Below are 112,905 nucleotides of genomic sequence, written 5' to 3'. Positions count from 1 at the left end.
AGTTCCCTGTTCAGTCTGCGCAGCTTGCGCAGCGCCGCCCAGTGGTGCTTGGGGTTGTCGATCGTCTCGCCGGTGGACAGCACCGCCAGCGCCGTGACGCCGAGATCCACCCCGACCACGGCATCCGGCCGGGCCGGGGCGCGGTCGGCACGGTCGATTGCGCAGGTGAACGCGACGAACCACCGGCCGCCCTGGTGCCGGATGGTGGCCGACAGGATCCGCCCCGTGCCGCGTTCCAGGTGCCGGGCGAGCTTGCGGGTGGATTCGGCGGTGCGGATGGTGCCCAGCCGGGGCAGCGTGACGTGGCGCCGGTCGGTCTCCAGGCGGATGACACCGGTGGTGAACCGGCACGACAGGGTGGTGCGGTGCTTGGCCTTGAACCGGGGAAACCCGGGAGGTTTGCCCGTCCGGGTCCCGGCGCGGGAGGCGGCCCAGTTCTTCAACGCCCGGGCCAGCCCGTCCAGGCCGGAGCTGTAGGCCTCCTTGGAGTTGTCCGCCCACCACGGCGCCACCTGGTCCTTGGCGGTGTTCCACGCCCGGCGCAGCGCGGGCAGCGACCAGGGCGCCTCGGTCAGCAGTTCCTCGGGCATCCCATAGGTCTTCTCCGCCTCCCGCTGGTCCAGGGCGGCCTTGACCAGTGCCAGACCCCAGTTGAAGGCGAACCGCGCCGCACCGCAGTGCGACGCCAGCGCACCCTCCTGCATGGGCGTGGGGGTGAGCGCGTACCGGTAGGCCTGGACGACCTTCACGAGGTCTGGCGATCAGCGGCTTGGGCGGCGGTGAGGGCCCGCAGCGCCCGGTTGCGCGCCCCGCGCCGCCCGTACAGGCGCGCGCACATCGACGTCAGCACCTCGATCATGCCGCGTACCAGGTCGTCGGTGGTCTCGCCGTGGGAAGACACCCGCGCGTACAGCACGGCCCCGCCCAGGCTCTGGGCGGCCGGGCCGTCCACGACGATCGTGCCGGTGGACAGACGGCGGGCCGGGACAGGCATTTTGCCTTCCCGGAACCACCGGTAAGCGGTCTGCGGGTGAATGCCCTGCGACCGCGCCCACTGGGCAAGCTTCACTCACCCATTGAACACGCGTTCGTTCCCGTTCGCTCACGTTTTAGTGAACAGTTCCCGACCCTGGATACGCGACACAGCTGGACGGGAAGCCGTCTCAGCCTCGACCGCCGATATCGCCATGCCCTGACCGTGCCACCACCGATGGCACAGCGGATGGCCTTTCGCGAGCGCATCAGTCGATGTCGGGGACGTCGTCGTAGTCGGTGCCGTATTCGGCGTCGCCCTCGTCGGCGCGGCGGAGTTTGATGTCCTCCACCCAGGCGGAGGAGAACCGCCGGATCTCCCTGATGTGCTCCTCGTCCACACCGCAGGCCTCGAAGTCCTCGTCCGCGATCAGTTCCGCGAACTCCAGCCGCATCACCAACTCCGCGAGGGAGAACCCCTCGGTGTGCAGGCGGGCGAGATGTTCCAGCTCGCGGAAGCCGTACAGGTGGGAGACCGATGCGATGTCGACGATGTCGCGGGCGAGGCCGCGCTCGTGCAGGTCGCGCATTCTGCGGCCCACCGCGTCGTCCGGGGAGTCGGGGACCTGTTGGTCCACGCCGTCCCAGTGGAACGGGAACGTGCTCACGCCCCCCAGTATGCCCATCGCGCCACCGCTCACCACCGGGCGCGGCGCCGGGTGGAGGGGAGGTCGTGGCGGCCGGAGACGAACTCCTGGAAGGCGATTTTGGCCTTGATCACCGGGCGGCGCCAGCGTTCTTCACGGCGCTGCGCCCTGGCCATCTGGCGGGGCCGGGGATGCCGGGCGCTGGGTGCCAGGAACCAGTGGGCCCAGGGTGATCCCGGGCGGGCCAGCCGCAGGGCGCCGGGGATCAGCAGGAGCGGGATGAACAGGCCCGCCAGGCCTGTCCAGATCTTGCCCTTGAGCAGGGTGACCACGGCGAGCACGAGGTTGACCACGATGAGGCCGATCGTGAGCCACGTTCCCTGCGGTGTGCCGTCGGAGCGCTCCCAGCCGAGCGGGCGCAGGCCGAGCAGGAGCAGGCCGGTGATCGCGATCGCGATGAACACGGCGTCGACCGAGGTGCGGCCCTCCTCTTCCCAGTAGACGTCGCGCAGGTGCAGGATCAGCGCGAACTCGTCCAGGATCAGGGCGGCGCCGATGCCGAAGGCGCCCGCCGTCACGGCGTACCAGGTCTGGGAGATGGCCGAGACGAGCAGCCCCGCCACCCCGCTGAGCAGGGTCAGCACCACACCGAACACCACATGGTGGATGTGCATCTCACCGATGTTGACGTTGCGGAACCAGCCGATTCTGGCTCGGATGAGCCGCACGTTGATCCGGGTGAACACGAAGGCGAGGATCAGCGCGACGAAGAAACAGAACAGCGGCAGCCGTCCTGCGCCCACTATCCGATCTTGAAAAAGACTCCACACGGCTTCATCAGATTATGCGAGTTATGCGAGGAAACCCCGCAAGAGCGCGGCGGTGCCCTCCAGATGCTCGGCCACCGCCCGGCGCGCGGCGTCGGGGTCACCGGCGAGGATGGCCGTCACGATCGCCTCGTGCTGGGCGGCGGCGTGCTCGATGTTGCGCTGGAGTATCGGGATGGCGTTGAGCAGGTCGGTGACCCGCAGCCGGGCGTCGGCGCAGGCCGCGGCGAGCAGCGGGGAGCCGGTCAGCTCCGCGATGGTCAGATGGAAGGCGGTGTCCAGGCGGCGGTAGTCGCCCGGGCTTGCGGAGTTGACCTCCATCAGGCGCTGCCGCATCGCCCTGCGCTGCGCCTGGGTCAGCTCGGAGGTGGCCAGTATCTGGGCGGCCCCGCACTCGACGGCCATCCGGAAGGTGAGCGCGTCGTCCAGGTCGTCGATGCCCATGTCCGCCACCACCCTGCGCAGCTCCTCCTGGTGTGGGGGGGCGGGCTGGTAGGTCACGAACGCGCCGCCGTACCGGCCGCGCCGTACGTCGAGATAGCCCGCCTCCTGCAACGCCCTGATGGCCTCTCGCAGGGTGACGCGGCTGATTCCGAGCCGGGTGGCGAGCTCTCGCTCGGGAGGGAGCTTCTCGCCGTGGGCGACGGAGCCGAGCTTGATCACCTGGAGGAGCCGCTCGACGGTCTCCTCGAAGGCGTTGCCCGCGCGTACGGGGCGGAACGTGACGTCGAAGCCCGTTTCCCCCATGGCCGCCGCCTTCCATCTTTGTGGAGTTCCCCGGTTGTTCCCTTCCGGTGATCTCCAGCTTAGTGAGCACTCAGACGAGTTCCGCCTCGGCGCGTTCGATCGCCTCGAACTCTTCCTCGGGCGCGTTGGCGACCAGCCGGTGACGGCTGTAGAACCAGAAGTAGGCCAGCGACGCGACGAAGATCCCGGCCGTGATGAGGGCGGCCGTCACGTTCACCAGGAAGGTGGCCATGACCGCGACGAGGGCCAGCAGGACCCACCCGGCGGATCCGGACTTCAGCTGCCGCTTGTGCAGGTAGTCGGCGGAGACCTTCTGGTAGTCCACGCCGTGGACATGTCGCTTGCCGTCCAGCACGTCTTCACCCCCGAGGGTCGGCCGACCGTAAGATCAATGGTCTAGAGTCGGACCATAACCGTTTGGCGAGATATTTCGCCTGGTCACCCCTCTGCGTCAAGACCCCAGCGGCGACAATCCTGCAAAAACTTCCGGGAGAGGCACCGAATTCCACCGTGACGCGTCGCGACTCTTGACACCGGGCTTTCGCGATGCTTGCATGCCCCCATTGGTCTGGTTCCAGACTTTTAATGGAAGGGTGCGCTCATGACTTCCCATGCACCGCTGACCGTCGAGCAACTCCGCACGGAGGTCGAGGCTGGGCGGATCGACACCGTGTTGCTGGCGATCGTCGACATGCAGGGACGCCTTCAGGGAAAGCGGCTATCAGCGCGCTACTTCCTGGAGGAGGTGCTGCACCACGCCTCCGAGGGCTGCAACTATCTGCTCGCGGTGGACGTGGACATGAACACCGTGGACGGCTACGCGATGTCGTCCTGGGAGCGGGGATACGGCGACTTCGTGATGAAGCCCGACCTGTCCACGCTGCGCCGGGTGCCGTGGCAGGAGGGTACGGCCATGCTGATGGCCGACCTGGTCTGGGAGGACGACTCCGACGTCACGGCCTCGCCCCGGCAGATCCTCCGCCGGCAGCTCGCCCGCCTGGGCGAGCGGGACTGGGAGGCGTTCGTCGGCACCGAGCTGGAGTTCGTGGTCTACAACGACACCTACGAAGGCGCCTGGCAGAAGGCCTACCGCGACCTGTCCCCGGCCAACCTCTACAACGTCGACTACTCCCTCCTCGGCACCGCCCGGATCGAGCCGCTGCTGCGCAGGATCAGGCTCGGCATGGAGGGCGCCGGGATGTACGTCGAGTCGGCCAAGGGCGAGTGCAACCTCGGACAGCACGAGATCGCCTTCCGCTACGCCGACGCCCTCACGAGCTGCGACAACCACTCGATCTACAAGAACGGCGCCAAGGAGATCGCCGCCCAGGAGGGCGCGTCGATCACCTTCATGGCCAAGCCGAACCAGCGCGAGGGCAACTCCTGCCACATCCACATCTCGCTCCGGTCGAGCGACGGGAACCCGGTCATGGCGGGCTCGGAGCCGTACGGGCTCTCCAAAGTCGGCCGGCACTTCATCGCCGGGCAGCTCGCCTGCATGCGGGAGCTCACCCTGCTCTATGCCCCGAACATCAACTCCTACAAGCGATATGTGCCGGGCAGTTTCGCCCCCACCGCGGTCAAGTGGGGCGTGGACAACCGGACCTGCGCGCTGCGCCTGGTCGGCCACGGGCAGTCGCTGCGCCTGGAGAACCGGGTGCCCGGTGGTGACGTCAACCCCTATATGGCGGTCTCGGCGCTGATCGCGGCCGGGCTGTACGGCATCGACAACGAGCTGCCGCTGGAGGAGGCGTTCACCGGGAACGCCTACTCGTCGGGCGCGGATACCGTGCCGCACACGCTCCGGGACGCGCTGGAGCTGTGGGAGGGCTCCGAACTGGCCAAGGAAGCCTTCGGCGAAGACGTCGTGGCGCATTACGCGAACAACGCCCGGGTCGAGCTGTCCGCCTTCGAGTCGGCGGTCACCGACTGGGAGCTGTTCCGGGGATTCGAACGGATGTGAGCGTGAAAATCATCAATCCGGCCACCGAAGACGTGGTCGCCGAGGTCGAGTTCGTGGACGCCGCCGAGGTGGATCGGGCGGTGGAGCGCGCCAGACGGGCCTTCACCACCTGGCGGAACGTCAGCCCGGGCGACCGGGCCCGGCTGCTGCGCGCCTTCGCCTCCCTGGTGGAGGAGCACGCCGAAGAGCTGGCGCAGCTGGAGATCGCGAACGCCGGCCACACGGTCGGCAACGCCCGCTGGGAAGCGGGCAACGTCCGTGACGTGCTGAACTTCTACGCCGGAGCGCCCGAGCGCAACCACGGCAAGCAGATCCCGGTGCCCGGAGGGCTGGACGTCACCTTCCAGGAGCCACTGGGCGTCGTCGGCGTGATCGTGCCGTGGAACTTCCCGATGGTCATCATGACCTGGGGGGTGGCTCCGGCTCTGGCGGCGGGCAACACGGTGATCGTCAAACCCGCCGAGTGGACGCCGCTGACCGCCCTGCGACTGGCCGAGCTGGCCCTCGCGGCGGGCCTCCCCGAGGGGGTGCTCCAGGTCCTGCCTGGGGCAGGGGAGGTGGCGGGCGCTCGGCTGGTCGAGCACCCGGACGTGGCCAAGATCGTGTTCACCGGTTCGACCGAGGTGGGCAAGGAGATCGCGGCCAAGTGCGCCGGGCAGGTCAAGCGGATCACCCTGGAGCTGGGCGGCAAGAGCGCCAACGTCGTCTTCGCCGACGCCGACCTGGAGAAGGCCGCGGCGACCGCGCCGTACGCGGTGTTCGACAACTCCGGCCAGGACTGCTGCGCGCGGTCCCGGATCCTGGTGGAGCGCTCGGTCTACGACGACTTCCTGGAGCGGCTCTCCCAGGCGATGCTGAAGGTCAAGATCGGTGATCCTCGCGACGAGAGCACCGAGATGGGCCCCCTGATCAGCGCGGAGCACCGGGACCGGGTGGCCTCCTTCGTCACCGAAACGCCCTACCTGCAAGGATCCTGCCCGTCAGGGCCCGGGTTCTGGTTCCCCGCGACGCTCCTCACCCCGGACAGCCTGGACGACCGGGCGTTCACCGAGGAGATCTTCGGGCCGGTGGTGGCGGTGGTGCCGTTCGACGACGAGGCGCACGCCGTACGGATCGCCAACAACACGCAGTACGGCCTCAGCGGATCCATCTGGACCCGGGACGTCGGCCGGGCCCTGCGGGTGGCCCGGGCTGTCGAGGCGGGCAACCTCAGCGTCAACTCCCATTCGAGCGTCCGCTACTGGACCCCGTTCGGTGGCTTCAAACAGTCCGGGCTCGGCCGCGAGCTGGGCCCCGACGCTCTTTCCGCGTTCACCGAGACCAAAAACGTCTTCATTTCGGAGGAATAATGCAACGCCTGCAGGACCGAGTGGCCGTCATCACCGGTGCGGGAAGCGGGATCGGCCTGGCCACAGCGCACCGGTTCGCCCAGGAGGGCGCCCGCGTGGTGTGCGTGGACCTGGACGAAGCCAGCGGCTCCAAGGTCGCGGCCGAGGTGAACGGCCTGTTCGTCAAGGCCGACGTCACCGTCGAGGACGACGTCGTCCGGATGTTCCAGACGGCGTTCGACACCTACGGCAGCGTGGACATCGCCTTCAACAACGCGGGCATCTCCCCGCCCGACGACGACTCCATCCTGGAGACCGGCATCGACGCCTGGCGCCGGGTCCAGGAGGTCAACCTGACGAGCGTCTACCTGTGCTGCAAGCACGCCATCCCCTACATGCGGCAGCAGGGCAAGGGCTCGATCATCAACACCGCCTCGTTCGTGGCCGTGATGGGCTCGGCGACCTCCCAGATCTCCTACACCGCCTCCAAGGGCGGCGTGCTGGCGATGTCCCGCGAGCTCGGCGTGCAGTTCGCCCGCGACGGCGTCCGGGTCAACGCCCTGTGCCCGGGACCGGTGAACACCCCGCTGCTGCAGGAGCTGTTCGCCAAGGACCCCGAGCGGGCGCAGCGCCGCCTGGTGCACATCCCGGTCGGCCGGTTCGCCGAGGCCTCGGAGATCGCCGCCGCGGTGGCGTTCCTGGCGTCGGACGACTCGAGCTTCATCACCGGGTCGGAGTTCCTGGTGGACGGCGGCATCTCGGGCGCCTACGTCACCCCGCTGTAACCAATGAGCGTGCCGGGACGCGGCCGAGCACTCCGCGTCCCGGCATCCGGCAAGAAAGAGATCATGTCCCGTCCCGTCATCGGCATCACCTGCTACGTCGAACCCGCCAAGTTCACCGTCTGGGAGATGACCACCGCGCTCCTGCCGTACAACTACATCGACCATGTGGCCCGCGCGGGCGGGCAGCCGGTGATCCTGCCTCCGGCGGGTGAGCCCGCCACGCTGGTGGGGCGCCTGGATGGGCTGATCCTGGCCGGCGGCGGAGACATCGATCCGGCGCGGTACGGCCAGGCCCCGCACGAGCAGACCGGCTACATCCGCCAGTTCCGCGACGACGCCGAGTTCGAGCTGGTCCGGGCGGCGCTGGAGCGGGGCATCCCGTTCCTGGGGGTCTGCCGGGGCCTGCAGGTCCTGAACGTCTCCCTCGGGGGCAGCCTGCGGCAGCACCTGCCCGACACGGTCGGCCACCGCGGCCACGCCCCCGCCCCCGGCCACTTCGGCCGGATGCCGGTACGGCTCGCCTCCGGCAGCCGGACCGCCAAGGTTTTCAACTCCGAGACCGTGGACGTCGCCCACTACCACCACCAGGCCATCGACCGGCTGGGCGCGGGCCTGACCGTGACCGCCCACGCCGAGGACGGCACGATCGAGGCCGTGGAGCTGGAGAACCACCCGTTCGCCCTCGCGGTCCAGTGGCACCCCGAGGCCGACGACGAGGGCGCCCTGTTCGAGGCGCTGGTCCGGCAGAGCCGTTCCTGAGCAGGATGCGAGGCCAAGGGGATTTCGCTCGGCCCGCGCGGGCGGTTAGGCTGGCAGCGACACCGACCAACCCCGTGCGGGAGAGCGTCCTGACATCCAGGCCAGGACCCCTGAAGGAGCAAGCCCTCCCCGCGAACCTCTCAAGGTAAAGGACCGTACGGGTAGGTGACCTCTGGAAAGCAGGCCCCACGGCCTCGCCGAAGGTGAAAGTCCGGCAAAAACCGGGCGAAGCTCTCAGGCATCGATGACAGAGGGGGAGGATGCTCTCATCTGACCCTTGTTTAAGGTGCGAACATGTCCCGACCTACGCCGCTACGCGGCGTCCACGAGGCCTTCGGCGCGACATTGACCGACTTCGCTGGCTGGCTGATGCCGCTCCGCTATGGCAGCGAATCCACCGAGCACAACGCGGTCCGCCAGGCGGCGGGCCTGTTCGACCTGTCCCACATGGGCGAGATCTTCGTGACCGGCCCGCAGGCCGCCGAAGCTCTCGACTACGCGCTGGTCGGCTACCTCTCCGCCCTGGAGCCGGGCCGCGCCCGCTACACGATGATCGTCAATCCCGAGGGCGGCGTGCTGGACGACCTGATCGTCTACCGCCTGGCCGACGACGAGTTCATGGTCGTCGCCAACGCCTCCAACTACCCCCGGGTGGCCGCCGAGCTCACCGAGCGCGCCGGATCCTTCGACGCCGTGGTGGACGACCGCTCCGAGCAGTACGCGCTGATCGCGGTCCAGGGCCCGCAGGCCCGCGCGATCCTGGGCGAGCTCACCGACGCCGACCTCGACGGGCTCAAGTACTACGCGGGCCTGCCCGCCACCGTGGCCGGCCGCCAGGCCCTGGTCGCCCGCACCGGATACACCGGCGAGGACGGCTTCGAGCTGTTCATCGCCGCCGACGACGCCGAACCCCTCTGGGAGGCGCTCACCAAGGCCGGCGAGCCGTACGGCCTGATCCCGGTGGGGCTGTCCGCACGCGACACCCTCCGCCTGGAGGCGGGCATGCCGCTCTACGGAAACGAACTGTCCACGGATCTCACTCCGTTCGACGCGGGGCTGGGCCGTGTGGTGAGGTTTGACAAGCCGGGCGACTTCGTCGGCCGGGCCGCCCTGGAACCGATCAAGGACGTCCCGCCTGCCCGTCGCCTGGTAGGACTGATCGCGACCGGCCGCAGGGTGCCCCGGCACGGGTATCCGGTGGTCTCCGGCGACGGCACCATCGTCGGAGAGGTCACCAGCGGAGCGCCCTCCCAGACACTGGGCAAGCCCATTGCCATGGCTTACGTGGACAATGGCCTGTCCACGGGTCTGGCCGTGGACATCCGGGGTAGCCACGAGCCGGTCGACGTCATGGACCTGCCTTTCTACAGGAGGAAAAAGTGAGCAGCATTCCCGAGGACCTGCAGTACACCAAGGAACACGAGTGGATCTCGGGCGTCGACGACGGCCTGACCCTCACCGTGGGCATCACCGCCTACGCCGCCGACGCGCTGGGTGACGTGGTCTACGTGCAGGTCCCTGAGGTCGGCTCGGCGGTCGCCACCGGCGACGCGGTCGGCGAGGTCGAGTCGACCAAGTCGGTGAGCGACATCTTCTCCCCGGTGGGCGGCGAGATCATCGAGGTCAACCAGGCAGTCGTGGACGACCCGTCGCTGGTCAACAGCGACCCCTACGGTGACGGCTGGCTGTTCCGCGTCCGCCTTGAGGGCGACGCCGACGACCTGCTCTCCCCCGAGGAGTACGCCGCGCTCACTTCGGGCGACTCCTAAGATTTCCCCCTTGTGCCGTGATCATGCGTGCCGCCCGGCACGCATGATCACGGCGATGTGAAGGCAGGAGCAGATCAATGGCCATCAGCGTCTTCGATCTCTTCAAGATCGGAATTGGCCCGTCCAGCTCGCACACCGGCGGACCCATGGCCGCCGCGCACAAGTTCTCCCGAGGTCTCGCACAGGACGGGCTTCTGGAGAAGACCGCCAGGGTCGAGGTGATCCTGTACGGCTCACTCGGGCTGACCGGCAAAGGCCATGGCAGCGACAAGGCCGTTCTGCTCGGCCTGTCGGGCGAGAAGCCCGAACTCGTGGACGTCGACACCATCGACGACCGGCTGGCCGCCATGCGCGCCTCCGGGACGGTCCTCCTGCACGGCTCCCACGAGATTCCCTTCGTGGTCGGCGAGGACCTCGTCTTCGAACGCAAGATCTCACTGCCGCACCATCCCAACGGCATGCGCTTCACCGCCTTCGCCGAGGGGGGCGAACCGCTCCGCGAGAAGGTCTACTACTCGGTGGGCGGCGGCTTCGTCGTCGACGAGAACGCCACCGGCGCCGATCGGATCAAGCCGGACGACACCGCCCTGCCGTACGCCTTCACGACGGCCGCCGAGCTGCTGAACCACTGCTCCGAGACCGGCCTGTCGATCTCTGGGCTGATGCTGGAGAACGAGAAGGCCTTCGGCCGCTCGGAGCAGGAGATCCGCGACGGGCTGCTGAACCTCTGGCGGGTCATGAGCGACTGCGTACGGCGCGGCACCGCCAAGGAGGGCGTGCTGCCCGGCGGGCTGAAGGTCAGGCGCCGGGCTCACCAGCTCTACCGGCGGCTGCAGAGCGAGGCCCCCGAGAAGGACCCGCTCCAGGCGATGGACTGGGTCTCGCTGTACGCCCTCGCGGTGAACGAGGAGAACGCGGCCGGCGGCCGGATCGTCACGGCCCCGACCAACGGCGCCGCGGGCATCATCCCGGCCGTGCTCACCTACTACGACCGGTTCACTCCCAAGGCCGACGACGACGGCGTGGTCCGCTTCCTGCTGACCGCCGGGGCGATCGGCGTGCTGTTCAAGGAGAACGCCTCCATCTCCGGCGCCGAGGTCGGCTGCCAGGGCGAGGTCGGCTCGGCCTGCTCGATGGCCGCCGCCGGGCTCACCGAGGTGCTGGGCGGCACCCCGGAGCAGGTGGAGAACGCCGCCGAGATCGGCATCGAGCACAACCTGGGCCTGACCTGCGACCCGATCGGCGGACTGGTCCAGATCCCGTGCATCGAGCGCAACGCGGTGGCCTCGATCAAGGCCATCACCGCGGCCCGGATCGCGCTGCGCGGCGACGGCCGCCACTTCGTCTCCCTGGACAAGGCCATCAAGACGATGCGTGACACCGGCCGGGACATGCTCGACAAATACAAGGAGACCAGCCGCGGCGGCCTCGCCGTGAACGTCATCGAGTGCTGACCGCCCCGTCCCTCTTTCAGATCTCCCATGCCGCGTGACCTGGGCAGATTCCGGCATGCCGTCCCGGCACGCCGGAATCTGCCGGGCGACGCGGAGGGGTGAATCAACACGAACTTCGCTTTTCCCTGCTTTCCCTGCAGAACCACCCGGCCTCATGCCTATGCTGGATGGCCTTGTCGCGGAAAGTCAGGAGGTTCTGGTGTCAACGGGAGCACGCCCGGCGAGCAGCTTCCTTCGCTTCATCCGCGCGCACTGGCTCTTCCTCGCGGCCCTGCTGGCCGGTGGCGGGCTCAGGGCCCTGGCCGTGCTCGGCTACCGGCCGGCCCTGTGGTTCTGGGCCGACTCCTTCGTCTACCTCAACGCGGGACTCGATCCCCGCCCCCTGGAGTCCCGGCCCTCGGGCTACTCGCTGTTCCTGTGGGCACTGGGGCCGCTGTCCAGCATCCAGGCCGTGGTCGTGGTCCAGCACCTGCTCGGGCTCGCCACGGCCGCCTGCGTCTATCTCCTGCTGCGCCGCCTGGGCGGGCTGCCCGGCTGGGGCGCGACGCTCGCCGCGCTGCCGGTGCTGCTGGACGTCCACCAGATCCAGCTCGAACACCTCGTCATGGCCGACCTGCTGCTGGAGTTCCTGGCGGTGCTGGCGGTCACGCTGCTGCTGCGGCGGGGGCGGCCGCCGGTGTGGGTCGCCCTGCTCGCCGGATTCCTGCTGGTCGCGGCGACCGTCACCCGGACGATCGGGCTGCCGCTGATCGCCGTGGTGCTCGTCTGCATGGTGGTCCGCCGGGCCGGTTGGAAGGCGGTCACCGCCACCGCACTGGCCGGCGCGATCGGCCTGGGCGCCTATGCCACCTGGTTCAGGTCCGAGTACGGCACCTACGGGCTGACCCGGGGCAACGCCTTCCTGTGGGCGCGCACCCTCACCTTCGCCGACTGCGAGAAGATCAAGCCCGCCGGGCCCGAGGCCGTGCTCTGCCCTGCCGAACCGGTCAGCGAGCGCAAGGCCCCGCCGGTCTACATCTGGGACGGCCGGTCGCCGCTGAACAAGTTCAAGGGCACGTGGGCCGAACGCGACAGGCTCGCCGGTGACTTCGCCACCCAGGCCATCAAGGCGCAGCCCCTCGACTTCCTCCGCGCGGGCCTGGTGGACGTGGGCCACATCTTCGACTGGACCCGCCGGGTCTATCCCACTCCCGGCCCGCAGAGCGCCTACATCTTCCCCGAGGTGGCCAAGCCCTTCCCCAAGGGGGCCGCCTCCCAGGGGAAGACCGCCGAGGAGCTGACGCTGGCCTACCAGGGCGCCTCCGGCGCGCCCTTCCTGGTCGACCCCTACGCCGGCTGGCTGCGCGCCTACCAGCAGTACGGCTTCGTCCGAGGCCCGTTCATCGCGGCGATCCTGCTGATCGGGCTCGCCGGCGTCCTGCTCCGCTGGCGGCGGCTCGGCGGCGACGTGCTGATGCCGTGGGCCGCGGGGACCATGCTGCTGGTCCTGCCGCCGTTCATCGCGGCCTTCGACCACCGCTACGTGGTGCCCGCCCTCCCGCTGGCCTGCCTGGCCGCCGGGCTGGCCTTCGGCGTCCGGCGGCGGTCAGCGCCCCTGGACGTGCAGGCGGACGACCGCCCCGAGCTCGTCGTCGCCGACCGTCCTGCGAACCTTGCCGACGGCGTCCTTGTTCATCCGCGCCACGAGTTTGGCCAGGTCGGTGGTGGGCCCGCAGTTCACCGCGACCCGCAACCGGTCGCCGTTGACGGACCTCACCCGGATGCGGCCGAGCCCTTCGACTTCTTTAAGCGCGACACCGAGCATCGCGGTGCCCGTCGCGCTCCGGCTCCCGCATCGGCCCCACCCCAGGGCGCGCAGCAGCCACCGGAGCGCCATGAGCGCCAGCAACACCAGTAGCAGCGCGGCCAGCCACCCCACCCACGAATGCTCGGCCAGGTAGCCGGGAAGCCCCCGGTTCAGGATCCGGTCTCCGCGCGGCTGGGGGAGCTTGCCCTGTCCTCGCAGGACGGCATAGAGCCCGGCCCCGGTCAGCACCGTCCCGGTGGCGGCCAGGCCGATCCGGTTGCCCAAATACGCCTTCATCAGATCCCCCGCCTGCGCAGCCGTACCACGACCTCGCCCGTGCACATCGCGCCCAGGCCCGCCAGCCGGTCACCCACCACCGTGCCCACCTCGCGCAGCAGCTGCCCGGTCCGGTCCGCGTCGCTGAACACCGTGACCTCGACGTTCCGCCAGCCCAGGCGGACCCGCGCGCCACTGACCTCGTCCACCGACTCGGCCGCCGCCCGCAGTGTACGGCGGAGCCCGGCCCGCGTCAGGCCGATCACCGTTTCGGGGTCCGAGGACTCCAGCGGCACCAGCCGGGTCCGCCCCGGCGTCACCGCGAGCGCGAGCAGCAGGGCACCGGTTCCCAGCACGACCAGCGCCACGGCGAGCGTGTCGGGGTCCGACCAGGTCCAGCCGCCGATCCCGGCGACGAGCTTCCGGTACGGCACCCGCCCGAACGGCAGGCCCGTCACCAGGCCCACCGCCACCACGGCCGCGGCCGACAGCACGAGGGTCACCGCCAGGGCGGCCACCACCCCGGCCGGGGTTCTGGCGGGTTTCAGCAGCCGCAACGACCTGCGGCGCACCGCGTGCAGGTGTTCCCCGGCCGTTGTGCCTCCCACACCGGCGAGAATGTCCTGGAGAGTACTCATCACCCGGTCAGGTTTACGCGGCCTGTCCCACCCGTGTGAGGCCAAATCAGTTACTTTCACGATCTTGGGATCGTCCTGGCGGGAGAATTTACCGCCGGGACATTAACATGAACACTTCTCACATTCGGTCGGGTCGAGCTATCCTGCCGTCATGGACGACCGTCGGCGCTACGATCGGGCCACCGCGCACCTGGACCCCCCCTTCGCCATTCTCGACCTGGCAGCCCTGCGCTCAAATGCCTCCGGCATGATCCAGCGAGCCCACGGCAAACCCATCAGGGTCGCCAGCAAGTCGATCCGATCCCGCCCCGTCCTGGAGCGGATCCTCGCCATGGACGGCTTCGCCGGGATCATGGCCTTCACCCTGCCCGAGGCCCTCTGGCTGGTCTCCACCGGGCTGCGGGACGTGCTCGTCGCGTACCCGACCACGGACCGCGCCGCGCTCGCCGAACTGGCCGCCGACACCCGCGCGGCGCAGGAGATCACGGTGATGGTGGACCGGGCCGAGCACCTGGACTTCATCGACTCGGCGATCGCCGACGTTCGCGACCGCCGCGAGATCCGGATATGTCTGGACATCGATGCGGGTTTCGTCGCCCTCGGCGGAAAATTCCGGGCGGGCGCCCGCCGCTCCCCCATCCGCGAGGCCGACCAGGCCGCCGACCTGGCCGCCGACATCGCCAAACGACCCGGCTTCCGCCTGGTCGGCGTGATGGCCTACGAGGCCCAGATCGCCGGCGTGGGCGACAACCCGCCCGGCAACCTCGCCTTCACACAGGCGATCCGCTGGATGCAGGCCCAGTCCCGGCGCGAGCTCATCGCACGCAGGGGCCGCGTCGTCCAGGCCGTCACCCAGATCACCGACCTGGAATTCGTCAACGGCGGCGGCACCGGAAGCATCGAGAAGACCGTCCGCGAGAAAGCCATCACCGAGGTCGCCGCGGGATCGGGCTTCTTCCACCCCCGCCTGTTCGACTTCTACCGGGGCTTCACCGGCCGCCCCGCGGCCCTGTTCGCCCTTCCCGTCGTCCGGCGCCCCGCCCCCGGCGTCATCACCGTCCTCGGCGGCGGCTACCACGCCTCGGGCGCCCCGGGAGCGGATCGCCTCCCCCAGCCCTACCTGCCCTGCGGGCTACGCTACGACCCCGACGAAGGCGCCGGCGAGGTACAGACCCCGCTCCTCGGCCAGGCGACCGATGACCTGCGCGTCGGCGACCGCGTCTGGTTCCGTCACGCCAAGGCGGGCGAACTCTGCGAACGCTTCGCGAGCCTGCATCTGATCGACGGCGACGAGATCGTGGAGGAAGTCCCCACCTACAGAGGCGAAGGCCGGACGTTCCTCTAGAACACCCCCGGCCTCCTCGCGTCCCTCCCGCCCGCGCGCTTCCCGGCTCCGCGGACACCGGCGGCCAGTGTCACCGGCGGCCAGCGTCGCCGGTGACCGACGTCACCTGCGCCGGCGCCGCCAAAGCATGACCACCGCGCTGACCGCCAGAATCGTCCCCACGCCGATCAGGAGCGGCGCCAGGTTCGGCTGCTCCTCCGCCCACAGATCCTCGGGTTCGTCCCCGAACCGGGCCTCCCGTGGCGCGCCGCCCACCACATCACCGATCTTGTCCCCGATGGAGACCAAGAACTGCTTCGCGTTCGACTCGGCCCTGGCGACGGTCCGCCGAGCGACGTTCTTCGGACTCACCCGATCGGCGATGGCGTCAACCGTCTGGGCCAACTCCGCGCGGGTCCGCTCGATCCGCCGCTCCAGCTCCGCGGGATCGGTATCCGCCATGGCTCTCCTCTCATCGCCCCTGCCATTGATCAGTCTGTCAGGTCCGGCCCACTCACGGCACTTCGGCCACCCCGGTAAGTTGACCTGGGAACGATTCCTCGGAGGAACCACATGAAACTCGAGCCCGGCGACGCCGCCCCGGACTTCACGCTCCCCGCCGCCGACGGCACCACCGTGTCACTGGACACCTACCGCGGAAAGCGCGTCATCCTCTACTTCTACCCCGCCGCGATGACCCCCGGCTGCACCAAGCAGGCCTGCGACTTCCGCGACAGCCTGGCCTCCCTGACCGCCGCGGGCTTCGTCGTCCTCGGTGTGTCGAAGGACACCCCGGCCAAGCTCGCCCAGTTCACCGAGCGCGACGCCCTGACCTTCCCCCTCCTGTCCGACCCCGGTCTGGAGGTCCACAAGGCCTACGGCGCCCACGGAGAGAAGATGATGTACGGCAAGACCACCGTCGGAGTCCTGCGCTCCACCTTCGTCATCGACCCCGACGGCAAGATCGAAAAAGCCCTCTACAACGTGAAGGCCACCGGCCACGTCGCCCGCCTCCGCCGCGAACTCGGCGTCGACTAAATGCCCTGTTTCGCCATTTAATGCGGCCTGCACATGCCCCAAGAATTGTCGTATCCATTACGTAACCTTGGGGCATGCCAACGAAGTACACCCCCGAAATATTGGCCGAGGCGGCGGCGAACTCCTTCAGCATCGCCGACGTCCTCCGCCACCTCGGCGTGAAATGGACCGGCGGCTCCCACGCCCACATCAGCCGCCGCCTGAAGCACTTCGGGGTCGACACGTCGCATTTCCGCAGAGTCTCCCCCAACAAGGGGCGGCCGTCGCCGAGACGCCGCCGACCGGAACAGGTCCTCGCCGTACGGCCTGAGGGAAGCCCACGACCAAAGCCTGAGCAGCTCAGACGGAGCCTGATCTCAACCGGGATGCCATACCAGTGCGCTGGCTGTAGGATCGAGGGCGTCTGGCTAGGGCAAGGCCTGACTCTGCACGTTGATCACATCAACGGAAACTGGCTGGACAACAGAAAAGAGAACCTGCGCTTTCTTTGTCCAAATTGCCATTCACAGACAGAGAATTTCGCGGGGAAGAGCAGGGGCCGTAGCCCAAAGGCAGAGGCAGCGTCTTTAGGTGGCGCACAGTATGGGTTCGAATCCCATCGGCCCCACAAAAAAACAAGGAATTACGCGATTGACCTCAGGTCCGTGACCGTCAGCGTAACCCTGTCGAGCCAGGACGCATTCTTTGTCGAAGACTATGTGAACCAGAAACGCGCCCGGTCGAGGTCCGCTGCGATACGTAAAGCGATTCGGTTGCTGCGCGAATCCAGCCTCGAAGAGGACCATGCTGCCGCCTTCGGCGAGCGAAGCATGAGCGAAGGCGCCAGGCCATGGGACCTCACCACGAGGGACGGGGCCGACGAACCGTCACGATGAGATACAGCCGGTCGGCCGCGTGCGAAAAGGGCCGGCATGCGGCCGAACCGGCTGTCGAGCCGGATTCAGTCGGTGCGGCGCAGTAGGAGGGTGACGAAGCCCAGGATGTCGCGGTAGCCGTTCAGCCACATGTCGCGGTGCTCGTGGGCGGCGGCCAGAGCCGCGTCACCGTCGGGGCCGGGGTGGTCCAGGGCCCAGTTGATGAGGGTCCCGGTCCAGGACCATTCGTATTCATCCCATTCGGCGCGTTCACTGGTGTGGGCGTAGACCGTGGCGTATCCGGCGCTCTCGACGAGGGTCACCGTTCCGGAGAGGTCGGCGTATTCGTCGGGTTCGGCGCCGAGTCTGGCAAGCACCTCTGGCGTTGGGGGTGTCTCCCAGAAGCCCTCGCCTACCAGCGCGAGTCCTCCGGGGCGCAGGTGGCGGCGCACGCCGTCCAGGGTCGGCTTCAATCCGCCGAACGCGTGAGTGGCGCCCACGCAGAGCACGAGGTCGTACAGCTCTGCGGAGGTGAAGTCGGTGGCCGAGATGTCATGAAGCCGGATCCGATCCGCGAGTCCGCGGCGGTCGGCGTCTTCGCGTGCCGACGTCAGGCCCTGCCGGGAGATGTCCACCCCGTCTGCCGTCGCCTCCGGGTAGAGCTCCAGTGCCCGCAATGTCCAGGCCGCCTCGCCACACCCGAGGTCGAGGATCCGCGCCCCGGCGGGGAGCTTCGCCCGGGTGAGGAGGCGTTCCAGATGTGTCTCGCTCACCGGTGCGGCGATCGGGTGGTCAAGATGGGCGATGTGACTGATTAACTGACGGTCCATCGGGCCAAGTATGTCGATGGGCGGCACCGTATGCCACTCGGTAAAAGCGACGGTCGAAAGGCGACGGATCGTCACCGGCGGGACCTCCGAGAACGGCCGAACCGCTCGACCGGCCAGGCGGCCTTCATCAGCCTCCGAAGCCTCCACCACCTCCACCGCCGAAGCCTCCACCACCGAAGCCTCCGCCGCCGAAGCCTCCACCACCGAAGCCTCCGCCGCCGAACCCACCGCCGCCGAAACTTCTGCCGCCCGAGTTATCGTCCCACCTGAACTCCCTGCCTCCTCCCAGGCCTCCCGAACCGTGGTCTCCCCATGATCGGTCCGACTTGAAGCTTCTCCACGACCGATCCGGCTTGAAGTTCCCGCGGAATCTGTCCGAGTTGAAGTCCTTCTTGAACTTGAAGTTCTTCTTGAAGTGGTCTCGGTTGTGGTGGTCGAAGAAGTGGTGGCGGTCGAAGAACCTGTGGTGCCGCCGATGCGAGCACCACCAGCAGTTCGGCTGGTTCCTCCACCATCTGCTCACGCATACCCAGTGGCCGTGTCTCCTGCAGCAGAAGCGGCCGTTGCGCCATATGCAGCGATGCGGGGCGGCGGTGACGGTCGCCTGTTGCGAGGCCGCGGCCATCGTCGTCTTCGCGAGGCTTGGAGTGGCCGAGGCCTGAGAGGCCTGCGGCGTCCCGAGGACCAGGCCGGTAAGGATCGCCGGGCCCAGCAGCATGACGCGTTGTTTGGCATGCACGGGCGTTCCCCCTTCGCTCCGGGGTCGCCGAAGGGTGGCCGTGCGGCGGCCCAGGGCCGACATAACGCCGATATAAAGAGAATAACCTGAGGGGACGGGCCGCGGGTTTCAGGTGGGGAGCCCTCGGGTGCCGCCGTTATGGGTTGCCGGATCGCGCGACGCGTCCTCTTCGTCGCGCGACCCGGCGTTGTTGTGATCCGCCATCACAAACAATCTCCCTTTACTCACCCCGGAGGGTGCTCCCGGAAACCATGGTGCCCAACAGGCCGTAAAGAGCGCGTAAGCCGTACACGATGTGCGACCTGAGTCGTAGCCTGCCCTCCCCCTTGAGGGGGAAAGGCGGTGATCTGCGCATACGTATTGTGGTGATGTGTTCGGCAGACTACGCGCCTGGAGTCGGCGCCATCCCAGGATCGTGGACGCCCTGTGGCTGGCGCCGTTCCTGCTGATCTCGCTGGTCAACATACTGGTCATCGTCGACTCCGGTGGCTCTCCCTGGGGTGGTCTGAACATCGGTCCATGGGGGTTCCTGGGGCTCGGCCTGGTGCTGACCGTTCCGCTGTTGTGGCTGCGGAAATGTCCTCTCACGGTGTTCGCGATCGTCTCGCTGACGAGTTTCGGCCAGTGGCTCATCGGCGTTCAGCCCCTCGTCTTCAATGTGTCCGTGCTCATCGCCATGTACGGCGTGGCGTCGCGCTGCCTGCTGCGCTGGGCGGTCGCCGCGCTCATGGTCGCCGAGCTGGGACTCGCCCTTTCCTTCGGGCGGATCACAACGGATCCGGAACCCGGGCCTTTCATCACGACTTCGGTGTTCGTCGTCACGGTGTGGATCACGGGGATCTACGCCAACACCCGCCGCCGCTATCTGGAGAGCCTGGAGGAGCGGGCCGAGCGGGCCGAGCATGAGCGTGACCAGCAGGCTCGGCTGGCCGCTGCGGCCGAGCGGACCAGGATCGCCCGTGAGCTGCACGACGTGGTCGCGCACAACGTGAGTGTGATCATCGTCCAGGCTGACGGGGCGAGCTACGCGATCAACAGCAATCCCGAGCAGGCGCGCAAGGCCATGGAGACCATCTCCGTCACGGGCCGGCAGGCTCTGGCCGAAATGCGCAGGATGGTCGGTGTGCTGCGGACCGACGGGGGCACCGAAGACTACGCTCCGCAGCCGAGCCTGTCGCAGCTGGGCGAGCTGATGGACCATGTGCGTGCTTCCGGGCTGCCCGTCGACCTTCGGATCACCGGCGCCGTGAAGGAACTCCCCGGAGGGGAGCAGCTGACGGTGTACCGGATCATCCAGGAGGCGCTGACCAATACCCTCAAACATGGCGGCCCCGGCAGCAGCGCCGCGGTCGAGATGGAGTACGGCTCGCGCGAGCTGCTTTTGCGTGTGACCGACGACGGTCGCGGTGCCGCGGCGCCCCGGAGCCCGGACGGGCACGGCCTGGTCGGCATGCGGGAGCGGGTCGCCATGTTCGGCGGGAGCGTCGAGGCCGTACCTCGACCGGGCGGAGGGTTCCAGGTGACCGTGCGGCTGCCGATAGGCGAGACCGGAGCGAGCCGGGCCGCGTGACGAGCGAGCCCGACGCAGTGAGCGGAGCCGCCGGCCGAGGAACGAGGCCGTCGGCGAAGCGAACGAGGAGCGGCGAGCGACCAATGAGCACAGCAAGCGAGCCCGACGCAGTGAGCGGAGCGGCGGGCGACCGATGGACAACACGATGACGAGTCGTTGGCTGAGGAGGTCGTATGGGCGATGAGCGGTCGGCGATTCGCGTGATGCTGGTGGACGATCAGAAGCTGTTACGGGCCGGGTTCCGCATGGTGCTCGACGCGCAACCGGACATCGAGGTCGTCGCGGAGGCGGGCGACGGAGCCGTGGCGGTCGAGCTGACGCGGACGACCGAGGTCGACGTCGTGCTGATGGACGTGCGGATGCCGGTCATGGACGGGGTGGAGGCGACCCGGCTGATCTGTGCCGCCGCCCAGGGCCCCCGCGTGCTGATCTTGACCACGTTCGACCTGGACGAATACGCGTTCGCCGCGTTGAAGGCGGGTGCTTCGGGGTTCCTGCTGAAGGATGTGCCGCCTTCGGATCTGGTCAGCGCGATCCGCTCGGTGCACAGCGGAGACTCGGTGGTGGCGCCGAGCACGACGCGGAGGTTGCTGGAGCGCTTCGCCGTTCATCTTCCGTCGCCGGGCGCGGCCGAGCCGGTGGCGCTCAGCGGGCTGACCGCGCGGGAACGGGAGGTGCTGGTGCTGGTGGCGCGGGGTCTGTCGAACATGGAGATCGCCGGTCGGCTGGATCTGGCCGAGGCGACGGTCAAGACGCATCTGGGCCGGATCCTGGCCAAACTGGATCTGCGGGATCGGGCTCAGGTGGTGATGTACGCCTATGAGACCGGTCTCGTCACCCCTCATTCGGCCGGTTAGGCGGCTCCGTGTGGCCGTCGCCCGGGATCTCCGGCGCGTTCCGCGCGTCCCGGAGCGGGGCTTGACCGGTTTTCCGGTGGTCCGGTCCGCCTCAGAGGTCCGGTCCGCCTCAGGGGTTCAGTCCGCCTCAGGGGTCTCGCCCACTTCAGGGGTCTCGCCCGTCTCGGCCGAATGACCGAGACGGGGTTACTCCGCAGGTAGGAGTGATCCTTTGGGAGACGCCCTGAGGTGGAAGCGAAGTCCGTTCTCTCGCCCGATGGCAGGCGTTTCCCCCGGCAATAGCGTCTATCTCGTCATAACGCATATGTTGCCGAGGAGAGTTGACGTGACCGTCACCGGAGAGGTCGGCGCGTGGAGCGCGCGGGGAGATGCTGCGGCTGCCGTGGTGGCCAGGGGGCTGACCAAGATGTACGGCCAGGGGGACGCGGCCGTGCACGCCCTTCGGGGGGTGGACATCTCCTTCGCGACGGGCGCCTTCACCGCGATCATGGGGCCCTCCGGGTCCGGCAAGTCCACGCTGATGCACTGCCTGGCCGGGCTGGACACGGTCAGCGGCGGGCAGGTGCACATCGGTGACGTGGAGCTCACCGGGCTGGGCGACAAACAGCTCACCATGCTCCGCCGCGAGCGGATCGGCTTCATCTTCCAGGCTTTCAACCTGTTGCCGACGCTGACCGCCGAGCAGAACATCCGGCTCCCGCTGGAGATCGCCGGGCGGCAGGCCGACCAGGATCTGTTCGACCGGGTCGTGGAGACCGTGGGCCTGCGTGACCGCCTCGGCCACAAGCCGTCCGAGCTGTCGGGCGGCCAGCAGCAGCGGGTCGCGGTGGCCCGCGCTCTGATCAGCAAGCCTCAGGTCATCTTCGCCGACGAACCGACCGGCAACCTTGACTCCCGCAGCGGCGCCGAGGTGCTGTCCTTCCTGCGCACGTCGGTGCGTGAGCTCGGCCAGACCATCGTGATGGTCACCCATGACCCGGTCGCGGCCTCCTACTCCGACCGCGTGGTGTTCCTCCGCGACGGCCTGCTGGTCAGCGAGATCTTCCAGCCGACCCCGCAGACCGTGCTCGACACGCTGATGAAGCTGGAGGCCTGAGTTGTTCAGGACGACTCTGGCCGGTCTGCGGGCGCACAAGCTGCGTCTGCTGCTCACCTCCCTGGCGATCGCGCTGGGGGTGGGTTTCATCGCCGGCACGTTCGTGCTCACCGACACCATGGAGGCGGGCTTCACCGAGAAGTTCGCCGCGGCGGCCGACAAGATCGACGTCGCCGTGATGCCCGAGATGACCGACAAGGCTCGCACGGCGCCGAGCGTCTCCGACGCCACGTTGGAGAGGATCCGCTCCATCGACGGGGTCGCCGACGCGCAGGGGCTCGTGCAGGGCACGTCCGCCCTGGTCGGCAAGGACGGCAAGGCCGCGGGAGACTATCCCACGGCCGGCGTCTCCATCCCCGAGGGCTCGCTCAACCGCATCCCGATCACCAGCGGTTCGGCGCCGAAGACCGCGGCGCAGGCCGTACTCGACGAGAACACCGCCAAGACCCGCGGCTTCAAGGTGGGCGACACCGTCACGGTGCTGGACTCCAAGAACGCCAAGCACGAGTTCACGCTGGTGGGCCTGTTCGACGTCGGCCTCAATCAGGAACTCTCCTACACCGGCGCGGTCGGTTTCACCACCGGCATGGCCCGGACGATGACCGGGGAGAAGGGTTTCCGGGAGGTCGACGTCGTGGCCGCCGAAGGCGTGACGCAGGAGACACTGCGCGGGTCGGTCGCCACGGCCCTGGGGCAGGATTACAAGGTCGTGACCGGCGAGCAGTACGCCGACGAGATGGTCAAGGCCAACGGCGCCGACACCGAGTTCCTCACCATAGGCCTGCTGTTGTTCGGCCTGGTGGCGATGTTCGTGGCCGCACTGGTCATCTACAACACCTTCAACATCCTGGTCGCCCAGCGGACCCGTGAGATGGCGCTGCTGCGCTGCATCGGCGCGACCCGCGGGCAGGTGTTCGGGTCCATCGTGCTGGAGTCCGCCGTGGTCGGCCTGCTGTCGTCGTCGCTGGGCCTGCTGCTGGGCTACGGCCTGGGCACGGGAGCGATGGCCGTGCTCACCGCGGTCGGCGCGCCGCTGCCCGCCGCGACCGCTGCCCTGACGCCGCGCACGATCGGTCTCGGCATGCTGGTCGGCCTTGTCGTCACGATGGGCGCGGCGCTGATGCCCGCGCGGTCGGCGACGAGGGTGGCGCCGATCGCGGCGCTGCGTTCGCAGATCGAGGAGCGCACGTTCAGGGCCGGCGTGATCCGGGTGATCTTCGCGGCGCTGTTCCTGGTCGCGGGTGCGGGCGCCACGGTGGCCGGGGTGAGCATGGAGCCCGGGCAGGCCGCGCTCATAGTGGTGATGGCGGGCGGCTCGCTCGTCTTCCTCGCGGTGCTGATCCTCGGCCCGGTGATCGTCAAGCCGCTCAGCGCCTTCGCGGGCTGGCTGCCCGCCAGGCTTTTCGGAGTGCCCGGCAAACTCGCCGTGGACAACTCCCAGCGCAATCCCAAGCGGTCGGCCACCACCACCGTGGCACTCACCGTGGGCGTGACGCTGATGACGCTCATCGCCGTCCTCACCGGCACCATACGGGTGACCTACGCCCTGAAGCTCGACGAGCAGTTCCCGGTCGACTACATGATCCAGGCGCAGGCCCACGATTCCAGCCTGCCTCGCGCGCTGGCCGAGGACCTGCGGACCAGGCCCGAGCTGACCTCGGTCGCCGCGTTCCGCAAGACCCTGGCCAAGGTCGGGAACGGGGACGGCGAGTACGAGGTCGGAACGTTCACCGCGCCCGCGGACTTCAAACCCGAGCTCACCACGGGTTCGATCGACCTCCTCAAGCCGGGCACCGCGATCGTCGCCGACTACGTCGTCGAGGAACTCGGGGTCAAGGCCGGTGACCGGCTCCAGGTGCGGACGGCCAAGGCGGGCGCGGTCGAGCTCACCATCGTGTCCACCTTCGACTCCGACAGCACCAGCCTGCCCGGGGTGACCGTGCCGGACAAGGAGTTCGAGCGCTACTTCGGTGCGCTCGACGACAGCCGGGTGCTGGTCAACGCCAAGGACGGCGTCGACCCCGGCAAGGCTCGTAAGGTGGTCGAGGCGGCGGCTCAGCCGTACCCGACGGCCAAGGTCGCCAGTTCGACGGAGGCCCGGGGCCAGTTCGACGAGGCGCTCGACATGATGCTGATGATCGTCACCGGCCTGCTGGGGCTGGCGGTCGTCATCTCCCTGCTGGGTATCGCCAACACGCTGTCCCTGTCGGTTCATGAGCGGACCCGCGAGTCGGCGCTGCTGCGGGCGCTCGGCCTGACCCGGCCCCAGTTGCGGCGGATGCTCTCGGTCGAGGCGCTGGTCCTGGGCCTCATCGGCGCGCTGGTCGGCGTGACGCTGGGCGTCATGTTCGGCTGGGCCGCGGCTCAGACGATGACGGAGGACGTCGTGTTCCAGCTTCCGGTCCTGCAGATCCTCGCGTTCGTGGCGCTGTCCGGCCTGGCCGGGGTGGTCGCCGCCGTGCTCCCGGCCCGCAAGGCGGCACGCGCCTCCATCGTGGGCTCGCTCGCCGGCAGCTGACCGGGGGTGGGCCCGCTCACCGGCGACCGGCAGGTTTCCCTTCGTGTGGGCCCGCTCATCGGCACCCGGCCGGGTCTCCCTCCGTGGCCGGGGCGCCTTCTATCGGGGGCGGCGCCCCGGCCACTGTTCCGCCACCGCCTCGGGGTTGAGCAGTGGCCGGATGGCGAGTTCTCCCGTGGTCTTGTCGATCACCACGCATCCGGCGCCGACCGTGTCAGGCAGCACGCTGGGGTCGTCGGCCTCGGGCTCCTTCGGCCAGGCGACATAACCCTCGCTGAAGGTGTATATCCGGATCTCCGCGGCGGAGCCGGGGCTGCGGACGCCGTTGAAGTACTCCTCGGCCACGGCCCTGGCCTGGTCGAGATTCACAGTCGCCGCCCCTCCCTGTCGATCACCACACAGAAGACGCCGGTCACCGACTCGTACGGCGGCTCGACCGACATGTGACCACGCTGCGCGTCGATCCAGACCACCTCTCCGTTGGAGTTCACCGCGTTCCACGCGTGGCTGCCACCGGCCGGCCAGCGGTTGATGATGATCGCGGCGGCGCCGTGCCCTCCCGCCAGCAACGCCTGGGCGATCGGGACGTAGGCGTGCCGCCCCTGCCCCACGTACTGGAAGCGCTGCCCCAGCCACCGCTCGGCCCGGGCCACTCCCCCGGCCTCGCCGGTGAGCAGCGGCTTGCCGCCCCGGTCGTACTCCGGCCGCCGAGGCGCGGCCACCGTCGGCGCGCCGTACCAGGTGGACAGCACCGCCAGCGCGCAGTCCAGCGCGTTGGTCGCCCGGAACGGGTCATCGGCGGCCCCGGCCCCATTGATCATTCTGATCCACATGCCCCGCGGATCGGGGAAGCGCCGTGGCACCCCCTGTTCCGTCACGGGCACGGCCCGCACCATGTCCTCCTGGATCTGCGGGTCAGGCCTCGCCAGCCCCCCGGCCACGCCGTACGGCCTGCACCGGTCCAGGCGCAGCGGCCTCCAGCGCACGCGCTCGGGCTGCCGTGGCGCCGCCACCACGACCGACCCCGAAACCTCCAGTTCGAAGTCCCGCCACCGCTGCCCGTCCGCGGTCACGACGGGGTTGTAGACCCCCTCGGGCAAGAACATCTGAGTCACACGGTCCCCCTCGCCACCCGTTCCGGGCCCGATGCTAGGGCGGACGCTCGCACGACGGCGATGAGTTGACCCATTTCTTGACGTGCGAATCCGTCTCTCACGGCATGGCGGGCCCGCCCGGAGGCGGACAGCGGATCCGCGGTGACCCATTCGACGCCCAACGGAATAAGAAAACGTGACTTTTGTCCGGTCTAACACATCAACGGGATGACATGTCGTAATTGTTTGAGCCCTGATAGCACTTGTTCGTCGGTCTCGTCCGCGGTCAATATCGTCGCCATCCCCCCGTCCGTCGCCAGGTTCCAGAAAGGCGCACGCGATTGAGCATCACCGACAGGCCTGAGGCTCCGGCCGAAGGCACCCACGACATCAACCGCCTCCGCAAGAACGCCGTGGGGCTGGTGGGCGTCATTTTCATGGCGGTCGCCACCGCGGCCCCCATCACCGCGATGACCGGCAACGTCCCGATCGTCGTCGGCTTCGGCAACGGCCTGGGCGTGCCCGCGGGATACCTCGTGGCGACCATCGTGCTCACCGTCTTCTCCGTCGGCTACGTGGCGATGGCCAAGCACATCACCTCCGCCGGCGCCTTCTACGGCTATATCTCCCACGGCCTGGGCCAGGTCGCCGGCATGATCGCCGGCCTGCTCGCCACGATGGCCTACGTCGTCTTCGAGGCCTCGATCATCGGGTTCTTCGCCTACTCGGCCAACGACACCTTCAAGAGCCTGGCCGGCGTGAACATCCACTGGCTCTGGTTCGCCCTCCTCGGCCTGGCCCTGAACGCGATTCTCACCTACTTCGACATCAACCTGACCGCCAAGGTCCTGGGCGTCTTCCTGGTCACCGAGATCCTCATGCTCGGGCTGACCGCCGTCGTCACCCTGTTCCACGGCGGCGGCCCGGACGGCCTCATGGCCGGCACGCTCAACCCGGCGGGCGCCTTCTCCGTCACCGGCCTGCAGGAAGGCGCGGTCGGGCTCGGCCTGTTCATGTGCTTCTGGTCCTGGGTCGGGTTCGAGTCGACCGCGATGTACGGCGAGGAATCCCGCGAGCCCAAGAAGATCATCCCGATCGCGACCCTGGTCTCGGTGGTCGGCATCGGCCTGTTCTACACCTTCGTCTCCTGGATGACCGTGGCCGCCAACGGCGTGAAGGCGCCGCAGATCGCCGTCAAGGAGCTCGCGGGCATCTTCTTCAACCCGACGAGGGAACTGGTCGGCGAATGGGCGGTCGACCTGTTCAAGGTCCTCATCCTGACCGGCTCGTTCGCGTGCTCGATGGCCTTCCACAACTGCGCGTCCCGCTACCTGTACGCGATCGGCCGCGAGGACCTGTTCCCCGGCACCCGTGCGACCCTGGGCTCCACCCACCCCAAGCACGGCTCGCCGCACATCGCGGGATTCGTGCAGACCGCGATCTCCGTGGTGATCGTGCTGGCGTTCTTCTTCGCCGGGATGGACCCCTACCTGCACGTCTACACCCTGCTCGCGGTGCTCGGCACGCTGGCCGTCCTGATCGTGCAGACCCTCTGCTCGTTCTCGGTGATCGGTTACTTCCACGTCAGGAAGAAGCATCCCGAGACCTCGTCGTGGTGGCGCACCTTCCTGGCCCCGCTCGCCGGCGGCCTGGCGATGGCCTACGTGGTCCTGCTGCTGTTCCAGAACCAGGAGGCCGCCGCCGGGGATGCCTCCAAGTCCCTGTTCTTCACCCTGATTCCCTGGATCGTGCTCGGCTTCGCCGTCCTCGGTGCCGCCCTGGCCTTCTACCTGAAGATCCGCAGGCCCGAGAAGTACGCGATCATCGGCCGGATCGTGCTGGAGGACACCGTCGAGCGCGACTGACAGAGATGATGTAGGGGAGCACCTCCCGCCAGGGCCTGACCCAGCGACTGACTGACCTGGGGTCCTCAACGGGATCTGTCGGCCTGGGGCGGGAGGTGCTCGATGCACCCACCGGACGTGGCGTTGTGACCTCATAGGAGCCTGGCCAGAGGCCCCTTCTCTGTCTTGTCCGCGTTGCCCGGCCGGTGCGTGCCGCCCTGCCCCTCGGTCAAGACGACAGGACGACGATGGCCTCCATTACACCCCACACCACGACGATCATCGAGGTTGCCGGTGGTGTGGACACCCACCAAGACACCCACACCACAGCCGTGGTCGACCCGGTGGGGCGGGTGCTGGGCAGCGAGCAGTTCCCGGCCGACACCGCCGGGTACACCGCGCTCCTGGCCTGGATGCAGGGGTTTGGGATGATCAGGATCGTCGGCGTCGAAGGCACCGGCGCCTACGGGGCCGGGCTGGCCCGCTACCTGCGCGAGCAGGGCGTGGAGCTGGCCGAGGTCGACCGTCCCGACCGCAAGACCCGCCGTTTCCAGGGCAAGTCCGACCCGATCGACGCGATCCAGGCCGCCAAGGCCGCCCTGGCCGCAGACCGGACCGGCACCCCCAAGCAGCGCGATGGCCAGGTAGAGGCTCTGCGATGCCTGCGGATCGCCCGCCGCTCGGCGATCGACCAGCGCGCCGATGCACAACGCCAGATGAAAGCCCTGATCGTCACCGCGCCCGACGACCTGCGTCAACCCCTGCGCCGGCTACCGATCAAGGCGCTGATTGCCACCTGCGCCGCGCTGCAGCCCGACCCAGCCCACGCAGGCGACCCGGCCACCGCCACCCAACTCGCGCTACGTTCCCTGGCCCGCCGCCACCAGCAGCTCACCACGGAGATCGCCGATCTCGATCAGCTCTTGGAGCCCTTGGTGGCCGCCATCAACCCCGATCTGGTCGCCGTCTTCGGCGTCGGCCCCGACGTGGCCGGACAGCTCCTGGTCACCGCCGGGGAAAACCACGGCCGGCTCGGCTCGGAGGCCGCCTTCGCCATGCTCTGCGGCGTCGCCCCGATCCCGGCCTCATCCGGCAAGACCACCCGGCACCGCCTCAACCGCGGCGGTGACCGGCAAGCCAACGCCGCCCTGTACCGCATCGCCCTGGTCCGTCTGCGCTGGGACCCGCGCACCCGCGCCTACATGGAACGACGTACCCAAGACGGTCTATCCAAGAAAGAGATCATCCGCTGTCTCAAGCGCTACATCGCCCGCGAGCTCTACCAGGTCATCGCCAAGAATGATCAAGACCTCGCCGCTTGACATCAATAGGAGCATCCCTCCACGAGGTACGGCCTGCGCCCCCGCGGAATCCCCGCGGGGGCGCAGGCCGTGACGCCTGTTCCCGCCCTCTTACCGCAGCGCGGCGATCACCTCTCCGGCGGCACGTTCACCTTCGGTGGCGCCGCCGTTCATGAATCCCTGGAAGTCGTAGGAGCAGTGCTCACCGGCGATGTGCACGTTGCCCTGGCGCGTTCCCTCATAGCCGGCATACCTGTGCAGATAGCCGACAGGCCAGTAGGAGTAGGCGCCAAGCGAGTAGGGGTTGTTGTGCCAGGCCGACAGTTGTGCCCGGCCGTTCCACCGCGCCTTCGTCCCGGGAAAGACCGTGTCGATCCGCGTCAGCGTCGAGGCCACGAGATCACGGACATAGGAATCGGCGTCGGTGGCGAACGGGGTGGACGGGTTGAGGGAGCGGGCCGCGTTGCCGCCGCCGTACTGGATGAGCACGCCGGTCGAGCCGGCCTGGCCCTTGGTGGTGTCCCAGCACTGCTGGAAGGGCAGGTCGGTGAAGCAGTCCCCGGCCGACACACCGGGCCAGGGACCGGTGCCGACCCAGGGGCGACTGGTGAACTGCATGTTGAGCTTGGTGACGTAGCCCATCCGGGCGTCGCGCAACAGGTTCGTCATGCGGGCGTCGAACCCGGCGCGTGACAGGTCGAGGCGCTGCAGGATCGGCAAGGGGACGGTGATGATCGTGTGGTCGGCGACGACGGTCTTGACGGTTCCGCCGTTGTCGAAGGTGAGCGTCTGGGTGCCGTCGTCGTTCGCCCGTACGGCCAGCAGCTGCCAGCCCATCTGGATCGAACCGGACGGCAGCGCCGCCGCCATGGCCTGCGGCAGCTGGTCGTTGCCGCCGACGATGTGGTACCGCTCATCCGACAGGCCCCAGACGTTGAAGTGCCCCGGATTGGGTTGGTAACCCATCAGCAGCACCAGCGCGAGGGAGGACTGGTCGACCGTCTCGGCTCCATACTCGACGTTGTAGGCGACGTCGAGAAAGCGGCCCAGGTTCGAGGCGTAGCCGCCGGGCACACGGGAGTCGATCCATTGGCGGATCGACATGTTGTCCAGCGCCGTGCCCTCGGGCGTCGTGCTGTTCCACGTCACCTCGCCCGCGGCCTGCAGGTCGGCGTGCAGCGCCTGGTACATCTCCTTGAAGTCGGCGTCGGCCTGGGAGCGCGGGTAGTAGGCGCCGTTGAAATGCAGGATCTCCTCGGCGCCGTTCGGCCCGGCTCCGGCGAAGTTGATCGTGGGCAGGCCGAACCGGCGGCACAGCTCCAGCATCTTCTTGTGCTCGACGTCGATCAGCTCGCCGCCGATCTCGGAAGTCTGGCCGCCCGTCCAGTGGGAGCGCTGGGAATACATCCGGCCGCCGATCCGTGACGGGTTCGCCTCGTAGAGGACGGGGGTGGCTCCGGCGTCCCTGAGAGTGAGTGCCGCGGTGAGACCGGCGATCCCGGCCCCGATGACGGCCACCCGGGCGGGCTTGAGCGGCTTGACCGCCGGGGTGACGTCGGCGCGGGCGCGGCCCTGCAGGGAGCCGAGCGCGGTGACCGCCAGGCCGGCCAGCGCGGCGCGCTTGAGCAGCTCGCGCCGGGCGAGACCATCAGGTTCGGCGGCCGCCTCGGCGCGCAGCCCGCGCAGGTCCTCGACGGGGATCTTGATGCGGCGGGCGTCGTGGTGTTCGGCCGCGAGGCGCTGGAGCGCACGCAGGGATGAGGTTCGTGCCATGGGGGGTGGCCTCCTGATCGTGTTGGCGATCAGCATGGAGACTGGGGAGCTCCCGCGGCAGTCGGCATCGCGTAACCGATCTCGGCCATCACATGACACTGTGCCGCACGAAGCCGAGCATCGTAAAATTACTTAGCCTGGTTACCTAACATCGAACGGCTCGTTACCTAATATCAAACGGCTCGCGACTTTCCCGGTAAGGAGCGCGAGCGACAGCCCGCGGCCAACCTCCCAGCTCCAGGACTTACCAGTGGAGTGACAGCTCACCGTCCGGAGGATGAGGCACACCGCGCGTGCGGCCGGACATCCGTAGAACTTCGTAGTTCGTCTCCCTAGAATCTGTCGACACCGCCCATAAGAACCCAGTCATGGCGGGAGTCGTGGTGCCATGCTGCCGGGTTTCCGAGCACCCCCTGTTCCCGGACCAGCAGATCGCCGACCACCGTCGTCCGCGAGCCGACCGCCAGCCGTCGGCTTGCCAAACGGCCTTTTGGCACCACGCAGGAACATACATAGGAAGCTCTCCGAAGGAGCACGATGGTGGTGGATGTGTCGTACGGCGGGCCGAAACAGAGCGAGAACGTGACACCGCTGGTCAGCAGGTCCGCCGAATTTGAACAACTGGAGGCGATGGTCGAACGCCTGCTCCGGGGGGACGGTCCCGCCGTCGTCGACATCACCGGTGAAGCAGGAATCGGCAAGAGCCGACTGATGGGCGAGTTCTGCCGGCGGGTGAGAGAGTGCGGGGTGACGGTGCTGCGCGGCCGGGCCACCGAATACGAGCGGCACATCCCGTTCCAGCCGCTGACCGACGCCTTCGCCGACCTCGACCACCTCGCGCTGAGCCCGGTCTCGGAGCTGTTCGAGGCGGCCTTTCCCGTCCTGCACGGCGTCAGCGGTGTCAACGGAGAGCCATCTCCTCCTACGGTGCACGGCCATGCCGATCGCTTCGGTCTTTACCGGGCGACCGCGGCGCTGCTGGCGCACCTCGGCCAGTCGGGAGCGGTGGTGGCGCTGGACGATCTGCACTGGGCCGACCCCGCCTCGCTGGAACTGCTCGACTACCTGATCCGGCACCCCGTGTGCGCCCCGGTGCTGCTGGTCATCGCGCGCCGGAACCGGCAGACCTCGGCGTCACCGGCCGCCGCGCTCGCCCGCGGGGTCGACACCGGAGCGGTGCTGCGCCTGGAGCTGGGACCGCTCACCGAACGCGAGTGCGTCGAGGAACTCGCCCCGGACCTGCCGCGCAGCCATGCCGCGGAACTTTACGCCGCCAGCGAGGGCAACCCCCTGTACTTCCACACCCTCCTGCACGCCCACCGCAGCGGCGCGCCGATCCGCCGCGGCCCCGCTCTCGCGTACACCCGGGCCGCCGGGAGCCGCCCGGGCAGCCTGCCGACCGGACTCGGATCGTTGCTGCTCGACGAGCTGACACCGCTGACACCGCCTCAGCGCCGGACCGTCGAGGCGATCGCGGTGCTCGGCGACCACGCCACGCCTGCCGTACTCGGCCCGGTGAGCGAGCGTGACGAGGCGGAACTCGACGACGACATCCGCGCGCTGACCCGACGCGACCTCGTTCGAATCTGCTCAAGTGGGCGGTGGACGCTGCGCCACCCGGTGATCCGGGCGCTCGTCTACGAAAGCATCGACCCTCGGCGGCGAACCGAGATTCACCGCCGGGCGGCGGCCGAGCTGGCCCGGGCAGGTGCGGCCGTCGGCGAACGAGCACATCACATCGAACGATCGCTGACCGGCTGGGATCCGGACGCGGTCGCCGTGCTGATCGAGGCGGCCAAGCAAGCCGAGGCGACCGCCCCGGCGACCTGCGCCCATTGGCTGGAGGTGGTGCTCCGGCTGCTGCCAGGCACGTCCGAGCGCAAGGCCATGCGCGGCGAACTGATGCTGCTGCGCGCCCGCGCCCTCGGCGTGAGCGGCGCCCTGAAGGAAAGCCGTGACCTGCTGCACGAAGTGATCAGCGCCTCGGGACCGGACGACGCGCCCTTCCGGGCGGAGGCGGTCGCGCTGTGCGCGGTGATGGAGCGACATCTTGGACGCTTGCCGGAGGCTACCGCGCTGCTGCGCCGCGAGCTGTCCCGGCGGCCTCCGCCATCGCCCCGGCACGCCGTCTCCCTCGGACTGGAGCTGGGATCGGCCGCGTTGTTCGCAGCGTGTTACCCCGAGGCTCGCGAGGAGATCGGGCGTGCCCTCGCGGCCGCGCGTTCGCTCGGCGATGAGATCGGCGAGGCGAGCGCCCTCGCGCTGGCCGCCATGGGAGAGGCTTACGAGGGTGAGACGGCCAAGGCGCGGGCGTTCGCCGGCCGGGCGGCGAGGCTGGCGGACGCGCTGACCGACAACGACCTCTTCGCCCTGTGCGAGCCGCTGACCTGGCTGGGCTGGACGGAGGTGTTCCTGGAGGCCTACGCCGACGCGGAGCGCCATGCCGACCGTGGCGCGGAGATCGCTCGCCGAAGCGGTCAGATTTATCTGATCCCACATTTTTTGCTGTGCAAGGCGTACGCCCATCTCCAAGCCTGCCGGCTGCCGTCCGCTCTGGAACTGGTGGAGGAGGCCGAGCCCATCGCGCGGGCCATCGGCAGCAGCGAACTCCTGGCGTTCACGCTCGGATTCAAGTCTCTGATCCTGCTGTACTCATGTCCGCCGGGCGATACACGTGCTCTGGTCCTCAGCGAGGAGGCCGTGGCCACGGCGGGCTCAAGCGACAGTTGGTGGGCGTCCCTCACCTGGAGCATCCTCGGCTACTCGGCGATGGCCGCCGGCGACCCGCACCGGGCCAGGGAAGTCCTGCTGCGCGCGGGCGGCGGGAGCGAGCTGCGGCGGCTGCATCCCTGGGCCCGCCCCGGCTACCTGGAGCTGCTCGTCAACACCGCCGTCGCCACCGGTGACCTGGAACACGCCGAGCGCTGGTCCTCACGCGCCCGGGAGGAAGCGGACCGGCTGGATCTGCCGGCCCAGCGCGGAGTCGCGTTGCGCGGCGTGGCCGCGGTCGCGGCCCACCGGGGCGACAGCGCGACGGCGGCGCAGATGCTGGCCGAGGCCGCGCAGGAGTGCGCGCGATCCGGCGCGTCGCTTCGGGAGGCTCACGCCCTGCTGCTCGGTGCCCCGCTGATGGAAGCGGCTGGAAATCCCTCCCGGGCCGCCGCCATGTGGCGTCGCGGCCATCGCCTCGCCACCGACGGTGGCGCGCGTCTGCTGATCGGTCTGGCCGAACGCGCGCGACCGGCAGCGATCGAGGACTCGTTCGAGCCCTCGAACGAGCTGGCCATGCTGACGGCACGCGAGCGGGAAGTCTCCCGGCTGGTCGCCGAAGGCCTCACCAACCAGGAGATCGCGATCAGGCTCTACCTCAGCCACCGCACGGTCGAGACCCATATTTCCCGGGTCTACCGCAAGACCGGCGTGTCCTCCCGGGTCGGTCTTGCGGCTCTGGTCACCCGCAACAGCGCCGATTAGGCGATCAGGTTCAAGAAGTCTTGTCGCTTTCAGCGTTCGCAGGAGATCGAGGATCGCTTGATCGGAAGACGATCGGATGATTCACAGGGCCCACACGTCAGACACGGGACGCATTGTCGTGGCGCGAGATCCGAATCGCCCGCTCACGGGAACGGATGGGGATCGAACGGCAGGTCCTCGTAGTCGAGGCGGGACGGCAGGCGGCCCAGCTTCCACGGCACCTCCAGCAATCTCACCAGTCCCCGGGTCCGCCGGTACACATGGCCGAAGGTCATCGGCAGGGCTCCGGGCACTATCACCTTCGCCGCGTGCAGGCCGAGCCGTTCCCGGATCGCGGGGAAGGTCTGGTCGACGACGATCACGTCCATGGACTTCCGTTCGAGACGCTCAGCCAGATCTGTCAGGAGCGTGCCCAGGTCCGCCACCGGGCGTGGCCGGCCCGGCCAGATCTCCTGCCACGGGAGCGAAACGTCGCGATCACCGAGGAGAAACTCGTATCGGGCTCTGGCCTCAGGCAACGTGTAGACGGCCACATGATCGTCCATGGTCCTGACGAGATCCGGCGCGGCGAGCATCGGCAGCAGACGGTCGCGATCGAATCGGCCGGGGTCGCTTCGCGGCATCCCGATGCTCTCGAAGGCATTGACGACGACTTCGACGGTGGCCGAGCGGATGGCCTCGCGCGGATCCAGGTGGGCTCCGGCGGCGAAGAACACCTGCGGCACGGGCGCTGCCAGATCACGATGCAGGACCAGCGCCAGCACCGCGGGAATGCCGAAGTCGTTGGTCGAGTCGAAGAACATGAGATCGTAACCGAGCATGTCGAGCCCGTCGGCCAGGTGCGCGATCAGGAGATCCTCATCCGGTGGCGCGACCCGTTTCAACGGTGTGCGGGCGTACCAGGCCATGAGGAAGGCGTCCCGCTCGGCCACCTCGAACAGCCCATACAGGACGGCCTCTTCAAGACTGTTACCGAGCCCGCAGCCGTTAGACGAATCGTGCAGGAATCGCGCCCCGACTTCCTTCTTGTGCTTCCCCCGGCGCATCGGCGCTCCCCAGTAGGCCACGTGCTCGGGCACGGCCAGCGCCCTGCCCTCGGCCATCGACCACCCCTGCACCCAGTGCGTCCGCACATCCGGCGCGTACGGCGTGAGCCGGAACCCGGGATGGTCGTGGTAGCGCGGCTCGTGCAGCCCCAGCCGGGCCGGGTCGACGGCACGGCCCGCTCCGAGCTCTTCGTAACTGCCGTAAAGGGCGGTGCGTTTGCCGAGCGGCCGCTCGCCGGCCATGCGCTCCGCGGCCTCGAAGAGCGCCACGCGCTCGGCGTCGGCGAACGTCGAGGCCCGGCCGTAGCCGCCGTCCTGCCCGATCTCACCGCTGAGACCAACCCCGGCGAGGGCGAGCGGCAGCCGTTCCCGGCGATAGATGTGCGTCACCGGTCCGAGACGGACATCGTGGAGAGCCTCGCGCAGGCCCTCGACGGTCGTGGCGGGGTTGGGCCGGCGCAGCCGGAAGGGATCGGGCAGGGGTCGACTCTCCGGCTGGAAGACGGCCGCCTCGGGTGTGTCTTCGGGCAGCGGCCCGCAGATCCGGCACCCGCCGCGGCGAGGCCGGACGGGATGGGTCGAGCAGGTGCCGTCATAGGTGCGGATCGCCCACAACAGCCCCGACGACCCGTCAAGGTCGGCCGCCACGCTCCGGATCACGGTATCCAGCGCTGGTAGGGCGGTCGGTAGCGGCAGCCCGCCGAGCGTCAGACGCCCCTCGGCGCGCGGGGTCTTGCCCCCGATCGTGGCGAGCCGTTCCCACTCGACGCAAGCGAGACAGGCGGGCGCGCCGGGGAACAGGACGGGGCCGATCAGCACGGTGCCGCCGTCGAAGCGTACGGGCAGCACCGTCGCGCCGATGTGCCACACCCGTTCACTGAACGCCGCGGCCAGCTCCGGGGTCCACCGGTCCATGACCACGACCGCGAACTCCGGGTAAGCGGCCAGATCGGCCCCGGGGCCAAGCACCGGGCAGTGGAAACCGGATGTCGCGAGCTGATCTGCGAGCAGCTCGCGAAACACCATCTCGTCCGTATCGAACATGGTTATGACAGGCCTCCGTTGATGAGGACGAATCCCCCGGCGGCCAACGCGCGCGTCAACGCGTCTTCGGGGGTGGTCGGTCTGGTCGCGCGTGGCGGCACCATGCTCGAGAGCCGCTCCTGAAGGGCCGGTTCACGATCAGCAGCACGGCCGGGCCAGGCCCATGCGTCGGAGTGCCACGGCGCGGCCGGTGAATCATCGGCCCTCGGAACGGGGAACGCTCCACACGGCACGCCCATGACGTCCGGGACGGAACGACCGGTGGCACGCCACTGGGCGGCCCCCACGGCGGCGAGCGCGGCGAAGGCGGCGGCGTCACCGGCCGTGGCCTCCACGGCCCAGCCCAGCATGCCCGAACCGGACAACACCTGAGCGTGATACACGCCAGGGGCGAGCTCATGCACCCTCATCTCGGCGGCGACGCCGAATCGGACCGTGAGCGTCTTCCACCATCGCCGGGCGACCGGATCACTGATCCCTCGGGCCTCGGGCAGGGGTGACCGCACCGACCCACCGCCATTTTCCAGCCGGTGGTGGACCAATCGGCGAAGCAGGACGCCTTCGGCGTGCATCCGATCGACACCGCAGGCGACCACGCCCGCGCCGGATCGCGAAGCCAGGTGTTCGGCGGCGCCCAGCGCAGCGGCCAGCCGGGCGGCGTCGGATGTCACACCCATGCCGCCCACCACGATCCCGGCCACGCGGCACAGGGTCAGTCCGGTCGGCACCTGCGGCAGATCCTCGGCATCGGGGGCCGGTACGGCGCCCAGTTCCGGGTCGCACACGGCGTCGATGCGGTCCAGTGCCTCGTCCAGGTCGAGGCGACCGCCATCGGAGGGTGGACGGGCATCGGCGTCGCCGTACAGCCACGGACGGTATTCGGATCGCAGCGGCGAGAGGTGAGCAACCAGGACCATGGGATATCGCGGCAGACCCGGCGCCGTGTCGACGGCCGACTCGTCACCGGGGTCCGGCAACCCGAGGACGGCGCACATCACACGAAGTGCAGCCGCCCCACCGACCAGCGCCGACACCGGGTCCGGCCGCTGCGGCACGCCTGAGACGAGGCTCAGCCGCCCCGCGAGCGCCTCGGCATCTCGGCGCGCCCGCTCGGCCGTGCCGACCGAGGTGACGAAACCCACCGAACCATCACAGGCAGCGGTGACGGCAGACCCGCAGGCGGCGAGCAAGAGCGTCGTGTCACCGTCACCCGCCCGAACCCGCACCGGCACCCCGGCGGCCCTCAGCGCGCGGACAGCCGCCTCGGCGACCATTCCCCCTTCGGTCACCGTCACCTCGGCATCCTTCATCCGCGCCCACGCGGCGGCCGGATCGGGCGCCATCGCCTCCAGCCAGCAAGCCACCTGCTCCGGCGGACGGCCGGGATGGCCGTCGTTCCAGGCAGGCGGCACCTTCATCAGCATGTCGTGCTCGCGTAGCTGCTCCACCAGCGTCCGCAGCGCCTCACGCACCTCCGGCCGTGAGGAGAGCCGTCCCACTTGCTCGGCGGTGCAGCCCCGCCCGAGCCGGGCGGCCAGCCCCTGCCACAGCTGCCAGAGTCCGGGCCCTCCCTCAATGGTGAAGCTCGAGGCCCATCCACGTATGTGAATTCCCCCGGCGAAGGCGCTGGCGTGCACGGCCGGGCGCAGCCGCAAAACGGTCATGACGGTGCTTTCAGTTGTGCCGGTCATCGCGGTTCCAAGATCGTCGACGCCTGGGAGCCGGTGCCCGGCGTCTGACGCCACGATGTCCCCGTGATCCGCTCGACGGCTTCGACCAGCAGGTATGCGGCGAGATAGCGCTCAACCGGCATGACATCGCTGATCGACAGGAGCAGGTAGAGAACATTGGTGGCGAAGCGGTAGGACCCGAAGTCCTGCTCGATCCCCAGCTTGCGCTGGAAATCGAAGTTCATCGCCTGGTGGTATTCGCTGTACTCGGTGCGCAGGCTCGGATCCCACCGGCGCGCGATCTCCGGATCGCCCACCAGGCGGGCCCGATGCGCGTACTGCTCGCCCGGGTAGAGCGCGAGCTCACCTCTCGCATACGCAGGCCCGCAGATCGCCCGCGCGGCACGTGTCCACCGCGACCAGGCGGCGGCCATGGGGCCCGGGGTCTGCGCACCCGACGCGGCTGTCTGCTCGACGTGGGCCACAACACGGTCGGCCCGCCGCCGCCACTCCTGCCGGAACCGGTCGCGAAGTGACCCGTCGTCGTGGTGCAACAGGAAGTCCTCGACGTGCGACAGGAAAGTGTGGCAGCCGCTCGCCAGTCCTCCAGGGTAGGCGGCCGCGTGCGCGGCCATCGCCGTCAGCGCGATCCACACCCGCGCCCCTCCACCGTGACCGGTCCCCTCCAGGAAGCCGACCGCCTCCTCTATCGGGTCAAGGCCCAGGCGCAGCAACTGCGCCCGGCAGGACACGGCACCCTGGGAGCCGAGCAGCTCGGCCAGGTGCCGGTCGTCGACCGTCTCCACCACCACGGTGTTGTCGGGCTGGATCGGGCCGTAGGGAGGCGGGATCAGCTCGACGCGGCCGATGACGGCTGCCTGTTCGAGGAGCGTCCGTGCGTCCATCGCCAGGCGGGACGGGCGAGCGGTGACGTGATCCCGCAGTCGCATGGCGACACGCTGGGCGGCCGCGGCCACGATGTCCTCCGCACCTGAAAGACGGACCCGGATGTGGGGCCCGTGCAACCAGTGCCGCTCGATGTGGGCGTCCACACCTAGTTCGGCGGCCTCCCGAGCGGCGGGAATCCCCGCCGCCAGCAGCAGTGGCGCCTTGACCGGCTCGTAGTGGTAACAGACCACGTCGACCGTGTTCACGCTCACATCGGCTCCATCGTGTCTAGCGAGGGGACTGCCGGATTTACCCGGCAGGGGAATCGCTTCCCTGTCACGGTTTCTTTGTTTGAAACGGTCGGGGCTTGGCCGTCGCCTGCCTCAGCCGAGGGAAGCGAGAAGCCGCTCTCTTCAGGGAGCGGAGGAGTCACATATTTCTGCCGTTGATGTACCGAAGCAGGCGACCGCCGTGAGCGGAATTCACGGCAGTCACCTGCGACGCCGCGCATTCGCGCAGCAGGTCAAATCACGCCGGCTCCGGCGGCACGCGGCAGGTAACGCACGTGCAGCAGGAGCATGAGCCCCTGCAGGAGCAGACCGACGAGGCTCCGGATTCCGGCAGCGCCACGGTGTCTCGCATGCTCGTCACCGTCAGCTTGCCCAAATCAAGATCATCAAAGTCGAATTCACTCTTCATAACCATCAGATCACCCCCTTTCCCATGAATCGGCGGACGTCGCAGGCCGATCGCCGCGACGAAATCATTCGGACAGACCGCGTCCCAGGGGGAGCAGGTAGGCGAGCACCTCGTCGATGCCATCCAGTAGGAAGAGCTCGTGGGCGACGTCGTCGTAGAAGCCGCCCATCATGCCCGTGGACAGCCCGGTCGCCGCCGCGGTCAGGGCCAGGTTCTGCGCCAGGTGGCCCGCCTCCAGCAGGGCGAAGCGCAGCGCCCGCAGGCCGTACCGGGCGCGCAGGGCGCCCAGGTCGACATACAGGCCCAGCAGCGCGGGCAGCGTCGACACCTGCACGGGGTCGTATGCCTGGGTGCGATCCTTGGGCGAGGAGTCCCGGGTGAACCACATGGACGCGGTCACGAGCTCGTCGTCCGAGGGTGCGGCCCCGAGCGGCAGCAGCGTCCGCGTTTCCTGGTCGAGGTCGTATTGTCCGGGGGCGAGGCCTTCGATGTTGCGTACGATCAGCCGCAAACGGGCGACGTACTGCGCTCCCGCGCTCGGGTAGGGCCGACGCGGATGGCCGGTGGGGTCGCCGTCCTGCGGGAGGCTCGCATAAGCCGTCCAGAGCATCGTGCCCAGGTCGGCGGCGGTCACCGGCCCGCCCAGGTCGCCCCGGCCGGTGGTCCGGCGGGCCAGCGCGCTGCCCAGCGGCATGTCGATCGGCCCTCCCGTAGGCAGGGCCACCGCGGGACCGGCGGGGAGATACCGCGCCCGCCGCTTGGCCGGTGGCACGTCCCTGGGCTGCTGCCAGGTGATCCGGCTTACTGCGAAGCTGCTGGCTTCCAGATAGCGCCGGTCCAGGGCCCCGGTATCGTCGGCGAAGTAGTCGGTGGTCCCGTCCGGGGCGCGCAGCGCGGCGGCGATGAACCAGTCCAGGCAGCGCTCCTCGTCGGGCAGCACGCCGAGCCGGTTGAGCAGCATGTGCAGCTGCGAGGCCCACACCTGCAGCCACCGGCCCCGGTCCACGGTGTCGTCGGCTTCCAGGCGGGTGCGGGCGGCTCGGACGCAGGCGGCCCACCGGTCACGCAGCCGGGCGCCGGAGGCGGCCGAGGCGTGGATGTCGTGCCAGCGCCGGACCACGGTCGCCGACTGGGCCGCCGCCGCGTCCAGCGCCGGACCCTGGATCATCGACGGGGAGAGCGTCGTGCTGTCAGGATGCCACCGCCAGGAGATCGAGCCGAACCGCAGCCAGCGGATCGTGTCGAGCATGTCGAGGTCGAGCGCGATCGCGGTGGCCAGGACGAAGTCGATCGCGGCGGTCAGGCGGTGCTCGTGCCGGGGCGTTGCCGCGATCACAGCGACCGCGATGCGGCTGGATTCGCAGAAGACCTCTTCGGCGACGGGCAGCGCGGCCGCGCCGCCGTACCGCTCGGTTTCGGGCTCGTAGGCGACCTCACATACCTCGCCGTGCCCGCGCCAGGTGGTGGTGCTCGCGTCCGCCCATGGCTGCACCGGATACGGCGCGGCCCGCACCGCCTCGCCCAGCCTCTGCTGGAGTTCCTCGACGGTGGCGGGGTCGGCGTCGCGGGCCCGGATCCGCAGGTGCGGCCCCTGCTCGGCGTAGTGGATGAAGAACCAGTCGGCGATCCGGCCGGCCTCGCGCAGCCCGTCCATCAGCGGCGCGAGCGTGCCGGTGAGGAAGGCGTCGACGTGTTCGGGCCGCCAGTGCAAAAAGCAGTACAGGCTGCCCCAGGTGGTGGCGGGCGCGACAGGAGTCACGGCCATTGCGGGTCCTCCGGGTCGGTCAGGTCGTAGCAGAAGTCCAGCGCGCGGGGCCGGCCGATGAGCAGCATGTACAGCGCGTCCTGGCCGGGGTCGGTGTGGACGGCGGCCTCGGTGGGGGGTTCGTCGAAGCTGCGTACCGGCCGGCAACAGGCCGGCCGCGGCCGCGGCCGAGCACACGTGCTGGGCGGTGGCGCCGGCGGTCAGCAGCGCCCGGGGGTAGGCGGCCGGCCCGTGCTCGCGGACCGCGGCGGCCAGATCGGCGGTGATGACCCAGACCACGTTCATGCCGGTCACGTCGACCTGGTCGGGCCCGTAGCGGAAGGCGTCCTGGAGCCGGCGGGTGGCCGGGCCCGCCTGGTACAGCACCGGCCGACCGTCGCGTAGTTCGTACAGCCCGTCGGTGACCCCGGTTATCCCGCGTACGGCGAGCCGGTGGTGCAGGCCCAGCGCACCGGCCGGACCGGCCAGGCAACCAGCGGGCGGGGTGGCCAGCGCACCAGCGGGTGAACCGGCCAGGGAGCCGGCGGGCGGGGTCAGGCCGTCCCGGACGAGCCGGTGCAGCGTGTCTTCGGGCAGCGGGCGCGGGTCGGCCGACAGCCCGCGCGGGGCCAGCCCGGCGCTGCGGGCGGCCGACACCCGCCGCCACGGCCACCTCGCCGACCCACCGGAGCTCAGCCGCCCGCCGGGGCGCACGGTCAGCTCCGCCACCGGCCCGGACAGGCCGGTCGCGTTCGCCTGGGTGATCAGCGGCGTGGCCAGAGGGGTCAGGCCCGCGGCGCGGCTCGCCTCGGCCAGGGCGGCGCTGACGTGCCCGGCTTCGAGGAGGGCGATGGCTGCGCGCAGGCTGCCGTAGCCCTCTGGCAGCCGGTCGGGTGACACGTGCAGCTCGATGGAGGCGGACGTGACGCGGGGTGGCAGCCGGTCGGTGCCGTCCAGCCGGGCCCGCACCGGGTCGATCGTCCAGCGATGCCCTCCCAGCCGCACCGTGACGTCAGTGAGGCCGGTCGAGCGGGGCGAAGGATAGGCACGATGATCGTTGCCGGGATTCCACGGCTCCCACCGGCGCGGGCCCAACGCCGCGACCAGCGCCCGGGCCAGGGCGGCCCCGAAGGGGCCGGTGTCGGCCAGACGCCGCAACTCCACACCATCGGCCGCCGGTGGCCGGGCCGGCCGGGGGCCGTACACCGGCGCCCAGACGGACTTGCCGGGCCCGTGATCGTAGGCGGTGGCCAGCGCGGCAAGGATCGTGTCAGTCATGGCCGGCCTCTCACGGGAACGGGTGGGGGTCGAGGGGCAGGTCGTCGTAGTTCGGGCGGGCCGGCAGGCGACCCAACCGCCACGGCACCTCCAGCAGCCGGGACAGCCCGCGGGTGCGCCGGTAAACGTGGCCGAAGGTCAGCGGCAACGCGCCGGGGACCACCACCTTGGCCGCGTGCAACCCGAGGTCGGCGCGGACGACCGGGTCGGTCTGGTCGACGACGATCACGTCCATTCCTGCCCGGGTGACCTGGGCCGCCAGGTCGAGCAGCAGGCCGCCCAGGTCGGCCGTCGGCCGGGGCCGGTCCGGCCACACCTCCCGCCACGGCCGGGCCGGCCGTTCGTCGTCCAGCAGGAACGCATACCGGGGGCGGGCCTCGGGCAGCGTGTACAGGGCCGTGTGGTCGTGCAGCGTGACCACGCGGTGCGGCTCGTCGAGCATCGGCTGGAGCCGGTCCCGGTCGAACAGGTCCGGCCAGGTCCGGGTGAACTCCGGGACAAGCATCAGGTTGACCACCACCTCGATCACCGCGGCGCGGATGGCCTCGCGGGGGTCGGGATGGGCGCCGCCGGCGAAGAACGCCTGCGGCGCCGGGGACTCGGGGTCACGGCACAGCACCAGCGAGGCGACCACCGGTACGCCGAAGTCGTTGGTGGCGTCGAACAGCAGCAGGTCGTAGCCGAACGCGTCCAGCCGGTCGACCAGATGGCCCACGAGCGGATCCTCGGCCGGTGGTTCCACCCGGGTCAGCGGGGTGCGGGCGTACCAGGCCATGAGGAAGGCGTCGCGTTCGGCCACCTCGAGCAGCCCGTACAGCACGGCCTCCTCCAGGCTGTTGCCGAGACCGCAGCCGTTGGAGCTCTCCAGCAGAAACTGGGCCGAATCACGGTGATCCGGTCGCATCGGGTAGCCCCAGTAGACGGCCTGTTCGGGGATGGCCAGGGCTCGCCTCTCGCCCATCGACCACCCGTGAACCCAGGTGGTTGCGGTGTGCGGGGTGTAGCGGGAGAGCGCGAACTGCGGCAGGTCCTGCAGGTGCGGCTCGTGCAGCCCCAGCCGGGCCGGATCCAGGGCCCGCTGCGGGCCCAGTTCGGCGAAGCTGGCGCGCAACTGAGTGCGCTTGCCGCGCGGGCTCAGGCCGGCCATCCGCTCCACCGCTTCGAACAGCGCGATCCGCTCGGCGTCGGCGAAGGTGGTCGCGCGGCCGTAGCCGCCGTCGCGGACCTCCCAGCCGCCGACCACCTCGGCGTGGGCCAGGGCGAGGGCGAGGCTTTCCCGGCGGGAGACGTGGGCCACCGGGCCCAGCCGCCAGTCATGCAACGCCCGCCGCAGCCCGTCCAGGGTGGTGGCCGGATTGTCCTGCCGCAGCCGGTAGGGGTCGGGCAGCGGCCGGGCCACCACGGCGAACGACGCCCCCTCCACGGTGTCGTCCGGGAGCGGCCCGCAGAGCGCACAGCCGTCGTGGCGGGGCCGGGCCCGGTGGATGGAGCAGGTGCCGTCGCCGGTGCGGACCGCCCAGACCGTGCCGTCCCATTGGGCGGGGTCGGCGAGCGCGTCGGCGGCCAGTGCGGCCAGCAGCGGCAGCGCGGTGGGCGCGGGGATGCCGCCGAGGAGCAGGCCGGGCTGGTCGCGCGGGGTCCGGCCGCCGATGGTGGCCAGCCGTTCGGTCTCGGCGCAGCCCAGGCAGGCCGGGGCGGCCGGGTGCAGCAGCGGGCCCAGCAGCGCGGTGCTGCCGTCGACGCGGACCGGCAGCAGGATCGTCCCGGTTTGCCAGGCGTGCGCGGACAGTTCGGTGGCCTGGGCGAGTGTCCATTCCTCCAGTGCCACCACCGCGGCGGGGGCGGTCGCGGTCGGCACGGCGGAAGCGGAGGCGACAGCGGCAGCATCAATGGCGGGAGCGGCCGGACCGACGGCGCCAGCGCCAGCGGCGGGATCGGCGGAAGCGGTCAGCACGGCCCGGGCATCCAGGACCGGCCAGGACTGCCCCAGATCGGCCAGGGCCATGGCGAGCAGACCGGCCAGCCGCGGGGGTGGCGGGGGTTCTTCGGTCATGGCATGGCCTTCCGCACAATCGGCGGTTTTGCTTGCGACGCGACCTTCCCCACGATCAGCGGCTCCGCTCGCGAGGCGACCTTCCGGACGATCGGTGGTTTGGCTCATGGCGTGGCCTCCAGGACCACGAACCCGACCGCCGCCAGTGCCCGGGTCAGCCTGCCGTACGGCGCCACCGGTGTGGCGGCCGGAGCGTGAGCACCGAGCACCCGAAGCATCCGGCCCTGGAAGTCCGGCTCGTGGACCGACAACTGCGCGGGCCAGATCCAGGCTCCGGCCTCCCACGGCTCGGCGTCCTGCCCACTGATGGTCGCGCGCGGAGGCATCGCGGCGTGAGAACCGTGCACGATTCCTCCGATGCCCGCGCCCGCGGCCTGCCATTGGAGTGCCCCCGCCGCGTTCAGCGCGCAGATGGCCGCCGCGTCGGCCGCGGTGTGCTCGACGGCCCAGCCCAGCCTGTCCTCACCAGCGCGCAACTCGGCATGGAACACCCCGGCGTCCAGGCGGCGGACCCGCATCTCGGCGGGGATACCGAACCGCAGCGTCACCGCCTTCCACCAGGACCTGGCCTGCGCATCGAGCGCCCACTGCGACTCGGCCACGTCCTTGCCCGCCAGGTCCCGATGCCACCGGTGGACGGCACGGCGCAGCAGCGAGCCCTCCGCATGCAGGCGGTCGGCCCCCACCACCACGGCGACCCCGCCGTCCCGGCCGATCGCGTGTTCCGCGGCGCCCAGGGCGGCGGCCAGACGCGCCGCCGCGGCGTCGACGCCGACGCCGCAGACGGCGAGGTCTCCGCCGCGGCACCGCGCCAGCCCCGCGGGCACCTGCGGCAGATCGTCGAGGTCGAGCGGGGGAAGAACGCCGGTCTCCGGGTCGCACAGCGCGTCGATCCGGTCCATGGCGTCATCCAGCCCGTTCCGGTCACCGACACGCGTCGGCGTCGTATCCAGCGAGGGCGGTGTCCCCCCAGTCGGCGTTTCCCCGCCCAGCCACGGACGGTATTCGGCGCGAAGAGGATCAAGGCGAGCGACCAGAACCGTCGGCAGGCCCGCGAGCGCCGTTCCCGATGTCGGGGAGAAGGCGAGCTCGTCCTGGCTCGGATCGGGCAGGCCGGCCAGCGCGCACACGAGCCGATGAGCCGCGGCGCCACCGACGAGCGCGGCGAGCACCCGCGTCGACGCGATGTCGCGGGACATGCCGATCCGGGCAGCGATCGCCTCGGCCTCACTGGACACCGACCCGGCGGCGCCGACCGGCGTCACGAAGCCGGCCTCACCGGCGGCCCCAGCTGCCACCGCCACCTCACCGGAATCCAGCACCGCGACGGCCTGGCGGTCGTGCTCGCCCGAGCGTTTCGCCCGTACGCCCGAGGCCTCCAGCACCGCGACGGCCTGACCGCCCTGCTCACCCGAGCGCATCGCCCGCACTCCCGCGGCCTCCAGGGCGCGTACGGCGCAGGCGGCGACCGGGCCGGTGCCGTGGACGACGATGGTGGCCGCCTGGATCCGCGTCCAGGCCGCGAGGGGGTCCGGGGCGACCGCCTCCAGCCAGCGCGCGATCCGGTCGGGCGGGCTGATCCGGCTCCAGGTCTCCCCCCAGCCCGGTGGCACCTCGATCAGCATGTCGTGCTCGCGCAACTGCTGGACAAGCGTCTTCACCGCGGCCTGGACCGCGGGGTCGGCGGACAGGTCCGGCAGCCGTTCCTCCAGCCGCCCGTCGGTCAGCGCGATCGCCAGTGCCTGCCACAGCCGCCACAGCCCCGCTCCGCCGTTCATGGTGAAGCTCGACCGGGACCCGCGCACGTGGATCCCGTCCGGGGTCGGGCTCGCGTGCACGATCGGGCGCAGGCGCAGCACCACACCGGCGCCCCCGTCGGCCTGCTCGGCGGCCACGGCGGGGTTCACGACGATGCCGCTCATCGGCTCACCTCGATGGGGGCGTCGCCGGAAAGGTGCGAGGCGATGGCCTCCTGCCAGGTGACCCCGGACAGGCGCTGGGCGGCCTGGCTGAACAGGTACGCCGCCAGATACCGCTCCAGCGGGGTGACATCACACAACTTCAGCAGCAGGTAGAACACGTTGGTCGCGAACCGGTACGGCCCGAAGTTCCCCTCGACACCGGGCAGGCGCAGGAAATCGGTCCGGCGCAGCAGACGGTGATACTCGCTGTAGCTGGTGCGGGTGCCGGGATCCCAGCGGCGGGCGGTCGCCTCATCCCCCGTGGCCAGCGCCTGATGCCGGTATGCATCGCTCAGCTGCGACGGGAGCTCGCCCCGCTCGAACGCCGGCCCGCAGATCTGCCACGCGGTTCGGGCCCATTCGGCCCACACCCGGGCGACCGGGTCGGCCGGCCGGAAAGCGACGAGTTCTCCGACCTGCTCGGTGATCAATTCCGTCCGCTGCCGCCACTCGTGGTCGAACCTGGCACGCAGCCGCCCGTCGGCGTCGTTCAGATGGAGGAAGTCCTCAAGATGGGACAGGAAGGACTGGTAGCCCCCGGCGTACCCGGCGGGGTAGGCGGCCGCGTGCACCGCCATCGCGGTCAGCGCGAGCTGTACCCGGTCGCCGGTCGAGTTGCCGTGGCGCACGAGGAGGGCAACCGACGTCGCCACGGGTTCCAGCCCGGCACGCAGCAGGGTGGCCCGGTGGGCGACCGCCGCCTCGGAGCCGAGCAGCAGGATCAGGTGGCTGGCGTCGGCGGGCTCGATCCGCACCGTGTTGTCCGGGTGAATCGGCTCGTAAGGACCCAGGATCAGCTCGGCGCGGCCATTGATCACCGACCGTTCCAGCAAAACCGCCGTGTCCACGACCGTCTGCGAGGGATGCGCGAGAAGATGCTCCCGGAGCGTGCCGGCCAGCGCCTCGGCGGCCTCGGTCACCTGCCCGGCAGACCCGGACAGGCGGATCCGCAGGTGCGGGCCGTGCAGCCAGTGCCGCTCGACATGGGTGGCGAACCCCCGGCCCTGAAGATCCCGGATCGCGGGGAGGACGGCCTCGTGCAGCAACGCTGCCTTCGTCGGCGTGTGGTAGTAGCAGGCGACGTCGAGATCGGTGCGCGGCTCGCCTCTCATGTCTGTCATGGAGTCCTCCGGTAGAGTTCGGTGACGATCTCGGTGGCGGGCACGCCGGCTTGCGGTTCGGGCAGCGCCTCCTCGAGGATCACGCCCTGCGGGTAGCGCGCCAGGGCCCGCGACAGGCAGCGCAGGTGCAGGGCGCTTCCCAGGTCCACGTACTGCGATCGCGCCTGGGCGAAGTAGGACAGGAAGCCCTCCAGCCCCTTGGAGCCTTCGGCATAGGCCGCACTGACGAACAGCTTCTCGGGCAGGCCCAGCGTGCTTCTCCATCGGGCGGCGGCGCCTACGGGCGGCCCCTCTTCGCGGTCCAGGTCATCGCGCCAGGCCCGCACCATCGACGCGGACAGCCTCCACTGCGCGCGGGACAGGATCACGCCGTGGTAGCGCAGGCGCGGCCGGTGGTGAATCCGGCCGAGAGCGGTGTCGCGCTCCTTGTCCGACACCAACACGTTCCCGAGGTCCACCAGGCCCGAACCCAGGTCCATCAGCAGCGGCGTCAACCGAGCGGGAAGCGCGATCGGCACCAAAAAGCCCAGGTAAAGCACATCGATCGGCTCTCCTCCTGAGCCGATCCGCACTCGCACCTGGTCGCTGCCCGTGTCATGGACGAGTTCCAGGTCTTCCGGCAGGAGCGTTCCCCAAGGCGTCTCGTCGGCGATCTCCTCGCCGGCCAGCAGCGGGTGCAGGTTGGCGTTGAACCCGCCGACCGGCCGGATCTGGGCCACCCGCCCGCTCGCTGCGCGGGCGATCTGCGCGCGGACCTGCTCGGCCGCGGCGGGCTCCAGGTAGGGCAAAAATCTGCTGGTGAAGCGCCCCCAGCCGCCATAGACATGATTGACGCACAACCGGGCAGACCCCGACTCGGGCACCGGCTGGGCGAAGACCGCGTACGAGGTGGGCCGGGCCCGCACCCACCCCGGCAACCGGCGCCGGGCCTCCTCCACCACCCGGCCGGGCAGCAGGATCTCCCCGTCCTCCCCCACCGCCGGCACCGCACCGACCAGCTCTTCGCGGATCCGGACCAGGTCCCGCAGTTCAGGACTCAGCGAGCGCCGGTCCGCGTCGGGGAGCACTCGCCTGGCTTCGAGGTACTCCAATATCCGCCAGGCCTCGCCGTACTCACCGGCGAACTCGGCGATCGAACCGCAGCGCCCGCCGGCGCCGAACCGGGCGACGAACCGCTCCCGGGCCGCCCGGCGTACCAGGGCGTACTGGTCGAAAAGCTCAAGCAGCGGCAGGAGACGGGTGAGATCGCCGAGCACGGCCCCACCGTGCGCGGCGCCCAGCGGTATCACGCCGCCGACGGTGACGTCCTCGGTGACCGGCATCCGCCGACCGTCGCGCCTCACGTTCCCTGCTGAGCCCGCCGCCGCGAAGGCCTCGGCCCAGCGAGAGTTCAGGCGTGCCAGCGCGCCGGCGCGGTCCGCCGCCGGAACGTGCGCGAACCCGGCGCTCTGCGCGGCGAGGTCGGCGACGGCCGACGCCAGGTCGGCCAGGCCGATCCCGGCCAGCCAGCGCGCCACCTGCCCGGTGGCATCCGGCGCCTGCGGGTCGACCGGCCAGGCTGGCCGCAGCAGCCCACTGTCGATCAGCCCGGTGACGTACTGCGCGCCGAACTGCTCTGCCCGCTCGGGCGCGCCGGGCAGCCGGGCGGCGACGTCGGCCGCCAGGTCGCGCGGCAGCACGGTCCAAGCCGCCCGGAGGTGGGCCAGCACGTGCCGCAGCGGCGCCGTCAGCGGCAGGGTCACCTCCTCCTCGCTGACCAGGCCGGGGCGTCCGTCGCCGGTCCGGCCCGGACGGCGGAAGCGCACCTGTGTCCCGTCCTCGCGCAGGCCCGGCGCCAGCCGGTGCGGTAGCCGGCCGCGCAGGTCGCGGCGGCCGAGCACCGCGCCGACCAGCGCGCCGAGCGTGACCCGGTCCGCCTGGGAGGCCGCTGCCCGATCATGACTGTTCCGATCGGCGCATCGCTGGTCGGTGCCGGCGGGCTTGTCCTGCCAGCACCCCCAACCGGTGTGCGCGAACCAGGACAGGGGGGTGGTCTTGGTGGCCGCCCGCATCGCGTACCGCAGCACGGTGGCCTCCGACTTGCGGGCCCGCGCGTCCGGCGCCGCCCCCTGCACGGCCGCGCGGTCCGCTGCGTGCAGCAGGTCGGAGCCGGTCAGCGTGACGGCACGGCGCAGGGCCTCCGCGCCGCACAGCTCGGCCAGCCCGCCTCGGTCGGCCGCCAGCGCCGGCCCGGACAGCTCGCCGAGCTCGTGCCCGAGCCGCTCGATCTCCTCACGCGCGGCCAGCCACCGCTCCAGCAGCGGCAGCCGCCACGGCAACTCGGAGAGGCGCTCGCGAAGCCCCGGCCGGGGCGTGCGCTGGTTGTGCACGTCGCGGCGCAGCGGCAGCAGCACCCGGTTGCGCAGGTCAGGCGCGGCCGAGGCGATGCGGTCATACAGTTCGTCGCCCAGCTGTTCGCTGACCTGCGCGCACCAGGCCATCAAGGCGGCCAGCCGGTCGGCCTTCGACCGGAACCGGGCCGCGGCCGGCGGCGACGGTGGAAGGGACAGCGCGGTCGACCGTACGAGCGCGTACGGGGCCACGGTCGCCTCACCCGCGGGTGCCGACACTGACTCCGGCGCCGCCATGGTCGGCGGCGCAGGCGTGGCCGTATCGGTCATCGCGGTCTCCTCGCCCGATGGATGTGAGCGCTGACCCTCTTGTTGGTGTGAGCGTCAACCGGCGTCCCTCGTGAACGTCGGGTGACGACGATCGCAGCCCGCGATCCCGGCGGCATCCGTGCAACCTCGCAGATCGCCACTTACTTCAGGGCACGTACCGGCCTCGCCCACGCTTGCGTGGGAAGTTTGCGTGCTCCCACGGATGTCCGGGCGTGACCAAAGGTCGCATGGTGGCTACGCGGTTAACCGTGCTGAACCGATAGCAACCGGCCATGCGGTGTCGACCCGCTGGAACTCATGCGGTTGCGTCCTATCCCACGAAACGGATGGAAGAAATGCCACAGATCATCGACGAGTTCAACCTCGCCGACCTCGACCTCAACGACCTCACCGTCGTCAGCATGCACGACTCGGCCGCGCTGCCCGAGTCCGGCGCCTCCATCAAGAGCAGCTCCACCTGCTACGTGGGTCAACCTGGCGGTCGTGACTAACGGCAGGAGCTAAAGACATCTCCTCTCGCAGGAGCAGTTCCCGCTTCCACCTCATGGTGGAGATCCCCCCGGGACGGCGCGGAGGGGCCTGAGTCGCGGAGCTTCATCCCGTGACCGGAGGTGGGTGGGCGTCCATCGTGACCCCGCTCACCTCTCAACGGATCAACGAGACCTCAACAGAAGGACAGCACGATGTCCCTCATGACAGACCGAGTCGAGCTGAGCGCCACCTACGAGTTCGACCTCGGCGACCTCGACCTCAACGACCTCACCGTCGTCAGCATGCACGACTCGGCCGCGCTGCCCGAGTCCGGCGCCTCCTCCACATTCAGGAGCAGCTCCTGCTGCTACTACCAGGTAAACACTCCCTGAGACGACACGGACTGACCGGAGTCACGGGGCGGCGTATGCCAGGCCCGGCGGCTCCGGCCCGTCCATCCGCGCAGGGCGGCAGACCCGAACGGACACAACGCATGATCATCGAAACCAGCCGGCTGCGGAAGACCTTCACCTCCCGGGCGGGCCGGCGCCGCGCAACGGTCGAGGCGGTCGCGGGCATCGACCTGGCGGTCAAGGAAGGCGAGATCTTCGGCTTCCTCGGCCCCAACGGGGCCGGCAAGTCCACGACCCTGCACATGCTGGCCACGCTGATCACCCCGGACGGCGGCGAGGCGACCATCGCGGGGGCCGACCTGCGCCGGCAGCCGCACCAGGTGCGCCGCAGGCTCGGCTACGTGGCCCAGCGCGGCGGCACCGGCAACGACGTCAGCGCCCGCGAAGAGCTCCTGCTCCAAGCCCGCCTGTACGGCCTGCGCAAACCAGAGGCGCAGCGCCGGGCCGAGCGGCTGCTGACCGACTTCCAGCTCACCGACTACGCCGACCGACGGTGCCGGACCTACTCGGGCGGCCAGCGCAGGCGGCTGGACATCGCGCTCGGCGTCATCCACGACCCCCAGGTCGTGCTGTTGGACGAGCCCAGCGCGGGCCTGGACCCGGTGAGCCGCTCGGCGCTGTGGGAGGAGATCCGGCGGCTGCGCGACGGCGGCACCACGATCGTCTTGACCACGCACTATCTCGAAGAGGCCGACGCCCTCTGCGACCGCGTCTCGATCATCGACTGCGGGCGCATAGCCGCGGAGGGCACGCCCGAGGAGCTCAAACAGCAGGTGGCCGGCGACGTCGTCACGCTCACGCTCAGAAGCGGGTCAGGCCATGTGGCCCTCCTGTTCCGCGATCAGCCCTACTGGCAGAGGCTGGAGATCGTCGACGAGACCACGCTGCGGCTGTATGTCGACCACGGGCCGACCGCGGTCCCCCGGCTCATGCGCGACCTGAGCCTGGCCGGTGTCGAGATCCTCGCCCAGACCCTGCACCAGCCCAGCCTCGACGACGTGTTCCTCCACAAGACCGGCCGCTCCTTGCATTCGCCCCACGACGGCATGCCCGACGGCGAGGAAGGAGAGCCCGCGTGAAACTCGCGCGCGACACCTGGCTGATCTTCCATCGTCAGATGGTGCTGTTCCTGAGAGCCCCCCTCATGCTGGCCATGGGGGTGATCCAGCCGCTGTTCTACCTGCTGCTGTTCGCCCCGCTGCTGCGCCCGGCCCTCGACGCCGCCGACGAGGCGGCGTCCTACGCGGTGTTCGTGCCCGGGATGCTGGTGCTCCTGGCGATCTTCGCGGCCCTGTTCGCCGGCATGGGCCTGCTGGAGGAGATACGCGACGGCGTGCTGGACCGCAGCCGGGTGACGCCCGTCAGCCGGCTGGCCCTGCTGCTCGGCCGCTCGCTGCGCGATGTGCTGAGCATCGGGATCCAGGCGGTGATCCTCACCATCGCCGCGCTGCCCCTCGGGCTGCGCGTGCCGCTGGGCAACCTGCTGCTCACCTATCTCCTGCTCGGGCTGATCGTCGTGGCTTTGTCGGCCTTCTCCTACGCGCTCGCGCTCAAGCTCGGCCGCATCGAGGTGATGGCGCCGCTGGTCAACCTGCTCAGCCAGCAGCTGCTGCTGCTGTCCGGCATCCTGCTCCCGCTGACCTTCGCCCCGGCCTGGCTGCGCGCGATCGCGGCCGTCAACCCGCTGTCCTACGCCGTCGACGCCGCCCGCGCGCTGTTCGCCGGCGACTTCACCACCAGCGGCGTATGGCAGGCCCTGGCGATCACCGGCGTCCTCGCCGTCATCACCGTGGCCTGGGCCAGCCGGGCCTTCACCCAAGACCTGCACTGAGCCGCCATGACAATACGAAGACAGCCACGACCCACCCCTCGGATCGTCACCCGCGCCGGCACCTACCGGACGGCGACGCCCGAGCAGACCAGGGCGCGGATCGAGCCGATGCTGGGCCGCTTCGGCATCACCCGCATCGCCGACGTGACCCGGCTGGACGAGATCGGCCTGCCGGTCCACATCGCCTACCGGCCCTGCGGGCGCACCCTGGCGGCCAGCATCGGCATCGCCCTGCAACCCTCACAGTCCTGGGTGAGCGCCGCCATGGAGAGCATCGAAACCTGGCACGCGGAGAATCCGAGATTGAAGATCGTCGAGCGAGGACCCGCCCGGACACTGCGGCTGCCGTACGACGTCCGGTCGCTCAACCTCGCCGAGCGCTCACCACTGTCGGAGTCGACCACCCTGGACTGGGTGCTCGGCCATGGGATCCTGTCCGGCCGGCCGATCCCGGTGCCGCTGGGCCTCATCCACCTGGACTCCACACGACGCCCCGACTGGAACATGGCGCTGTTCAACATCACCAGCAACGGGATGGCCACCGGCAACACCTACCCCGAAGCGGTCCTGCACGCACTGCTGGAGGTCATCGAACGCGACTGCTGCGCACCCGTCGCCGACCTGCCCACCGCCGAACGGGTGCACGCCGACCCGGCCGGCACCACCCACCCAACAGCGGTCACCGTGCTGGCCGCGCTGCGCGCCGCGGGTTGCCACGTGGAGTTGTGCCAGACCACCAACCAGTTGGGCATCCCGGCCTACGCCTGCGCCATCTGGTCACCCGACGTCCCGATCTTCTTCTCCGGATTCGGCTGCCACCTGGACCCCGGCCTGGCGGCCGCCCGCGCCATGATCGAGGCGGCCCTGTCCCGGCTGGCCGGGATATCCGGCGCCCGCGACGACATCGACGAGCTCTTCTATCTCAACGCCGACCCACTGGCCGACCCGCAACCGCCCACGGGCCGCCTCCGCCGGGTCGGTGCCCCGGTCGGACCGGACGACTCCATCGAGTCGGTCATCCGGTTCTGCGCCGAACGCATCCACAGCATCACCGGCGTGGAACCCATTGCCGTGGACATGACCCGCGCCGACATCGGCATCCCGGCGACCAAGGTCATCGCCCCGGGCCTGCGCATGTTCGACGACGCCTCCCTATCCCAGCGGGAAGGAGCAACCCATGGCTGAGACCTACGTATTCCTCGGGCCGAGCCTCCGCCTGGCCGAGGCGGAGCGGCTCCTGCCCGGCGCCACCTTCCTCCCCCCGATCCGGCATGGCGACCTGCTGCGCATCAACCCGAAGGCGGGCGACCGGGTGTTGATCATCGACGGGTTGTTCATGCTCACCCCCCCGGTCCGCCACCGGGAGATCCTGGACGCCCTGCAACGCGGCGTGCACGTGTCCGGCAGCAGCAGCATGGGCGCGATGCGCGCGGCCGAGCTGTGGCCGTACGGCATGCGCGGCATCGGCACCGTCTTCGAGCTGTTCCGGGATGGTGTGGTCACCGGCGACGACGAGGTCGCGGTCGTGCACGCCCCCGCCGAAGCCGACTACGCCTCACTCAGCGAACCCCTGGTCAACCTGCGCATCACCCTGACGGCGGCAGCGGGCGCCGGGCACCTGACACAGGCGGAGGCCGACACGCTGCTGGAACTCGGCCGCTCCCTTCCCTTCCGCGCGCGCGGACCCAAAGCGCTGGAGCACCTCGCCCGCGCGGCCCTCGCCGACGACAGCATCGACCGGTACCTGGCCTGGCACGCGGCGCATCCGCTCGACGCCAAGGCCGACGACGCCCGCCTGCTGCTACGTCTGGCCGCCACGCAAGCACCCGAACTGACCAGGCCGAACATCTCCCTGGCCCGCATCGAGCATGTGGAGACCGGCACCTTCGAGCGCTGGCGCGCACGCCACAGGGGCGAACGGGTCGGCGACCGGTGGGTGCCCGACGCCTCGGCCGTCGCGGCCATCATGGCGCTGCACCCGGACGTCCCCGCCCTGCACCGCCGTCACGTCCTCGCCCTGATCTCGGGCGGCTACCCCGCCACACCGGACGCGGACTTGGAGCGCCGCGCTCTGGGCTTCGCCCGCGCGCGCGGCCTCCTCGACGACGGTGACCCCGATCGGATCCGCGCCTCGGAATGGCTCGCCCCGTCCGAGCGGCACCTGGCGGCCGAGGAGGCGGCGCTCCGGGTCCTGGTGCGGACCATGGGCACGGTGGTGTGCGCGCCCCTGTCCGAACGCGCACTCCCACCCGCCCTGCTGGACGCCTCCGTGGTCGCGGTGGCCCGCCAGTTCGTCCGGGCAGCGCTGGAACTGACCGACCGGCTGCCCAAGCCGGACGCCCATCGTCCGCATCTGCGCCTGGGTTTCCGCCCCGACGCCGTCAACGCGGTCTTCGCCGCGCTGTGGGATCGCCCGCTCGCCGAGCTGCCGGCCGCGGCGTGGGATCGCGGCTTCGCGGGCCTCGCGCAGTTGCACAGGGCCACCGAACCGTTCGTCGCGATGCTGAAGGTGGCAGGCCCGCCGCGGTTTCCCTTTTGATGCCGATAGCCGGCTACGTGGCGGGCGCCGTCACCGACAGAGGAATCGGAGGTTTCGCCGAGCAGTCAGCGATCCACCGCTCCGGGGGCCTGCTGGAGGATCGCCGCCAGGGCCGTGCGGGAAGAGACCTCCAGCTTGCGGTAGATCCGGGAGAGATGGGCCTCCACCGTTCTGGGGCTGAGGTAGAGCCCATCTGCGATCTCTCTGGAACGCTTGCCGGCGGCGGCCAGTTCGGCGATCTCGCGCTCCCGTTCGCTGAGCAGGCTCAGCCGCCCTGGCCCGGACCCGGTCACAGCGGGGTCGGATCCGGCGGCGACCAGGAGTTTTCCCCGTACCCGCGCCGCTTCTTCCCGGACCCGTACCGCACCGTAGCTCCGGGACACGCGCACGGCCGAGTCCAGCCAGCTCAGCGCCGTTTCCTGGCCTCTGGCCGCTGCGGCCGAGCGCGCTCCGAGCACCAGTGTCCAGGCGTGCTGCACCGGCATTCCGGCGCGCCGGAAGCCTTCCGCCGACTCCTCGAACAGCTCGGCCGCCGCAGCGTGCTCACCATCCGCCAGATGGAGTACGGCCCACGCCCGGCGAGCGTGCGAACGCTGGACGGACAGCCCCAGCTGTTCGGCAATCGTCTCAGCGTCCCCGGCCCAGCGGCGGGCGGCATCACGGTCGCCGCATCGCAGCGCCGCCGTCGACAGGGTGGCCAGGATCTCGGGGCGGAGCTGCGGCTGGGCCAACGGCAGGCCCTCACCGCCCCCTTCCTCCAGGAGAATCCGCACGCATCCGTGGGCGTCTTTGCTCATCAGCCGGATCTGGCCCAGCTGCACGGCCACCGCACCCGCCCACCAGCCCTGACCGGGTGAGATGCTGCGCATCCCCTCTTCGGCGAGCGCGACGATCTCGGCGGTGTCTCGGTGGCTTCGCGCCCATATCAGCACCGCGGCGCGCATCGTCATGGCCAGCCCCACGGCGTCGTCCGCGCCGATGGAGCGAGCGAGCCGCTCGGCTTCCAGCGCCCACTGCTGCGCCTGGTCCAGTCGGCCGGTCCACTGACCGAGGAAGGAGAGCCCCAGAAAGTGGTGCATCGCCATGTGCTGCGCTCCACCGCTCGTGACCCTCAGCCCTCTGCTCAGGTGCCGGAAGGCGTCCGCAAAGCGCTCCAGGTAGATTTCGGCGCAGCCGATCATGGCGAGTGCTTCGGGGATGCGTGCCGCCGCGGCGTCGGGCAGTCCGTCGACCAGCCGGGCGCACCGCGTGACCTCGGGCATCCCGGTGTCCATCTTCCCGATGTAGACGTCACCGAAGGCGGAGAGCGCCCGCAGGCCCAGCCATGCGACATCGCTCGTCCCGTCCGCCGCACCCGCGACCTCGCGGACCAGTGCGCGCGCCTGACGGTAGGTACCGCGCAGCATGTGCACCAACCCGTACTTGAACGCCAGGTCGGCGGCTCCGGCCGGCAGCGGATCCGGCAGCGGCCTCGGCAGTGTTTCGAGCGCGACCTGTGCCACCGCCTCCGCTTCGTCGTACCGGCCCAGCAACCGCTCGATGTCGGCGCACACCGCATAGGCGTTCAGCCGCAAGTCCTCTGGAAGCCTTGAGTCGTCGCTCAGCACCTCGTGGACGAGGTCCCGGGCGTCCTCCAGCCGCCCGGCGGCGGTCAGGGCACGGCAGCAGTCGAGCATGAGCGTGACATGGGACGGAGTCGCCTTGCCCCCGTCCGGCAGAGACTCCAGTGCCAGGCTGAGCCATCGAGCGGCGGTGGCGGGCGACTCGGCGACGATCTCCATCGCACCTTCGGCCAGTACAGGGAGAGCCGCGGTGTCGTCCGCGCCCAGAACGTGCTCGGCGTGCCGGGCTCGCGCCACGGCCGATGCCCGCCGTACGGTGAGCAGTTCCAGCGCCCGGCGGTGGGCGGGCAACCTGAAGGAGAGAGCGGTGCGCTCATAGGCGACATGCCTCAGCACACGGCTGCGGAAGGCGAACCGCCCGCCCGAGGCGAGCGGGCGCACCAGGTCGCCGCAGGTGAGCTCGGAGAGTGCGTCAAGAGTCCGTTTCATGCCGAGTCCGGAGACGGCCGCAACGACCTCTAATCGGAACGGGTCGCCGAGTACGGCCGCCGCGCCGACCGTCATCGTCGCGTCCGGCGTGAGCGCGTCGAGTTCAGCGGTCAGCGTCGCCGCCTCCCGGAGGAGTGCGTCACGGTCGTTCCCGGGACAGTCCGGCCAGCTGTCGGAATGCCAGCCCGCCGCCGCGAGAATACGCAGGTTACGAGGGTTACCATCGCAAGCGGCATGCAGTTGCTCGGCGTATCGGCGGATATCGAAGTGCCGCTGCGAATCGGCGAGGACAGTGGGTTTCGCACCGGGGAAAGCGGGGGCCGGGCACGAGGCAGCGGGTGCGCCACCACCCATACGCCAGCTGTCGAGCAGAAGAGTCACCGCGTCGACGTCCAGCGGGGCCGGCTCGATCCGGATCACGGTTCCGGCCCGCGTGCCGTGGTCCAGCGCCTCCAACAGCACCGGCCGCATCTGCCGGGGGCGATGCGCCACGACGAGAACAAAGGGACCCGGTACCGGGGTGCGGATGAGCTGAACGGCGAGTTCGGCCGACTCCTCGTCGCACCAATGGAGGTCGTCCAGCATCAGAACACCGCCAGAGTCGGCCGTCCAATCCGCGAACAGCGTGCGGACCAGAAGTCCCGTCAGGAAGCGCGTCGGCACGGACGGGGGAGCCGCCTTGGAGAACGGGGGCGCTCCAGGATCGGCACGAAGACCCTCGCGCACGGCCTCGTCGCCGGACCAGGCACCCCAGGCGTCCCTGAACACATGGTAGGGAACCTCCGTACCCCGCACGGCGTGGGCGCGCAGCACGCGAACTCCGCTCCGGTCCGCCTGCGCCGCCAGAACACCCAGAAGGCTCGTCTTGCCGACTCCCGGGTCTCCGGCGATCTCCACGACGGTGCCTCGCCCAGCGGCGAGAGCCTTCATCACGTCCTTGAGCCGCGCGATCTCCGAACCACGCCCGACCAGTTGCTCGTGCGCTGGCACTGCGAACACGTATGCCCTCCCGGCTGTGTCCGTCGAGCCCCCGTGGCCGGAACGTAACCGGCCTCAATTGCTTGCCCCCATGGGAAGTAAGGCCGGAATTCGAACTCCCCCACCGACCCGCTCGCGCCCAAGCTTAGATCGAGTGAACGACATTTTCGGATGTGCCGGATAACGGCGATCTCGTCCCGGCCGCGGCGACCGTACCGAGCGCTCAGCAGCCGAGCCTGTTTACGGCTCGGCCGGGCCCGCCTCGGGGCGCAGCAGCGAGTAGAGAACCTGATCGTGCCAGCGCCCGCAACGCCACTGCGCCTGGCGTATGACGCCCTCCCGCTGGAACCCGGCCTTCTCCAGCGCGCGCTGCTCTGCCCGGTTGCCGCTGTCGGTGAAAGCCTGGATGCGATGGGCACGCGTGTGGTCGAACAGATAGGCGGCCAGCTGCCGCTGAGCCTCGGCCCCGATGCCACGTCCCTGGAAGCTCGGTCGCAGACCGATGGCGATCTCCCAGCACCACGAGGTGAGCGGTCGTCCCCAGGCTCTCTTGAACCACTCGACACGTCCGGTCACCTCGTCGCCCGAGCAGACGGTCAGCGTGCCGCCGTCGTCGCCCAGCAACCCCGTCTCGGCGAACGCGCGCCGCTCCCGGTCAGGGGTACGGTGGCCGAACCACTGATAGGGGCCCACACCCTCCGGGGTGTAGAACTCCGCCTCGAAAATCGCCAGATCCTCTTCAAGGACAGGACGCAGCGTCACTTGGTTCACGGGGATTCTCCCTGATCGGAATCAGGCGACACACCGTACCAAGATTGGCTGTCCCAACCACATCAGGGGAAAGCCACGGTCAGCGCCTCCACCCCTCAATGCCGATCTAGGGTGATCACATGCACAGGGAGCTTTCGGTCGCACTGGAACCGGTACTCCAGGATCTGGAGACGGGCTGTGCCGTGCCTCCCGACATCCGCGAGGCGGACCCCGGCTCCACCGCCTGGGAGGGGCTGGCCGAAGCCTGGCTTTTCGCTCCCGACGGCACCGGGCGCGGCATCTCCGTGGTGATCGGTCAGAGCAGGGCCGAGCAGGTCGCGTATCTGGCGGACCAGGTGCAGGAGTGGGCGGTGGAAGAACTGTGTTCCGCGGGCCTTCCCGCGGTGTGGCCGGAATGCCCGGCACACCGGAATTCGCATCCCCTGCTCGCCACGCTCCACAACGACGAGGCGATATGGGCCTGCCCGCGAACCCGTGAACCGATCGCTCCCATCGGCCGTCTGCCCGCCGTCGAATCCTGAATCACCTGAGCCGCCGTCACAAAACCAATATCTCGGCGGGGCGTTCCGGACGCTTTCCATAGGTCGTGAGATTTTCCGTGGGCCGCGAAATACGGCCGGGAGGCATGGCGTCCCTCACCGTGCGAACACGGTCAGGGACGCCCCGGCGACGAACCGCCGGAGCGGGCCACATTCACCCGGACGCCGGAGTGTAGGTGACGTGCGGCAGGCAGATGACCCGCTGTGCGCTGGTCAGCAGATCAGCAGATCAGCAGCAGGGAACCTTGCCGTTGACGGTCTTGGCGCCGATCCAGACGCCGTCCCCGCCGCAGCCGGGGTAGCAGCGGCCCTTGACGGGGGTCGCGTGCGCGGTCGCCTTACGGCCCATGAGAACGATGACCCGATCCGTGATGCCAGTGATGAGCTTCATCTCGAACACCTTTCGCTAGACGCAAAGTGGATCATCGTGAGTCTTACTTATATTAACGAAATAAGTCAATATTTCATGTGGTCACCCATTGTGACCGGCTTCCTCAAGTCGCATTTCGCGATTGTTTTTTCAGGTCGCGTCGCTGAGTCGCCTGATCACGACACCCCGCACACGGTCGATATCGACAAATCCCTCCTGCCGGGAATCCACGCTGTGTTCCGGGTTGTCACCGAGCAGTACCAGCCGGCCGTCGGGGACCGGGCTGCCGGCGGCCTCGGCCAGCGCGGGGCCAAGCCCGCCGGGCACCGGATCGCCCGGCACCGCGGCCACCCGTTTGATCAACAGCTGGCGGCCCTGCCGTCGTCGCCGCGGAACGCCTTCGTACTCGGGCAGCACCACGACGACCTGACCGGCCCGGATCCGCCGCGGCGCGACGGGTCTGGCCAGCACCTGGTCACCATCGGAGTAGGCCGACTCCATGCTCGGCCCGCTGACCGTCGCCACCACGAACCGCCGCATCCACCAGAAGGCTGTGGCGAAGACCCCGGCCAGGACCGCCGGCAACAGCAACCACCCCATGTCACACCGCCGTCTGCGATTGATATCCCGATGCCTGCAACGTGAACAGCCGCGCGTACTCACCGTCGGCGGCGACCAGTTCGTCATGGCTCCCCTCTTCCACGATCACACCGCCGGACAGCACCACGATGCGGTCCGCATCCCGTACCGCGCCGAGGCGATGGGAGATCAGCAGGCTCGTGAGGCCGCTCCGATACCCCTTGAGGCTCATGTGCACCTCATGCTCGGCGGCCGCGTCCAGCCCGGCGCTCGGCTCGTCGAGGATGACGAGATCGCGGTCGGCGCGCATGAAGGCGCGGGCCAGCGCGACGCGCTGGCGCTGGCCGCCCGAGAGGCTGACTCCGGGCATGTCCTTGCCGACGTCGCTGGTGAAGCGCCGGCCCAGCAGGGTCTGGTAGCCGTCCGGCAGCGCGGCGAGTGTGTCGTGTATTCCGGCGTGCCGGGCCGCCGCCTCGACGCGTTCGCGGTCGTGTAACGCGCCGAGGTCGCCGATGCCGATGTTCTCCGCCGCGTTCAGCTCGTAATCCATGTAGTCCTGGAACACGGCGCTGATCCGCTCGCGCAGCGCCTCGGGCGCGACCTCGCGGATGTCGACGCCGTCCCAGAGCACCGCACCCCGCGTCGGGTCGTAGAAGCGACACAGCAGCTTGACCAGCGTGGACTTCCCCGCGCCGTTGAGGCCTACCAGGGCGACCGCCTCGCCGTACGGGATCACCAGGTTCACCCCGCGCAGCACCCAGGGGTGCCTTTCGGAGTAGCGGAACCACACGTCCCGCAGCTCGATGCCCCGCGCCAGCCGCGGCAGAGCATCTGGCCTCGCGGCCACGGCCAGATCCGGCACACCTCGCAGCACCGCGAGATAGTGCTGGAACAGCAGCAGCGACTCGTGCGCTTTGGCGACCTCCTGCGCGACGGCGCCGAGCGCCGCCTGCACGCTCACGACCGCGGTGATGAACATCGCGACGTCGCCGACGGTCAACCGCCCGCCGAGCGCCGCGGTCACCGCCCACACCAGGCCCAGCGCCAGCACCGTGACACTCAGCAGGCCAAGGCCGGCCCGCACGAAGAACTCCCGGCGGTCGACCCGGCGCTGCGCCGCCTCGTGCGTCCGCCGCTCCGCCAGCATCCGGCCGCGTACGAACGCGCCGAGGCCGAGCAGGCGCACCTCCTTCGCGGCCCGCTCTGTCGCGAGCAGGTCGCGGTAGAAGATCTCTCGCCGTTCCGCCGGGGTGATCTCCCAGAACGCGGCCGCGCGGTGCTTGCCGAGCATGAGCTCGGCGGCGAGCACCGGGATGCCGGACAGCAGCACGATCCCCGCCATCAGCGGGCTCAGCACGACCACCAGCCCGAGCAGCCCGGAGACCGTGAGAACGCTGCGGGAGACGCCGAGGATGCCGTCGATCACCCGGTTCGGCCCGCGGCCGCCGGACTCGTCGGCGAGCTGCAGCCGGTCGAGGAAATCAGGATCCTCGAAGGGGGCGATGCCGGTGAGGCGCTCCACCGCGGTGAACAGCCGTTCTTTGGCGAGTGTGCCTATCTCGCGCTCCACCTCCGCGCGCAGGAAGGCACCGGCCGCGGTCAACGCCGCCGACCCGAGCACCATGGCCGCCAGCGCCGCCGCGAGACCGATCAGTCCGCCGAGGTGCCGGCCGCCGGTCAGGCCGTTGACGATCGCCCGGGTGAGCCACGCGGTGCCGACCGGCAACGCCGCCGACACCAGGGTCACGACGACGTAGAGCGCCAGCCGGCCGGGAGCCGCACGCGCTGCGAGCCTCGTCGCCTCGAGAATCCGGATCGGTACGCCGTCGGTTCCCGGCCGGGCCGTCATGATCTCGCCGGTGTCTTCAACCCGGGCTCGTACCCGCTGACCTGGATGGTGTGGTTGGGATTGAGAATGCAGAACGCCGGAGTCGCGTAGAGCTGGAAGGCCCGCTGCACGGGGCCCTGCTTCTCCTCCACCACGACCCGCGCCACCGGGTTGAGCTGGGAGGTCATCTCCACGGCCTGCTCGGGGGTGCCACGCACGACCGCGAGCACCTGCCGCCGTCCGGGCATCCGCTTCGCCTCGGCGATGAACGCCGGCAGATGCTCGTGGCAGACCTCGCAGTTCCAGTTGAAGAAGCCCACGTACATCTCACCGGTGAGCTCTTCCAGGGTCAGTCGCTCGCCGTCGAGCGTGGTCGTGGTGAAGTCATTGATCGCCGCACCGTTCGGCAGCATGGGCGGTGCCCCCGCCTCGACCTTCGCCAGTCGATCGGCCTGCTCCCTGACTTTGCCCAGCAGACCGACGGTGAGGAACAGATTGAGCAGCGAGATCACGGTGAGTACGACGACGAGAGCGAGCATGGGGTCTCCTTCCAGCGCTTTCTATCGCTTGGGTCCCGCGCCGCGCGGCGACGCGGGCGCGGATGTCGGCCTGAACAGCGCGACGATGTCGTCGAAGGCGGTCACGAGGGCGCCCAGGACGAGACCGGCCAGCGCACCGATCGCCGCCTCGCCGAGCTCGGCGTGCCCACCCGCCGCCGAGGCGGCCAGCCCGAGGAGCGTCACGGCGATGAGCAGCAGGTTGCGGACCACATGACCGGCACCCAGCGGTGTCTCGGACCGGCCGAAACACGCGCACGGTTCCTTGTTGCCCCGCTTGAGTGACATGGCGATGCCGACGGTGAAGGCGGTGAGGAGCCCGGCGGCCACGGCGAACCCGGCCATCCCCGGGACATTCGCCGGTACGGCCAGCAGCAGCACGATCACGACCTCGGCCGCCGCGGACACCAGCGCCGCCGGCCGTACCAGCCCCTCCGGCACCACCTCCATCCGGCGCAGCGACCACACAAAGGCGTTGAACCGTCTCCGTCCGCTCAACTTGTTGACAGCGGCGACAGCGAAAACGACGCCGATCAGGAACCGGCAACCGACGGCCAGATAAACCACGGCACTGCCTTTACTGAATGGGGGACGAAAGCCCGAAATATAGCAGTAACCGGTGTTAATGATCTATCTCTGATCCGGCCCGTGAAGGTTGCCGAAATCCGCCGCGCGCCGCCGCCGTCCCGGTGACACCCCAGCTCAGCAGCCTTTTCTCCACACAGCAACGGCCGGCACGACCTCGTCGCCGGGCCACCGAAGTAGCGCCGGAAAGACACCCGCCATTGTTACGCCATGTCCATAATCCTTTACGTGATGCTGTCAAGGACGGAGACTTCGGCTTCCTTATCGGCGTGAAAGAGAGCGGGTCCGGCTTTCCGGCTCACGGTGTCAGGGCTGACGATCCTCAAGTTTCGCCAGCATCGCACGCAGCCAGCGAAACTCGGCTTCGCCGGTCGCCCTGGCGATCGCCAGGATTCCCTGTCGGAACGGATCCTCCACATCCTCGGCGCGAACGGGCCGGCCGTCTTCGTAGAAGAAGCTGCTCGGCTGTTCCAGGAACGCCAGCCGCCGTCTCAACACCGCGGCCTGCGCCTCCGGGTCTCCCAGGGCACGCAGGAAGGCCAGCAGCACGAACCAGCGGTTCTCGTCGCTGATGTCCAGCTCTCCCGGCTCCCGCAGCCGCCGCAGCAGTTCCCGCTCGCCGGCGGAGGAGAGGTGCAGCATGTGACGCGGGGCGGCCGCCGCACCCGCCTGGGTCTCGCGCGTCAGCCAGCCCGCCGTCTCCATGCGCTTGATCGCCGGGTAAAGAGTGCCGTCGGCGATCGGACGCACGTGGCCGGTCAGCGCCGCCACCCGCTTGCGCAGCTCATAGCCGTGCAGGGGCCGCTCATGAAGATAACCGAGGATCGCCAGCTCAAGCATGCCATCGAGCATAACCTCTTGCCGTTATACATCGATACCGATATACATTCTCGTCGATACCTCGGCGACAGGAGAGATTAAGCATGCGTGACACCCAGGTCCATCCGAGCGGCGCCCGGATGCGCTGGCTGGAACTTCCCGGAGCCGAGCCCGCCCGCGTCTACGTTCACGGTCTCGGTTCCATGTCCGCTCCGTACTTCGCGCGGGTGGCGAGCGATCCGCTGCTCGCGGGTCACCGGTCGCTCCTCGTCGACCTGCTCGGTTTCGGTCTCAGCGACCGTCCCGCCGACTTCGGGTACACCATGGAGGAGCACGCCGACACCCTCGCGACGGTCCTGAGAACCGCGGGGGCGGCCGGAGCCCAACTGATCGCCCACAGCATGGGCGGGGCCGTCGCCATCCTCCTGGCCGGCCGCCACCCTGACCTGGTCTCCAACCTCATCCTGATCGACACCGGCCTCGACCCGGTCCCACCGGCTCCCGGCAGTCCCGGCAGCAGTGGCATCACCGCCTACACCGAGGAAGACTTCCTGCGGTACGGCAGGCGCGAGGTCCGGGACCGCGTCGGCCCGCACTGGTGGTCGACCATGCGCCTGGCCGACCCCCGGGCCCTCCACCGCAGCGCCGCGAGCCGGGCGCGCGGCACCACGCCGACCCTGCGCGAGCTGCTGCTCCGGCTGGAGATTCCTCGCGCCTTCCTCTACCCCGCCCAGGACGGCCCACCCCTGGGCGCCGGCGAGCTTCGGTCTTCCGGCGTCCGGGTCGTGCCGATCGCCGACAGCGGGCACAACATCACACTCGACAACCCCGAAGCCTTCGTCCGCGTCACCTCGGAACTGCTCGGCCCGTGAGCCTGCCGACGGGGGCGACACTCGCTGTGGCGGAAAGCAGCTGATCGTCTCCGGGGGTGGTCCCGCGGGCCCTCCATCCGGCGTCGGAGGAGGTCATCGGCTGATCCCGGCCGTGGAGGCCGGCTCAGGCGACCTCGACCTCGATGGTGTGCCAGCCGGTGGCGCCGTCGGGGGCCACCGGGGCGCGGTCGGCGACCTGCGTGTAACCGGTGGCGTCCGTGGCCCGCACCTCGATGGTGTGCCTGCCCGGGGTGGCGTCCCAGTCGTCGATCACCCACTGGCGCCAGGTGTCGGCGGTCGGCGCCTCGGCCAGCCGGGCCTGGCGCCATCGCCCCCTGTCGATCCGGATCTCGACCGCGTCCACTCCCTTGTGCTGCGCCCAGGCCACACCCGCGATCACGGTACGGCCCGCCGCGACGCGGGCGCCGTCCTTCGGCAGGTCGATGCGCGACTGGGTCTTGATCGGCCCCCTGGCGGACCATCCCCTGGGCGTCCAGTAGGCCTCGTCCTGGTCGAACCGGGTGACCTTGATCTCCGTCACCCATTTGGTGGCCGAGACGTAGCCGTAGAGGCCGGGGACGACCTGGCGGACCGGGAAGCCGTGGTCGATCGGGAGCGCCTCGCCGTTCATCGCGAAGGCCAGCAGCGCGTCACGGCCGTCGAGGACGACGTCGACCGGGGTGCCGCAGGTCCAGCCGTCCGCGGAGGTGCTGAGCAGCATGTCGGCGCCCCTGTGCACCCCCGCGTCGCGCAGGACGTCGGCCAGGCGGACGCCCAGCCAGCGGGCGTTGCCGATGTACGGCCCGCCGACCTCGTTGGAGACGCAGCACAGCGTGATGTCGGCCTCGACCGGGGGGCGTTTCATCAGGTCGGCGAAGGTGAGCTCGACGGGCCTGTCCACCATGCCGTGAATCTTGAGAGTCCAGCTGCGAGGGTCCACCTGCGGCACCGCGAGGGCGGTGTCCACCCGGTAGAAGTCCTGGTTCGGGGTGACGAACGACGACAGCCCCCCGATCTTCAGGTCGGCACCGGCCGGGAGCGGGACGGCCGGAGAGGAGGGGCGAGGCAGCGCCAGGCCGACCCGGGCCGCGTCCACCTGCGCTCGTCCCGACAGCGCCCGCCCGATCACACCGGCCGTTCCGGCGACGACGACGCCACCGAGCACCCCGGTCAGCAACCCTCGCCTGTCGAACGCGTGAAGGTCCTGCTCCGCCCGCATGATCGGGGGCATCTGAGCCTCGGACCGCTCGCTCACCTCCGGGGTTCCGCCGCGGGGGCGAGCGTCGTGCCCGCCGTCCGGTGAGCGCTCCGCGGAGAGGTCGCCCGCCGGACGTGCGGCGACCGCGACGGAGGAACGGGGCGAGCCGGGAGGCATGGCCCGTCTCATGAGGCGGTGGAGGGCGAACACGGCGGCGGCGACGCCCGCCACGGTGGGGACGACGTCCACCGGACCGGCGTCGGGGCGGGTCAGGACGGCGAGGATGCCGACACCGCCGAAAGCGGCCAGGCCTGCCAGGCCGTACCGGATGTCACGGGCGGCCAGGACGCCGACGGCGGCGGCGATCGCGGCGAGGACCAGGAAGATGCCCGCCAGCAGGACGGTCTTGTCGTTCTCCCCGAAGGTGCGGATCGCCCACTCCTTCAGCCCGGCCGGGGTGAGGTCGACGACGGCGTCACCGACCGCGACGACCGGGAAGGCGGAGGCCTTCACCAGACCCGCGGCCAGCAGTGACACCCCGACCGCCACCGCGCCGGACACCAGGCCGATCAGCGCCGCCGCCCACGAGGGCACGCGCGTGTTGCTCTCCATGTTCCGACGCTACGCCTCTCGCGGAGGCAGGATCTTACGCGCCGATTACGAACGCCGGTACGGCCCGCGCCTCACGCGGGCGCCCCGGGACGGAGACCACCCGCGCGAGGGTCTCCCAGGGTCTGGGCGACCGCGGTAGGCGGAAAGATCCACAGAACAGACCCTAACCGAGCACGTCGGCGAGGATGGGGACCAGGGCCCGGAAGGCGCGGCCCCGGTGGCTGATGGCGTCCTTCTCCTGCGCCGACATCTCGGCGGTCGTCCGGCTCTCTCCCTCGGGCACGAAGATCGGGTCATAGCCGAAGCCGTTGGTGCCGCGCGGCGCATCGATGATCATGCCGTGCAGCTTCCCGTCGGCCACCCGCTCCTCCCCTGACGGCAGGGCCAGCGCCGCGGTGCACGTGAAATACGCGCCTCGATGTTCTTGGGGCACATCGGACACCTGCGCGAGCAGCAGTTCCAGGTTCGCCCGGTCGTCGCCGTGCCTGCCCGACCAGCGGGCGGAGAAGATCCCCGGCATGCCGTTCAGCACGTTCACGCACAGGCCCGAGTCGTCGGCGATGGCGGGCAGGCCGGACTGCCGGGCGACCGCGTGGGCCTTCAGCAGGGCGTTCTCGGCGAAGGTCAGGCCGGTCTCGGCGACGTCGCCGATCTCCGGGAACTCCTCCAGGCCGACGATCTCGACCGGCACCGAGGCGTCGGCCAGGATGCGGCGGAGCTCCACGATCTTTCCGGCGTTCCGGGTGGCCAGGACCACCCTGTTCGCGACCGAACTCCCCCGGGCACCCGCGGGGCCGACCTGCTCGGCGCTCATGCCAGCGACTCCCGCTGCAGGCGGGTCAGCTCCGCGCACCCGGCGATGCCGAGGTCGAGCAACTCGTTCAGCGCGTCCCGCTTGAACGGCTTGCCCTCGGCGGTGCCCTGGACCTCCACGAAGTCACCGGACCCGGTCATCACCACGTTCATGTCCGTCTCGGCGGCGACGTCCTCGACGTAACAGAGGTCCAGCATGGGTGTGGAGGCGACGACGCCGACCGACACGGCCGCGACCGAGTTGATCAGCGGGTCGCCCTTGCACATCTTCCGCTCCCGCATCCACCGCACGGCATCCACCAGCGCCACGTAGGCGCCGGTGATGGCGGCGGTGCGAGTGCCGCCGTCGGCCTGGAGCACGTCGCAGTCGATGAGGATCGAGTTCTCGCCAAGGGTCTTGTAGTCGACGCAGGCCCGCAGGGACCGGCCGATCAGGCGGGAGATCTCGTGCGTCCGGCCGCCGATCCTGCCGCGCACCGACTCGCGGTCGTTACGGGTGTTGGTGGCCCTGGGCAGCATGGCGTATTCGGCGGTGACCCACCCCTGGCCGCTTCCCCGGCGCCAGCGGGGCACGCTGTCCTGCACGGAGGCGGCGCAGAGCACCTTGGTGCCGCCGAACTCGACGAGCACCGAGCCCTCGGCATGCGCGAGCCAGCCACGGGTGATGGTGACGGGGCGAAGTTGATCGGGAGAACGTCCATCTGCACGAGCCATGAACATCACCCTAGGTCATAGAGGGCCCCACTTCGCGCGAGCTCGATCCGCCCCCCGAAACCGCCTCGTGAGGCGTCCTGAAGGATCTGCCGGTGGTCGTACCAGGGGACGAGGTGGGTCAGCACCAGCGTGTCCACATCCGCCTTCGCCGCGTGCTCGGCGGCCTGGCGACCGGTCAGGTGCAGGTCGGTGGGGAGGTTGGGCTTGTCCAGGAACGAGGCCTCGCACAGGAGCACATCCGCCCCCGAGGCGAGTTTGACCAGTTCGGCGGACTCCCCCGTGTCGCCCGAGTAGGCCACCGAGCGCCCGCCGTAGGAGACCCGGAACCCGTAGGTCTCGACCGGGTGGTTCATCGGCGCGGCCGTCACCTCGAACGGGCCCACCTCGAACACGCCCGGCGACAGCCGTACGAAGTCGAAGGCCGTCTCAAGCCCCGGCTCGTCGGGCATGCCGTAGGCGGCGGCCAGGCGCCGGGGCGCGTCGGCCGGGGCGTGAACCGGGACGCGGGGAAGCGGGCCCTGCGGGGAGTAGGTGCGCACCACGTGGTAGGAACACATGTCCAGGCAGTGGTCGGCGTGCAGGTGGGACAGGCAGATCGCGTCCACGTCGTAGAGGCCGATATGTCGCTGGAGCGCGCCCAGCGCGCCGTTGCCGAAGTCCAGCAGCATGCGAAAACCCTCGGCTTCCAGCAGATAGCACGAGGCGGGGCTGTCCGGGCCGGGAAAACTCCCCGAGCATCCGATGATCGTCAATTTCACGGCGACCTCCTCCTACTTTCTACGGTGCGACGCCTTCTCACGTGGCGGCACCGCGCGTCGCGGCCCAGGTGCCGGTAACCGGCCTCTTCCCTCGTCACTCATCCGCCGTGCCCCTTCACTCATCGGCCCAGACCGCCGGAGCGCCCTCGTGGTGACCGTTGGTGGGGGCGTCTCCCACCAGCGCGAGCTCGACCGCCTGGATCTCCGGTCCGAGGAACCGCTGCCCGAGCTGTTCGAAGAGAACGGTGTCGCCGGTGGCGCCGAACCGGTGCCGGGGAGTGCCGCCCTCGGCGGCCAGTCCCCGGTCGTGCAGGATCCGGTAGACGTCCTTGGCCGTCTCGTCGGCGCTGGACACCAGCGTGACGCCGTTTCCCGCGACGTAGGAAATCGCCCCGGTGAGCAGCGGATAGTGCGTGCACCCCAGGATCAGCGTGTCGCACCCGTTGTCCAGCACCGGCTTCAGGTAATCGCGGATGACCTCGATGAGCTCATCGCTCATCGTCTCCCCCCGCTCCACGAACTCCACCAGCCGGGGTGCCGCCACTCCGGTCAGCAGAACGTCGGGAGCGGCGGCGAACGCGTCCTGATAGGCCATCGACTCGATCGTGGCCCGGGTCCCGATCACCCCGACCCGGCCGTTGCGGGTGGCTCGCGCGGCCCGCCGCGCCGCCGGTTGGATCACCTCGACGACCGGCACGTCATAGCGCTCGCGCGCGTCCCGCAGCACCGCCGAACTGGCGCTGTTGCAGGCGATCACCAGCATCTTGACGTCGTGCTCGACGAGATGATCCATCACCTCCAGCGCGTAGGCGCGGAGCTGCGCGATGGTCTTGGGCCCGTACGGCTGCCGCGCGGTGTCGGCGACGTAGAAGATCGACTCGTTGGGCAGCTGATCGATGATCGCCCTGGCCACGGTGAGGCCGCCGACCCCACTGTCAAAGATTCCGATGCTCGATTGCGACACGGTTCCCAAGGTTAGGCGACCAGGGACGACCTCTCACGGTAAGAATGCTCACAACGCTGATTCCTGACTCAGCCACGACCTACTCGGGCGAGTTGCCGCGACTGGGCGACCAGGCGGCCGGCGGAGTCCCAGACCTCGACCTCCTCGTCGAACCAGCCGTCGCTGATCATCCGGCCGCTGCCGAGCAGGGTGAGCCAGCCCGGGGCGGGCAGGGCGCGCAGGTGCCAGGTGAGATCCACGGTCGGGGCCCAGCCCCGGGCTCCGGCGGAGAAGATCACCGGAGGGAGGGCGTCCACGGCCAGCGCCAGCACGTAGGGATCGGGGTCCTGCGGTTCGGTCATCCGGAAGTAGGCGCGAGCCTCGGGGCGGCCGGTGGGGTTGTCGCTGAGCCAGCCGATGGTGGGCGGGTCGAACGCCATCTCCATCTGGGCGTTGAGCGTCATGTTCGACTCCGGTTTGGGGTCGGGCAGCCTGACGCACTGCTCGATGGGAGGCATGACCGCCGAAGGACCGTCCGTCCAGTCCGGGGCGATGTCGCCCAGGGTCGCCGTCGTGACGAGGGTCTCGATGAAGGAGGTGTCGTCCTGGACCAGGGTGGCGCGCGTCATCGCGGCGGTGCGACCGGCCTTGATCTGCTCCAGCCGTACGCGGGCGGGGCCTGGCCGGGGTGCGCGCAGGAACTGCGCGCTGGTGGTCACCGGGTGCTCGTGCGGAGAGGCGTCCACGACCGCGCGCAGGAGCACGGCCATGAGGTAGCCGCCGTTGAGTGGCCCTCCGATCGAGTATCCGGGATCCAGGCACACGTCGTAGGTGGTCTCGTCCACCCGGATGGCCTGCGTCGCCTCGTCGAACTTCGTCATCCACACTCCCGAACCTTGTTCTAGAGGGCTCACTTTACCCATCCCGGGCAACTCACGCCTTACCGCCCTTTCACACATGGCACCACCAGGGAAAACGCGCTTTCACCGGAAAACCGGCGGCCATTTCCGGAGGGCCGCACGGGAGCCGGAGGATTTCGCGAGAGATGAAAATCACAGGCACCGGCGAACCCGTCCGCCGGCCGGAGCGCGGGAAGAGCCCGGCCGGCCGGGCCGTTCAAGATCAAGTTTCGGGCGCTCCGCGACGGGGCCCGCTTCGCGAGGCTCGGCGGGACTCGGTGACTCTCACCGGGGGCGAGGGCACGCCGAAGAAACCGGAAAGCTCGCCCGATTTCCCTTAGACGAAACAATCACGTAGTTAGTTCAATGCAAGCCGCCTGCTACCAATGTGCACTAGCTTCTCTATATCCAATAAGTCCACATTGTGAGTGAGCATGTCTGCCAACAATCCCCCCGACCAACCGCCCGCGCCGGACCAGCAACCTGACAGGACGATCGCCTACCGTTGGAACGAGGGTGCGCAGCAGCACAACCAGCCGCACTCCCAGCCCTATCCCCAGCAGGGCGGCTACCCGCAGGGCCAGCCCGGCCATCCGCAGGGCGCGGGGGGTTACCAGCAGGGGCAGCCCGTCTACGGCCAGCAGCAGAGCTACCAGCAACCCGGTTACCAGCAGGCGTACGGCCAGCAGCAGGCCCAGCCCGGTTACGGCCAGCAGCAGGCCCAGCCCGGTTACGGCCAGCAGCAGGCCCAGCCCGGCTATGGCCAGCAGCAGGCGTACGGCCAGCCCAGCTACGGTCAGCAGCCCGGCTGGCAGCAGCAGGGCACCGACTTCCTCAGCTCGGGGCAGCCGCCGGTCCCTCCGGCCCGCAAGGGCGGCAAGGGATTGCTGCTCGCGGCGATCGCCGCCCTGGTCGTCGTCCTCGTGGGTGGCGGCGGCTTCTTCGCGGTCAACCTGCTCAGCGGTGGCGGCACCCAGCCCCATGACGTGCTGCCCGGGAACGCCATCGGCTACGTACGCCTCGACCTCGACCCCGCCGCGAACCAGAAGCTGGCGCTGTTCAGCATCGGCCGGAAGTTCACCGTCACCAAGGACTCCTTCACCGGAGAAGACCCGCGTCAGGCCCTCTTCAACCTGATCACGAAGGAAGACAGCGAGCTCGGCAAGCTGAACTTCGCCACCGACGTCGAGCCGTGGCTCGGCTCCCGCGTCGGCGTGGCCGCGCTTCCCCCCGCCCAGAGCGACGAGGAGGCGCGCGTCGTGGTGGCCGTGCAGGTCACCGACCAGGAGAAGGCCAAGGCCGGGATCGCCAAGCTGATGGGCGAGAGCAAGTACGGCATCACGTTCCGCGATGACTACGCGCTCCTCGCCCCCACTCAGGCGGAGGTCGACCAGGCCGCCAAGGCGGCGCCGCTGACCGAGACCGCCAACTTCTCCGACGACCTGAGCGCCCTCGGCGAGACCGGGGTGCTCTCCTTCTGGGCGGACGCGGGCAAGCTGGCATCGCTGGCCCCGGCCGCCACCCAGGACCCCGCCGCCCTCGCGCAGATCAAGAACCTCCGCCTGGCCGCCGCGCTCCGCTTCGACGGCCAGTACGTCGAGCTGGCGGGCATCAGCCGCGGCGCGCAGGCTCTGGACATGGGCGAGCCCGAGGCCTCCAAGGTCAGCACGCTTCCGGCCTCCACCGCCGCCGCGCTCTCGATCTCCGGTCTCGGCGACCTGGTCGGCAAGCAGTGGGACCAGATCATGAAGTCGGCCGACCAGGCCGCCGGCGGAACCTTCCAGCAGTTCGCCGACCAGGCCCAGCAGAAGTACGGGCTGGCGCTCCCGGCCGACCTGGCGACGCTGCTCGGCAAGAACATCACCCTGGCCCTGGACGCCAACGGCCTCGACAACAACCAGCCCAAATTCGGCGCCCGGCTCACCACCGACCCGGCCAAGGCCCAGGAGGTCGTCGGCAAGGTCGAGAAGGCCATCGCCGACTCCGGCGCCGCCGTCCCGCCGCTCGCCAAGGTTCCCGCTGACGGCACCTTCGTCATCGCCAGCTCCCAGGACTACGCCGCCGAGCTCGCCAAGGACGGCGGCCTGGGTGACGACGAGGCCTTCAAGCTCGCGATCCCCAACGCCGACGAGGCGACCTTCGCCGCCTACGTCGACCTGAACAAGGTCGAGAAGCTCTACCTCCAGAACGTGCAGGGCGAGGAGCGGGCCAACCTCCAGGTCCTGCGAGCCGTCGGCATGAGCGGAACCCAGACGGGCGGCGACGCCTCGTTCTCCCTCCGGGTCCTGTTCGACTAGCCGCACGCGAACTCGACCGGCCGCACACGAGAAAGGGCGGGCGTCCCATCCGGGACGCCCGCCCTTTTCGATGACGTGCGGCGACTTCCGACGACTGAGGGAAACATTCCCCGCGGGCGTGAACGCCCGAGGTTCCCGGCGAATGGTCGCGGTGGGAGGGCGTCAGGCCCAGAGCTGGCCTTCCAGCCGCTCCTCGGCCTCTTCCAGGGTTCCCTCGTAGGCTCCGGTGGACAGGTATTTCCAGCCGCCGTCCGCCACCACGAACGCGATGTCGGCCCGCTCCCCGGCCTTGACGGCCTTGCTCGCCATACCGAGCGCGGCGTGCAGGGCGGCCCCGGTGGAGATGCCCGCGAAGATGCCCTCGGTGGCCAGCAGTTCCCTCGTGCGCCGCAGCGCGTCGGCCGAGGAGACGGAGAAGCGGGTGGTCAGGACGTCGGCGTCGTAGAGCTCGGGGATGAACCCCTCGTCCACGTTGCGCAGGCCGTACACCAGCTCTCCGTAGCGCGGCTCCGCTGCCACGATCTTCACACCGGGGACGTGCTCGCGCAGGAACCGGCCGACGCCCATCAGGGTGCCCGTGGTGCCCAGGCCGGCCACGAAGTGGGTGACGGTCGGCAGATCCTCAAGGATCTCCGGGCCCGTCGACTCGTAGTGGGAACGCCAGTTGGCCGGGTTGCCGTACTGGTAGAGCATCACCCAGTCGGGGTTCTCGGCGGCCAGGCCCTTGGCGACCCGAACCGCCTCGTTGGATCCGCCGGCGCCCGGGGAGGAGATGATCTCCGCTCCCCACATGCGCAGAAGCTGGCGGCGCTCCTCTGAAGTGTTCTCCGGCATCACGCAGATCAGCTTGTAGCCCTTGAGCCGGGCCGACATCGCCAGCGAGATGCCCGTGTTGCCGCTCGTGGGTTCGAGGATCGTGCAGCCGGGCCGCAGGAGCCCGTCCTTCTCCGCCTGCTCGATCATCCACAACGCCGGACGGTCCTTGATCGAACCGGTCGGGTTGCGGTCTTCGAGCTTGGCCCAGATCCGCACGTCCTCCGACGGGGACAGCCGGGGAAGGCCGACCAGGGGAGTCCGGCCGACCGAGTCGATCAGTGAGTCAAAACGCATGGTGTACGGCTTCCGCCTCGTGTCAGCGAACAGGAACCGTCGGCGTGCGCCACCGGCCGCCGAGAGGCCGGTGGCACCGCGACACTAGCGGGAGCCGCCTGCCACGGCCGGCAGGACGGTGACCGTGTCGCCGTCGGACAACGGGGTCTCCAGGCCGCCCAGAAAACGGACGTCCTCGTCGTTCAGGTAGACGTTCACGAAACGGCGCAGTGCGCCCTTGTCGACCAGACGGTCCTTCAGCCCGGGGTGCCGGGACTCCAGGTCGCCGATCAGCTCCTCAAGCGTGGCGCCCGTGCCGTCGACGGCCTTGGCTCCGTCGGTGTAGGTGCGCAGGATGGTCGGAATGCGAACCTCGATGGCCATCGCGGGTCAATCTCCTTTTGTCGTCATGGGAGTGCCGCCCACCGGATCAGAACACCGGGGGGCACGAAGGGATTCCAGGACTGCCGGTCAGCGACAGTCGTAGACGACGACAGAAGGGGTGTGCGCGAACAGGAAGCTCTGCACGGGCGGCAGGCTCGCGTGCCGGGCCCGCGCGCGGGGACGCGAGAGCACGACGTCCTCCAGGCTCGGGTCAACGATCGGCATGGTCACCAGCTTACCCAAAGGGATCGTTCTTCTTCTCAGCCGTATCGGCTGTTGGGACACCGATCATTCGACGATCGCCACTTCTTCCTCCTCCACCACGCCGTCGACGATCCGGTAGGAGCGGAACTCCGCCTTCTCCCCCAGCTCCTCGCGGGTGGAGACGAGCACGTAGTGGGCGTTGGGTTCGGAGGCGTAGGTGATGTCGGTGCGCGAGGGGTAGGCCTCGGTCGAGGTGTGGGAGTGGTAGATGACCACCGGCTCCTCGTCGCGGTCGTCCATCTCGCGCCAGACACGCAGCTGCTCCAGCGAGTCGAAGCGGTAGAACGTGGGCGACCGCTCGGCGTTCTCCATCGCGACGAACCGCTGGGGAGAGTCCGAGCCGATCGGCCCGGCGATCACGCCACAGGCCTCGTCCGGGTGGTCGGCCCGGGCGTGCGCGATGATCTTGTCAACCAGTTCCCGGGAGATCGTGAGCATGTCTGGAAGTTACCAAAGGGCACGGACCAGGGTGTCCTGGAGGTAGGTCAGCCAGTCGTAGGTGACGTACGCCGGGTAGCGCGGATCGTCCTCCGCCATCGCGGCGATCTCGTCGTGGACCTCCTCGGTCACCTCCAGCCGGGTGCCGAGCGCGAGGCGCACGTCGTTCAGCGCGCGCATCCATGCCTGCGCCTGCTCGTGGGTGAGCTCCACCCTGCCGGGCTCGGCGCTGTCGAGCATGGTCTGCGCGTCGGCCCGCTTGCCGTCACGCAGGGTCGCCTCGGTGTAGCGGCGGAACTCCGCGGACTGTTCCGGGTCCTCGTAGGCCGAGGGGAACAGCCGGGCCAGCACCGGATCGGCGGACGGCTCGGACGCTCCGATGCCGAGCGCGCGCTCCAGCGGGTCGTCCCCGGTCTCCCCCGGCTCGATCAGGCCGAGGATCTGGGAGACCAACGAGCGCAGGATCGAGACCTCGGCGGCGTCGAAGACGGTGATCACGCCACCTTCACGCCCCCGCTTGAACCCTGAACTCACCGCTCGCGCCTCCGCCTGAACCCTGAACTCACCGCTCGCTCACCGTTCCTCGCCCGTTTCCCGGAAGCGCCGCACCCGTTTCCCGGAACGCCCGCTCTCCACCCGCGTCCCGGAGCGCCCGCCCCTCACCTGCCACGAACCGAGCCGCGACGGGCCCGTCTTCACTCATGAATCCTGCTGCACGGTGGCCCATAGGCCGTACGAGTGCATGATCTGCACGTCGCGCTCCATCTCCTCGCGGGTGCCGCTGGAGACCACGGCCTTGCCCTTGTGGTGCACGTCGAGCATCAGTTTCTCCGCCTTCTCCTTCGAGTAGCCGAAGACGGATTGGAAGACGTAGGTCACGTAGGACATCAGGTTGACCGGGTCGTTCCAGACGATCGTCAGCCATGGCAGATCAGGCCGGACGTCGATTGACGGACGCTCGACTTCCAACGGAGCGGTGCTACCCACATACCCCAGTCTGCCCTACCGGAGGCATAGTCTTCGACTCGTGACGATGACTATGAGCAGGGCGTTGCTTACTGATCACTATGAGCTGACGATGCTGCAGGCGGCGTTGCGTAGCGGAGCAGCGTCCCGGCACGCGGTCTTCGAGGTTTTCGCGCGGCAGTTGCTCGGGGGACGACGATACGGGGTGGTCGCCGGAACCGGCCGGGTGCTGGAGGCGGTGAAGAACTTCCGCTTCGGCGAGGAGGAGCTCGCGTTCCTCCGGGACAACCACGTGGTGGACGCCCCCACCCTGGACTTTCTCGCCGACTACCGGTTCTCCGGGAACCTGTACGGCTACCGCGAGGGTGAGTGCTACTTCCCCGGCTCCCCCATCATGACCGTGGAGGGCACGTTCGCCGAGGCCGTGCTGCTGGAGACGGTGATCCTGTCGATCCTCAACCACGACTCCGCGATCGCCACCGCCGCCGCCCGGATGGTCCACGCCGCCGGATCCAGGCCGATCATCGAGATGGGCTCGCGGCGCACCCACGAGATGGCGGCCCTGGCCTCCGCGCGGGCCGCATACCTGTGCGGGTTCGCGTCCACCTCGAACCTGATGGCCGGCCACGTGCACGGTGTGCCGACCGCCGGGACCGCGGCCCACGCGTTCACGCTGGTGCACGACTCGGAGAGGCAGGCCTTCCAGGCCCAGCTCGACTCGCTCGGCAGCGGCACGACACTGCTGGTGGACACCTACGACGTGGCGGAGGCCGTGGCGGCCGGGGTGGAGCTGGCGGGCCCCGACCTGGGCGCGATCCGCCTCGACTCCGGAGACCTGGCCGAGATCGCCCACCAGGTCCGCAAGCAGCTCGACTCGCTGGGCGCGCACAAGACCCGGATCATCGTCACCAGCGACCTGGACGAATACGCCATCGCGGCGCTGGCCTCCGCCCCCGTGGACGGCTACGGCGTCGGCACCTCGCTGGTCACCGGTTCCGGTGTGCCCACGGCCGCGATGGTGTACAAGCTCGTCGCCCGTCAGGACGCCGAAGGCGTCATACGGCCGGTGGCGAAGAAGTCGGTGGGCAAGCCCAGCCGGGGCGGCCGCAAGCATGCCTTCCGCGAGCTCGACGCCTCGGGCACGGCGGTGACCGAGCTGGTCACCACCTCCGCCGAACGGCCCGGGAACGCCCGCCCGCTCCAGATCCAGCTGATACGTGACGGTGAGATCGTCGACGGGGAGGACCTGAAGGCGGCCCGCGTGCGGCACCGCGAGACCGTCGCCGAACTTCCCACTGAGGCCCACCACCTCTCCCGGGGCGACGCGGCCATTCCGACCGTGTTTGACTAGCTTCATGGCAACCGCGCTGATCATCGTCGACGTCCAGAACGACTTCTGCGAGGGCGGCAGCCTACCGCTGAAAGGCGGCGCGGAGGTCGCCGCCGCCATCTCCCGGTACGCCGCCTCCCACCACTACGACCACATCGTCGCCACCCGCGACTACCACGTGGACCCCGGCGCCCACTTCGCCGACGAACCCGACTACGTGGATTCCTGGCCCGCCCACTGCGTGGCCGGAACCCCCGGCGCGGACTTCCACCCGGCCTTCGACACCAGGCTCGTCGAGGAGGTGTTCAGCAAGGGCGCCGACGAGGCCGCCTACAGCGGCTTCGAGGGCACCGCACCCGACGGCACCGGCCTGGCCGACTGGCTGGCCCGGCGCCAGGTGGACGCGGTGGACATCATCGGCATCGCCACCGACTACTGCGTGCGCGCCACCGCCCTGGACGCGATCCGCAACGGCCTGGCCGTACGGGTGCTGCTGGACCTGACCGCGGGAGTGTCCAAGTCGACCACCGAGGCGGCCCTGGCCGAGCTCGACAGCGCCGGGGCCCGCCTCAGCGGCGAACCGGTAATCCGGATCTAGAAGCGGGTCACGAAACATCCAAGACGCCCATCACCGTCTGCGATAAGAGTATTACGGAGAGTCGTACTCCTCTGACCCCACGGTGGTGAACCGCACATGCTCGTGCTCGGTGTCTCATGGCTGATCCTGGCTCCCCTGTGCCTGTGGCTGCTGCTGCGCGGCCCCGGGCCGGTCCGGTTGGGCGCCGTGCTCGCGCTGGCCGGGTTGGAGGCCGCCACGATCTGGGTCAACAACACCGTCCAAGCTCCACCGGCCCCGATCGCCCGGCCTGCGACGATGCCCGTTCCCGCGGCGGAGGCGGCCGGGCGCGTGCCCCCCTGTTCCACCCGGCTGCCCGTTCCCGAACGGGCGCGGGCCGCCCGGAGCCAGGGCGAGCTGCGCGCCGTGACGTTCTTCTGGACGGCCTCGGCGGACGAGTGCGACACCACGACCGTCGTCCTGCGCCAGGCGAACCGCAGGATCAGGGTCTGGATGCACGAGGGGCCCATGAAGCATCGGCCCGCCGGCGCCCGGACGCTCCCGGTGGACGTCTCGGGCGGGGTGGCTTCCGCCGAGGTGCGTCTCGTACCGCCGCTGTCCGCCGAAGGGACGTTCACGACAGTCGACGGCCGGACCGGCCGGCCGATCACCCTGCGCTGACCGGTCCGGCCAGAACGCGCAGACGCAGACCGTGGAACCCGGCCGGGTCGTCCCGCCCCCGAGGTCGCCTCCAACTTCGCCGTCGGCCTCGACTGGTTGCTGGCCGGCATCGCCACGCGGTGACCCGCGGCGACCCGGCGAAGCCCCCGCGGAGCAGACCTAGCGGGACCGCTGGGTGGCCCAGTGGCGGATCTTGTCGATCCGCTCCTGGACCTGCTCGGCGGTGGCCTGAGCGATGGCCGGACCGCCGCAGGCCCGGCGGAGCTCCGCGTGGATGACGCCGTGGGGCTGGCCGGTGCGGTGGTTCCACGCTCCCACCAGCCCGTTGAGCTCCTTGCGGAGGTTGGCGATGAGCTCGTGCGGGGCGAGCTGGGGCTCCTTGGGCTCGGGCTTGTTCCGCTTGGCCTTGAGCTGGTCGGCCTGGCGCTTGCTCAGCAGGGTCCGCACCTGGTCGGGCTCCAGCAACCCGGGCAGGCCGAGGAAGTCTTCCTCCTCGGGCGAGCCCGGTTCGGCGGCGGTGCCGAACTCGCCGCCGTCGAAGAGCACCCGGTCGAAGGTGGCGACCGCCTCCAGGGTCTCGAACGGCAGCTCGTCACCCAGGACGTCGGGGTTGTCCTTCTTGCGCTGGGCGTCGTCGAGGAGGAAGTCGTCCAGCCCCTCCTCCGGCAGCTTGCGGTCGAGCACATGGTCGCGCTCGGCCTCCATCTCCCCGGCCAGTCCCATCAGCGTGGGCACCGAGGGCAGGAAGACCGAGGCGGTCTCCCCACGCTTGCGCGCCCGGACGAAACGGCCGACGGCCTGGGCGAAGAACAGCGGAGTCGAGGTGCTCGTGGCGTAGACACCGACGGCCAGGCGCGGGATGTCGACGCCCTCGGAGACCATCCGGACCGCGACCAGCCAGCGATCCTGGGACGCGGAGAACTGCTTGATCTTCTTTGACGCCTCGGGGTCGTCGGAGAGCACGACCGTGGCACCCTCGCCGGTGATCGTGCGGATGTGCTTGGCGTAGGCGCGGGCCGTCTCGTGGTCGGTGGCGATGACCAGGCCACCCGCGTCGGGCACGCCCCTGCGCACCTCGGTCAGCCGCCTGTCGGCCGCGTGGAGCACCTGCCTGATCCAGTCGCCCTTGGGGTCGAGTGCGGCCTTCCAGGCCTGGCCGAGCTGATCCTTGGTGAGCGGGGTGCCGAGAGTCGCGGCGATCTCGTCGCCCGCGCGGGTCCGCCAGCGCATCTCACCCGCGTAGGCGAGGAAGATCACCGGCCGGACGACGCCGTCGGCGAGCGCCGGGCCGTACCCGTAGGAGTAGTCGGAGAGGCTGCGCCGGATGCCCTCGCCGTCTTCGGCGTAGGTGACGAACGGGATCGGGTTGACGTCGGACCGGAACGGCGTGCCGGTCAGCGCCAGGCGCCGCGTGGCGGGCTCGAACGCCTCACGCACACCGTCACCCCAGGACTTCGCGTCACCCGCGTGGTGGATCTCGTCGAAGATGACGAGCGTCTTGCGCGCCTCGGTCCGGGCGCGGTGCAGCGCCGGGTGCATCGAGATCTGGGCGTAGGTGACGGCCACCCCGAGGTAGTCGCGGGAGGTCGCGCCCTGGCTGTTCTTGAACTCGGGGTCGATGGGGATGCCGACCCTGCCGGCGGCGTCGGCCCACTGCTGCTTGAGATGCTCGGTCGGTGTGACGATCGTCACAGCCCGGACGATCCCTCGTGACAGGAGCTCGCTGGCGATGCGCAGCGCGAAGGTAGTCTTGCCCGCGCCCGGCGTGGCGACCGCGAGGAAGTCACGCGGCTCACGCCTGGAGTACAGGTCAAATGCCTCCTGCTGCCAGGCACGGAGCTTCGGCGCGGTGCCTCGGGCGGCACGGTCCGGATAGGAGGGGGACAGGTGGGATGCGGCGGAAGTGCTCACAGTGTCCCCAGGGTAATCTGAGTCGACGACAAGACGTGCCGATCGGGCGAGATCCTCGCCAAGGTCACCTCCACGTGCTAGGGGTCTCCGGCCCCGTACGGCCGCGCCCTCCCCGCGCCCCCGGCGCCTCCCGCCGCCCCCGGAACACTCCGCCGCGGGCGCCCGCCGCGCGTGCGGACGGGCCGCCACGACGCCTAACGGACTCCGGCGATCACCGCGTCGATCTCGGCCCTCAGCCGGGGGTCGTCCGGCTGGGCCATGCCGACCACCACGACCGGCCGCCCCCCGGGATCCGTGAGGAACACCACACGAAGATAGGACGGGCGGTTGACCACATCCCGGTATTCGGCCCGCAGGGAGCGGCTGTGCCCGCTCCGCCCGCCCACGGTGACCGCCCGGTCGTCCACGACCGTCACCTCGTCACCGTGGAGCAGCAGCCGGGCGTACAGGTCGGTGAGCTCGACCGTGGCCTTGCGCACGTCGGTCACCGGCTCCGCCGGCCTGGTCATCACCGTCGCCGTCCCGTCCTTGCCCGCCACGGAGGTGAACCCGGTGACGGGCACCACCGCGCCCACCCGCCAGCCTTCGAGCAGCGGATAGCCCACCCCCGCCGCGGGGTCGCCCACCCGGCCGGGCGGCGAGGAGGACGGCTGTGCCCGCGGGACCAGGGCGACGCCCGCCACGACGATCCCCGCACCGGCCACCAGGGCGAGCGATCCGAGCAGGCGGCGCCGCAGGCGGCTGGGGACCCGGCGGGGCGGGGCCGCGGGCGTGCCGTACCAGCGGGCCGAGGGGGGAAGGTCGTCCTGGGAGCCGGCTCCCACCGGCAGCCGCGCCCGGCGGGGCCGCTCGTCCTTGCCGTCCGGCTCTCCGGAGGGCCACACCCGGTGCCGCCCCTGCTTTCGGGGCTCCTGCGGCGGCCATGCCTGGCGAGGCCGTTCGTCCACGAGGCCTACCTCCCGGTGGTCACGGTCATCCCGTCCTACCATGCCTTCCGCGGCGCGGTCCGGCTATAGGCGATCGCCGTTATGGGAGGGGCTGCGAACCGCCGATCGTTTCATCGGTGTCCATCGGTTCTTCTCCGGCTTCTTCCGCCTGGTGGGGTGGCCCGCCACCTGGAGTCCGGCACCGGCCGCGTCCTGTCGGCCACCGCCGGGCCGAGGGGGCCGGCCGTCATGATGACCGTCCGTCACTCGCCCTGGTCGGCGGAGTCCTGCGCCTGACGGGTAGGTCCGCCCTGCGCCTCGATGAGCCGTTCCACCCCATCGAGAATGCGGGCCAGCCCGAAGCCGAACGCGTGTGCCGGGTCGATGGAGGCCTGGTGCTGCTCACCGGCCGCCTGCCCGACGCGGGATGCGACCGGAAAGCGCCGCGCGTCCACGACCTTCTCCAGCATCGGAGCGGCGGTCAGCCACCACTCCTCCTCGGTCAGGCCTGAAGTGTGCTGGGTCTGGGCGAGGTGCGCCTGCGTCCGGGCGACTCCCTCGACCTGGGTGAGCACGAGAGTGAGCACGGAGTCCATCTGCACATCCGACAAGCCGATGCCGTCGAGGGCGCGCAGCTCCGCCTCGTATTTGAGGATCGCGTTGGGGCCGAGCGAGGGACGCCCGCCAACGGCCTGCAGCAGCCAGGGGTGGCGCTGGTAGAGGTTCCAGTTTCGCTCGGCGATGAACTCCAGCGCATCCCGCCAGCCACCTCGGCGGGTGGCGGGCTCGTCGACGTCGGCGTAGAGCTCGCCCAAAGCGGTATCGACCATGAGATCTGTCAGTTCGGCTTTTCCTGGGATGTGTGTGTAAAGCGACATCGTCCCGACGCCGAGCCGCTCGGCCACGCGGCGCATCGCCGCCGCCTCCAGCCCTTCGGCGTCGGCGAGCTCCATCGCCGCTTCCACAATCGAGCGCACCGTGAGGCCGGAGCGCCCCGGTCTCGTGTGGGCACCCCAGAGCAGCGCCAGGCTGCGGGCCGGATCACTTTTTCCACTCACGGAAACATTCTCCAGCTCAATCGCGTTACGGCAACCTGCTTGCCGTACGCTGTACGGCACATAGTACGCAAGCGGGCGGAGCGAGAGAAGGACGACGGCGAACGAGACGCAGATCGCCATCGCGGCCTGGAACCCGCTGCCGGCGACGGCTCCATGGAGTTCTCCGTACGGCTCATGCGGTGGCGAGGGAATGAATTCCCGCTTCCGTGTATTGTACGGTACAGCGTACGGAACGGAAGGGATGCGCATGTACCAGCCGAGCGACGAGGAACTGAAGAGCATCGAGGCATGGTTCGCCGAATACGACGGGCTGGCCGCTCATGGCGCGATCGAGAAGCTGGCCGATCTGGCGGTCTTCCCGATGAACCTGGTCACCGACGTACCCGGCGGCTACGCGGCGGTCCGGCAGTGGACGCGGGAGGAGTACGTCGAGGCGATGAAGGAGGCCATGGGCGGGGGCACGGCGGGACTCGGGCTCGAGTCGAAGAGGACTCCGCGCTTCCTCAGTGAGAACCTCGTGGTCGTGGAGACCGAGGCGACGATGACGATCGAGGGCCAGCGGCAGGAGATGCACTACGTCGACCTTCTGGTACGCACCGAGGACGGGTGGGCGTTCCAGACGATGGTGCAGGGCGGCTGGGGATACGGCTGGCCGGCCACGAAGCGCGGCTAGAAGATCACTGAAGATCGTGTGCTCTGGCCCCGCGTCGGGTGACGCGGGGCCGGACTCATGGCTGTGCGGGGCGAGTCAGGAGACGTCTCGCATGCGTCCGGAGACCGTCACTCCGAGCAGGCCCACGGCCGCCGTGAGGGCGATGATCGTGGTGTAGCCGGTGGCGATGTCGTTATGACCGATCAGATTGATCAGCACGCCGCCGAAGCCGATCGTGAGTGCGCTGCCCAGGGTGTCGACGACCTGGAGGGCGGCGGAGTTCGCGCCCTGCTCGGCGTCGGGCGACTGGCGCATCGCGGTGACGCTGACACTGGTGACGCCGATGCCCATGCCGAATCCGGCGACGACCCAGGCCGGCACGGTGACCCAGCCGGTGACGCCGGGCACGAGCGCGAGCAGGGTCAGCAGGATGCCGGAGGTGACCGCGGTGGCGCCGATCCGCACCAGCAGGGGGCGGTCGTAGGAGCGGCGGGTCTGCAGGTAGGAGCCGGTCGACCAGCCCAGCGCGCCGAGGGTGAGCGCCACCCCCGCCTCGGTGACCGAGAAGCGGTGCACCTTGGTGAGCATCAGCGGGATGAACGCGTTGACCCCGAAGAACGCCGAGGAGAGCACGCCGCGCATCATGACCGTGGTGGGCAGGCCGCGGCCGAACCTGAGCGCCCGGGGAGGCAGCAGCCTGGGCAGGCCGACGGCCAGCAGGGCCAGTCCGGCGGCGGTGGCGATCCCGCCGGGCACCGGGGTGGTGTGCAGCCGGTCCACGCCGTACAGCAGCACTCCGGCGCCGCTCGCCGTGGCCGTGGCCGCCAGGGTCATCGCCAGCGGCCGGGACCGGGGCCCCGTCGACGGCTCGGGCGCCGGGCCCTCTCCGGTGCGCAGCGCGGGCAGGAGCATCACCATGGCCGGGATCACCAGCGGCACGATCCCATAGAAGACCCACCACCACCCGGCCGTCTGGGCGATGATCCCGCCGAGGCCGGGCCCGACCAGTGCGGGCAGCACCCAGGCGGCCGACAGGGCGGCGAACACCCTGGGCCGGACGGCGGGGTCGTAGACTCGCGCGATCATCACGTAGATCGCCACGATGACCGCGCCGCCGCCCAGTCCCTGGACGGCGCGCGCCGCGATGAACACTTCCTTGGATCCGGCCGAGCCCGCGAGCACCATGCCCGCCACGAACAGGGCCACACCGAGCAGGAACGGCCAGGCGTGACCTCGCCGGTCGGACCAGAGCCCGGCGGCGACGTTGGCGAACAGACCGGCGATGAGGAAGGCCGAGAAGCTCATGCCGTACAGGTCGAGCGCGTCGAGGTCCTTGGACACCGCGGGCATGATCGCGCCGATGGACATGCCCTCGAAGGCGATCAGCGTGACGACGAGCAGGATGCCGAGTGATGCCGTGCGGTAGTCGGGGCCGAAGATCCGAGGAGGTGTGTACGGAGCGTCAACCGTCTTCGGTACTGTCACCCGTTAAGGGTAGTGGTCCCCGCCGAATCCCGGTAAGCCAGCCACATCTCCTGCATCCTGGACGCCTGACCGGCGGTGAACTCGGTCATGCAGCGGTCATGGGCGTAGTCCATGAAGTTGTGGATCGGGTCCGGCCCCTCGCCCTTGCAGGTGTCCTTGCTGGCCGGGCAGCTCTCGGTGGGATAGGCCTCCGGCGAGGTGTCGCTGATCCCGTCACCCGGCGGCTGGCAGCCGTTCTCGAAGGTGTGCAGCAGCCCGAGCCAGTGGCCGATCTCGTGAACCGCGGTGAACCCCCGGTCGAAGTTGCGCAGCGACCCGCCCGGCAGGCTGCGCCAGTCGATGACCACGCCGTCGGTGGCGGGCTCTTTCTTGTACCAGTAGGGGTAGGTGGAGTAGCCGAGCATCAGCTGGCTGAGCTGGGCGACATAGAGGTTGAGGGTCTCCGCGCCGCCCTTGCGCATCTGCTTGATCACCCGCTCGTGAGCGAACGGGTCGCGGAACCAGGTCGCGTTTTCGGTCCGGGTGAGACCGTCGAGGCGGAACCGGATCCCGGTGTCGGCTCCGCCGAGCAGGCCGCCGTAGGCGGCGTTGAGCGTGGCGATCTGGCTCTGCACCGCGCTGTCCTGCGCCCCGAGGGACCCGGAGGTGATGACGTGCACCCAGGTGGGAATCGTGATGGTGCCTCGGTCCCCGCGGCGCAGCGCGGACTGGCGCGACCTCAGGTCGGCCATCATCTCCGCGATCTGCGCCTGGTCCGGTGCGTACGGCTCGGGCCCGCGCCCGGGGCTCACGGCCCGTGCGGCACCGGCGCACCCCTGGGGCCCGCTCGCGGCGGACACCGGGGCGGGGATGAGGCAGGCCCCACCCACCGTGAACAGGCATACGGAAAAAACGGCGATCGCGCGCCGAGCCATGCGCTCCCCCGACAGGTCACATCCGCTGGTCGATTGCCGCTCGACGGCGACGTCTCGACCGTAACCTCATCGGTGGCGATCACCCATGAGCAACACTCACTCGTTGTCGCCGTCTTCGCCCTTGGGCAGCCCCTCGTAGATCTCCTTGCACTCGGGGCAGACCGGGAACTTCTGCGGATCCCGGTTCGGCACCCAGACCTTGCCGCAGAGCGCGCGCACCGGAATGCCGCTGAACGCGCTCTCCATGATCTTGTTCTTCTCGACATAGTGGGCGAACCGCTCGTGGTCGCCGTCGCCGTGGGACAGGTCCGGCCGGATGTCGCTCTCAGGGAGAATCTTCGTGCTCACCCTGCCGATTTTATGCCCGGACCACCGTGGTTCCCGCCCCGGCGCTCACCGACGCCGCGAACCCGGCCGTCCAGCCCAGCACGCCCCCCCAGAGCAGCCCGGCGGTCACGGCCCCCAGCAGGAAACCGGCGTAGGCGCCGGGACCGGCCTCGACGATCTGTGAGATGACCACCGCGCGCAGCACCCCGGCCACCACCGCGCCCAGGACGAAGGCGCCCCAACCGGAGAAGAAGGCCCGCACGGCCCCGCCCCTGCGGCGTGCGGTCAGCCAGCCGACCACACCGACCATGACCAGGGCGGCGAGGCTCTCGGTGAGCGTGAGGAGCCAGCCCGTCTCCCCGAGCGGGACGACCCGCAGTCCGGGCAGGCCGTACGGCAGGCCCACCGCGGAGGGCACGGCGAGATAGCCCGCGACGGTGGCGAGGCGCGCGCCGAACATCCCGAACGCCAAGACGATCAGCAAGGTAACGACCGCCGGCAAGCCATTGCGAACAAAGCTCATGTTCGGCAGGCTAACGCTCAACCGATTTCCACGAAAGACCCGGATCGGGGCCTCAGCGCACGCCATGTGCCGGGCCTCGGGAAGGTGGCCGGGAGATGGAGGCATCGCGATGAAGCGTCCGCGTTTGGCCGTCGCGGGACTGGCCCTGGCCGTCGCCGTCGCGGGCGGGCTGGTCTCGGCCGTCCGGGGTGACGCCCCCGGACGCGTCCCGCGGTTCGTCACCGACGACCGGGGACGGGTGCTGACCCTCCACGGCTTCAACACCGCGAGCAGCGCCAAGGGCACCCCGGACGGACTGCCCAAGCTGACCGAGGCGGACGTCGAGACCGAATACCGGGCGATGGGCACGAACTTCGTCCGGTTTCTGGTGCAGTGGCGAGCCGTCGAACCAGCCCCCGGTGTCTATGACACGAAATATCTGGAAAAGGTGGCCGAGCGGGTCGGCTGGTACGCCAAGCGCGGCTACCACGTCATGCTCGACATGCACCAGGACCTGTGGGGCGACCGCGTCACCCCCGACGGGCACGCGGGCAACGGCGCTCCCGGGTGGGCCACCTACACCGACGGCCTGCCGGTCGCCCGCGAACACGACACCTGGGAGCTGTACTACCTCGACCCCGGCGTCATGCGGGCCTTCGACCACTTCTGGAACACCACCGGCGAGCACCCCGAGCTGATGGACCACTACGCCAAGGCCTGGCGGGCGGTGGCGGAGCACTTCAAGGACAACCCGGCGGTCATCGGCTACGACCTGATGAACGAGCCGTGGGGCGGCGCGGTGCAGGGCGCCGCGTTCGAGAACGGCCCGCTGGCCGAGCTCTACCGGCGCACGATCGCGCAGATCAGGACCGTCGACCACGACAACTGGATCTTCGTGGAGCCGCAGGCGGTCGGGATCAACTGGGGCCTGCCCAGCGGCCTGCCCCGCCTGGAGGACCCGCGCGCGGGCGAGCCGCGGATCGGCCTGGCCCCGCACGTCTACCCGCTCCCGCTGGACCTGAACGAGGACTACGTGGGCGCCTCCCGCGAGTGGACCGACCGGACCCTGGGCTGGTGGCGCGCGAACATGCTCCGCCTCGCCGAGCGCCAGGACGGGCCGGTCATCCTGGGCGAGTTCGGCCTCGACACCACCCGGCCGGGCGCGACCGACCTGGTGGAACGGGTGCTGGACCTGACCGACGAGGCCGGCATGGGCCGGGCCTACTGGTCGCGCGACCCGGGGCCGTGGGGCCCCTACGACTCCAAGGGCAACCCCGGGCCGCTCGTGCCCGTCTACGCCAGGCCGTACCCGAGGGCGATCGGCGGCGTCCCCCGGCAGATCACCTATGACCGCGAGGCCCACTCGCTGACCGTGCGCTTCGACGCCAACGGGACCGGCCCGACCGAGATCTACCTGCCCGCCGACGAGTTCCCCCGTGGCGGCAAGGTCGCCGGGGCGACCTCCTCCACCTGGGACCCGGACCGGCGGGTCCTGACCGTGGTGACCCCGGCCTCGGGCGCCCAGACGCTCACGGTCACCCCTGCGTAGACGAGTACGGCTCCCGCCGGGCGATGGCGGGAGCCGTACGGCGATGGCGGGGATCAGCCCATGTGGATCGGGGCGTCCTCCGACTTGCGCCCGGCCTTGACGAACAGGGCGAGCACCGCCGCGAGGACCGCGACACCCGTGCTGACCACGAAGCCGAGGTGCATGCCGTCCAGGAAGGACAGGTGCGACACGTTGGCGATGCCCTGCACGACCTGCTCGGGCACGCCCGGCATCATCTTCGGGGTGGGCGCCCCGCCGAAGGTCGCCAGCTCCTTCAGCCCCTCGATCTGCTGCGGCGGGAGCGGCGGAAGCTTGGCCTCCGTCCAGTGGCCGTCGTAGACGTCTGCCACCTTCGCCGACACGATCGCACCGAGGATGGCCGTGCCGAGCGCGCCGCCGACCTGCATGGCCGACTGCTGGACGCCGCCCGCGACACCGCTGAGCTCCTCCGGCGCGTTGCCGACGATGATCTCGGTGGCGCCGACGAAGACCGGCGAGAGCCCGAAGGCCAGCAGGAGGAACGGGATCCCGCTGTCGAGGAAGCCGGCGTCGAGGCTGAGCCGGGACATCAGGAACATCGCCGTGGCGGTGATCAGCATGCCGCCCGCGATCGTGACCTTGGGACCGAACTTGCCGATGAGCACGGCGGCCAGCGGCGAGGCGATGATCATGCCTGCGCTCATCGGCAGCATCCGCACGCCGGACTCCAGGGGGGTGAGCCCGTGCACGCCCTGGAAGAAGAACGTGAGGAAGAACATCGCGCCGAACATGGAGAAGGCGACGAGCATCATCAGGCCGGTGCCGATGGAGACCGAGGCGTTCTTGAAGAGGCTGAGCGGCACGAGCGGCTCGGACGCCATGGTCTGCCACCACACGAACACGGCCCCGACCACCAGGGCCGCCGCCAGGAAGCCGACGGTCCGCAGGTCGCCCCAGCCCCAGTCAGGGGCCTTGATGATGGCCCAGACCAGGGAGAACATCGCGACCGACAGCAGCACGACACCCAGCCAGTCGACCTTCGACAGGGTCTGCGCCCGGCTCTCGGTGAGCACCCACAGGCCCATGGCCAGGGCCACGACGCCCACGGGGACGTTGATGAAGAAGACCGACTGCCAGTTCACGTTCTGCACCAGCAGGCCCCCGACGATCGGACCGGCGGCGCTGGACAGGCCGATGATGCCGCCCCAGGCACCCATCGCCACCTTCAGCCGCTCGCCGGGGAAGGCCATCCGCAGCAGCGCGAGGGCGGCGGGCTGGAGCAGCGCGCCGAACAGGCCCTGGAGCACGCGCAGCCCGATCAGCACGCCGACCGAGGAGCTGAGGCCGATCGCGAGCGAGGAGAGCGCGAAGCCCGCGACGCCGATCAGGAAGATCCGCTTGTGTCCGAACAGGTCACCGAGCTTGCCCGCGGTGATCAGGAACACGGCGAGCGCGAGCAGGTAACCGCTGGTCACCCACTGCAGGTCGGCAAGGGATGCCTTGAGGTCATTAGCGATCACCGGGTTGGCGATGGCGACGACGGTGCCGTCGAGCATCACCATGACCACACCGAGCGACACGGCCAGCAGCGTGAGCCATGGATGCCCCTGCCTCGACGTGCCGAAATCCGATGGCGGCGCGGCCACCGTCTTGGCTTGAGCCATGGAAGAAGTTCCCCTCGTGAGTTTCATCCGCCCCACATGGAGCGGCAACCCCAGGTAATTTATGACAGCCACTGACAAATGACAAATCATTACTATAAGACAGTCCATGACTTGTGGCAGACTGTGAACAACACGTTTCGAAGGGATGACATGCATGGGGCAGTCCGGCCTACGTGAACGCAAGAAACAGAAGACGCGGCTGGCGCTGATCGACGCCGCCCTCGACCTGTTCATCGAGCAGGGCTACGAGGCCACGACCGTCGACCAGATCGCGGCCGCCGTGGACGTCTCACCCCGCACGTTCTTCCGCTACTTCGCGACCAAGGAGGACGTCGCCCTCTCCCTGCCCCTCGACGTGCAGGAGGTCATGCTGGCCGAGCTGGCCTGCCGGCCGGCGGAAGAACCGCCTTTCACCGCGCTCAGCCATGCCCTGCGCGCGGTGATCACCATGCTAGAGGAGGGCGACCTCGCCGAAAGATCCAGGTTCCTCAAAGCGCACGAGCTGATCGAGAGCACTCCGGCGCTCCTGGCCGGAAGCGTGCGCCGGATGGTGGAGAACGAGCGCCGGGTGATCTCCGAGATCACCCGGCGCGAGGGCACCGACCCGGACGACCTGCTGCCCCAGTTCGTCGTCGTGCTCTTCACCGCCGTGACCCGGACCGGCTTCGAGTTCTGCGATCGGGCGAGCATCCACGACCTCCCCGCCCTGGCCGAGCGCATGGAGGCGGCGCTGGCTCTGGCCGAGCGCTCGCTGCGCCCCGGCTGGGATCGCCCCTAGAGATCGTCACCTGTCCGTACGGCGGGCGACGATCTCACGGACGACCGAGGCCAGGAGGTCGATGTCGGCCTCGGTGGTGCGCCAGTTGACGATGGCCGGTCGCAGGGCGGTCATGCCCCGGTAGGTGGTGGTCCCGGCGTAGACCCGGCCGTCGGCGAGCAACTCCTCGCCGAGCCACCTGTTCAGCTCGTTCAGCTCCTCCTCCGGAACGCCCGGGGGACGGTAGCGGAAGCAGACCACGCAGAGCCGTATCGGGGCGAGCAGTTCCAGGTCGGGGGCCTCCTCGACGATCCGGCCGAGCCGCAGGGCCAGGTCGTGGTGGCGCTCGACCATCTCCCGGTAGCCCTGCCTGCCATAGGCGCGCAGGGTCGCCCAGATGGGCAGGGCCCGCGCCCGCCGCGAGGACTCGGGACCCAGGCAGTTGTAGTTGATCTGCGGGTCGTCCTCGGCGGGCAGGTACGGCGCGCCCCACGGGCCGAACGTCCGGCTCAGGAACGCCGGGTCGCGGACGAACGCGAACCCGCTCTCATAGGGGACGTTGAGCCACTTGTGCCCGTCGGCGGCCACCGAGTGAGCCCTCTCCACCCCGCGGACCAGATGCGACAGGCGAGGCGAGGTGGCCGCGAACAGCCCGAAGGCCCCGTCCACGTGCAGCCAGGCGCCGTGCCGCTCGGCCAGGTCGGCCAGGTCGCCGATGGGGTCGAAGTCGCCGGTGTTCACCTCACCGGCGTTCCCGACGATCACCGCCGGGCCGTCGATCTCCCCCAGCGCCCGGTCCATCGCCTCCAGGTCGACCCGTCCGGCCTCGTCTCGGGCGAGGACCCGGACGCTGTCACGGCCGCAGCCGAGCGTCAGCAGCGCCTTGCGGCTGCTCGGGTGGATGTATCCACCCGCCAGCACGGGCATCCGCGGCAGCCCCGCGAGCCCGTCCGCCGTCACGTCGGCGCCGTGCTGCTCGCCCCACCACTGCCGGGCGCACGCCAGTCCGGTGAGGTTGGCGAAGGTCGCGCTGGGAGTCAGCACGCCGCCGTAGGACTGCGGCAGCCCGAACAGGTCCTTGAGCCACCGCAGCACGACGGTCTCCGCCCGGGCGGCGAGCGGCGAGGTCAGCCAGAGCCCGGCCGACTGGTCCAGCAGCGAGGTGATCCAGTCACCCGCCTGGGCCGCCGGGGTGGAGCCGCCGACGACGAAGTGGAAGAAACGCGGCCCCGAGGAGTGGGTCGCCGCCGCGGTGCCGACATGCAGCAGCCGCTCGACGCTGTCCAGCGTGCCCTGGCCGTACTCGGGAAACCGGTCATCGAGCAGGTCGAGCATCGCGTCGGCGGCGTGGTCGTGGACGGGACGGTCGCCGAGCGAGTCGAGGTACGGCCCGGCGGCCTTGGCCACCGCCTCAAGCGCCCTCGAAGCCTGATCGCGCTCGTTCAGAGGATCGCTCATTCATGCAGAAAAACACACCTGGCATCGGTTTGTCAGCCATGTCCCGATCTTCGGCGTTCCGGCCCCCGCGAGGCGGCGCCCGCCTCCGGGCGGAGAACGTCGCAGCTCGCAGGCGGGTGCCGTCCCAGCGCGTTCTGGGCGACGTCCGGCCGGCGCGGCGCTAGGGTGCCGGTTAAGGCAAGGAAAACGACACATGACAGGATCCGCCTCGCCCGCCCCAGGAAGCAGCACCGTTCCCGCGCGCCGAGCGCCCCACCCCGTCCGGGAGACGTGATGACCAGCTCGCGACCCGTCATCGACGTGGTGGTCCTCACCATGAACGACCGGCCCGCCGCGTTCCCGCGGGCGATGGCGTCCCTTCTGGCCCAGCAGGGCGTCGAGCTGCGTGTGGTCATCGTGGGCAACGGAGTCGAGCCCGATCCCGGCCAGGTGCCCGCCGCCGTGCGCACCGTCACCCTGCCCGTCAACGCGGGCATTCCCGAGGGCCGCAACGTGGGCGCCGACGCCCTGGCGGGGCCCGGCTGCGGCGAGTTCGTCTTCTTCTTCGACAACGACGCCGTTCTCCCGGCTCCCGACACTCTCGCCCGGCTCGTCGCGGAAGCCCGCCGTCACCCCGAGGCCGCCTACATCCAGCCGCGCATCGCCGACCCCGACACCGGCGCCACCATGCGCCGCTGGGTTCCACGCCTGCGCGCCGGCGACGCCACCCGCCCCGGCGTCATCACCGTCATGGCCGAAGGCGTGGTCCTCGTACGCCGCGCCGACTACGAGCAGGCCGGCGGCTGGCCCGGCCATTTCTTCCTCTTCCACGAGGGCATCGACCTGAGCTGGCGGCTGTGGGACCTCGGGCGCACCGGCTGGTACGCACCCGACATCGTGATCCACCACCCCGCCACCGACCCCGCCCGGCACGCCGGCTTCTACCGCCTCGTCGCCCGCAACCGCGTCTGGCTCGCCTACCGCCGCCTGCCCGCCCCCCTGATCCCCGTCTACCTGGCGACCTGGACGCTGCTCGGCGTCATCCGGATCCGGTCCCGCGCGAACCTCGCCCTCTGGGCCGCCGGTCTGCGGGAAGGCCTCAAGGGAGGGCACGGCCGGCGCCGGCCGATGTCCTGGACCACCGTGCTGCGGCTCACCCGCGCCGGCCGTCCCCCGATCATCTGAGCGTCTTCCGGCGGCACGGCGCTCGCGCGGTCGCGGAAATCGCCGGCCCGCGCCGGACCCGTTCGGCTAGTTCATCGAGGGATCGTCGGGGCAGGTCGCCACGTAGGCGAGTTCGTCCCGCTGGCGGCGGAGAACCGCGCGCCACAGCGACTCGGGGTCATGGTGGAAGGTGTCGCCGGGCTCCGAGTCCACGACGTACCACGCGCCCTCGCCGATCTCCGCCTCCAGCTGCCCCGCCGTCCACCCGGCGTATCCCGCGAAGATCCGCATCTGGGCGATCTCTCCGGCGAGGATCTCCGGTGGGGCGTCGAGGTCGACGGTGCCGAGCCGGGACACGGCGGGCGTGCCCGCGTGCAGTCTCCGCCAGCCGAGAGGCTCCTGGCCGCTCGGGACCGCGGCCAGCGCCAGGGCGCTGTCGGTCTGCACGGGACCGCCCTGGAACAGCACGGGCGGACCGGTCACCATGGAATCCCAGGTGGGCAGCACTTGGATCACCGAGATGTCACTGGGGCGGTTGAGCACCACACCCAGGGTGCCTCCGTCGATGTCATGCTCCAAGACCAGCACCACGCTGCGCCGGAAGTTGGGATCGTCGAGCTGTGGTGTCGCCACCAGTAACCCACCGACGTAGATCGCTGCCGCCATACATCCATCATGAGGGGTAGACCCCGCACCGCGCTGCCCGCCCCCGCTCAGGATCCCTTAGATCTTGCGCTATATCACATAGGGTGCGTCGGAGATGACCTCGGGTAGCGAAAGTCGCCGACCGAGGAGGAGCGCGGCGAGGAGGCCGGGGAAGGACCTTCAGGTGGTCCTTCCACGCGGCCCCCGCGCACCCGCGACCGAGCCATCAGGCCTCGGTCATGCCGCTGCGCACCCGGCCCCCGGCCGACTCGCGCACGGCCGCCGCGACGGTCCCCGCCACATCCGCGTGGAACACGCTGGGGATGATGTAGTTCGGGCCGAGCTCCTCGTCGGTGACCACGGCGGCCAGCGCCCTGGCCGCCGCCAGCAGCATCTCCTGGTTGACCACGCTGGCCTGGGCGTCGAGCAGGCCGCGGAAGACGCCGGGGAAGGCGAGCACGTTGTTGATCTGGTTCGGGTAGTCCGAGCGGCCGGTGGCGACCACGGCGGCGTGCTCGCGGGCGTCGTCCGGTGAGACCTCGGGCTCCGGGTTGGCCAGCGCGAAGACCACCGCGTCATCGGCCATCGTGGCGATGTCGTCGCCGCTGAGGATGCCGGGGGCGGAGACGCCGATGAACACGTCGGCGCCCTTGACCGCGCCGCGCAGATCACCGGAGTAGCCTTCGGCGTTGGTGTGGTCGGCGATCCACTGGAGCGACTCGTCGAGGTCGTCACGGCCGCCGTGCACCGCGCCCAGATAGTCGCAGACGATCACGTTGTGCGCGCCGGCCGCGAGCAGCAGGCGCAGCACGGCCGTACCGGCCGCGCCGGCGCCGGCGAGGGTGATGCGGACCTCGCTCAGATCCTTGCCGACCACGCGCAGCGCGTTGGTGAGCGCGGCGAGCACGCAGATCGCGGTGCCGTGCTGGTCGTCGTGGAAGACCGGGATGTCCAGCAGCTCACGCAGCCGCCGCTCCACCTCGAAGCAGCGCGGCGCCGAGATGTCCTCCAGGTTGATGCCGCCGAAACCGGGGGCGATGAGCTGGACGGCCCGCACGATCTCGTCGACGTCCTGGGTGTCCAGGCAGATCGGCCAGGCGTCGATGTCGGCGAACCGTTTGAACAGCGCCGCCTTGCCCTCCATGACCGGGAGCGCGGCCGCCGGGCCGATGTTGCCCAGGCCCAGTACGGCGGAGCCGTCGGTGACCACGGCGACGCTGTTGCGCTTGATGGTCAGGCGGCGGGCGTCTTCGGGGTTGCGGGCGATGGCCATGGAGACCCGCGCGACACCGGGGGTGTAGGCCATGGAGAGCTCGTCACGGTTGCGCAACGGGACCTTCGAGCGCATCTCGATCTTGCCGCCGAGGTGCATGAGGAAGGTCCGGTCGGAGACCTTGTGGATGACGACACCTTCGACCGCCTCGAGGTTGTCCACGATCGCCTGGGCGTGCTCGGTGTCGCGCGCGGCGCAGGTGACGTCGATGCGCAGGGTCTCATGCCCGGCGGTGGTCACGTCGAGGGCGGTGACCACACCTCCGGCGGACTCTACGGCGTGGGTGAGCTGGCTGACGGCCTTACCGCCGGCAGGCACCTCCAGGCGCACGGTGATGGAGTACGACACGCTCGGCACGGTGGCCACAGTCATCCGCTCCTTTGCGACTGACCTGACTGGGATCCCTCCATCGTGCCATTACCGGACGAGTGGCCGTGCCGGTCACGGTCAGCTGAGAGCTGTCGATGCGGTCACAATCATTTCCACACACGTGTTGATCGGGATGCTCGTGCTGTCGATCACCAGGTGATACAGGATCGCCGAAGCCGGGTCGGCCCGGTAGAAATGGCGGACGTAGGCGGCTCGCGCCCGGTCGTTGTCCTCCACGAGCTTGCGCGCCTGGCGCTCGGTCACCCCGGACAAAACCGCCGTCTGAAGGATCCGGCGTTTGACCGGGGCGTCCAGACGCACGTGCAGGGCACCGGGGTGGTCGGCCAGGACCAGCGCCCCGGCCCTGCCGAGGAACACCCCGCCCTGGCCGCGCGCGATCTGCCTGATCACCCGTTCGGTGTGGGCGACGAAGTCCTCGGCGGGCAGCGGCATGGCTCCCGGGAAATATATGTCGATGCCGCCGAAGGTGACCGTCGGAAGGCGCATGGCCCCTGACAGCAGCCGGCCGAGCCCGTGTTCGGCCCGGTCGTCGTGGGCGAGCGCCTCCTCCAGCGTGCATCCGAGCTCCTCCGCCACCGCGTCGGGGATCGCACGGTCCAGGAAGGGCACGCCCAAACGTCCGGCGACCGCCGGTCCGATCACATTTCCGGCGGTGCCGTACGTCGCGGAGATGGTGACGACCCGCACGTCCTTGTTAATGCCCACAAAACGGGGCAATCAGAACAGATTGGGCCGGGCGATCAGAACAGCACGCTGGCCAGGTTCCTGCGGGCCCTTCCGATGGACGGGTCGTCGGAGGGAAGAGTGTCGAACAGGCCGAGCAGATGCTTCCTGGCCTTGTCGCGCTCTTCGCCCGAGGTCCGGCGCACCGCCTCGACGAGCCGGTCGAAGGCCGCGTCCACCTCGCCGGAGAGCATCTCGAAGTCGGCGGCCAGGAGCTGGGCGTCGATGTCGGCGGGGTCGGTCAGGCGGCGCTGCACCTCGGCGGGGTCGACGTCCTGGGTCCGCCGGATCAGGCCGAGCCCGGCCAGGCCCAGCTTGGCGTCCTCGTTGTTCGGAGAGCGGGCCAGCAACCGCTCGTAGGCGGCCACGGCGCCGTCGAGGTCACCGGCCTCGATGGCCTCCTCCGCGGCGAGCAGGTCCGGGTCGGCCGGGGGCTCCTGCCGCTGCCCCGCCTCGGCCTCGGCGCCCTCGGCGGGCGGCGGGAGGTATTGGGCCAGAGCCTGCATGAGCTGCGACAGCCAGTCGCGCAGCTGCTCTTCGGTGGCGATGCCGGGAACGACCGCCACCGGCTGCCCCTGGAAAAGGGCATACAGGGCAGGCACGTTCTGCACCCGGAGCGCCTGCGCGATCTGCGGGCTCGCCTCGACGTCCACCCGGGCCAGGATCCACCTGCCCCCGCTCTCGGCGGCGAGCTTCTCCAGCAGCTGGCTGTATTCCTTCGCCTGCTCGGCGCGGGTCACGGTGAGCTCCAGCAGCACGAGGCTGCTCATGGAGCGTTCGATGACCTCGGCCGCGAAATTGGCGTCATCGACGTATACGACCTGCGCCGGAGTGCCGCCGGCCTCGTGCGCGGCGGCCTCCCGCCGCGCCTGCGCCTCTAGCGCCTGCTTACGCGCGCCGAGATCCACGGCACCGTAAAGCGATCCGGGTCGATTGAAGTCCGCTGGGCTCATACTCCAATCCTGCCGCATCCCGGCCGCTGCGCTGAATCGCGCCCTGGGCCCCGCCTCCCCGCGGGTCTTCGCCTACGCCGCCAATCGGCCAGGTGGCGCGCCGGTGGGCGAAGACCTACGGGGGCAAGGGCCTAGAAGCGGGCGGGCTCGGCGTAGACGCCCCACTCGCCGCGAAGCGCGTCGCAGATCTCGCCCAGGGTGGCCTCGGCGCGGACCGCGTCGAGCATGGGCGGGATCAGGTTGCCCTCGCCCTTGGCGACCTGCACCATCGCGGCCAGCGCCGCGTCCACGGCCCCCTGGTCGCGCCCGGCGCGGCGGTCGGCGAGGACACGGTTCTGCTCACGCTCGATCTCGTGACTGACCCGGAGGATCTCCAGCGGCTCGTCGATGGAGGCCGTGTGGCAGTTCACCCCGACGATCCGCTTGTCCCCCTTCTCCAGCTTGCGCTGGTAGTCGAAGGCGGCCTCGGCGATCTCGGACATGAACCAGCCGTCCTCGATGCCACGCAGGATCCCGGCGGTCATCGACCCGTCGGAGCCCATGTCCCGGATCTTCGCGAAGATGGCCTCGGCCTCGGCCTCAAGCCGATCGGTCAGCGCTTCCACGTACCAGGATCCGCCGAGCGGGTCGGCGACGTTGACGACCTCGGTCTCCTCCATGATCACCTGCTGGGTGCGCAGCGCGATCTCGGCCGCCTTCTCCGAGGGGAGCGCCAGAACCTCGTCCAGCGCGTTGGTGTGCAGGGAGTTGGTGCCGCCGAGCACGGCCGCGAGCGCCTCGATCGCGGTGCGCACCACGTTGTTGTACGGCTGCTGCGCGGTCAGCGAGACTCCCGCCGTCTGGGTGTGGAAACGCAGCCACTGGGCCTTGTCGGTCTTGGCGCCGTAGACGTCGCGCAACCACCGCGCCCAGATCCGCCGCGCGGCCCGGAACTTGGCGATCTCCTCGAAGAAGTCGATGTGCGCGTCGAAGAAGAAGGACAGGCCGGGGGCGAAGACGTCGATGTCCAGGCCGCGCGACAGGCCGAGCTCCACGTAGCCGAACCCGTCGGCCAGGGTGAAGGCCAGCTCCTGCGCGGCCGTGGCACCGGCCTCACGAATGTGGTAGCCGGACACGCTGAGCGGCTTGTAGGCCGGGATCTCCGCGGCGCAGAACTCCATCAGGTCGCCGATCAGCCGCAGGTGCGGCTCGGGGGCGAACAGCCACTCCTTCTGCGCGATGTACTCCTTGAAGATGTCGGTCTGGAGCGTCCCGTTGAGCTTCCCGACCGGCACCCCCTGCCGCTCGGCGGCGACGACGTACATGCAGAAGATCGGGACGGCCGGGCCGCTGATCGTCATCGAGGTCGTGATGTCACCGAGGGGGATCCCGTCGAAGAGCAGGTCCATGTCCAGCGCGGAGTCGATCGCCACCCCGCAGTGGCCGACCTCGCCGAGCGAGCGCGGGTCGTCGGAGTCGCGGCCCATCAGCGTCGGCATGTCGAAGGCGACGCTGAGCCCGCCGCCGCCCGCCCCCAGGATCATCTTGTAACGCTCGTTGGTCTGCTTGGCGTTGCCGAACCCCGCGAACTGCCGGATGGTCCAGGCCTTGCCCCGGTAGCCGGTCGGGTGCAGACCGCGTGTGAAGGGGTATTCCCCCGGCCAGCCGATGCGCTCCATGCGCGGATCGTCACCGGCGGGCCCGTAGACAGGCTCCACGTCAAGCCCGGAGAGCGTCCGGAACTCGGCCTCGCGCTTGGCGGCCTTGTCGAACCGCGCCTGCCAGCGCGCGCGTCCCGCCTCGATCTCCTCGGCGTCCATCGCCAACTCCCTTGTGTGGCTTACGGCTCCTGCCCGGCTTGTGGCCTCAGAGAAATACTAGGACGTCCTAGTAATTTTTGGCCAGCGCCATCCGGAGAGCAGCCGTGACGGAGCCCTCGCCCTACCCGGGCCCGGCCTCAGCCCTCGAAGTCTCCAGCCGCCACCCTGAGGGTTCTGAGCAGGCCGAACATCTGCTCCAGCTCCGCCTCGCCGTACATGGTCATGGCGAAATCGGCACCCATCAGATCGGCGGTCGCCTCGCTCACGACCTTCCGGCCCCTGTCGGTGATCTCCGCCAGCACCCCGCGCCCGTCCCGCGGGTTGCGCATACGGCGGACCAGCCCGGCCCGCTCCAGCCGATCCACGGTGTTCGTCACGCTGGTGGGGTGCACCATCAGGCGCTCGCCGATCCGGGACAGCGGCAACGCCCCCGTCTTGCTGAAGGTCAGCAAAACCAATGCCTCGTACCGAGCAAAGGTCAAGTCATGCGGCTTGAGGAGCGTGTCCAGTTGCGAGAGCAGGATCTGGTGCGCTCTCATGATCGACGTGACGGCGGCCATGGCCGAGGACGGTCCGAAGTGAACGCGCCACGTCTCCGCGGCGCGCTCGATGGGGTCGAACGGCAAATTCAGCTGACCTGTAGCCACAGGGCTACGGTAGCGCGACCTCATCCCGGTTCGCCCATATACGTAGAGTTACCAGATTGACGGCTTCACCAAGAACCCGGGCGCCAAACGTCACGCTCAGTTATGGTTCCCACATCGAATGGTGAGGGCGCGGCCAAGTGGCCGCGCGGACTCAGTCCGGCCTGCGGGGGATGCACGCCGGACCGGTTGCCGAGGGGACCGGCCACCGCACATTCACGGCACGGGGGGTGCTTGATGAACGACAACTCGGTGGCGTTCAGACGCCACACAGACCTCGGCTCGGCCGACGCGGCGTGGATCCGTTCCACGCGCGCCGGTGCGTGAGCACAGGGGCGTTTCACGCGCGGAACTCCAGCAGAGTGCATTGGTGGCGATCGCCGTCCTGCTCGTGCTGGGCGTGGTCGCGGCGTGGAGCGTCCTCATTCCCGGTGTCAGCGCGTGGGAGAACATAGTCGTCGCGGTGATCGGCTCGCTCCGGCTCACCGGACCGGTGGCCTCGGCGTTCGCCGCCTGGGTGGCGGTACGCAGGCGACGCGGGACCGGCCGGCGGTCCATGACCGCCTGGCAGGCGATGCGCGTGCCGCTGGCGATCATGGTGGTGGTCTGGGGATCCTTCACCGCCACGGTGCTGTGCCTGGCGATCAGGACCATGCTCACCGAGCAGGCGGGACGGCTGCTGCCCAGCGGGCTGGTCATGGGCGTGGCGGGACTCGCGCTTTACGTCACCATCGGCTGGGTGACCGGCTGGCTGCTGCCTTGGACGATCACACCGGTGTTCGCCGGAATCGGCTGCTATGGCCTGTTCACGTGGCTCGCCCAAGGGGTGACCTGGGCCGACCGCCTCACTCCGGCCACGCAGGAGCCGTACGACCCGTTCCAGGGGTTGAGCTCGGCGGCCTTCGCCGACCAGACGCTCTGGCTGCTGGGCGTCAGCACCGCGCTGCTGCTCGGCTGGGCCGCCCTCGTGACGCGCCAGGCGCTCGTGCTGGCCGCCGCGCTGCTGGCGGTGCTGGCCGCCGGAACCGGAATGGCCCGGCTCTTCACCGAGCCGCAGACGATCTCCGCCCAGCGGGTGGTCTACAGCTGCCAGGAATGGCCGATCACGGTCTGCGTGCACCCGGGGATGCGCACCGGGCTGCCCGAGCTCGGCTCCGCGTTCATCAAGATCGCCGCCCGGCTGGCGGGGACGCCCGGCGAGTTCTCCCGGCTGGAGCAGCATCCCCGGCGCGACGACATCACCCTCGCCCCGGGCGCGGTGCCCATCCACGTGGACGACCTGGCCGCCGGTTTCGCCGACGAGGCGGCCGACGAGTTCGTCGAGAACCTGGCCCGGGAGTGCGACGGCACCCCCGCGGGCGGCTATCGCGACATCGTGATCGCGTGGTTGCGCGGCAAGCCGCTACCCAGCGGACCGCTTCCCGAGCACCAGTACGCCGCTGCGTGGTTCGCCGGTCTCAGCGACACCCAGCGGCGGGACTGGCTCCGGGAGCACTACACCGACTTCGCCGAATGCCGCCTGCAGAGCAGTCACTTCGGCGGCCAGACCGGAGAGACGTGGCAGCCGGAGCAGGGCGTCCAGACCGATCAGGAGAACCACATCAGGCGGAACCGGCAGGCCCACTCGCCCTCCCTGGCACCCGGCCTCGCGCCCTCTGCCACCATGGCCACACCGCCCGCCCCGTACGGGGGTCCCACCGAGCAGCCGGGCGCGAAAGCACGGCCGCGGGATTGACAGGATCCGCATAGGCTCGACGTGAGAAAGCGGCCGCCCAGGGAAAGAGACCGCTGTGAAAGCCCCTCTAGAAGCACCGCCCGAGGCGCTCTCCACGCCTCGCCGGCGCGCCTGGCGCTTCCTCGCCGGACTGCTCGTCGCCGTCATCCTCCTCGTCGTGGGCGGCCGCCTGGCCTGGTCGTGGCTCAACCCGTTCGGTGAGAGCACGATCGACCGCAGCCAGCCCGTGCTCCTGCAGTCCATTCACAACCTCAGCCGCTTCGAGGCGGCCACCGGCAACTTCCAGGTCGTCGTGGACCTGGAGAAGGACGCGGCCTTCCTGCCCGACGCCGTCAAGGGCAGCCGCACCCTCTTCATCGGCGCGGGCGGCGTCGACGCCTACGTCGACTTCGGCGGTCTCGCCACGGGCGCGCTGACCGTCTCGCCCGACCGCCGGGAGGTCACGGTTCGGCTGCCGCACGCCCAGCTTGAGAAACCCAACCTCGACAACAAGCGCTCCTACGTCTATGCCCAGCAGCGCGGCCTGTTCGACCGGGTCCAGGACTTCCTGTCCTCCTCCCCCGGCGACCAGCAGGAGCTCTACGTGCTGGCCGAGAAGAAGATCGCCGAAGCCGCCCAGGCCAGCGACCTGCGCACCCGTGCCGACCAGAACACCAAGGCCATGCTCCGAGGCATGCTGGAGACCCTCGGCTTCGACAAGGTCACCGTCAAGTTCGCCGACGAGCCCTGACCGCTGACCGGCCAGACGGCCCTCACCCGGACGACCCCGGCCGAACAGGCTCGCCCGGGCGCCCCGGTCAGCGTCTCTGTCTCAGTCGATGGCCGCCAGGAGCTCGTCGGCGGCCTGGTAGGGATCGAGACCGGCGTCCAGGACACGAGTGGCGAGGGCGTCGAGACGCTGGTCCCCGTGGAGATCGGCGAAGCGGGAGCGGAGCACGGCCAGGGCGATGGCCTCGATCTCGTCCCGGGCCCTGACATGACGCCGGCGGCTGAGCTCCCCCGACTCCTCAAGGTAGGCCAGATGCTTGTCCAGGGCGTCGACCAGGTCTTCGGCGCCCTCACCCCGATAGGCCACGGTCGGCACGATCGGCGGCTTCCACGCGCGCTCGACGAGGGCGATCATGTTACGGAGCTCGCGGATGGTCGCCTGGGCGCCGTCGCGATCGGCCTTGTTCACCACGAACACGTCGGCGATCTCCAGGATGCCCGCCTTGGCCGCCTGGATGCCGTCGCCCATGCCCGGGGCGAGCAGCACGATGGTGGTGTCGGCCAGGGAGGCGATGTCCACCTCGGCCTGGCCGACCCCGACGGTCTCGATGAGGATGACCTCGCACCCGGCGGCGTCCAGGACGCGCAGCGCCTGGGGCGTGGCCCAGGACAACCCGCCGAGATGACCGCGACTGGCCATCGACCGGATGAACACCTCCGGGTCGGTGGCGTGATCCTGCATGCGCACCCGGTCGCCGAGCAGGGCCCCGCCGGTGAACGGCGAGGAGGGGTCCACGGCGAGCACGCCGACCTTCTTGCCCCGCTTGCGGAACGCCTGGACCAGCATCCCGGTGGAGGTGGACTTGCCCACGCCGGGAGAACCGGTGAGCCCGATGACCCGGGCCCGGCACGGCCGGCCCGCGCAGAGCTCGGCCGTGATCTCCCGGAGCATGGGCGAGCCGTTCTCCACCATGGAGATCAGCCGGGCCACGGCCCGGGGCTGCCCTTCTCGCGCCCGCGCGACCAGGTCGGAGATCTCCGCGGCCGGTGACCGCCCGTTTCGCGAGGCCAGGTCGGAAACCCCCACGGTCAGGCCGAGGGGACGCGGATGATCAGGGCGTCGCCCTGGCCGCCGCCACCGCACAGACCGGCGGCGCCGAGGCCGCCGCCCCTGCGCTTGAGCTCGTGGGCCAGGGTCAGGACGATGCGGGCACCGGAGGCGCCGATCGGGTGGCCGACGGCGATGCCTCCGCCGTTGACGTTGATCTTCTCAAGCGGGACGCCGAGTTCCTTGGCCGACTGGATGACGACCTGGGCGAAAGCCTCGTTGATCTCCAGCAGGTCGAGGTCCTCGACCGAGAGCCCCTGCTTGCCGAGCGCGTGCTTGATCGCGTTGGCGGGCTGGGACTGGAGCGAGTTGTCGGGCCCGGCCACGTTGCCGTGCGCGCCGATCTCCGCCAGCCACTCGATGCCCAGCTCTTCGGCCTTGGCCTTGGACATCACGACCACCGCGCAGGCGCCGTCGGAGATCTGCGAGGCCGACCCGGCCGTGATCGTGCCGTCCTTGGTGAACGACGGCCGTAGCCGCGCCAGGACCTCGGCGGTGGTGTCGCCGCGCACGCCCTCGTCGGCGGAGAACACCACCGGGTCGCCCTTGCGCTGCGGGATCGACACGGGGACGACCTCGTCGTCGAACACGCCGTTCTTGATCGCCGCGGCGGCGAGCTGGTGGGAGCGGGCCGAGAACTCGTCCTGTTCCTCGCGGGTCAGGCCGAGGCGCGCGTTGTGCCGCTCGGTGGACTCGCCCATGGCTATCTGGTCGTAGGCGTCGGTGAGCCCGTCGAAGGCCATCGAGTCGACGATGCCGGCGCCGCCGTACTTGACCCCCTTGCGCAGGCCGGGCAGCAGGTGCGGGGCGTTCGACATGGACTCCATGCCGCCCGCGACCACGATGTCGAACTCGCCCGCCCTGATGAGCTGGTCGGCCAGGGCGATGGCGTCCAGTCCGGACAGGCAGACCTTGTTGATCGTCAGCGACGGCACGGTCATGGGGATCCCGGCCTTGACGGCTGCCTGGCGGGCGGGGATCTGCCCCGATCCGGCCTGCAGCACCTGACCCATGATCACATACTGCACGGCTTCGGGAGCGACGCCGGAGCGCTCCAGCGCGGCCTTGATGACGATACCGCCGAGCTCGACGGCCGACAGGTCGGACAGCGAGCCGAGCAGTCGGCCGATGGGGGTGCGAGCTCCGGCGACGATGACGGAAGCAGACATAGGGGCCTCCCTGGCGGGACTTGGGGCGACTTTGCCACCATACCCATGAGCACCCGAGTGACCGCCATGGAGGTTGGCCCTATGTTCATGCGTATCGATCATGTGGGAATCGCCTGCCACAACCTGGAAGAGAAGATCGCGCTTTTCGAGCAGACATTCGAACTCACCGTAGTGGCGCGGGAGATCAACGAAGAGCAAGGCGTCAAGGAAGCGATGTTGCACATCGCCGACGGCAATGGCGGCGGTTCCTACATACAGCTACTCGAACCGCTTGGTCCCGATACGCCCGTGGGCAAATTCCTCGCCAAGCGGGGCGAAGGGGTGCACCATGTCGCTTTCGGCGTCCCTGACGTGGGGCAAGCCCTCCAGCAGATCGGCGGCAAGGGAATCCGGCTTCTCGACGAGAAACCGCGACACGGCTCGATGGGCTCCTCCATCGCATTCCTTCATCCCAAAGATGTTGGAGGAATGCTCACGGAGCTCGTTCAGGCTGCGGAAGATTAACCGGCTCTGACGTCGAACACAAGAAAGGTCCATACGTAACAAGTCACGCAGAAAGTCGGAGGGGACCTCCAACATGCCAACACCGGAGTACGCTGGCCTATCACCGGACGTGGACCCCGCCACGGCTCCGCCTCGGATGTCCGAAACCCCCCGTCCGGCCCGTGTAGCCGCCTCGACAACCCAGGATCGAGCCTCCATGCAGTCCGACATCGACGCCCAGCTCAACAACTTCTTTGAAGACGCCCCCGCTCGGGAATTCGACGTGGTGCTTCGCGGCTATGACCGGCACCAAGTGCACGACCATCTGAAGCAGATCGACGCCGAGCTGCGTCAGGCCCGGGAGCAAGTTCAGGGCCTGCAGCGGGACCTGTCCGACTCCCAGCGTCAGTTGCAGGAGCAGGAGCGCCCGACCTACTCCGGTCTTGGGGCGCGGATCGAGCAGCTGCTGCGCCTCGCGGAGGAGCAGGCCACCGAGCTGGTCCAGGCGGCCCGCTCCGAGGCCAACGAGATCAAGGCCTCGGCCAAGGTCGAAGCCGCCGACCTGCGCGCCGCAGCGGAGAACGAGGCGGCCGAGAAGCGCGCCCTGGCCACCCGTGAGGCCGAGGAGATGCGCACCAACGCGGAGCGCGAGGCCGAGGAGATCCGCTCGACCTCCCGCCGCGAGGCGGATGAGCTGACCTCCACCACCGAGCGCGAGGTCGCCAAGGTGCGGGCCACCGCCGACCACGAGGTGGCCGAGAAGCGCGCCGACGCCGAGCGCGAGATCGCCAAGCTGCGCACCACCGCCGAGCGCGAGGTCGCCCAGCTCCGTGCCTCGACCAAGCGCGAGCGCGACGAGATCCTCACCACCGCCAAGCGCCAGGCCGACGAGATGCGCGCCCAGGCTCAGCGGGTCCTGGAGGAGTCCGAGGCCAAGCGCGCCCAGGACGAGGCCGAGTTCGAGATCCAGCTGGCCTCCCGCCGCGAGGAGGCTGAGCGCCAGGAGGCCGAGCGTCACGCCACCGCCCAGGCCAACACGCAGAAGCTGGTCGCCGAGGCCGAGCAGCGGGCGTCCACCGCCGAGCAGCGCGCCACCAAGGCGACCCAGCAGGCCGAGCAGACCCGCCGCGAGGCCGACACCCACGCCAAGCAGCTGCTGGCCAACGCACGCAAGAACGCCGACCAGCTCGTGGCCGACGCCAAGACGAGCTCCGAGACGATCGTCTCCGAGGCCAAGGCCGAGGCCGAGCGGAGCCGCTCGGTCGCCCAGCGCCAGGTCGACGAGCTGACCCGTCAGCGCGACAGCATCACCAGCCACCTCGCGCAGCTGCGCCAGCTGCTCGGCGGTGCACCGCTCCCGGCTTCCGAGCCGGAGCCCGCGATCGCCGCCGCCCCGGCCAAGCCGGCCATTCCCGCGGCCAACGGCGAGAAGCCGGTCACGACTCCCGCCAAGGCCGAGGCGAAGGACGACGACGCGGAGTGGTGGCAGGAGTAGCACCATCCCCTTCTGGGGCATCGACGACGGCTACGGGAGAGCCTGGCGACCTTGAGGTCGCTAGGCTCTCCTCTGTTGTCCCGTCGCCGTCTCGCGCGGCTGTACGCACTAGGAGCAGCAGTGCCTGAATCGTCTCAGCTATCCGACGAGCCCAAGGTGCCTGCCCCGAGCCCCCGCACCTCTCCCGAGGCCTCTGACGGGCACACCGCGCCGTACGGCAGGCCCTTCGAGGCCTCCGAGGAGCACGCGGCGCCGTACGGCAAGCCGGGCAAGCCGCTGGCCAAGAGCCCGTTCCTGATCGGCCTGACCGCCGGCATGGGCCTGCTGACCGCGTGGGCACTGGCCCAGGCCCTGGTCACCGCGCGCAACGTGATCGTGCTGGTCGTGGTGGCGCTGTTCCTCGCCGTGGGACTCAACCCGGCCGTCGAGGCGCTCCAGCGGCGCAGGATGGCCCGGCGCTGGGCCATCCTGATCGTCTTCGGCGCGGTGATCCTGTTCTTCGTGCTCTTCGGGCTGGCGATCGTCCCGCCGGTGAGCCAGGAGATCACCGCGTTCGTCGGCGCGGTCCCCGGCTACGTCCAGGAACTGCTCGCCAACCCCACGCTCAAGAAGCTGGACGGCGAATACCAGATCCTGACCAGGATCGCCGACTACATCACCAGTGGCGGTCTCGCCCAGGTCGTGGCGGGAGGACTGGTCGGCGCGGGGGCGGTGGTGTTCAGCGCGTTCTTCTCCGGGGTCACGCTGCTGGTCCTGACCCTGTATTTCCTCGGCTCGCTGCCCTCGATCAAGGACTACCTCTTCGGGCTCGTGCCGAGCAGCCGCAGAGGACGGACGCGCGCGCTCGGCGACGAGATCCTCGACGGCATCGGCGGCTATGTGGCCGGAAACCTGCTGATCTCGGTGATCGCGGGCGTGGTCACCTGGGTGTTCCTCACCGTCCTGGGCGTCGAATACGCGCTGGCCCTCGCCCTGATCGTGGCGGTCACCGACCTGATCCCGCTGGTCGGCGCGACGATCGGCGCGGTGCTGGTGAGCGTGGTCGCGCTGCTCCAGTCGGGAACGCTCGGCATCGCCTGCGCGATCTTCTTCCTCGTCTACCAGCAGGTTGAGAACTATCTGGTCTACCCGCGCGTGATGAAGCGCTCGGTGGACGTCGCCCCGGCGGTCACCGTGATCGCCGCGCTGTTCGGCGGCGCGCTGCTCGGCATCGTCGGGGCGCTGCTGGCCATCCCGGTGGCCGCGGCGATCGCGCTGATCATCCGTGAGGTGGTGCTCCCCCGGCAAGCTCGCCTATGAATCCGGCCACCGCGCGGTTGAACGCCTCGGGCTGCTCCATCCCGCTCAGGTGACCCGCCTTCTCGATCACGGCCAGCCGCGCGTCCGGCACGGCTTCGGCCATCGCCTCGGCATCGGCGAGCGGGGAGATCTCGTCCTCCTCCCCCACGATCACCAGCGCGGGCACCTTGAGCCCGCGCAAGGTGCCGAAGGAGTCGGGACGGCCCGCCATCGCCCGCTGAGCCCAGGCCACGGCCTGCGGCGGGGCCGACTGGACCAGCCCCCGCACCCGGCCGAACACCATCGCCCTGCGCCGTATGGTGGTCTGCCCGATCAGCGCCGGAAGCATCTCCTCCAGCAGAACCGATGTGCCGTCTTCGACCACGGCGGCGGCGATGCGCTCACGGTTCGCCCTGGTCGCCTCGGAGTCGGCCCCCGCCCTGGTGTCGGCGAGGATCACCCCCAGCAGCCGGTCGGGGTGACGGCGGCACAGGGCCATCGTCACACAGCCCCCCATGGACTGGCCCCCGATGACGGCCCTGTCGACGCCCTCGTGATCGAGCAGGCGCACGACGTCGTCGGCCATCACGTCGAGAGAGGGCGCGTCGTCCCCGAGCACCGAGCCGCCGAAGCCCCGCAGGTCGGGAGTGATGACCTTGCAGTGCGCGGCCAGGCCCTCGCGCTGTGCCAGCCACATGGCGGACGACAGAGGGAGCGCGTGGAGAAGGACGACCGGAAGTCCCTCGCCCGCCGATCGTGTGTACAGGTCCACGCGATCCACGGTAATCGCGGACTCTCGATCTTGCACCCCTTGATTTACAAGGGTTGTCATGGCCTTGGACATCGGCTCCGGGTCCCGGACAGGTCCCCGCCGTCGTGGGGATCAGTGGGGATCACGGTCGAGGGCCGGTGACGATCCACCGCCGGTGACGGCCCGGCCCGGAGCGGTGACGGCCCGGTCCGAAGCCTGGGACGTCGGCCCCGGGTCCCACCCCCGCGCGCCGCTTAACCGCGACGCGGCGGGAGAATCTCCGCCTTCAGGCCTGGGAGGAGTTCAAGAACCGGCGATCTCCGTGGGGAGAGGGTAGGCGGCCGGGTTCACCCTCCGGACGATCTCGTTGAGGACGATCCGCACGTACGGCTCACCGACCCACAGGTGCTTGGCGCCGTCCACCCCGACGACCTCGGCCTGGGGCACCCGGGCGAAACGCTTACGCGCCTCCTCCGGCTGGAGGTAGTCGTCGAACTCGGGGACCAGCGCGGTCAGCGGGCGGCCGAACTCCGCCCACGCGTCCAGATCCGCGTCGGTGGCCCGGTGCAACGGCGGGGAGAGAAGGATGGCGCCCTCCACGAGCGGGTCGTGGCCCCACTTGAGCGCGAGCTCGGTGCCGAAGGACCAGCCGACCAGCCAGGTCCGGGGCAGGTCGTGGAACTCGGCGTATTCCAGCGCGGCGGCGACGTCCAGGCGCTCCTCCTGTCCCCCGCCGAAGGCGCCTTCGGACGTGCCCCGGTCGGAGGTGGTGCCACGGGTGTTGAACCGCAGCACGGCCAGATCCGCCAGCGCGGGCAGCCGGTTGGCGGCCTTCTTGTAGACGTGGCTGTCCATCATGCCGCCATGCGTGGGCAGTGGGTGCAGGCAGACCAGCGTGGCCACCGGGGGCCTGTCCGCTGGAAGGGCCAGCTCACCGACGAGCGTCAGCCCGTCGCCGGTGTGCAGCTCGATCGGCTCCCTGCGCGCGGGCAGCACCGTAGAGGCCCTGATCTCCATGTATTTCCCACTCCGTCTCTTGCTCGGCGTTTCGCCCAGGGCGAGAGCCCGAGGGCTTTCGCACCGAAGGTGTTCGAGGGCCGGGCGCCGGCGGACCGAAGGTCCGGGAGGAGCGCCGCGGGGCCGTCTTCAGTATCCGGCCCGGCCGGGACCGCACCTGCCTCAGTATCTGGTCCGGCCGGGACCGCGCTTGACCCGATTGCGCCAGCACGCCGTGTGCCAGTGCCTGCGCTCGTCCTCCCCGCCCGCCCACGCGGGCCAGCTCACCAGGTGCGGAAGGCCCGATCTGATCTCCTGGTCGCAGCCGGGGCACCGGTAGACCTTGTCCGCTCCGGCCCCGGTGACCCTGCGCACGTGCCAGTCGCCGTCGGGCCACTCCTCGACAAGGTCGACACCGGGCACGAACCGGCCGACGGGACGGGAGGAGCCCCGGCTGCCTCCCCTGTCGAAGGGGTCCGCCCTGCGGGCTTTGCGGGGGCTCATGGCAGGTCTCGGATGCTTCGCACCCCGGCCGTGACGAGCTGGTCGAGCAGCGGCGCGGGCGCGAAGGACGGCTCGCGATACTCGGCGTAGAGGGCACGCAAACCATCGCGAACGGTCTTCAGCCCCAGCTCGTCAAGCATCTCGAACGGCCCCGCCGGGTAGCCGCAGCCGAGCTTCATCGCCGCGTCGATGTCTTCGACACCGGCGTAGCCGGAGTCGAGCATCCGCACGGCGTCGTTCAGATACGGGTAGAGAAGCGCGTCCACCACGAACTCGGCCCGGTCCTTGCACAGCACCGGCGTGCGGCCGGTGATCCGTACCAGGCCCTCCACGGCGCGTACGGCCTCGGACGAGGTGAGCACCGTGGAGGCGACCTCGGCGACCTTGTCCCCGACCAGGTGCAGGCCGACGAGGCGCTCGGGGCTCGGAAGCTTCACGGCCAGCTCGACCACGGGATTGCGGGACAGCGCGAGGACCACGTCGGCGTCCTCAGGCGGCGCGGTCTTGAAACCGGCGGCGGAGAGCTGGGCGGCCAGCTCTTCGGCGCCCTCCCCCAGCACCGCCACCGAGTTCACCGACGGCTTGCCCGCCGGGGGCGAGGACCCCGCGCCCTCTCCCCGGTAGAAGCCGCCACCGGACTTACGGCCGAGCAGACCGGCGGTGACCAGCTCGCGCAGGATCGGCGCGGGGGCGTGGCGGCGGTCACGGCTCTCCTGGAACAGCACCGACAGCACCTCGTAGGAGGTGTCCAGGCCGATCAGGTCGAGCAGGGCGAAGGGGCCCATCGGCAGCCCCACGCCGAGCCTCATCGCGGCGTCGATGCCGTCACGGGTGGCCAGGCAGCTTTCCAGCAGGACGGCGGCGTGGTTGAGGTAGGCGAGCAGCAACCGGTTGACCACGAACCCGGCGCGGTCGCCGACCGTCACCGGGGTCTTGCCGAGCCTTCGCGCGAGGGCCGCCACCTCCTCCGCCAGGCCGTCCTCGGTGATCACCGTGTGGATCACCTCGACCAGCTTCATGACCGGCGCAGGGTTGAAGAAGTGCATGCCGACGACCTGGCCGGGCCTGGTGGTGGTGGCCGCGATCTCGGTGACCGAGAGCGAGGACGTGTTGGTCGCGAGCACCGCGGACGGCTTGCAGATCCGGTCGAGGTCGGTGAAAAGGGCCCGCTTGAATTCCATGACCTCGGGGATGGCCTCGATCACCAGGTCGGCGTCGGCGAGATCTTCCAGGGATGTGGTGAAGCTCACCCTGCCGAGGATCTCCATACGTTCGGCCTCGCTCAGCTTGCCCTTCGCCAGAGCCTTGGCCGTGGAACTCTCCAGGTGACCGCGGCCGCGCTCCAGTGCCGCCGGGTCGGCCTCCACGCCGATCACCGCGAGCCCTCCACGGGCGAGCACCTCGGCGATCCCCGCGCCCATCGTGCCGAGCCCGACCACTCCGGCCTTTTCAAAGCTGCGCGTCATAGCGCTCAGTCTCCCAGAGGTGTCCGTCCCACCTCAAAACCGGCTTGCGCCATCGGCACCGGGATCTCCCCGATAGGGTTCAGAACTGTTTGAGAAAACGTGAGCGAACGTGAGTGAACGCCTGTTTCAATGAGGGTGTGAAGCTTGCCCAGTGGGCGCGGTCGCAGGGCATTCACCCGCAAACCACTTGCCGATGGTTCCGGGAGGGCAAGATGCCCGTCCCAGCGCGCGATCGGGCGCTGCGGGCCGTCGCCGCCACCAAAGCCAGCCCTGGCCGGGTGCCCTCGTGAAGGTTGCCCAGGCATACCGGTTCGCCCTCGACCCCACCCCCGCGCAGGCCGCCGCGTTGGCATCGCACTGCGGCGCGGCGCGGTTCGCGTTCAACTGGGGGCTGGCCCGCGTCAAGGCCGCCCTGTCCCAGAGGGAGGCGGAGAAGACCTACGGGGTGCCCGAGGAACTGCTGACCGAGGTGCCGTGGTCGCTGTACGGCCTGCGCCGAACATGGAACGCCGCCAAGGACCAGGTGGCGCCGTGGTGGGCGGACAATTCCAAGGAGGCCTACAGCTCCGGCCTGGACGCTCTGGCGCGGGCGTTGAAGAACTGGTCGGCCTCCCGCAAGGGCGAGCGAAAAGGCAAACCTGTGGGGTTTCCCCGGTTCAAGGCCAAGCACCGCGCCGCGCTGTCGTGCCGGTTCACCACCGGTGTCATCCGCCTCGAGGCCGACCGGCGTCATGTGACCCTGCCCCGGCTGGGCACCATCCGCACCGCCGAATCCACCCGCAAACTGGCCCGCCACCTGGAGCGCGGCACCGGCCGGATCCTGTCGGCCACCATCCGAAACGAGGGCGGGCGCTGGTTCGTGGCGTTCACCTGCCAGATCGACCGCGC

General features: G+C 69.9%; 103 protein-coding genes, 1 tRNA gene and 2 riboswitches (1 of these 106 only partly in view). Of the genes, 41 read left to right on the top strand and 63 right to left on the bottom strand.

The window, feature by feature from the left end; translation table 11 throughout:
- The 6 genes from tnpB to ACFY2X_RS27720 all read right to left on the bottom strand — a co-directional run.
- Positions 1 to 749, bottom strand: the 5' portion of a protein-coding gene (gene tnpB / locus ACFY2X_RS27745) for an IS607 family element RNA-guided endonuclease TnpB (protein ID WP_389943269.1). It extends 265 nt beyond the left edge of the window; only the first 749 of its 1,014 coding nucleotides appear in the window; the start codon lies at positions 747 to 749; its stop codon lies beyond the left edge, outside the window.
- Positions 746 to 1,069 (bottom strand): hypothetical protein, encoded by a 324-nt coding sequence (locus ACFY2X_RS27740; protein ID WP_389943266.1) that lies wholly within the window; start codon positions 1,067 to 1,069, stop codon positions 746 to 748. Before ACFY2X_RS27740 ends, tnpB begins: the two co-directional genes overlap by 4 nt.
- 172 nt (positions 1,070 to 1,241) lie before the next feature.
- A complete protein-coding gene (locus ACFY2X_RS27735; protein ID WP_389943263.1) occupies positions 1,242 to 1,640 on the bottom strand; it encodes a hypothetical protein in 399 nt (132 codons plus the stop codon).
- A 29-nt stretch (positions 1,641 to 1,669) separates the two neighbouring features.
- Positions 1,670 to 2,422: a hypothetical protein gene (locus tag ACFY2X_RS27730; RefSeq protein ID WP_389943261.1), complete on the bottom strand. Its 753-nt coding sequence runs from the start codon at positions 2,420 to 2,422 to the stop codon at positions 1,670 to 1,672.
- A 48-nt stretch (positions 2,423 to 2,470) separates the two neighbouring features.
- Positions 2,471 to 3,193 (bottom strand): FadR/GntR family transcriptional regulator, encoded by a 723-nt coding sequence (locus ACFY2X_RS27725; protein WP_389943258.1) that lies wholly within the window; start codon positions 3,191 to 3,193, stop codon positions 2,471 to 2,473.
- 70 nt (positions 3,194 to 3,263) lie between these two features.
- Positions 3,264 to 3,548 (bottom strand): hypothetical protein, encoded by a 285-nt coding sequence (locus ACFY2X_RS27720; RefSeq protein WP_389943255.1) that lies wholly within the window; start codon positions 3,546 to 3,548, stop codon positions 3,264 to 3,266.
- A 246-nt stretch (positions 3,549 to 3,794) separates the two neighbouring features.
- Between ACFY2X_RS27720 and ACFY2X_RS27715 the strand changes: the two genes are divergently transcribed.
- The 8 genes from ACFY2X_RS27715 (at position 3,795) to ACFY2X_RS27680 (ending at position 13,148) form a co-directional block, all read left to right on the top strand.
- Positions 3,795 to 5,156, top strand: coding sequence for a glutamine synthetase family protein (locus ACFY2X_RS27715; protein WP_389943253.1), 1,362 nt, complete (start codon positions 3,795 to 3,797; stop codon positions 5,154 to 5,156).
- A gap of 2 nt (positions 5,157 to 5,158) precedes the next feature.
- Positions 5,159 to 6,505 carry an aldehyde dehydrogenase family protein gene (locus ACFY2X_RS27710; protein ID WP_389943250.1) on the top strand — a complete coding sequence of 449 codons (1,347 nt, stop codon included), beginning with the start codon at positions 5,159 to 5,161 and terminating at the stop codon, positions 6,503 to 6,505.
- A complete protein-coding gene (locus ACFY2X_RS27705; RefSeq protein ID WP_389943246.1) occupies positions 6,505 to 7,269 on the top strand; it encodes a 3-oxoacyl-ACP reductase in 765 nt (254 codons plus the stop codon). Before ACFY2X_RS27710 ends, ACFY2X_RS27705 begins: the two co-directional genes overlap by 1 nt.
- 63 nt (positions 7,270 to 7,332) lie before the next feature.
- Complete coding sequence (locus ACFY2X_RS27700) at positions 7,333 to 8,028, top strand: gamma-glutamyl-gamma-aminobutyrate hydrolase family protein (protein WP_389943243.1); 696 nt, start codon at positions 7,333 to 7,335, stop codon at positions 8,026 to 8,028.
- A 67-nt stretch (positions 8,029 to 8,095) separates the two neighbouring features.
- A riboswitch (glycine riboswitch) is annotated at positions 8,096 to 8,194 on the top strand.
- Positions 8,195 to 8,289, top strand: a riboswitch (glycine riboswitch).
- A 33-nt stretch (positions 8,290 to 8,322) separates the two neighbouring features.
- Positions 8,323 to 9,411, top strand: a complete 1,089-nt coding sequence (gcvT, locus tag ACFY2X_RS27695; RefSeq protein ID WP_389943240.1) for a glycine cleavage system aminomethyltransferase GcvT — start codon at positions 8,323 to 8,325, stop codon at positions 9,409 to 9,411.
- Positions 9,408 to 9,797, top strand: a complete 390-nt coding sequence (gcvH, locus tag ACFY2X_RS27690) for a glycine cleavage system protein GcvH (protein WP_389943238.1) — start codon at positions 9,408 to 9,410, stop codon at positions 9,795 to 9,797. The genes gcvT and gcvH overlap by 4 nt, the downstream gene beginning before the upstream one ends.
- A gap of 77 nt (positions 9,798 to 9,874) precedes the next feature.
- Positions 9,875 to 11,251 (top strand): L-serine ammonia-lyase, encoded by a 1,377-nt coding sequence (locus tag ACFY2X_RS27685; RefSeq protein ID WP_389943235.1) that lies wholly within the window; start codon positions 9,875 to 9,877, stop codon positions 11,249 to 11,251.
- Positions 11,252 to 11,450: 199 nt separating this feature from the next.
- Positions 11,451 to 13,148 (top strand): hypothetical protein, encoded by a 1,698-nt coding sequence (locus tag ACFY2X_RS27680; protein ID WP_389943232.1) that lies wholly within the window; start codon positions 11,451 to 11,453, stop codon positions 13,146 to 13,148.
- A 185-nt stretch (positions 13,149 to 13,333) separates the two neighbouring features.
- Here ACFY2X_RS27680 and ACFY2X_RS27675 read toward each other — a convergent pair whose 3' ends face one another.
- Positions 13,334 to 13,921: a DUF6286 domain-containing protein gene (locus tag ACFY2X_RS27675; RefSeq protein WP_389943229.1), complete on the bottom strand. Its 588-nt coding sequence runs from the start codon at positions 13,919 to 13,921 to the stop codon at positions 13,334 to 13,336.
- 181 nt (positions 13,922 to 14,102) lie between these two features.
- Here ACFY2X_RS27675 and ACFY2X_RS27670 point away from each other — a divergent pair, with 181 nt between their 5' ends.
- The gene (locus tag ACFY2X_RS27670; RefSeq protein ID WP_389943227.1) at positions 14,103 to 15,296 is read left to right on the top strand and encodes an amino acid deaminase/aldolase; all 1,194 of its coding nucleotides are present in this window, start codon (positions 14,103 to 14,105) and stop codon (positions 15,294 to 15,296) included.
- Positions 15,297 to 15,398: 102 nt separating this feature from the next.
- On the opposite strand, the gene ACFY2X_RS27665 is transcribed toward ACFY2X_RS27670, so the two are convergent.
- Entirely contained in the window at positions 15,399 to 15,737 is a 339-nt protein-coding gene (locus ACFY2X_RS27665) for a DUF3618 domain-containing protein (protein WP_389943224.1), read from the bottom strand.
- 111 nt (positions 15,738 to 15,848) lie between these two features.
- On the opposite strand from ACFY2X_RS27665, the gene bcp reads away from it, so the two are divergent.
- From bcp to ACFY2X_RS27650, 3 genes are all read left to right on the top strand, one after another.
- Entirely contained in the window at positions 15,849 to 16,313 is a 465-nt protein-coding gene (gene bcp, locus ACFY2X_RS27660) for a thioredoxin-dependent thiol peroxidase (protein WP_389943221.1), read from the top strand.
- 534 nt (positions 16,314 to 16,847) lie between these two features.
- Positions 16,848 to 16,920: transfer RNA gene (locus ACFY2X_RS27655), tRNA-Leu, on the top strand.
- Between the two features lie 37 nt (positions 16,921 to 16,957).
- On the top strand, positions 16,958 to 17,188 hold the full coding sequence (locus ACFY2X_RS27650) for a hypothetical protein (protein ID WP_389943218.1): 231 nt from the start codon (positions 16,958 to 16,960) through the stop codon (positions 17,186 to 17,188).
- A 65-nt stretch (positions 17,189 to 17,253) separates the two neighbouring features.
- On the opposite strand, the gene ACFY2X_RS27645 is transcribed toward ACFY2X_RS27650, so the two are convergent.
- Positions 17,254 to 17,997: an SAM-dependent methyltransferase gene (locus ACFY2X_RS27645; RefSeq protein WP_389943215.1), complete on the bottom strand. Its 744-nt coding sequence runs from the start codon at positions 17,995 to 17,997 to the stop codon at positions 17,254 to 17,256.
- A 127-nt stretch (positions 17,998 to 18,124) separates the two neighbouring features.
- Positions 18,125 to 18,715 (bottom strand): hypothetical protein, encoded by a 591-nt coding sequence (locus ACFY2X_RS27640; RefSeq protein ID WP_389943212.1) that lies wholly within the window; start codon positions 18,713 to 18,715, stop codon positions 18,125 to 18,127.
- A gap of 391 nt (positions 18,716 to 19,106) precedes the next feature.
- On the opposite strand from ACFY2X_RS27640, the gene ACFY2X_RS27635 reads away from it, so the two are divergent.
- The 4 genes from ACFY2X_RS27635 (at position 19,107) to ACFY2X_RS27620 (ending at position 24,777) form a co-directional block, all read left to right on the top strand.
- Entirely contained in the window at positions 19,107 to 20,306 is a 1,200-nt protein-coding gene (locus tag ACFY2X_RS27635) for a sensor histidine kinase (protein WP_389943209.1), read from the top strand.
- Positions 20,307 to 20,479: 173 nt separating this feature from the next.
- Positions 20,480 to 21,163, top strand: a complete 684-nt coding sequence (locus tag ACFY2X_RS27630; RefSeq protein ID WP_389943206.1) for a response regulator — start codon at positions 20,480 to 20,482, stop codon at positions 21,161 to 21,163.
- 325 nt (positions 21,164 to 21,488) lie between these two features.
- Positions 21,489 to 22,259 (top strand): ABC transporter ATP-binding protein, encoded by a 771-nt coding sequence (locus ACFY2X_RS27625; RefSeq protein WP_389943203.1) that lies wholly within the window; start codon positions 21,489 to 21,491, stop codon positions 22,257 to 22,259.
- Position 22,260: 1 nt separating this feature from the next.
- Positions 22,261 to 24,777 (top strand): ABC transporter permease, encoded by a 2,517-nt coding sequence (locus tag ACFY2X_RS27620; RefSeq protein ID WP_389943200.1) that lies wholly within the window; start codon positions 22,261 to 22,263, stop codon positions 24,775 to 24,777.
- Positions 24,778 to 24,876: 99 nt separating this feature from the next.
- Here the strand turns inward: ACFY2X_RS27620 and ACFY2X_RS27615 are convergent, their stop codons facing one another.
- Together ACFY2X_RS27615 and ACFY2X_RS27610 are read right to left on the bottom strand one after the other, a co-directional pair.
- On the bottom strand, positions 24,877 to 25,146 hold the full coding sequence (locus ACFY2X_RS27615; protein ID WP_389943197.1) for a hypothetical protein: 270 nt from the start codon (positions 25,144 to 25,146) through the stop codon (positions 24,877 to 24,879).
- The gene (locus tag ACFY2X_RS27610) at positions 25,143 to 25,883 is read right to left on the bottom strand and encodes a toxin glutamine deamidase domain-containing protein (protein ID WP_389943558.1); all 741 of its coding nucleotides are present in this window, start codon (positions 25,881 to 25,883) and stop codon (positions 25,143 to 25,145) included. Before ACFY2X_RS27610 ends, ACFY2X_RS27615 begins: the two co-directional genes overlap by 4 nt.
- Positions 25,884 to 26,212: 329 nt before the next feature.
- Between ACFY2X_RS27610 and ACFY2X_RS27605 the strand changes: the two genes are divergently transcribed.
- Positions 26,213 to 27,736 (top strand): APC family permease, encoded by a 1,524-nt coding sequence (locus ACFY2X_RS27605; RefSeq protein ID WP_389943195.1) that lies wholly within the window; start codon positions 26,213 to 26,215, stop codon positions 27,734 to 27,736.
- A 227-nt stretch (positions 27,737 to 27,963) separates the two neighbouring features.
- Positions 27,964 to 29,037 carry an IS110 family transposase gene (locus tag ACFY2X_RS27600; RefSeq protein WP_389943192.1) on the top strand — a complete coding sequence of 358 codons (1,074 nt, stop codon included), beginning with the start codon at positions 27,964 to 27,966 and terminating at the stop codon, positions 29,035 to 29,037.
- Between the two features lie 90 nt (positions 29,038 to 29,127).
- On the opposite strand, the gene ACFY2X_RS27595 is transcribed toward ACFY2X_RS27600, so the two are convergent.
- Positions 29,128 to 30,789 (bottom strand): FAD-dependent oxidoreductase, encoded by a 1,662-nt coding sequence (locus ACFY2X_RS27595; protein WP_389943189.1) that lies wholly within the window; start codon positions 30,787 to 30,789, stop codon positions 29,128 to 29,130.
- 537 nt (positions 30,790 to 31,326) lie between these two features.
- Between ACFY2X_RS27595 and ACFY2X_RS27590 the strand changes: the two genes are divergently transcribed.
- On the top strand, positions 31,327 to 34,263 hold the full coding sequence (locus tag ACFY2X_RS27590; protein WP_389943186.1) for an AAA family ATPase: 2,937 nt from the start codon (positions 31,327 to 31,329) through the stop codon (positions 34,261 to 34,263).
- Positions 34,264 to 34,406: 143 nt separating this feature from the next.
- Here the strand turns inward: ACFY2X_RS27590 and ACFY2X_RS27585 are convergent, their stop codons facing one another.
- The 9 genes from ACFY2X_RS27585 to ACFY2X_RS27545 form a co-directional block, all read right to left on the bottom strand.
- Positions 34,407 to 36,353 (bottom strand): TOMM precursor leader peptide-binding protein, encoded by a 1,947-nt coding sequence (locus ACFY2X_RS27585; RefSeq protein ID WP_389943183.1) that lies wholly within the window; start codon positions 36,351 to 36,353, stop codon positions 34,407 to 34,409.
- Between the two features lie 2 nt (positions 36,354 to 36,355).
- On the bottom strand, positions 36,356 to 38,044 hold the full coding sequence (locus ACFY2X_RS27580) for a hypothetical protein (RefSeq protein WP_389943180.1): 1,689 nt from the start codon (positions 38,042 to 38,044) through the stop codon (positions 36,356 to 36,358).
- Complete coding sequence (locus ACFY2X_RS27575) at positions 38,041 to 39,183, bottom strand: hypothetical protein (protein ID WP_389943177.1); 1,143 nt, start codon at positions 39,181 to 39,183, stop codon at positions 38,041 to 38,043. Before ACFY2X_RS27575 ends, ACFY2X_RS27580 begins: the two co-directional genes overlap by 4 nt.
- A gap of 256 nt (positions 39,184 to 39,439) precedes the next feature.
- Positions 39,440 to 39,610: a thiazolylpeptide-type bacteriocin gene (locus tag ACFY2X_RS27570; protein WP_389943174.1), complete on the bottom strand. Its 171-nt coding sequence runs from the start codon at positions 39,608 to 39,610 to the stop codon at positions 39,440 to 39,442.
- Between the two features lie 64 nt (positions 39,611 to 39,674).
- Positions 39,675 to 42,632 (bottom strand): thiopeptide-type bacteriocin biosynthesis protein, encoded by a 2,958-nt coding sequence (locus ACFY2X_RS27565; RefSeq protein WP_389943171.1) that lies wholly within the window; start codon positions 42,630 to 42,632, stop codon positions 39,675 to 39,677.
- Positions 42,633 to 42,642: 10 nt separating this feature from the next.
- Complete coding sequence (locus ACFY2X_RS27560) at positions 42,643 to 44,685, bottom strand: TOMM precursor leader peptide-binding protein (RefSeq protein ID WP_389943168.1); 2,043 nt, start codon at positions 44,683 to 44,685, stop codon at positions 42,643 to 42,645.
- A 104-nt stretch (positions 44,686 to 44,789) separates the two neighbouring features.
- Positions 44,790 to 46,607, bottom strand: coding sequence for a hypothetical protein (locus ACFY2X_RS27555; RefSeq protein WP_389943165.1), 1,818 nt, complete (start codon positions 46,605 to 46,607; stop codon positions 44,790 to 44,792).
- A complete protein-coding gene (locus ACFY2X_RS27550; protein ID WP_389943162.1) occupies positions 46,604 to 47,767 on the bottom strand; it encodes a lantibiotic dehydratase C-terminal domain-containing protein in 1,164 nt (387 codons plus the stop codon). The genes ACFY2X_RS27555 and ACFY2X_RS27550 overlap by 4 nt, the downstream gene beginning before the upstream one ends.
- Positions 47,764 to 50,427, bottom strand: coding sequence for a lantibiotic dehydratase (locus ACFY2X_RS27545; protein WP_389943159.1), 2,664 nt, complete (start codon positions 50,425 to 50,427; stop codon positions 47,764 to 47,766). The genes ACFY2X_RS27550 and ACFY2X_RS27545 overlap by 4 nt, the downstream gene beginning before the upstream one ends.
- Positions 50,428 to 50,762: 335 nt before the next feature.
- On the opposite strand from ACFY2X_RS27545, the gene ACFY2X_RS27540 reads away from it, so the two are divergent.
- The 6 genes from ACFY2X_RS27540 (at position 50,763) to ACFY2X_RS27515 (ending at position 55,681) form a co-directional block, all read left to right on the top strand.
- Positions 50,763 to 50,918 carry a thiazolylpeptide-type bacteriocin gene (locus tag ACFY2X_RS27540; protein ID WP_389943156.1) on the top strand — a complete coding sequence of 52 codons (156 nt, stop codon included), beginning with the start codon at positions 50,763 to 50,765 and terminating at the stop codon, positions 50,916 to 50,918.
- 201 nt (positions 50,919 to 51,119) lie between these two features.
- Entirely contained in the window at positions 51,120 to 51,290 is a 171-nt protein-coding gene (locus ACFY2X_RS27535) for a thiazolylpeptide-type bacteriocin (RefSeq protein ID WP_389943153.1), read from the top strand.
- Positions 51,291 to 51,391: 101 nt separating this feature from the next.
- Positions 51,392 to 52,390, top strand: coding sequence for an ATP-binding cassette domain-containing protein (locus ACFY2X_RS27530; protein ID WP_389943150.1), 999 nt, complete (start codon positions 51,392 to 51,394; stop codon positions 52,388 to 52,390).
- On the top strand, positions 52,387 to 53,142 hold the full coding sequence (locus tag ACFY2X_RS27525; RefSeq protein WP_389943147.1) for an ABC transporter permease: 756 nt from the start codon (positions 52,387 to 52,389) through the stop codon (positions 53,140 to 53,142). The genes ACFY2X_RS27530 and ACFY2X_RS27525 overlap by 4 nt, the downstream gene beginning before the upstream one ends.
- A 6-nt stretch (positions 53,143 to 53,148) precedes the next feature.
- Positions 53,149 to 54,327 (top strand): YcaO-like family protein, encoded by a 1,179-nt coding sequence (locus tag ACFY2X_RS27520; RefSeq protein ID WP_389943144.1) that lies wholly within the window; start codon positions 53,149 to 53,151, stop codon positions 54,325 to 54,327.
- Complete coding sequence (locus tag ACFY2X_RS27515) at positions 54,320 to 55,681, top strand: TfuA-like protein (RefSeq protein WP_389943141.1); 1,362 nt, start codon at positions 54,320 to 54,322, stop codon at positions 55,679 to 55,681. Before ACFY2X_RS27520 ends, ACFY2X_RS27515 begins: the two co-directional genes overlap by 8 nt.
- Before the next feature lie 65 nt (positions 55,682 to 55,746).
- Here ACFY2X_RS27515 and ACFY2X_RS27510 read toward each other — a convergent pair whose 3' ends face one another.
- A complete protein-coding gene (locus ACFY2X_RS27510; RefSeq protein WP_389943138.1) occupies positions 55,747 to 58,731 on the bottom strand; it encodes an AAA family ATPase in 2,985 nt (994 codons plus the stop codon).
- Positions 58,732 to 58,950: 219 nt separating this feature from the next.
- Entirely contained in the window at positions 58,951 to 59,481 is a 531-nt protein-coding gene (locus ACFY2X_RS27505) for a GNAT family N-acetyltransferase (RefSeq protein ID WP_389943135.1), read from the bottom strand.
- 119 nt (positions 59,482 to 59,600) lie between these two features.
- On the opposite strand from ACFY2X_RS27505, the gene ACFY2X_RS27500 reads away from it, so the two are divergent.
- On the top strand, positions 59,601 to 60,002 hold the full coding sequence (locus ACFY2X_RS27500) for a hypothetical protein (protein WP_389943133.1): 402 nt from the start codon (positions 59,601 to 59,603) through the stop codon (positions 60,000 to 60,002).
- A 247-nt stretch (positions 60,003 to 60,249) separates the two neighbouring features.
- Here ACFY2X_RS27500 and ACFY2X_RS27495 read toward each other — a convergent pair whose 3' ends face one another.
- The 6 genes from ACFY2X_RS27495 to ACFY2X_RS27470 all read right to left on the bottom strand — a co-directional run bounded on the left by ACFY2X_RS27495 (position 60,250) and on the right by ACFY2X_RS27470 (position 64,779).
- Positions 60,250 to 60,411 carry a hypothetical protein gene (locus tag ACFY2X_RS27495; protein ID WP_389943130.1) on the bottom strand — a complete coding sequence of 54 codons (162 nt, stop codon included), beginning with the start codon at positions 60,409 to 60,411 and terminating at the stop codon, positions 60,250 to 60,252.
- A 129-nt stretch (positions 60,412 to 60,540) separates the two neighbouring features.
- Positions 60,541 to 60,990, bottom strand: coding sequence for a S26 family signal peptidase (locus ACFY2X_RS27490; protein ID WP_389943127.1), 450 nt, complete (start codon positions 60,988 to 60,990; stop codon positions 60,541 to 60,543).
- Position 60,991: 1 nt separating this feature from the next.
- Positions 60,992 to 62,818, bottom strand: coding sequence for an ABC transporter ATP-binding protein (locus tag ACFY2X_RS27485; RefSeq protein ID WP_389943124.1), 1,827 nt, complete (start codon positions 62,816 to 62,818; stop codon positions 60,992 to 60,994).
- Positions 62,815 to 63,336 (bottom strand): TlpA disulfide reductase family protein, encoded by a 522-nt coding sequence (locus ACFY2X_RS27480; protein ID WP_389943121.1) that lies wholly within the window; start codon positions 63,334 to 63,336, stop codon positions 62,815 to 62,817. The genes ACFY2X_RS27485 and ACFY2X_RS27480 overlap by 4 nt, the downstream gene beginning before the upstream one ends.
- A gap of 21 nt (positions 63,337 to 63,357) precedes the next feature.
- Entirely contained in the window at positions 63,358 to 63,921 is a 564-nt protein-coding gene (locus ACFY2X_RS27475; protein WP_389943118.1) for a MauE/DoxX family redox-associated membrane protein, read from the bottom strand.
- A 324-nt stretch (positions 63,922 to 64,245) separates the two neighbouring features.
- Positions 64,246 to 64,779, bottom strand: a complete 534-nt coding sequence (locus ACFY2X_RS27470) for a PadR family transcriptional regulator (RefSeq protein ID WP_389943115.1) — start codon at positions 64,777 to 64,779, stop codon at positions 64,246 to 64,248.
- A gap of 83 nt (positions 64,780 to 64,862) precedes the next feature.
- On the opposite strand from ACFY2X_RS27470, the gene ACFY2X_RS27465 reads away from it, so the two are divergent.
- Positions 64,863 to 65,630 carry an alpha/beta fold hydrolase gene (locus tag ACFY2X_RS27465; protein ID WP_389943112.1) on the top strand — a complete coding sequence of 256 codons (768 nt, stop codon included), beginning with the start codon at positions 64,863 to 64,865 and terminating at the stop codon, positions 65,628 to 65,630.
- A 124-nt stretch (positions 65,631 to 65,754) separates the two neighbouring features.
- Here the strand turns inward: ACFY2X_RS27465 and ACFY2X_RS27460 are convergent, their stop codons facing one another.
- The 6 genes from ACFY2X_RS27460 to ACFY2X_RS27435 form a co-directional block, all read right to left on the bottom strand.
- Positions 65,755 to 67,440, bottom strand: a complete 1,686-nt coding sequence (locus tag ACFY2X_RS27460; RefSeq protein WP_389943109.1) for a molybdopterin-dependent oxidoreductase — start codon at positions 67,438 to 67,440, stop codon at positions 65,755 to 65,757.
- A gap of 163 nt (positions 67,441 to 67,603) precedes the next feature.
- Positions 67,604 to 68,254, bottom strand: a complete 651-nt coding sequence (locus ACFY2X_RS27455; RefSeq protein ID WP_389943106.1) for an XTP/dITP diphosphatase — start codon at positions 68,252 to 68,254, stop codon at positions 67,604 to 67,606.
- Positions 68,251 to 68,967 carry a ribonuclease PH gene (gene rph, locus ACFY2X_RS27450; protein ID WP_389943103.1) on the bottom strand — a complete coding sequence of 239 codons (717 nt, stop codon included), beginning with the start codon at positions 68,965 to 68,967 and terminating at the stop codon, positions 68,251 to 68,253. The genes ACFY2X_RS27455 and rph overlap by 4 nt, the downstream gene beginning before the upstream one ends.
- Before the next feature lie 5 nt (positions 68,968 to 68,972).
- Entirely contained in the window at positions 68,973 to 69,725 is a 753-nt protein-coding gene (locus ACFY2X_RS27445; RefSeq protein ID WP_389943100.1) for an MBL fold metallo-hydrolase, read from the bottom strand.
- A 115-nt stretch (positions 69,726 to 69,840) separates the two neighbouring features.
- Complete coding sequence (gene murI / locus ACFY2X_RS27440) at positions 69,841 to 70,689, bottom strand: glutamate racemase (RefSeq protein WP_389943097.1); 849 nt, start codon at positions 70,687 to 70,689, stop codon at positions 69,841 to 69,843.
- 68 nt (positions 70,690 to 70,757) lie between these two features.
- On the bottom strand, positions 70,758 to 71,549 hold the full coding sequence (locus tag ACFY2X_RS27435; RefSeq protein WP_389943094.1) for a thioesterase family protein: 792 nt from the start codon (positions 71,547 to 71,549) through the stop codon (positions 70,758 to 70,760).
- A gap of 452 nt (positions 71,550 to 72,001) precedes the next feature.
- Here ACFY2X_RS27435 and ACFY2X_RS27430 point away from each other — a divergent pair, with 452 nt between their 5' ends.
- Positions 72,002 to 73,864: a DUF3352 domain-containing protein gene (locus ACFY2X_RS27430; protein WP_389943088.1), complete on the top strand. Its 1,863-nt coding sequence runs from the start codon at positions 72,002 to 72,004 to the stop codon at positions 73,862 to 73,864.
- Positions 73,865 to 74,026: 162 nt separating this feature from the next.
- Here ACFY2X_RS27430 and ACFY2X_RS27425 read toward each other — a convergent pair whose 3' ends face one another.
- From ACFY2X_RS27425 to clpS, 6 genes are all read right to left on the bottom strand, one after another.
- Positions 74,027 to 74,974, bottom strand: coding sequence for a PLP-dependent cysteine synthase family protein (locus ACFY2X_RS27425; RefSeq protein ID WP_389943085.1), 948 nt, complete (start codon positions 74,972 to 74,974; stop codon positions 74,027 to 74,029).
- An 84-nt stretch (positions 74,975 to 75,058) separates the two neighbouring features.
- Positions 75,059 to 75,337, bottom strand: a complete 279-nt coding sequence (locus ACFY2X_RS27420) for a MoaD/ThiS family protein (RefSeq protein WP_389943082.1) — start codon at positions 75,335 to 75,337, stop codon at positions 75,059 to 75,061.
- Positions 75,338 to 75,424: 87 nt separating this feature from the next.
- The gene (locus tag ACFY2X_RS27415) at positions 75,425 to 75,562 is read right to left on the bottom strand and encodes a hypothetical protein (protein ID WP_389943079.1); all 138 of its coding nucleotides are present in this window, start codon (positions 75,560 to 75,562) and stop codon (positions 75,425 to 75,427) included.
- Between the two features lie 63 nt (positions 75,563 to 75,625).
- Positions 75,626 to 76,039 (bottom strand): Mov34/MPN/PAD-1 family protein, encoded by a 414-nt coding sequence (locus ACFY2X_RS27410; RefSeq protein WP_389943076.1) that lies wholly within the window; start codon positions 76,037 to 76,039, stop codon positions 75,626 to 75,628.
- Positions 76,040 to 76,048: 9 nt separating this feature from the next.
- Entirely contained in the window at positions 76,049 to 76,537 is a 489-nt protein-coding gene (locus tag ACFY2X_RS27405; protein ID WP_389943073.1) for a DUF2017 domain-containing protein, read from the bottom strand.
- Positions 76,538 to 76,738: 201 nt separating this feature from the next.
- Positions 76,739 to 77,026 carry an ATP-dependent Clp protease adapter ClpS gene (clpS, locus tag ACFY2X_RS27400; protein WP_389943070.1) on the bottom strand — a complete coding sequence of 96 codons (288 nt, stop codon included), beginning with the start codon at positions 77,024 to 77,026 and terminating at the stop codon, positions 76,739 to 76,741.
- Positions 77,027 to 77,072: 46 nt separating this feature from the next.
- Here clpS and ACFY2X_RS27395 point away from each other — a divergent pair, with 46 nt between their 5' ends.
- The 3 genes from ACFY2X_RS27395 to ACFY2X_RS27385 all read left to right on the top strand — a co-directional run bounded on the left by ACFY2X_RS27395 (position 77,073) and on the right by ACFY2X_RS27385 (position 79,572).
- Complete coding sequence (locus ACFY2X_RS27395; RefSeq protein WP_389943555.1) at positions 77,073 to 78,356, top strand: nicotinate phosphoribosyltransferase; 1,284 nt, start codon at positions 77,073 to 77,075, stop codon at positions 78,354 to 78,356.
- Between the two features lie 4 nt (positions 78,357 to 78,360).
- Positions 78,361 to 78,933 carry a nicotinamidase gene (locus ACFY2X_RS27390; protein WP_389943067.1) on the top strand — a complete coding sequence of 191 codons (573 nt, stop codon included), beginning with the start codon at positions 78,361 to 78,363 and terminating at the stop codon, positions 78,931 to 78,933.
- A gap of 96 nt (positions 78,934 to 79,029) precedes the next feature.
- On the top strand, positions 79,030 to 79,572 hold the full coding sequence (locus ACFY2X_RS27385; RefSeq protein ID WP_389943064.1) for a hypothetical protein: 543 nt from the start codon (positions 79,030 to 79,032) through the stop codon (positions 79,570 to 79,572).
- Between the two features lie 159 nt (positions 79,573 to 79,731).
- Here ACFY2X_RS27385 and ACFY2X_RS27380 read toward each other — a convergent pair whose 3' ends face one another.
- The 3 genes from ACFY2X_RS27380 to ACFY2X_RS27370 all read right to left on the bottom strand — a co-directional run bounded on the left by ACFY2X_RS27380 (position 79,732) and on the right by ACFY2X_RS27370 (position 83,467).
- Complete coding sequence (locus tag ACFY2X_RS27380) at positions 79,732 to 81,483, bottom strand: DEAD/DEAH box helicase (protein WP_389943061.1); 1,752 nt, start codon at positions 81,481 to 81,483, stop codon at positions 79,732 to 79,734.
- 194 nt (positions 81,484 to 81,677) lie between these two features.
- Positions 81,678 to 82,430, bottom strand: a complete 753-nt coding sequence (locus ACFY2X_RS27375) for a hypothetical protein (protein WP_389943058.1) — start codon at positions 82,428 to 82,430, stop codon at positions 81,678 to 81,680.
- A gap of 242 nt (positions 82,431 to 82,672) precedes the next feature.
- Positions 82,673 to 83,467, bottom strand: coding sequence for a TetR/AcrR family transcriptional regulator (locus ACFY2X_RS27370; RefSeq protein ID WP_389943055.1), 795 nt, complete (start codon positions 83,465 to 83,467; stop codon positions 82,673 to 82,675).
- A gap of 247 nt (positions 83,468 to 83,714) precedes the next feature.
- Between ACFY2X_RS27370 and ACFY2X_RS27365 the strand changes: the two genes are divergently transcribed.
- Positions 83,715 to 84,140, top strand: a complete 426-nt coding sequence (locus ACFY2X_RS27365) for a nuclear transport factor 2 family protein (protein ID WP_389943052.1) — start codon at positions 83,715 to 83,717, stop codon at positions 84,138 to 84,140.
- A gap of 75 nt (positions 84,141 to 84,215) precedes the next feature.
- On the opposite strand, the gene ACFY2X_RS27360 is transcribed toward ACFY2X_RS27365, so the two are convergent.
- The 4 genes from ACFY2X_RS27360 to ACFY2X_RS27345 form a co-directional block, all read right to left on the bottom strand.
- Complete coding sequence (locus ACFY2X_RS27360; RefSeq protein WP_389943049.1) at positions 84,216 to 85,604, bottom strand: MFS transporter; 1,389 nt, start codon at positions 85,602 to 85,604, stop codon at positions 84,216 to 84,218.
- Positions 85,601 to 86,443: a zinc metalloprotease gene (locus ACFY2X_RS27355; RefSeq protein WP_389943046.1), complete on the bottom strand. Its 843-nt coding sequence runs from the start codon at positions 86,441 to 86,443 to the stop codon at positions 85,601 to 85,603. The genes ACFY2X_RS27360 and ACFY2X_RS27355 overlap by 4 nt, the downstream gene beginning before the upstream one ends.
- 171 nt (positions 86,444 to 86,614) lie before the next feature.
- Positions 86,615 to 86,866: a DUF3039 domain-containing protein gene (locus ACFY2X_RS27350; protein ID WP_389943043.1), complete on the bottom strand. Its 252-nt coding sequence runs from the start codon at positions 86,864 to 86,866 to the stop codon at positions 86,615 to 86,617.
- Between the two features lie 10 nt (positions 86,867 to 86,876).
- Entirely contained in the window at positions 86,877 to 87,368 is a 492-nt protein-coding gene (locus ACFY2X_RS27345) for a hypothetical protein (protein WP_389943040.1), read from the bottom strand.
- A gap of 109 nt (positions 87,369 to 87,477) precedes the next feature.
- Here ACFY2X_RS27345 and ACFY2X_RS27340 point away from each other — a divergent pair, with 109 nt between their 5' ends.
- A complete protein-coding gene (locus ACFY2X_RS27340) occupies positions 87,478 to 88,896 on the top strand; it encodes a cellulase family glycosylhydrolase (protein ID WP_389943037.1) in 1,419 nt (472 codons plus the stop codon).
- A 53-nt stretch (positions 88,897 to 88,949) separates the two neighbouring features.
- Here ACFY2X_RS27340 and ACFY2X_RS27335 read toward each other — a convergent pair whose 3' ends face one another.
- The gene (locus ACFY2X_RS27335) at positions 88,950 to 90,539 is read right to left on the bottom strand and encodes an MFS transporter (RefSeq protein WP_389943034.1); all 1,590 of its coding nucleotides are present in this window, start codon (positions 90,537 to 90,539) and stop codon (positions 88,950 to 88,952) included.
- A gap of 154 nt (positions 90,540 to 90,693) precedes the next feature.
- On the opposite strand from ACFY2X_RS27335, the gene ACFY2X_RS27330 reads away from it, so the two are divergent.
- Positions 90,694 to 91,317, top strand: a complete 624-nt coding sequence (locus ACFY2X_RS27330) for a TetR family transcriptional regulator (protein WP_389943031.1) — start codon at positions 90,694 to 90,696, stop codon at positions 91,315 to 91,317.
- Between the two features lie 6 nt (positions 91,318 to 91,323).
- Here ACFY2X_RS27330 and ACFY2X_RS27325 read toward each other — a convergent pair whose 3' ends face one another.
- Positions 91,324 to 92,754, bottom strand: coding sequence for a pyridoxal phosphate-dependent decarboxylase family protein (locus ACFY2X_RS27325; protein WP_389943028.1), 1,431 nt, complete (start codon positions 92,752 to 92,754; stop codon positions 91,324 to 91,326).
- Between the two features lie 273 nt (positions 92,755 to 93,027).
- On the opposite strand from ACFY2X_RS27325, the gene ACFY2X_RS27320 reads away from it, so the two are divergent.
- The gene (locus ACFY2X_RS27320; protein WP_389943025.1) at positions 93,028 to 93,918 is read left to right on the top strand and encodes a glycosyltransferase family 2 protein; all 891 of its coding nucleotides are present in this window, start codon (positions 93,028 to 93,030) and stop codon (positions 93,916 to 93,918) included.
- 66 nt (positions 93,919 to 93,984) lie between these two features.
- Here ACFY2X_RS27320 and ACFY2X_RS27315 read toward each other — a convergent pair whose 3' ends face one another.
- The 6 genes from ACFY2X_RS27315 to ACFY2X_RS27290 all read right to left on the bottom strand — a co-directional run bounded on the left by ACFY2X_RS27315 (position 93,985) and on the right by ACFY2X_RS27290 (position 100,351).
- Positions 93,985 to 94,563: a YqgE/AlgH family protein gene (locus ACFY2X_RS27315; RefSeq protein ID WP_389943023.1), complete on the bottom strand. Its 579-nt coding sequence runs from the start codon at positions 94,561 to 94,563 to the stop codon at positions 93,985 to 93,987.
- Between the two features lie 205 nt (positions 94,564 to 94,768).
- On the bottom strand, positions 94,769 to 96,181 hold the full coding sequence (locus tag ACFY2X_RS27310; RefSeq protein WP_389943552.1) for an NAD-dependent malic enzyme: 1,413 nt from the start codon (positions 96,179 to 96,181) through the stop codon (positions 94,769 to 94,771).
- 81 nt (positions 96,182 to 96,262) lie between these two features.
- Positions 96,263 to 96,892, bottom strand: coding sequence for an AAA family ATPase (locus ACFY2X_RS27305; protein WP_389943549.1), 630 nt, complete (start codon positions 96,890 to 96,892; stop codon positions 96,263 to 96,265).
- A 53-nt stretch (positions 96,893 to 96,945) separates the two neighbouring features.
- Entirely contained in the window at positions 96,946 to 97,881 is a 936-nt protein-coding gene (locus ACFY2X_RS27300; protein ID WP_389943020.1) for a co-chaperone YbbN, read from the bottom strand.
- A 131-nt stretch (positions 97,882 to 98,012) separates the two neighbouring features.
- On the bottom strand, positions 98,013 to 99,680 hold the full coding sequence (locus ACFY2X_RS27295) for a methylmalonyl-CoA mutase (RefSeq protein WP_389943017.1): 1,668 nt from the start codon (positions 99,678 to 99,680) through the stop codon (positions 98,013 to 98,015).
- A 137-nt stretch (positions 99,681 to 99,817) separates the two neighbouring features.
- Complete coding sequence (locus ACFY2X_RS27290) at positions 99,818 to 100,351, bottom strand: MarR family winged helix-turn-helix transcriptional regulator (RefSeq protein ID WP_389943014.1); 534 nt, start codon at positions 100,349 to 100,351, stop codon at positions 99,818 to 99,820.
- A gap of 343 nt (positions 100,352 to 100,694) precedes the next feature.
- Here ACFY2X_RS27290 and ACFY2X_RS27285 point away from each other — a divergent pair, with 343 nt between their 5' ends.
- Together ACFY2X_RS27285 and ACFY2X_RS27280 are read left to right on the top strand one after the other, a co-directional pair.
- Positions 100,695 to 102,059 (top strand): hypothetical protein, encoded by a 1,365-nt coding sequence (locus ACFY2X_RS27285; RefSeq protein ID WP_389943011.1) that lies wholly within the window; start codon positions 100,695 to 100,697, stop codon positions 102,057 to 102,059.
- 55 nt (positions 102,060 to 102,114) lie between these two features.
- Positions 102,115 to 102,789: a DUF4230 domain-containing protein gene (locus tag ACFY2X_RS27280; protein WP_389943008.1), complete on the top strand. Its 675-nt coding sequence runs from the start codon at positions 102,115 to 102,117 to the stop codon at positions 102,787 to 102,789.
- A gap of 81 nt (positions 102,790 to 102,870) precedes the next feature.
- On the opposite strand, the gene meaB is transcribed toward ACFY2X_RS27280, so the two are convergent.
- Complete coding sequence (meaB, locus tag ACFY2X_RS27275) at positions 102,871 to 103,854, bottom strand: methylmalonyl Co-A mutase-associated GTPase MeaB (protein WP_389943006.1); 984 nt, start codon at positions 103,852 to 103,854, stop codon at positions 102,871 to 102,873.
- Positions 103,855 to 103,856: 2 nt separating this feature from the next.
- The gene (locus tag ACFY2X_RS27270) at positions 103,857 to 105,044 is read right to left on the bottom strand and encodes an acetyl-CoA C-acetyltransferase (RefSeq protein WP_389943003.1); all 1,188 of its coding nucleotides are present in this window, start codon (positions 105,042 to 105,044) and stop codon (positions 103,857 to 103,859) included.
- Between the two features lie 81 nt (positions 105,045 to 105,125).
- Here ACFY2X_RS27270 and mce point away from each other — a divergent pair, with 81 nt between their 5' ends.
- From mce to ACFY2X_RS27255, 3 genes are all read left to right on the top strand, one after another.
- Positions 105,126 to 105,548 (top strand): methylmalonyl-CoA epimerase, encoded by a 423-nt coding sequence (gene mce, locus ACFY2X_RS27265; RefSeq protein ID WP_389943000.1) that lies wholly within the window; start codon positions 105,126 to 105,128, stop codon positions 105,546 to 105,548.
- Positions 105,549 to 105,744: 196 nt separating this feature from the next.
- Positions 105,745 to 107,022, top strand: coding sequence for a DivIVA domain-containing protein (locus tag ACFY2X_RS27260; protein ID WP_389942997.1), 1,278 nt, complete (start codon positions 105,745 to 105,747; stop codon positions 107,020 to 107,022).
- Between the two features lie 120 nt (positions 107,023 to 107,142).
- Entirely contained in the window at positions 107,143 to 108,321 is a 1,179-nt protein-coding gene (locus ACFY2X_RS27255; RefSeq protein WP_389942994.1) for an AI-2E family transporter, read from the top strand.
- Here ACFY2X_RS27255 and ACFY2X_RS27250 read toward each other — a convergent pair.
- From ACFY2X_RS27250 to ACFY2X_RS27235, 4 genes are all read right to left on the bottom strand, one after another.
- The gene (locus tag ACFY2X_RS27250) at positions 108,281 to 109,072 is read right to left on the bottom strand and encodes an alpha/beta fold hydrolase (protein ID WP_389942991.1); all 792 of its coding nucleotides are present in this window, start codon (positions 109,070 to 109,072) and stop codon (positions 108,281 to 108,283) included. The two genes, ACFY2X_RS27255 and ACFY2X_RS27250, sit on opposite strands and share 41 nt — an antisense overlap.
- Before the next feature lie 282 nt (positions 109,073 to 109,354).
- Positions 109,355 to 110,068: an alpha/beta hydrolase gene (locus tag ACFY2X_RS27245; RefSeq protein ID WP_389942988.1), complete on the bottom strand. Its 714-nt coding sequence runs from the start codon at positions 110,066 to 110,068 to the stop codon at positions 109,355 to 109,357.
- 162 nt (positions 110,069 to 110,230) lie between these two features.
- Positions 110,231 to 110,551, bottom strand: coding sequence for an ATP/GTP-binding protein (locus tag ACFY2X_RS27240; protein ID WP_389942985.1), 321 nt, complete (start codon positions 110,549 to 110,551; stop codon positions 110,231 to 110,233).
- Complete coding sequence (locus ACFY2X_RS27235) at positions 110,548 to 112,017, bottom strand: 3-hydroxyacyl-CoA dehydrogenase NAD-binding domain-containing protein (RefSeq protein ID WP_389942982.1); 1,470 nt, start codon at positions 112,015 to 112,017, stop codon at positions 110,548 to 110,550. The genes ACFY2X_RS27240 and ACFY2X_RS27235 overlap by 4 nt, the downstream gene beginning before the upstream one ends.
- 286 nt (positions 112,018 to 112,303) lie before the next feature.
- Here ACFY2X_RS27235 and ACFY2X_RS27230 point away from each other — a divergent pair.
- A partial coding sequence (locus tag ACFY2X_RS27230; protein ID WP_389942979.1) for a helix-turn-helix domain-containing protein occupies positions 112,304 to 112,905 on the top strand: 602 nt, incomplete at its 3' end.

The organism is Streptosporangium sp. NPDC000396, assembly GCF_042898655.1.
In the GTDB taxonomy this organism is placed as follows: domain Bacteria; phylum Actinomycetota; class Actinomycetes; order Streptosporangiales; family Streptosporangiaceae; genus Streptosporangium.
Note: the sequence above shows the minus strand (reverse complement) of the source record. Positions and strands in the feature narration are given on the sequence as shown.

Bases quoted from the DNA above. Each gene is read 5' to 3' on its own strand.
- ACFY2X_RS27725 (WP_389943258.1), bottom strand. From the start codon at position 3,193: ATGGGGGAAACGGGCTTCGACGTCACGTTCCGCCCCGTACGCGCGGGC.
- ACFY2X_RS27715 (WP_389943253.1), top strand. From the start codon at position 3,795: ATGACTTCCCATGCACCGCTGACCGTCGAGCAACTCCGCACGGAGGTC.
- ACFY2X_RS27705 (WP_389943246.1), top strand. From the start codon at position 6,505: ATGCAACGCCTGCAGGACCGAGTGGCCGTCATCACCGGTGCGGGAAGC.
- ACFY2X_RS27700 (WP_389943243.1), top strand. From the start codon at position 7,333: ATGTCCCGTCCCGTCATCGGCATCACCTGCTACGTCGAACCCGCCAAG.
- gcvT (WP_389943240.1), top strand. From the start codon at position 8,323: ATGTCCCGACCTACGCCGCTACGCGGCGTCCACGAGGCCTTCGGCGCG.
- ACFY2X_RS27685 (WP_389943235.1), top strand. From the start codon at position 9,875: ATGGCCATCAGCGTCTTCGATCTCTTCAAGATCGGAATTGGCCCGTCC.
- ACFY2X_RS27670 (WP_389943227.1), top strand. From the start codon at position 14,103: ATGGACGACCGTCGGCGCTACGATCGGGCCACCGCGCACCTGGACCCC.
- ACFY2X_RS27665 (WP_389943224.1), bottom strand. From the start codon at position 15,737: ATGGCGGATACCGATCCCGCGGAGCTGGAGCGGCGGATCGAGCGGACC.
- bcp (WP_389943221.1), top strand. From the start codon at position 15,849: ATGAAACTCGAGCCCGGCGACGCCGCCCCGGACTTCACGCTCCCCGCC.
- ACFY2X_RS27645 (WP_389943215.1), bottom strand. From the start codon at position 17,997: ATGGACCGTCAGTTAATCAGTCACATCGCCCATCTTGACCACCCGATC.
- ACFY2X_RS27640 (WP_389943212.1), bottom strand. From the start codon at position 18,715: ATGCTGCTGGGCCCGGCGATCCTTACCGGCCTGGTCCTCGGGACGCCG.
- ACFY2X_RS27630 (WP_389943206.1), top strand. From the start codon at position 20,480: ATGGGCGATGAGCGGTCGGCGATTCGCGTGATGCTGGTGGACGATCAG.
- ACFY2X_RS27610 (WP_389943558.1), bottom strand. From the start codon at position 25,883: ATGTTCTTGCCCGAGGGGGTCTACAACCCCGTCGTGACCGCGGACGGG.
- ACFY2X_RS27600 (WP_389943192.1), top strand. From the start codon at position 27,964: ATGGCCTCCATTACACCCCACACCACGACGATCATCGAGGTTGCCGGT.
- ACFY2X_RS27595 (WP_389943189.1), bottom strand. From the start codon at position 30,789: ATGGCACGAACCTCATCCCTGCGTGCGCTCCAGCGCCTCGCGGCCGAA.
- ACFY2X_RS27590 (WP_389943186.1), top strand. From the start codon at position 31,327: ATGGTGGTGGATGTGTCGTACGGCGGGCCGAAACAGAGCGAGAACGTG.
- ACFY2X_RS27585 (WP_389943183.1), bottom strand. From the start codon at position 36,353: ATGTTCGATACGGACGAGATGGTGTTTCGCGAGCTGCTCGCAGATCAG.
- ACFY2X_RS27580 (WP_389943180.1), bottom strand. From the start codon at position 38,044: ATGACCGGCACAACTGAAAGCACCGTCATGACCGTTTTGCGGCTGCGC.
- ACFY2X_RS27570 (WP_389943174.1), bottom strand. From the start codon at position 39,610: ATGAAGAGTGAATTCGACTTTGATGATCTTGATTTGGGCAAGCTGACG.
- ACFY2X_RS27565 (WP_389943171.1), bottom strand. From the start codon at position 42,632: ATGACTGACACGATCCTTGCCGCGCTGGCCACCGCCTACGATCACGGG.
- ACFY2X_RS27560 (WP_389943168.1), bottom strand. From the start codon at position 44,685: ATGACCGAAGAACCCCCGCCACCCCCGCGGCTGGCCGGTCTGCTCGCC.
- ACFY2X_RS27555 (WP_389943165.1), bottom strand. From the start codon at position 46,607: ATGAGCGGCATCGTCGTGAACCCCGCCGTGGCCGCCGAGCAGGCCGAC.
- ACFY2X_RS27550 (WP_389943162.1), bottom strand. From the start codon at position 47,767: ATGACAGACATGAGAGGCGAGCCGCGCACCGATCTCGACGTCGCCTGC.
- ACFY2X_RS27545 (WP_389943159.1), bottom strand. From the start codon at position 50,427: ATGACCGATACGGCCACGCCTGCGCCGCCGACCATGGCGGCGCCGGAG.
- ACFY2X_RS27540 (WP_389943156.1), top strand. From the start codon at position 50,763: ATGCCACAGATCATCGACGAGTTCAACCTCGCCGACCTCGACCTCAAC.
- ACFY2X_RS27535 (WP_389943153.1), top strand. From the start codon at position 51,120: ATGACAGACCGAGTCGAGCTGAGCGCCACCTACGAGTTCGACCTCGGC.
- ACFY2X_RS27530 (WP_389943150.1), top strand. From the start codon at position 51,392: ATGATCATCGAAACCAGCCGGCTGCGGAAGACCTTCACCTCCCGGGCG.
- ACFY2X_RS27520 (WP_389943144.1), top strand. From the start codon at position 53,149: ATGACAATACGAAGACAGCCACGACCCACCCCTCGGATCGTCACCCGC.
- ACFY2X_RS27515 (WP_389943141.1), top strand. From the start codon at position 54,320: ATGGCTGAGACCTACGTATTCCTCGGGCCGAGCCTCCGCCTGGCCGAG.
- ACFY2X_RS27500 (WP_389943133.1), top strand. From the start codon at position 59,601: ATGCACAGGGAGCTTTCGGTCGCACTGGAACCGGTACTCCAGGATCTG.
- ACFY2X_RS27495 (WP_389943130.1), bottom strand. From the start codon at position 60,411: ATGAAGCTCATCACTGGCATCACGGATCGGGTCATCGTTCTCATGGGC.
- ACFY2X_RS27490 (WP_389943127.1), bottom strand. From the start codon at position 60,990: ATGGGGTGGTTGCTGTTGCCGGCGGTCCTGGCCGGGGTCTTCGCCACA.
- ACFY2X_RS27485 (WP_389943124.1), bottom strand. From the start codon at position 62,818: ATGACGGCCCGGCCGGGAACCGACGGCGTACCGATCCGGATTCTCGAG.
- ACFY2X_RS27480 (WP_389943121.1), bottom strand. From the start codon at position 63,336: ATGCTCGCTCTCGTCGTCGTACTCACCGTGATCTCGCTGCTCAATCTG.
- ACFY2X_RS27470 (WP_389943115.1), bottom strand. From the start codon at position 64,779: ATGCTTGAGCTGGCGATCCTCGGTTATCTTCATGAGCGGCCCCTGCAC.
- ACFY2X_RS27465 (WP_389943112.1), top strand. From the start codon at position 64,863: ATGCGTGACACCCAGGTCCATCCGAGCGGCGCCCGGATGCGCTGGCTG.
- ACFY2X_RS27460 (WP_389943109.1), bottom strand. From the start codon at position 67,440: ATGGAGAGCAACACGCGCGTGCCCTCGTGGGCGGCGGCGCTGATCGGC.
- ACFY2X_RS27455 (WP_389943106.1), bottom strand. From the start codon at position 68,254: ATGAGCGCCGAGCAGGTCGGCCCCGCGGGTGCCCGGGGGAGTTCGGTC.
- rph (WP_389943103.1), bottom strand. From the start codon at position 68,967: ATGGCTCGTGCAGATGGACGTTCTCCCGATCAACTTCGCCCCGTCACC.
- ACFY2X_RS27435 (WP_389943094.1), bottom strand. From the start codon at position 71,549: ATGACGAAGTTCGACGAGGCGACGCAGGCCATCCGGGTGGACGAGACC.
- ACFY2X_RS27430 (WP_389943088.1), top strand. From the start codon at position 72,002: ATGTCTGCCAACAATCCCCCCGACCAACCGCCCGCGCCGGACCAGCAA.
- ACFY2X_RS27425 (WP_389943085.1), bottom strand. From the start codon at position 74,974: ATGCGTTTTGACTCACTGATCGACTCGGTCGGCCGGACTCCCCTGGTC.
- ACFY2X_RS27420 (WP_389943082.1), bottom strand. From the start codon at position 75,337: ATGGCCATCGAGGTTCGCATTCCGACCATCCTGCGCACCTACACCGAC.
- ACFY2X_RS27415 (WP_389943079.1), bottom strand. From the start codon at position 75,562: ATGCCGATCGTTGACCCGAGCCTGGAGGACGTCGTGCTCTCGCGTCCC.
- ACFY2X_RS27410 (WP_389943076.1), bottom strand. From the start codon at position 76,039: ATGCTCACGATCTCCCGGGAACTGGTTGACAAGATCATCGCGCACGCC.
- ACFY2X_RS27395 (WP_389943555.1), top strand. From the start codon at position 77,073: ATGACTATGAGCAGGGCGTTGCTTACTGATCACTATGAGCTGACGATG.
- ACFY2X_RS27390 (WP_389943067.1), top strand. From the start codon at position 78,361: ATGGCAACCGCGCTGATCATCGTCGACGTCCAGAACGACTTCTGCGAG.
- ACFY2X_RS27385 (WP_389943064.1), top strand. From the start codon at position 79,030: ATGCTCGTGCTCGGTGTCTCATGGCTGATCCTGGCTCCCCTGTGCCTG.
- ACFY2X_RS27365 (WP_389943052.1), top strand. From the start codon at position 83,715: ATGTACCAGCCGAGCGACGAGGAACTGAAGAGCATCGAGGCATGGTTC.
- ACFY2X_RS27345 (WP_389943040.1), bottom strand. From the start codon at position 87,368: ATGAGCTTTGTTCGCAATGGCTTGCCGGCGGTCGTTACCTTGCTGATC.
- ACFY2X_RS27340 (WP_389943037.1), top strand. From the start codon at position 87,478: ATGAAGCGTCCGCGTTTGGCCGTCGCGGGACTGGCCCTGGCCGTCGCC.
- ACFY2X_RS27335 (WP_389943034.1), bottom strand. From the start codon at position 90,539: ATGGCTCAAGCCAAGACGGTGGCCGCGCCGCCATCGGATTTCGGCACG.
- ACFY2X_RS27330 (WP_389943031.1), top strand. From the start codon at position 90,694: ATGGGGCAGTCCGGCCTACGTGAACGCAAGAAACAGAAGACGCGGCTG.
- ACFY2X_RS27325 (WP_389943028.1), bottom strand. From the start codon at position 92,754: ATGAGCGATCCTCTGAACGAGCGCGATCAGGCTTCGAGGGCGCTTGAG.
- ACFY2X_RS27320 (WP_389943025.1), top strand. From the start codon at position 93,028: ATGACCAGCTCGCGACCCGTCATCGACGTGGTGGTCCTCACCATGAAC.
- ACFY2X_RS27315 (WP_389943023.1), bottom strand. From the start codon at position 94,563: ATGGCGGCAGCGATCTACGTCGGTGGGTTACTGGTGGCGACACCACAG.
- ACFY2X_RS27300 (WP_389943020.1), bottom strand. From the start codon at position 97,881: ATGAGCCCAGCGGACTTCAATCGACCCGGATCGCTTTACGGTGCCGTG.
- ACFY2X_RS27295 (WP_389943017.1), bottom strand. From the start codon at position 99,680: ATGGACGCCGAGGAGATCGAGGCGGGACGCGCGCGCTGGCAGGCGCGG.
- ACFY2X_RS27290 (WP_389943014.1), bottom strand. From the start codon at position 100,351: ATGAGGTCGCGCTACCGTAGCCCTGTGGCTACAGGTCAGCTGAATTTG.
- ACFY2X_RS27270 (WP_389943003.1), bottom strand. From the start codon at position 105,044: ATGTCTGCTTCCGTCATCGTCGCCGGAGCTCGCACCCCCATCGGCCGA.
- mce (WP_389943000.1), top strand. From the start codon at position 105,126: ATGTTCATGCGTATCGATCATGTGGGAATCGCCTGCCACAACCTGGAA.
- ACFY2X_RS27260 (WP_389942997.1), top strand. From the start codon at position 105,745: ATGCAGTCCGACATCGACGCCCAGCTCAACAACTTCTTTGAAGACGCC.
- ACFY2X_RS27245 (WP_389942988.1), bottom strand. From the start codon at position 110,068: ATGGAGATCAGGGCCTCTACGGTGCTGCCCGCGCGCAGGGAGCCGATC.
- ACFY2X_RS27240 (WP_389942985.1), bottom strand. From the start codon at position 110,551: ATGAGCCCCCGCAAAGCCCGCAGGGCGGACCCCTTCGACAGGGGAGGC.
- ACFY2X_RS27235 (WP_389942982.1), bottom strand. From the start codon at position 112,017: ATGACGCGCAGCTTTGAAAAGGCCGGAGTGGTCGGGCTCGGCACGATG.